The following is a 112,555-nucleotide window of genomic DNA, read 5'->3' as shown; positions in this document are numbered from 1 at the left end:
TCCGCTCACCGCAGGCGCGACCATCCGCAAGAGCATCTGCACGCATTGCGCGGTTGGCTGCACGGTGACGGCCGAGGTCTTGAACGGCGTATGGATCGGCCAGGAACCCAGTTGGGATTCGCCGATCAATCGAGGCTCGCATTGCGCCAAGGGCGCTTCGGTACGCGAACTCGTGCACAGCGAGCGACGGCTGCGCTATCCGATGAAGCTCGTGGGCGGGCAGTGGACACGCGTGTCCTGGGACACCGCGATCAACGAGATCGGAGACAAGATTCAAGCCGTACGCGAGAAGTCGGGCCCCGATTCCGTCTATTGGCTCGGCTCGGCCAAGATGACCAACGAAGGCGCCTACCTGTTCCGCAAGCTCGGTGCGTTCTGGGGGACCAACAACACCGATCACCAGGCTCGCATCTGCCATTCCACTACCGTCACCGGCGTAGCCAATACCTGGGGCTACGGTGCGATGACCAACAGCTACAATGATATCCGCAATGCGAAGACACAGGTCGTCTTGGGCGGCAATCCGGCCGAAGCGCATCCCGTATCGCTGCAACATCTGCTCGAGGGCAAGGAGCTGCAAAAGGCCAACTTTGTCGTCATCGACCCGCGCCTGACGCGCACGGCCGCGCATGCGACCGAATATGTGCGGATGCGGCCGGGCACCGACATCCCGGTGCTGTACGGCATGATGTGGCACATTCTCCAGAACGGCTGGGAGGACAAGGAGTTCATCCGGCAGCGCGTCTATGGTTTCGACGACGTCAAGAAAGAGGTCGAGAAGTGGCCTCCGGAAGAAGTCGAGCGCGTCACCGGTATTCCGGGCGAGCAGCTCAAGCGCGTCGCCAAGATGTTCGCCACCGAGAAGCCGGCAACCCTCATCTGGGCCATGGGCCAGACCCAGAAAACCGTCGGCACCGCCAACGTGCGGGCGAGCTGCATCGCGCTCCTGATGACCGGCAATGTCGGTAAGGCCGGCGCAGGCGCCAACATCTTCCGTGGCCATGACAACGTGCAGGGCGCGACCGATGTCGGGCTCGATATCGTCACGCTGCCGTTCTACTACGGCCTCGCCGAAGGCGCCTGGAAGCATTGGTCGCGGGTCTGGGAGGTCGACTACGACTTCCTGAAGTCGCGCTTCGACTCCAAGCAGATCATGGAAACTCCCGGCATTCCGCTGACCCGCTGGTTCGAGGCGGTGACGCTGCCCAAGGATCAGGTCGCGCAGAAGGACAACGTGAAGGCGGTGTTCGTGCAGGGACACGCCTCCAACAGCATCACCCGCATTCCTGAGTCCCTCAATGGTCTGAAGGCGCTCGAGCTGCTCGTCATTGCCGACCCGCACCCGACGACCTGGGCCTCGCTTGCCGTCGAGGCGGGCCGCAAGGATGGCGTCTACATTCTGCCGGTCGCCACGCAATTCGAATGCAAGGGGTCGCGCGTCGCCTCCAACCGCTCGCTGCAATGGGGCGAGCAGATCGTGAAGCCAATCTTTGAATCGAAGGATGATCTCGAGGTTATCTATCTGATGGCGAAGAAGCTCGGCTTCGCCGACCAGATGTTCAAGAAAATCAAGGTCGAGAACAATCTTCCTGAAGCGGAGGATGTGCTGCGCGAGATGAATCGCGGCAGCTGGTCGACCGGCTATTGCGGGCAATCGCCCGAGCGCCTGAAGGCGCACATGAAGAACCAGGCCAAGTTCGATATGCTGACGATGCGGGCGCCGAAGGACGATCCCGAGGTCGGAGGCGACTATTACGGTCTGCCCTGGCCGTGCTGGGGGTCACCGGAGGTCAAGCATCCCGGCACGCCGCTGCTCTACAACACCAATCTGCACGTGATGGACGGCGGCGGCACGTTCCGGCCGCGGTTCGGCATCGAGCGCGAGGAGAAGCTGCCGGACGGCACGACCCGGAAGGTGAGCCTGCTTGCGGACGGCTCGTACTCGTTGGGGTCGGGAATTCAGGACGGCTACCCGGAGTTCACGCTGGCGAGCCTGAAGAAGCTCGGCTGGGACACCGAGCTCACCGAAGCGGAAATGGCGGTGATCAACAAGATCAATCCCGCCAATCCGGACACGGTGTCGTGGGCGCTCGACCTGTCGGGAGGCATCCAGCGCGTCGCGCTGGCGCATGGCTGCGTTCCCTACGGCAACGGCAAGGCGCGCATGAATGCCTTCGGCTTGCCCGATCCTATCCCTGTTCACCGCGAGCCGATCTACACGCCGCGCGTCGACCTCGTCGCCAAATATCCGACGCTGCCTGACGCCAAGCAGTTCCGGATGCCGAATATCGGGTTTTCCGTGCAGAAGGCAGCGGTGGAGAAGGGAATTGCAAAACAGTTCCCGCTCATCCTGTCGTCCGGTCGTCTGGTCGAATATGAGGGCGGCGGCGAGGAGACCCGAACCAACCCGTGGCTCGCCGAATTGCAGCAGGACATGTTCATCGAGATCAATCCTGCCGATGCCGCCGAGCGCGGTGTCAAGGACGGTAGCTGGGTTTGGGTCACCGGTGCCGAGAACAATTCCAGGGCGAGGATGAAAGCGCTCGTCACCGAGCGCGTGGGCAAGGGCGTTGCCTGGATGCCATTCCACTTCGGCGGCTGGCTCGCGGGCAAGGATCTTCGCGGCAATTACCCGAAGGGCACCGACCCGATCGTGCTCGGCGAAAGCGCCAACACGATCACGACCTACGGATATGACCCCGCGACGGGCATGCAGGAGCCCAAGGTCACTCTCTGCCAAATCGCGGCGGCTTAGGAGTAACGACGATGGCACGTATGAAATTTCTCTGCGACGCCGATCGCTGCATCGAGTGCAACGCTTGCGTCACCGCCTGCAAGAACGAGCACGAGGTGCCCTGGGGCATCAACCGGCGCCGCGTTGTCACCCTCAACGACGGCAAGCCAGGCGAGCGCTCGATCTCGATGGCCTGCATGCACTGCACGGACGCGCCCTGTGCGGCCGTGTGCCCGGTGAACTGCTTCTACACCACGGCCGATGCTGTGGTGCTGCACTCCAAGGATCTCTGCATCGGCTGCGGCTATTGCTTCTACGCCTGCCCGTTCGGCGCTCCGCAATATCCGAAGGTCGGGAACTTCGGCTCGCGCGGCAAGATGGACAAATGCACCTATTGCGCCGGCGGCCCGGAAGCCGACGGCAGCAAGGAGGAGTACGAGAAATACGGTGCGAACCGGCTGGCCGAAGGCAAGCTGCCGCTGTGTGCCGAAATGTGCTCGACCAAGTCGTTGCTTGCCGGTGACGGCGAGATCATTGCGCAGATCTACAAGGAGCGCGTGATGAAGCGCGGTTACGGCTCGGGTGCCTGGGGCTGGAAGACGGCCTATCGCGAGACGATCGAATCCTGACGAAGGTCGCGCGAACATTGAGGAGGAGCTCATGGTGTCGTTTGCAAGGTTCGTTCGGCTGGCTGTCGGAGCTTGTGCATTACTCCTCCTCATCGTGGCAGTGCCGGCACCGCTGGGCGCGCAGCAGGTCAATCCGACCGCGAGCTCGGTCAAGGAGCAGCAGCTCCTGCAGGAGCTGAACCGGATCCAGGGTCGCGTCAGCATCCCTGATCAGAGGTCCGGCGTTCTCGAACAGCCGCAGGGGCGGCAATGGCGCGAGTTCCACAATGTCACGCTGCGCTGGATCGGCGGCATCGCGATCATCGGGATGCTGGCGGTGCTCGTGATCTTCTATCTGACCCGCGGCATGGTGCGGCTCGAAAGCGGACGGTCCGGCCGCACCCTCGTGCGCTTCAATATCTATGAGCGTTTCGTGCACTGGATGACCGCCACCTGCTTCATCATTCTGGCGATTTCCGGACTGAACATCACCTTTGGCCGACCGTTGCTATTGCCGCTGATCGGCTTCGAGAACTTCTCCGAATGGTCGCTATGGGCCAAATACGCCCACAATTATCTGAGCTTCCCGTTCACCATTGGCGTCGTCCTCATCCTGTTGATGTGGATCGGCGGCAATATTCCGAACAAGGTGGACGTCGAGTGGCTGAAGCGGGGCGGCGGCATCGTCGGGCATGATCATCCGCCGGCCTACCGCTTCAACGCCGGCCAGAAGGCGATCTACTGGATCGTCGTGATCGGTGGCGGACTGGTCGCTGCGAGCGGCTATGTCCTGATGTTCCCGTTCTACGGCACGGGGATCGAGGGCATGCAAATGGCCCAGATCGTCCACTCGATCGTGGCGGTCCTGTTCGTCGCGGCGATGATCGCGCACATCTATATCGGCACCATCGGCATGGAAGGTGCGTTCGAGGCCATGGGCTCGGGCGAAGTCGACGTCAACTGGGCGCGCGAGCACCATAGCCTCTGGCTCGACCAGCAGGCGGCGCGAACGGGACCGAACGACGGACAACCGCAACCGGCAACCGCGGCGGCCGAATAAGGCGAAGCACCGGCGCGGACGCTCCGATCTACCGAGGCGACTCTTTCGCAAACAAGACGGAGCGATCCTGCAGCTCCTGCTCGGGAAGCTTGTTCGCTTGGCCTGCCTGCATGTCTTGAATGGATGCCATGCCGTGCTGATCGACGTGCAACACTGCATGCGATCTGAGCACGTTGCTGGCCGCACCGGCGAGAAGCATGGCTGCAATGAGCGGGAGCATGAGGCGTTTCATGCGTATCTCCGTCTGCCATCTCCACCCGGCATGACGAATACATCCAGATTGTCCGATCGGATGTGAGCCACTTCACAGCGATCGGTTCCATAGCTGATGAAATCGCGCGCAACCTTCCTCCCTTAGAACAGCATTTGGCTTCGGTTCTTGCCGGCTTTCCGATCTGCCTGCTCGGACTTTGTCCAGTTGTTGCTCTTGCCAGTATGAGAGACTTTGATAAACGTCATACTGCCGGGTCGGATGGGTGGAGCGAGTGGCGAAGCGGATTTTGCGGGCGGTCGAGCCCGGGACGGTGGCGCTGCTCGGTGGACTCTTCGCGGCCAACATCGCCGCATGGGGCTGGGCCTTCGCGCTGTTCGGAGACCGGCCGACGGTGATCGCGACCGCACTTCTGGCCTGGGTGTTCGGTCTGCGCCACGCCGTCGACGCCGACCACATTGCGGCGATCGACAACGTTGTGCGCAAGCTGATGCATGCGGGTGATAGCCCGCGCAGCGTCGGGCTCTATTTCGCACTCGGCCATTCCACCGTCGTCGTGGTCGCGACCATGCTGCTTGCGCTAGGGGTGGTGAGTCTTGGCGGCGATAGCCTGCTCAAGGAGATCGGCGGCTTCGTCGGTACCTCGGTATCGGCGCTGTTCCTGCTCGCGATCGCGGCCATCAATCTCGTCATTTTCGCGGGCCTGTGGCGAACGTTTCGCGCGGCGCGCGAGCAGGGCGTTCACGATCCTGCGCAACTCGACGCGCTGCTGGCCAGCCGCGGCGTTCTCGCCCGCGCCCTCGGACCGTTGTTCCGCCTGGTTACGAAGCCCTCGCACATGTATCCGCTGGGATTCCTGTTCGGCCTCGGGTTCGACACTGCGACCGAGATTGGCCTGCTCAGTATTTCCGCGAGCGAGGCGGCGCGTGGGGCCGCGCTTGCCCATGTCCTGGTCTTTCCCGCATTGTTCGCAGCCGGCATGGCGCTGGTCGACACTGCCGATTCCGCGCTGATGGTGAGTGCCTATCGCTGGGCCTTCGTCGATCCCTTGCGAAAGCTCTGGTACAACCTCACGATCACCGCGGCCTCTGTCGCAGTCGCGCTGTTCATCGGCGGCGTGGAGGCGCTCGGGTTGGTCGCCGACCGTTTTGGCCTGTCCGGCGGCGCCTGGACGCTGGTCGAGGATCTCAACGAATCGCTCGCCAATGTCGGCTTCGCCGTGATTGCGCTGTTCGCGGTCGCATGGCTCCTCTCGGTCGTGCTCTATCGCCGCGTCTTCGCGAACGGCCGTCACGACGCCGCGACGAAAGTGTTGGAATCCGCCGATGCGACCTGAGTCCGGCCGTCGTGGAGGCGCGCTGACGGCACTCTCGAATGATCTGCCGTCACGGTTGATCGGACATCGTCAGCCGGTCGCGCGCTGGATGGCGCACCCTGCGCGGGGTGATGGCCGGCACGAGCGGGGGCGACTCGCCGGCGAGACGTAGTGCAAAATAAGCGATGGTCGCTTGAAGACCGTCCCTCAGTGCCACCCGCGGACGCCATCCCAGAATCTTCTCTGCGGCATCGATCACGGGCTTGCGCCGCTTGGGATCGTCCTTTGGTAGGGCTTCGAAGCGCAGCGGGGAGGCCGATTCAGTGCAGGCCAGCACTTCACGAGCGATCGCCTCGATCGTGACCTCGTGCGGATTGCCGAGATTGTATGGACCGGTGACCGAGGCGGGGCTCTCCATCAAAAGCTGAAGCCCCCGCACGAGATCGTCGATGAAGCAGAAGCTGCGCGTTTGCGTGCCTTGGCCGTAGATCGTGATCGGCTCTCCGCGCAAGGCTTGAACGATGAAGTTGGAGACGACGCGTCCGTCATTCTCGAGCATGCGCGGTCCATAGGTGTTGAAGATGCGAGCGACCTTGACCTCCGTCCCGTGCATGCGCCGGTAGTCGAACATCAGCGTCTCCGCGGCGCGCTTACCCTCGTCGTAGCAGGCCCGCGGCCCGATCGGGTTGACGCTGCCGAGATAGGATTCCGGCTGCGGATGCACCTCGGGGTCGCCGTAGACCTCGCTGGTGGAGGCCTGAAGGACCCGGGCGCGCTTCTGCCGCGCGAGTTCGAGCAAGTTGATCGAGCCGAGCACGCAGGTCTTCATCGTCCCGACCGGATCGGTCTGATAGTGCCGGGGGGAGGCCGGGCAGGCGAGGCTGTAGATCCGGTCGATATCGCCCTCGATCTCGATGGGGTCGCGAACATCATGCTCGACGAAACGGAAGTTCGGGTGATTGAGCAGCGGCCGGATGTTTTCGGCCGTCCCCGTGAACAAATTGTCGAGGCAGATCACCATGCTGCCGCGTTGCAGGAGCGCGTCACAAAGGTGCGATCCGATGAAGCCGGCACCGCCGGCGACCAGGACCGTCGGCGAGCGGCGGGAAGCGTGGATGCGGGTCTGGAGTGTCATGATCTGGCCTTTCATAGTTCGGCGACCTGCATGGGGCGAGCGACGGGAAGGGGCGCCGTCTTGCGGCGGCGCCGCACGGATGCCTCGGCGTAATAGGTCTCGAGCTGCCGGGCGCGATGGTCGGGGGTGTGATCGGCGAGAACCCGCCGCCGCGCGTTGTGAGCGATCGTGCGCCGTTGCTCCTCCGACATGTCGCGCAGGATCGCGATGACCTCGCGCGGGCTGGATGCCAGCAGGATTTCGCGCGACGGCGCGAAGATCGTCTCGATCCCGGGCCATCGGTCCGAGATCACGGGCGTGCCGCAGGCGGCGGCCTCGAACAACCGGACGCTCGGTGAGAAACCCAGCGTCCTCATGTCTGCGCGGGTGGCATTCAGGGAGAAGCGTTGCGCGGCGTAGAACGTCGGATGCTGCTTTGGCGGGAGGTGCTCGATCCGGGCAACGTTGGCGGGCCAGGCGATATGTTCGGGATACTGCGCGCCGGCGACGACGAATTGTTCCGACGGCAGCGAGCGCGCCGGTGCAAGCAGCAACTCGTCGAGAACCGGCTGCCGGTCCTCGCTGTAGGTCCCGAGATAGCCCAGTGCCCATTTCGCCTGCGCTCGCTTCGGTGCGTAGATCTCCGCATCCGCGCTGCAATAAAGGACACGTGCGAGTGGACTGCCGTAGCTCTGCTCGATCATGCTGGGCACCGGTCCGCCGGTGAAGGATAGATAAAGATCGAAGCGCGGGATCATTGCGGCGGAGAGATAATTGAGGCCCTGCTCGAGCCTCGCCAGTGTGACCGGCGTGTCGATGTCGTAGAATGCCGTGATGCCCCGCGCGTGGGCCGTCGTCCACTCGGCAATCGCGATACCGTCAGGAACATAGGAGCCGATGATCACCAGATCGGCATCGCGGATCAGCTTGCCGAACCGGCGCGGAATTTCCTTCAAGGAATGGTAGAGCTCGACAGCCCAGGCAGAGGGCTTGGTCAGATCGCGGTGATCTCGATACCAGGGTACGTCTCGCTCCAGAAACGTGACGCGGTGACCTCGTCGCGCCAGGGCTTCGATCAGGGCGCGGTACGTCGTGGCGTGACCGTTGCCCCAGGACGAAGTGACCGAAAGTCCGATGACGACGATGGAAAGGTTCATTCTGCTGCCTCGATTCGCGAGCTGCTTGCGACGAAGAGATCGTTGAATTGGTGGGCGCGCTGCCGGTAAGTGTGCTGGCTGAGAATGCGCGCGCGGGCGCGGCGGGCGATCGAGCGGGCCCGCTCTGGATCCAGCGCAGCGAGGTGCTCTGCGACCTCGGCTCCGTCAGCGGCAACCAGCACCTCGCGGCCGGGTTCGAGAAAATGATCGATGCCGGCCCATTGATCGGTGATCAGGCAAGCGCCGGCGCCGATCGCTTCGAACACGCGGGTTGGCGGGGAGAAGCCGTAGCGCGCCATGCTGTCGCGATTGACGTTCAGCGTGGCGAGAGCGGAGCCGAAGAACGCGTTGTGATCGGCGGTGCCGATATGGCCGACCTTGCGCAGATTGGCAGAGGCCTCCTTGTCGTCCCAGCCGGAGCCGCCGAGCACGAAGGACTTTCCGGGCAGGCGGCGCGCGACATCGAGGAAGAAGTGCTCGACGCGCGTCTCGCGATCAGGCAGGCGGTTCGCCAGCAGGCTGAGATCGCAGGCGAAGCGCGGATTGGGCAGCGCCGGAAAATGCGTGGCCGGATCGAGCGCATTGTAGATCGGCACGCAGTCCCCTGCGCCCATCGATCGGTAGGCCGACACGACGCCGTCGCCGCCGCCATAGGTCAGGACCATATCATAGGACGGGATCGCGCGACGCAGATGATGCTGCGGGTCGCTCTCCATCGCTTCGAGCGTGGCGGGAGCGTCGACGTCCCAGTAGATGCGTATCGCGCGGGGCGGCAACGCGGCGACGGCAGTCTCCAGCTCCTGGTCGAACACGCCGACGCCGCTGGCCTTGATCAGCATGTCGGCCGATTGCGCGGCTTTATCGAGCGAGCGGCGCCAGCCGTCCGGCGTTGCGGGATAGACCGCCACGCGCGCCCAATCTGGATCGTCGATGTCGCGATGCGACTGGCGCTCGAACGCGTCGGGTTCGTAGAAGGTGACGTCGTGGCCCAGCGCCGCGATCTCCTTCAGCATGCCGCGATAATAGGTGGCGGCGCCGTTCCAGTAGGACGAGACGAGGCTGGATCCGAAGAAGCAGATCTTCATGCGACGGCTCCGATGTGGTGCTGAGGCTGTGACGGGCGGCTGGAACCCTTGATGTCCGCCACGATATCGATGAGCTGCTCGGCGCGGTGACGGCAGGTGTGACGATCCTGGATGGTCTTCAGGCCAGTGGCCACCATCGCGGAAGACAATTCCGGATCGTCGATAACGGCGCGAAGCGCTCGCTTCATCTGCGCGCCATCGGCGGCGCTGAGATAGGCGCCCTTCGGGAACAGACTTTCCGTATCCGACCAAGGCGCCGAAACCAGGGGAATGCCGCACGCCAGCGCTTCGAACACGCGGATGGTCGGAATGCCCGGAAGCAGGGCTACGTAAGGCCCGCGCGGCACATGTATCGTCGCTCGCGCGCCGGCGAAGGCGACGGGGGCCCAATGTGCCGGCAGCCAGCCGCCATAGCGGATACCTGCGCTCCTGATGGTGTGGAGTGCATCGTCCGAATAGCGCACGCCATGGACGCTCGCGCGGAGCTTCAGCTCAGCCACGGGCTCGACCAGAAACTCGTTCAGTTCGGCGCTGCGCTCGCCATCGCCCCAATTGCCAATCCAGACCAGATCTTCGGAACGCTCAATCTGCGGCAGCGGATGATACAGCGCGACATCGGCGGCTTCATGCCAGGTGAAGACCCGGTCCGCCCAGCCGAGCTTCAGGTAAATCTGCCGAAGCACCTCGCCGAAGGCGAGCACGCCGTCGAATCCGTCGAGATCGAATTGCGCAAGCTCCTCCGGCGCGCTAACGGCGCGGTGATGGGTGTCGTGGAACAGCAGGGTGAAGGGCGCGCCTTGCGCCCGGCGGCGCCCGATCTGCGCGATGAGATCGGGCGAATTCCATTCATGCACGATAACGAGATCGGCGCCGTCCAGCGCCCGCTCGAGATCGAGACGGGCACCGTAGCGGCGGATGTCGATGCCGGGGAAGAGAGCGGGAATATTCTCCATTGCATGACTGCCGCCCTCGCGGATGGCGTTCAGCCGGCTCCAGCCGTCGATGGGTTCGTACACGACGACCTCGTGCCCGAGCGCATGGAGCTCACGCGCATAGCCACGCAGGAAATGGGCGTTGCCGTTGTTCCAGCACGAGGTGAACGCGTGATAGAACAGGACGCATTTCATGCGCGCACCTCGATTTGTTCGGTTGCCGCGCTCGTCCGGCTCGATGCGAGCAGGTCCTCGTAGAGACCGAGATAGGCGCTCGTCGTCCGCGTCAGCGAATAAGTCAGGGATTGCTCATAGGCGGCGCGCTGCAGGCGTGCGCGCTCGACATCGTCAGCGCAGAGGTCTGCAAGCATCCGATGCAGCGCGTGGCCGTCGGCCGGATCGAAGAACAGAGCGGCTCCGCGCCACAACTCGCGAAAGGTCGGGATGTCGGAGAGGACCAGCGCGCAGCCTGCCGCGGCTGCTTCCAGCACCGAAAGGCCGAAGGGTTCATAGAGCGCGGGGCTGACGAAGATCGCCGCATGCTGCAAGCGTGCGGCCATGGCCTCGTGAGGCAGCTCTCCAAGCCAGGTCACACCCGCAGGCAGGCCTGCGTCGATGGGGCCGGCGACCTCGATCGGCCAATCCAGCCCGGGTGCGGCGGCGGCGAGAGCTTCGATGTTCTTGGCCCGGTCCCACAGCCGACCGGCCGCGAAGATCAGATCCTGTTTCCGTCCCGAGGGGGCGCGAGGCGCAATTCCGTTCCAGATCACCGCACCGCGCGACCGGGGCCGGTAGATCGTCGTCATGTCGTCGTAAAAGGCCCGGCTTGGACACACCCAGGCCTGCGCCATGTCGAGCGCCGCGGCGACCCGTTCGGTATAGCGGCGCCATCGGGGCTCGCCGAGCCAGGCGGTATCGCGGCAGGCCAGCGCCCAGGACTTCACGCAGGAATGCGCCACCAGCACCGTCGGGGCGTGCCAGCCAAAGGTCGCCTCGCGAAAACTGTTCAGATGCACGACATCAGGCATCAACCTGGCTTCGAGATTGGCGAGCACGTGCCTTGCGTCGGAGACGTTCCGCCCCTCCGGGTCCTGCCATTCGAGGGCGAGGTCCGTTTCGACCAAGTGCACGCCGGTGTCGCGCAGCATCTGACGCTGATCGATCCGAGCCCGCGGACCCAACGTCACGAGCGTGACGTCGGCACCGGACGCAGCAAGGCTGGAGGCGAGGGCGCAGGAGTAGGTCCACACGCCGCCAACCGTGTCGGTCGTCATCATGATCCTGAGGTCCGCGCCAGGGCTCATGAGGCCACCTGGAGTTCGAGAGTATCGAGCGGGACCGGCCGATCGTTCTGCACGTCGCTGAACTGGTCGAACATCGCGAGATAGTGCCGGTGCGCACGCTCCCAGGCGAAATCGTCGGGCTCGCCCCAGAGCTTTCGATAGTCAGGCGAACCGGGATAGGGATAGAGCGGCACCGGATCGTTGGCCCAGACACCGGCATCCTGCATCGTGCGGCGCCAGCGCTGCACGACGGGATCGTCGTCCTCGGGCACCTCGATCAGATTGGCCTGCACGAAGGGGACGTGGCGGCGGGCTTCGACCAACCGGTCGGCGAGCTGATCCGTGGTCATCTTGCAATTCTTGGCGAGGGCGGCGCGCCCTTCCACGGTCAGGCTCTCGACGCCGGCTTCGATCGAGACGCAGCCGGCGCGACCGAGCAGGGTGAGCATGTCGGGCTTCCACAGGTCGATACGCGTCTGTACGCCGAACTTCAGCCCGCGGGTCGTCAACCCCTCCAGCAGCTCGCGATTGGGAAGGAAGATCTCGTCGATGAAATAGACGTACTCTATGCCTTGATGGCGCAGATGATCGATCTCGTCGAGAATGACCGCTGGCGGCCGCTTGCGATAGGCGTTGCGGAACTTCTCCTTGGCGCAGAACGTGCAGTTGTAGGGGCAGCCGCGCGAGGCCTCGACCTCGGCGCCTGGCGCCGTCGGCTCGGCCTCGAAGCGGTGATGGTGGTGATGGTGGCGCCGGATCATCTCGTCCGGCCAGTCGAGCGCTGGCTGATCACTGAATGCGACCGCCTGTGGGCCGCCCTTGACCCGGAGCGATCCGCCGTCGGCGAAGCACAGGCCCGGAAAGTCCCGCTCGCCATTGGCGAGACGCAGCAGGGACATCTCGCACTCGCCCATCACGATGATGTCGACGCCGAGCTTCTTCAAGGCGGTCTTCGGTGTGGTCGAGCCGTGCGGGCCCACCGCAATCAGTGTCGGCGCAAGGTCCCGAATCGCCAGTGCGAGCTGTTGCGGCACGCGAAGCTCCGGCGGCGCGCAGCGCCAGAACAGATAAGTCGGCGCAGTGGTGAAGACGATCTGGTCGGGACCGAAGGCGCGCAGCTCGGCCTCGATCTCGCGAAGCGAGAGATCGAACATGTGCGCGTCGAGCAGCAGCGTGTTGTGGCCGGCGGCCTTCAGATAGTGCTCGGCAATGCCGAGCTCGAGCGGAAGGTGAGGGGAGCGGCAGCCGAAATAGATGCTTCCGGCAAAATCCCAGTTGGGATTGATGAGAGCGATCCGCGTCATGCCAAGGCCTCGCGGTTTCCGGGTGATCCGAAGCGGTCGTCGAGCCAGGCGTGAAGCGAGCGGAGGCCCTCCGCGAGGGACATTTGTGGCCTCCAGCCGAGCGCGGTGGCGAGCGCCCGGGTGTCGGTGACGTACCAGGGTTGATCGCCTGGTCGCCAATCCGCAAAGCGGTAGCTGATCTTGCGGCCGGTCAGCTCGGTGATGCGGTCGATCAGTTCGAGCAGGCTGATTGCATTTGCCGGACCGCCGCCGAGATTGAAGACGCGCCCGCGGGCCAGCGCGATGTGGTCGAGCGCCGCGAGCCAGGCGCTCACCGCGTCTGACACGTGCAGCGCATCACGGACCTGCTTGCCATCGCCATAGATCGTCAGCGGATTGCCGCGGATGGCGCTGAGCAGGAAGTGTGCGATCCAGCCCTGATCCTCGGTGCCGAACTGCCGCGGCCCGTAGATGCAGCTCATGCGCATCACCACGGTCTGCAGCCCGAACACCCGGGCATAATCGTGGACGTATTGATCGGCCGTGCCCTTGGAGCATCCATAGGGGCTGTAGAAATCCAGCGGAGCGTTCTCCGAGATGCCGCCGCTGAGCATACCGCTGACCGGCGTGTAGCGGCGGCCCTGGGGCGCAATCTCGCTGTCCTCGATCAGGCGCCCGTATACTTTGTTGGTCGAGGCGAAGATCACCGGCGCCGAGCCGTTATGCAGGCGAACGGCTTCGAGCACGTTCAGCGTGCCGCGCGCGTTGATCTCGAAATCAGCGGCCGGATCGCTGACGCTATCGGTGACGGCGACCTGGGCTGCGAGGTGCAGCACGGCTCGCGCCTCGCGCACGGCGTCGATCACCGGAATTGGGTCGCGGATATCAGCCACCGTGATGGTGACGCGGTCGCCATGCCGGGATTTCAGCCATTGCGCGTTCTCGCGCACGCCGACGCGGGCGAGATTGTCCAGCACCAGCACGCGATCACCCCGCTCGGCGAGGCGGTCGGCGAGATTGCAGCCGATGAAGCCGCAGCCGCCGGTGACCAGGACGTGTCCGTTCTCTTGTTCGCTCATTACGCAACTAACCCTCGTTGCAGCAGCTCGCGGGTCGCCCGCTCGGCCTGATCGTCGGCGATCTGGTCGGCGAGATATTCGGCGAGCTCTTCAAGGCCGTCCTTGAACGCGACATGCGGCTCGAAACCGAGCAGGTCGCGTGACTTGCCGATATCGGCAAAGCAGTGCCGGATGTCGCCGGCTCGATATTTCCGCGTGATCTCGGGGGCGATCTCGCGCCGCCCCATCACCTGGGCCAGATCCTCGGCAACCGACAGAATAGTGCGGCTCTGACCCGATCCGACGTTGAAGACGTCCTGGCTGTGGTCGGCTTCGAGCGCCATGCGGCAGACGCGGGCGACGTCGTGGACATGAACGAAGTCGCGCCGCTGCAGGCCGTCCTCGAAGACGAGTGGCGGCCGGCCGTTGAGCAGCCGTGCGGCGAAGATGGCCAGCACGCCGGTATAGGGATTGGACAGGGCCTGGCGCGGACCGAACACGTTGAAGAAGCGCAAGGCGACGGTCGGAATGCCGTAGGCCTTGCCTGTGATCAGGCACATGCGCTCCTGCGCATACTTGTTCAGCGCGTAGATCGAGCTCAACGACGGCTGCTTCGTTTCAGGGGTGGGCACGGGATCGAGCGGATGACCAGCGGTACCCCGCAATTCCCACTCGCCTTTGCGAAGCTGCTCGATCGGCCGTTCGTCGCACGCGACGATGCTCCCGCCGCCGTCCCGATAGAGGCCCTCGCCGTAGATGCTCATCGAGGATGCCACGACCAGCCGCGCAACCGGGCGCTTGGCCAGCGCCTGCAGCAGCACCGCGGTGCCGAGCTCGTTTGTCCTGACATAGGGCTCGATGTCGTACATGCTCTGGCCGACGCCGACGGCGGAGGCGAGATGCAGGACCATGTCGGCGCCGCGCAAGGCCTGTTCGACGGCGACGGCATCTGTGACGTCGCCGACGACGAGCTCCGCGTCGTCGGCGAGATAGGCGGGCCGCTGGCGGTTGCCGCCGTGGACCTGCGGAGACAGATTATCGAGCAGGCGAACGTCGTAACCGGCCGCAAGCAGCACGTCGGTCGCATGTGAGCCGATGAATCCCGCGCCTCCAGTAATCAATACCCGCGTCATTCACCGCTCCGTGCCGCATGGGACCGATCCGTTCGGGATCAGTCGATGATGAGAGTTGAAGCGCGCTTTTGCTTGGTCGGGCGACCCGCGCGCCAGTCACGTCTGGGAGTTAGAAGCGATGCAAGGAATGTTCGTTCCTGCGAGACCTACAAACGAAAATTTCTCTAACCTGGATCAATAACCCAGGTGAATCGCGGCTAGAAATGCGCGCCATGAAGCGGCGCGGGCAGGTCGAGATGCCTTGCTACGGTCGCACCGATATCCGCGAACCCCGCGCGCCGGCCAATCGGAGATATTGATTGTGCGGTCCATGCCAGGATCGGGACCTGCTCGCGCGTGTGATCGGTGCCGCTCCAGGTCGGATCGCAGCCATGGTCGGCGGTGATGATCAGCAGATCGTCGCTTCCCAGCCGGTTCAGCAGTTCGGGAAGGCGGGCATCGAAGGCTTCGAGCGCCGCTGCGTAGCCGGCCACGTCGCGACGGTGGCCGTAGAGCGTGTCGAAATCGATGAAGTTCGCGAACAGCAGCCCGCCCGGTGCAAGGCTTGCCAGCCCATCGAGCGTGGCATCGAAAAGTGCCGCATTGCCGTCGCCGCGCAGGTTTCGCCCGGTGCCGCGATGGGCGAAAATGTCGTCGATCTTGCCGATCGTCACGATGTCACGGCCGGAGATTTCCGCAAGGTCGAGAATGGTTCTTTCGGGCGGCGGAACCGAGAAATCTCGCCGGTGCGAGGTGCGCTTGAAGTCCCGCACGTTTGATCCGACGAACGGACGCGCGATGACGCGGCCGATGTTCAGGGAATCGACCAGTCGCCTCGCAATCGTGCAGACCTCGTAGAGCCGCTCGAGCCCGAACGCCTCTTCGTGCGCCGCGATCTGGAACACACTGTCGGCCGAGGTGTAGCAGATCGGTTCGCCGCTGCGCATGTGGCGCTCGCCGAATTCGGAGATGATGTCGGTGCCGGAGGCGTGGCAGTTCCCGAGGATGCCGGGCAGCCCGGCTTGTTCGCACAGCTTCTCCACGAGATCGCGCGGGAAGGAGGGCTGGATTTTTGGAAAATAGCCCCAGTCGAACGCGACAGGTACGCCGGCGATCTCCCAATGGCCCGAGGGCGTGTCCTTGCCCCTGGATATCTCGCTCGCGCATCCATAACGCGCATGTTGAACCCGGCCGTCGAGCCCGGGCGGGACCCGGCCCGTAGCGAGATGGCAGGCTTCACCCAGGCCCAGCGCCACGAGATTGGGAACGCGCAATGGGCCTTCCCGCTGCGGGCTGTTGGCATCGCCAGCCATGCACGCGTCCGCGATGTGGCCGACCGTATCGGCGCCTTCGTCGCCGTAATTCTTGGCATCAGGCGCCGCGCCGATACCGACCGAATCCATTACCAGGATCAGGGCACGCATGTCGGCTCCCTGAGCGGCGGCGGCGCCAGCGACGAAGCGAGGCCGGTCTTGGTGCAATAGCGCTCAACCATCTGCGCGCAGAAATCGGCGAACTCGTTCACGTCGTGCGGCGGGCTGGTGTGGTGAGGCTCCAGGCCGCGGTGTTCCGGCGTGAAGCAGAAGGTCACGGTGACCTCGAACTCGGCCAGCGCGTCCATCTGGCGGTCGAACCAGTCCAGCGCGTTGGGACGGAAGCTGTCGGCCCATGATAGGCCGGTCCGCAAGTGCCTCACGCCGAAGCGGCGCATCCAGCGCACGGCGTCATCAAGTCGATGGTCCTCGAAGTGAAACCACTGGCACAGGCCCATGTCGGCTGCATATTGGCCGAACAGCTCCGCTGCGGCTTTCGGCGTTCCATCCTCGCGCAGCAGGCCCATGTGGAAATGCCGGTAATAGGAGGAACCCTCCGCCTCCTTGTGTCGGGTGGTCGCCTCCCAGGTCGAAGGGAGATCGTAGAGGCTGTACCAGTGGATGCGCGGCGCGCGGCCGATCAAGAGATCGGCTGTGCGCGACAGGCCCCAGGCCTGCACCTCCTCGGCGCCGAACGAGGAGACGCCGACCTCGGTCACCCAGACCGGGAGCGAGGTGACAGCCTTGATCTCCTCGATCTTGGCCGGCCATTCCCCGATCTGCCACAAATTCCAGTCGAGCGGAAATCCGTGCACGGCGACGGCGTCGACGTGATCGAGTACGCCGCGCGCCTGCATGTTGCGCATGAAGGACGGGTCGATCGGCGAGATGCCGCCGAGCACGCGCGGCAATGTCGGATGCGCACTGCGGATGGCCTTGCCGGCCGCCAGCGCCAGGTTTGCGAACATCGCCCAGCCCGGGTCGATCAGGAGGTCCCAATGCGACTTGTTGTTGGGCTCGTTCCAGATCTTGGCAGCCTCGATCATCAGTCCGTCTCCCGCGACGGATAGACCGGGCCATCGGCCTGCGGCCGCGTCGTGCGCCTGCACAGATAGACCTCGTCCTCCGGATGGGCCGCGATGGCAAAGCCCGCGCTGCGCAGCATGGCCTCGACACAGGCGCGATTGGGCACCCACCAATTGGTGGGGTCGTCGGCATATTTGTGCTCGATGAAGTGCAGCTTCGGATAGCCGGAGGAATCGAACGGCTCGGTGGTCCAGAAGTCGTAGTTCTTCTCGATCGCATCGACGCGGCTGTCGCCGCGCTGCATCGACTGGAACAGCAGGAGATCGCCGGCGACGTGCTCGTGGATCAGGTCCAGCGCGAGCAGCGGGTGCCGCAGATGGTAGAGCACGCCCATGAAGATCACGAGGTCGAACTTTTCGCGGAGCTGCCCGACATCGTAGGCCGACATCCTGCGGAACTCGATCCTCAGCCCAGTCACCTCGGCCGCGAAGCGGGCTTGCGCAAGGTATTCCTCGTCGGTGTCGACGCCGAGCACGCGTTCGGCGCCGCGCCGCTTCATTTCCATGGCGTAGAAGCCGGCATTGCAGCCGATATCGAGCACGGTCTTGCCTTCGAGCCGATCGGGGATGATTCCGGAGAAGCGCTGCCACTTCACGTTGGGATAGTCGCCGAGAAAGTGCGACGGCGCGGTCGGCACGCCCTTGAGGTCGAGATTGTGAAACCATGGCCCCAGCGCGTCGACGCGCTGGCGGATTTCCTCACGGGAGAGGGCGCCTCTGCTCATGCAATCGCTCCGTTGTTCGTGGTAAGCGGACGGGCGCCGTCCGACGACGCGCGGGCCCGCAGCCTCGATCGGCCCTCAGCGGTCTCGGCGAGCAGGGCCATTGCCGTGCGATAGCCGTCGATGGTGCCGACATCGACGTAGGATTCGCCGGCCTTGACGCCGACGCCGCGGCCGCCGGCCGCGAGATAGGCGTTGACCAGCGTCCCGAAATATTCGTCGCGGCGTTCGCGCGCGTTCCACAGCGACTGGAGCTCGCGGAAGCCACGCGCCGACATTTTGAAGGCGCCCCAAATCCAGTCCGAGGACGCATTCGGCTGCTTGACCTGGATCTCCGTCACCTGGTCGCCGTCCAGCACCACCGCATCGAAGAATTCGGGGTGCTCGACCGGGAACAGCAGGAACGAGAGGTCTGCATCGGGTAGGGATTGCAGGGCCGCCTTGGGGAACCAGACAGTGTCGGGCAGGCCGACCATGACATCCTCGTGCTGCCCGACGACCGTGCTTGCCCTGAACACGGCGTCGCACAGTCCGGTGGCATCGGGTTGCACGACATAGGCGAGCTCGGCGCTGGCGTAATGGTCACCGAAATATTCGAGGATGTCGGATTTGCCCGGCGAGATCACGAAACAGATCTTGTCGGCGCCGCCGAGGATGAGGCGCTCCAGGAGATATTCGGAGACGGCGCAGGGGCGGTCCGTGCCGTCGTCATGCCGGCTGCCGACCGGCAGCAATTCCTTGGAGAAGGCGAGCGGCTGGATACGGCTGCCGCGGCCCGCGGCCGGAACGATGCCCCACATGATCAGGCCTCCTCGGGTTGTTGCCGGCTCACGCGGCTCGATGCCATCTGCTCGAGCAGCGCGATCAGTTCGCGCGCGCGCTTGTCGGACGTATGCTGGTCCATGGTGCGTTCATAGGCGCGCTGGGCCATGCGTCGGAGTTCGGCATCCGTCATCGCGAGCGCGGCGAGCGCGTCCTGCTCGTCGCGTGCGATCAGGATCTCCTCTCCGGGCGCGAAGAAATCCGCTATTCCCGGCCAATCGTCGCTCAGCAGCGGCACGCCGCAGGCCGCGGCCTCGAACAGCCGGCCGGACGGACACCAGCCCATCTCCGCCATGGCCCGGCGCGTGACATTGAGCGTCAGCCGCGACGAGGCAAAGAACGGTGCGTGCTCGGGCGGCGGCAGGTGCCGCACGAAATAGATGTTGGGCGACCATGGGAAATCGTCCGGATATTGCGCTCCGCCAATCAGGAAGCGTAGATCCCTGCGCGTCCGCGCGGGTGTGACGAAAAGCGTCTCGAGCGTGCGCTGGCGGTCTTCGGAGTAAGTGCCGAGATAGGACAGATCGGCGCGATAATGCGGCTGGGGTGCGACCGGCCGATGGATATCGGTGTCGACATGACCATAAAGCGGCCGGGTGTCGCGTGCGCCCAGCCTGTCGCGGAATTCATCCGCGACGCGAGGTCCGCCGGTAAAGCTGAGCACCAGCTCGAAATCGCGCAAGCCGCGCGGGCCGACATAAGGAACGGCTTCGCCGGCCAGGAGCCTTCCCAGCGTAATCGGAGTATCGAGGTCGTAGAACACGGGAACAGCGCGACCTTCGGAGAGGATCAGACCGGTCGCCGCAATCGCATCGGGGCAATAGGAGGTCACAATTGCGACGTCGGCGTCGCGGACGTCGGCGCTTGCCGTCTGCCGCACATCGTCCCAGCTCGAGAACAGCCGGAGCTCGCCACGGGGCAGTTCGTAGAGATCTCGGGCACCGGCATAGTAGGGAACGTCGCGCTCGAAAAAGACGACGCTGTGTCCCGACCTTGCGAGATGCTTGCAGAGGCCGCGCCACAAGGTGGCGTGCCCGTTGCCCCAGGAGGAGGAGATTGTCAGGCCGAAAATGACGATCTTCACGCCGGCACCCGCTGGTTGATCCCGGTGATCTTCATGCCGCGGCTGTCGGCGCGGAGCGTGCTGATGCTGGCAGGATCGATCTCGATTGCGAGAAACTCGTCGAGCGGCATCCGCGAATAGTGCAGGAGCGCGGCGCGGATCGGCTCGGCATGGCTGACGGCGACGACGATGTCGAGATTGCGATCGCTGCGCAGTTGCTCCAGATGAGCAACGATGCGATTTTGAAGCGACCGCATGCTCTCCCCGCCCGGCGGTCGGCTCGTGCCGCGTCGCCCATTCCAGCGCGACCATCGTGAATCCGGCGCCAGGTCGTCGAACGATCGTCCGGTCCATTCGCCATAGTCGAGCTCGTCGAGGGCGGGGGCTATCTCGACCGGCAGTCTGAAATGCGCGGCTAGGATGCAGGCCGACTGCATGCACCGCCGCTGCGGGCTGGATTGAATGAGCGTTGGTCGAGGCGAAAGGGTCCCGGCACAGCGCGCCATGTCCTCGCAGCCGAGATCGTCGAGTTCGACGCCCCTCATCCGCCCGCACAGAACGCGGCCGAGCAGCGCATGATGACCGTGCCGAACGAGATGGATGATCTTGGCCATCACGCATATGCCTTGTCGTCGATGAAGGCGCGTGTCCGCCGTCCGGCCTCCTCGTCGGTGAATTGCTGCGGCGGGGACTTCATGAAATAGCTCGAAGGACCGGTCAGCGCTCCGGCCTGGCCGCGGTCCATGGCGAGCTTGGCGCAGCGCACTGCGTCGATCACGACGCCGGCCGAGTTCGGGGAATCCCAGACCTCGAGCTTGACCTCGGCGCTCAGGGGAACGCCACCGAACGTCGTTCCCTCCAGGCGGATGAACGCGAGCTTGCGGTCGGTGAGCCACGGCACGTGGTCGCTCGGCCCGACATGGATGTTATCGGGGTCCATCGGCACGTCGAACTGGCTGGTCACGGCCTGGGTCTTGGAGATCTTCTTCGAGGTCAGCCGCTCCCGTTCCAGCATGTTCTTGAAATCGGTATTGCCACCGACGTTGAGCTGATAGGTGCGGTCGAGCCGCACGCCGCGGTCACGGAAGAGATTGGCGAGCACGCGATGCAGGATGGTGGCACCGACCTGGCTCTTGATGTCGTCGCCGACGACCGGCAGGCCGGCCTCCTCGAAGCGGCGCCGCCACTCGGGATTCGAAGCGATGAAGACGGGAATGCAATTGACGTAGCCGCAGCCCGCTTCGATGGCACGCGCCGCATACCATTCGCTGGCGCGTTGCGAGCCGACCGGAAGATAGGACACCAGGACGTCGGTGCGGGACATCGCCAGGACTTCGGACACGTCAGCCTCCGGCACGTCCGCAATCGGAACGTCGTCCGTCAGGTAGTGCCCGATGCCGTCCATGACCGGTCCGCGCTGCACGATCACGCCGGTGGGGGCGACGTCGGAGAAGCGGTGCGTGTTGTTGGGCGGCGCGAAAATCGCATCGGCGACGTCGCGGCCGACCTTGCTGGCGTTGACGTCGAAGGCCGACGCGATCTGGACGTCGCTGATATGGTAACCGCCGAGGTCGACATTCATCAGTCCGGGCACCGGCTCGTTCGACTTGGCATTCCGGTAGTAGGAGAGGCCCTGGACGAAGGAGCTCGCGCAATTGCCGACGCCGACGAGTCCGACGCGCACGCGGCGCCTGTCTTGAAGACGAGAATGCATGGAATGAAGCCCTCCGGGGAAACAACGGCGTCGGTAAGTACGTCGGCGAACGTGCGGAAGGTATGTTCGTTCCTGGCAGGAAGATGCCGAGCGTCGCGTCGCGAGCGATTCAAGCCGACAAAATGCGACGAGCTTAACATGGGATAGAATCCCCGGCCGCCTGCAGGGAACGAAGAGCTTTCATGATGAAGATGAAGAAGATGATGCTCGCGTCGCGAGGCTGCTTCACATCCGAGCGAAAGAACAAATCGCTTCGGCCCGCGTTTGTCGGCCGATGGTTCGATGCGATGCCGGGCTCATCGCCCGGCCAGTAAGCGAGGTGTGACATGACATCCAAGGCGCAGAATATTGAAGCCCAGCAGACCACCGATCACAATGTCATCCGGAAATGGGCCGAAGAGCGCGGCGGGAAACCGGCGACCGTGAAAGCGTCGGAAGAAGATGGCCACGCCGGAATCCTGCGGATCGATTTCGATCCGCCAGACGAAGGGCTGGACCGCATCAGCTGGGACGAGTTCTTCGAAAAATTCGATGAAGCCGGCATTGCGTTCCTGCACCAGGACCGAACCAAGGACGGCAAGCTCAGCCGATTCCACAAATTCGTGCGACACTAGCGACTGCGCGAAATGGCGGGTGGTTGGGCTCAGGCGATCAGGGCGGGCGATTTCGCGCGCGCCTGGACGATCAACGATCGTGATCTGCTGGAGACTGCACATCCGCCCAAGCACACCGGCCCGCGGCATCTCCAGCGGATCTGGCGCGGCGAGGATCTGAAGGATAAGCACGTGCTGGTGCGCTGCTATCACGGACTCGGCGACACCATCCAGTTCCTGCGCTTCATGCGCCCGCTTCGCGAGATTGCGCGCAGCGTCACCCTGTGGAGTCAACCCGAGCTGCTGCCGCTGGCCGGGGGCGCCACGGGCGTCGATCGCGCGATCTCGCTGCATGATGGAGCGCCCGAGGTCGATTTCGAGGTCGATATCGAAATCATGGAGGTGCCGCACGCCATCAGGGCGCGACGGGATCAGGTCGAGATGCGCGTTCCTTACCTGGCGTTGCCTCCAGCTGTCGTTCCGCCGCTCCGGGGAGAGCAAGGTCTGGCCCTCGGCCTGGTCTGGAAAGTCGGCGATTGGGACAAGCGGCGGGAGGTTCCGGCCGCCTTGTTGCGCAGTCTCGCCGGACCGGGCGTGACGCTCTATTCGCTCCAGCGCGGCGCCAGCGCCGAAGAGCTGATGGCGATCGGAGCGCTAGAGATCAGCACGCCCGATATCGTGGCCCTCGGCCATCGCCTGCGGCAGCTCGACCTCCTTATTTGCGTCGACACCATGGTCGCGCACCTTGCTGGCGCGCTCGGATGCGAGGCCTGGGTCTTGCTGCATGCCGATTGCGACTGGCGCTGGCCTCAATCCGGCGCGCATTCGTTCTGGTATCCGAGCCTGCGGCTGTTTCACCAAAGACTGCCGGGCGATTGGGGCAATGTCATCGCCGAAGTCCGCAACGCGCTGCGGGCGCGCCTTGAAGCGGAACGAGCGAGAGCAGCGGCGATCTGATTTACAAGATCTTGACGAGGAACGAGCGTCGCCCACGCGATTTGGAGCAAAGTCCTCGCAATGGAAAGACGCTCATGCAAAGTTCCGACGCCGGCGTGTCGACTGCCAGCCTGTCGCGAGTGACAAACGACATCTGGATCCTGGACGACAAGCCGATCAGCGCCGCCGGTCTGCAACTACCCGTGCGCATGACCGTCATCCGCCTGTCGAACGGCGACCTCGTGCTGCATTCGCCGGTGAGATATGCGCCGGATCTGCGCCATGAGCTGGAGCGGCTAGGGCCGATCCGGTACCTGCTGGCGCCGAACATCGCTCACTGGATGTTCCTGCCCGAATGGCAAAGACAGCTGCCACAGGCCACGACCTTTGCCGCGCGCGGCCTTGCGGCGCGCAAGCAAGTTCGGGCGGCGGGCCTTCGCATCGATCGCGAGCTCGGCGACACGACGCCGGGGGAATGGACCGCCGACCTCGAAACTGTGTGGGTGAATGCTCCGATGTTCTCCGAGGTCGAGTTGTTTGACCGGCGAAGCCGGACGCTGGTTCTGACCGATCTCGTGCAGAACCTCAATCTCCGTCACCTCAGCGCGCTGAATGCAGCCGCGGCCAACCTGCTCGGAATTGCCAAGCCGGACGGGAAGGCCCCGGTCTATCTGCGGCTTCTGCTGCGCCTCGGCGGCCGTTCGGCGCAGGCTGCGGCCGAGCGGCTCGTGAAGCTGTCTCCGGAGCGGGTGATCTTCGCGCATGGCGACTGGTTCGAAGCACAGGGAACCGCGCGCCTGCGGCGATCCCTGCGCTGGCTGCTTCCCGCGAGCGTCTCGGGACCCGAGCCGGGGCGGATGGTCGGCACGCGTGTCGTCATCACCGGCGCCTCCAGCGGGATCGGCCGTGCCGCGGCGCTGGCCTTTGCCCGCAACGGAGCCACTGTGGTGCTGGCGGCACGTCGCGGCGACGTCCTTACGCGCCTTGCCAGCGAATGTGAGGCACTCGGAGGCCGGGCCTTGGCGGTGCCGACCGACGTCACGGAGGCGCAGGCGGTGCAGCGACTGGCCAGAGCGGCCGAAGACGCGTTCGGCGGCGTCGACGTCTGGATCAACAACGCCGGCACCGGCGTGTTCGGGGCCTATCAGGATGCCGATATCGCGCTTCATCGCCGGACGATCGAGGTCAATCTGCTCGGCACGATGCATGGCGCCTACGCCGTGCTTCCGATCTTCCTCCGCCAGAACCGCGGTGTCCTGATCAACAACATCTCGCTTGGCGGCTGGGCGCCGACGCCCTTTGCCGCAGCCTATACCGCCAGCAAGTTCGGCCTGCGCGGCTTCACCGCAAGCTTGCGTCAGGAGCTCAGGGCTCATCCCAATATTCATGTTTGCGGTGTCTTCCCCGCCATCGTCGATACGCCGGGTTTCGTCCACGGCGCCAACACCTCCGGGCGGCGGCTCGATCCGGGGCCGCTGCTTTATCAATCCGAGGACGTGGCCCAGACATTCGTGCACCTCGTCCGCGCGCCCCGTGACGAGGTGGCGGTGGGGTGGCCGGCGCGCGCCGGCCAGCTGGCCTATGCGATTGCGCCAGAGATCACCGAGAACATCCTCGGAGCTGCATTCCGCTGGCTGCTGTCGCGCGCGCGTCCTGCACCGGTGAGCGAAGGCACCTTGATCGAAGCTGGTTCGCAAGGCAAATCGGTTGACGGCGGTTGGCTGGCGCGGAAGCAAATTCCGTCCGCTGACGTGATCAGCAAAGTTCTGGCCGTGCTCGGGATCGCTGCTTGCCTGGCTCTCGCGGCATCGAAGGCGGGACGCGCGTCTGGACCTTCCGGGAGAATGCGGCGACGCCGCGCTTGACGCCATCGCACGGCTATTGCCGCCGCTCCGGCAACGCGTAGGCCCGGACGTAGTCGCCGAGCTTCGTGCCGAATGAGCCATGGCCTCCGTCGACGGTCATGACGTATTGCTTGCCGCCGACTGAATGTTCCTGTTGGCAGAACCGCAGATGGCTCCCACGCCGGAACGAGGTTTAAGACCGGGCGTTCCTGCGGGAAAGCCCGAGGGCCGGACGTGCCGCGCTATCATTTCGATTTGGTGGATTCCAAAATCGTGGCAGACGAGGGAGGTGCCGAGTTGCCGGATGACATGAAAGCCATGGATGTTGCCGAACAGATTGCCAGGCGCCTGCTCGAGCAACGTCCTGAGCTCAAGGGCCGTCATTTCTCGATTCTCGTCACGAACGAGGATGGTGAAGAAATCGGCCGGATACCGCTGGACGTGTTGCATTGATGACGTTCAGGATTGGGGTCATTGCTGACACGCATGGACTGCTGAGGCCGGAGGCGGAGCGATGTCTGGCGGGCGTCTCGCACATCATCCACGCCGGCGACATCGGTGCCCAGGCTGTGATGGACGGGCTTTGCCGGATCGCGCCGGTCACCGCGATCAGAGGAAATGTCGATCGCGGCGCGTGGGCTGAACGTTTTCCTGAAACGCAAACGCTGCGGCTCGGCGGCCGCTGCTTCCACATCCTGCACGACCTCAAGGAGCTGACGATCAATCCTGCGAAGCTTGGGATCGACGTCGTGGTTTCAGGCCATTCCCACCGCGTGCGGATCGAGATCGCCGAAGGCGTGCTCTACTTGAATCCGGGAAGTGCAGGGAAGAGGCGGTTCAAGCTGCCAATTACGTTGGCGACGCTCGAGCTCGATCCGAGCGGCCCGCTGCGGCCGGTCATTCATGATCTCGACAGCTTGTAGGAGCGTGCACCGGATTGGCGCGCATTCGAGTTGCCAACGCTCCAGGCGACTGGCGGCCGCTCGCATCGATCCGGCCTTTTCGAGATTCCTTGCGCCATTGTATTCCTTCGCGCTGCGACGATCGGCTCGGGAACGATCCCGCTGCCAACTTCATTGCTCCACGTGAAGGTTACAACGCGAAGGTCACAAGGCGGGTGGCGATCGCCACGGGAGCTAAGAGCGATCAACCCGGAGAAATTCGATGCGAATAACGAATTGGGGTCTCATGTTGCTCGTTGCCCTGGCGACCACTTCGACAGGCGCCGTCTCGGGGCAGGGAGGCGCTAACGGAGGAGCAAGCATGGGCGCCACCGCCACGGGTAGCACATCTGCCGGCACCCTATCGGAAGGACCGACAGCTCCCGGAACCAACGCGGCCGGAACCGCCCAATCTGGCGATGGCGCTGCCCCACGGGGATCGATCACCGTGGGGAGACCCGGCAACCCAGCGGGAGGCACCAACATCGGACGTATCGACGGCACGGTAACGCCCGGTCCTTCGCTGCAGGGCGACGACCAGATTCGGTCGGAGAGCTCGCGAGACTCCGATGTCGGTCGAAAGATCAAAAGCATCTGCAAGGGATGCTAGCGGATGATCGGGATGCCGATATGTCCGGCATCCAATCGAGAGATCTCCATGGTTGTGAGATTCGGGCTCAGCAGAGCGGCGCGTCGCAGCTCCGGCGCCTGATCGTCGGGTTTGCGGCGCAACCGGAGGAAAGTCTTCGCCGCTAAGCGGATGAGCAGTGGTCCCGCTCTAGGAACCCGCCGCCCGCCCAGTCATTCAAGCTGGATGGACCAGCCAACCACAGGGCTCGTATCCGAGGAGCGACCGCCTCATGAGATCCTAGCAACGGCGATCGAGCGACGCCGCGCGGTCCTGTTCGTCGGCGCCGGCGTCTCGATGGCGGTCGGCCTGCCGTCCTGGCAATCCATGATCGACCACCTGTTGGACGATCTCGGTCTCGAACGCAACGTGATCGACGGAATGCACGGCGGCTACCAGATGCTCGCGGAATATTACCGGCTGAAGCGCGGCGGAATCGGCCCGCTCCGCAGCTGGCTCGACCGCAATTGGCGTGTCGATCCCGAGAGGATCGCGGCTTCAGAGCTTCACCGGATGATCGTCGAGCTGGATTTTCCGATCATCTACACGACAAATTACGACCGCAATCTCGAAACCGCCTTCGATGTCCTGAAAAAACCCTACACGAAGATCAGCAACGCGAAGGAGATCGCGAGCGCTGAGGCGGGTGTCACCCACATCATCAAGTTCCACGGCGACTTCGACGACGACGCCTCGCTCGTTCTGACCGAGACTGATTTTCTCAATCGGCTCGCCTTCAATTCCCCGCTCGATATCCGGTTTCGCGCCGATGCGCTCGGAAGCACGCTGCTCTTCATCGGATACAGCATGTCCGATCCCAATATCCGGCTGCTGCTGCACCGGATCTGGCAGATCTGGGACGAGTCTGGGCATAGCCAGGACCGGCCGAAATCCTTCGTGTTCGTCGCGCAGCGCAACCCGGTGCAGGAGGCTGTGCTCGCGAACTGGGGCATCACCACCATTGCCCCGCCTGACGGCATGGCCGACGATGACGGTCTCACGCAGTTGCTGCGCGACATTCGCCAGCGCCTCGACCGAAACATAGAGAGCAGCTCGCTCCCCGGCCGCTGAGAGACAATCGCTAAAGCCGCCGCACGCTGCAGATCCCGTTCGGGATCGGGGCCAGGCGTGCGGCATACTGCATGTCCTGAAAGCCGGCCCGCCAGCGTTGCGCCATGGCCTCCTCCGACAGATCGAAGGATTTTTCGGGGCCTGCTTCCTCGCGACCGGGCCGGTAGCTCAGTAGATAGACCTCGTCGTCGTAATCAAGGTCCTGAAGTTCGGCACGGAGTTGTCGGGCCTCCAAGGCGTAGCCAAGGCGCTGGAAGGTCTGGTTGCCGAAGGTCAGGTCGCTCTTGCGCTCGGCCGCGGCTTCGAGCCCATCGGGCACTTTGCCGTCGCGCGGAAAGAGATCGATGACATAGAGGCGGAGCGGGCGCGCAGTTTCGAGGATCGGATCGAATGGCGCGTTCAGCGAGAACCCGCCGTCGCCGAGCCACCGGCCGGCGATCTGCATCGGAGCGAATTCAGGGAGCAATCCGCAACTGGCCAGGATGTGGTCGATCTCGATCCGCTCCGAGGAGGAGTCGAACAGCACGGCATCGCCGCTTTCCAGGTCCGTGGCGCAGATCGTGATGCGCGGATCGCCGTCGTTCAGACGTCCGAAATCGATCAATCGCTGAAGGCGTTCGCGGGTCGGGCTGAGATCGTAAAGGCCGCCGAAGTGAGATGTCGGGATCGGGAGGCGGGGATGGAAGAAGCCCGAGTGACCCAGCACGCGCGTGTTGATCGAGCTCAGCCAGGCGAACGTATGGCGGCCCGCGTTCGGCACTCCGGGTGGACTGCTTGGCGCATGCCAATAGCTGCGCAGATTGCGCAGCCGCTCGGCGATCGGGCTCCCCGCGATCAGTGCGGCGGTGATGGCTCCTGCCGATGAACCGGTCACCCACGATCGGCAACAAAAGAGAGGTGAGCGCTTCAAACACACCGCCATGATACGCACCGAGGCCGAGACCGCCGGAGAATGCGATGGCGGTGAGAGGGCGCTCTGCTGCCGTCGCGCCGCTCGGCTCTGCTGTAGGATCGGTCAAGACGGGCGCCTGTTGCCGATGTGGAGGCCTGGGCTGATCACCGGTATCCCCTGTAACGACGCGCATAGGCGTAGCGGGGATTGATGCCGCAATAGGCGTTCGTTCCCGATGCGCTCGCCATGCACTGACTGTAGCTGGCGAACTGGCAGTTACCCGGATAGCCCCAGATCCGGCCCTGCAGGCAATAGCGATCTTGCGCGACCGCGGCGCTCGAGGCGGCAAAGGCCATGATCGCGAGAGCGGCGGTAGCAGCGCGCAATCGATATTTCATCTTAAAGCTCCAACTTCGAAATTGAACGCCGCTCGTGCCGTGGTGTTCCATACGCGCACGCGGGGCGCCTGCCCGCCATTTGAGGCGAACGCTGATCGCGAGGCGGGCGGCGGATGATCTATAGCACTGGCGAGCAAATCTGGATTGAGATGCAGGAGCGGCAGCCGGTGCGATGATGGCACTATGCTCCTGTTTTGCCCGACGAGTCAAAGCGGTGGCGGTGTCGATCGGTCTTCGAAAATTTTCCTTTGAAAACAACGGCGTTTCTACTGTGCATGGGGTTGTTTTCGCAGTTTTAGTCCAGCAGTCGCCGAGCGGCGTCAACCAGAATGCCGTCCGGCCGGCGCAGCGCCTCGAGAATGGTGAAATGGTCGGCGCCTTCGACCGCGATCAGCTTCCCGGGTGCTCCGGGCGCGGCTCGCTTGTTGCTGCCATAGGCGATGTCGAGCCGCTTTGGCTTCACCGGCGTGTTCGAAGCGAACGGAAATGGTGTCGAGCTGTCCCGCGCCAAGGTGTTCGCGCCGGGCCGCCATCCGGTCCTAGGTCGTTTCAATCTCGGCACGGCCGATCCGAACGCGGTGGACGCAGCCGTGCGCGTGCGCGGCATGGGGCTCCAGATATCGGCGGCGGACGGAGAGGAGTGGCGAATGGCGTTGATCAACCCTCCAATCTTTGCGGTGTCCACGCCGGAGGCGTTTCACGACCTGCTGGTTGCTGCCGGCAAGAAGGATCCGGAGGCGATCAAGACGTTCGCCCGCGCAAATCCGGAGTTCGCCGCTTTCGCGGCCTGGTCCAAGGCCGCGCCATGCTGACCCGCAAGGCCAGCCGGCGGACGGTGGACGGACGAGGCCAGTTCGAGCCGGCTGAGGGCGATCGCGAAGGGCAAGCCTGCTGGACAGTGCGATCGCTGCAAAAGTGGCGCCTCAAGCGCGTCATGCAATATATCGACGACAATCCGGACGCGAAGGTCACGCTTCCGCAGCTGACCGCCGTTGCCGGCCTGAGCCGGATGCACGTCGCCGCGCAATTCCGGGCAGCCGTCGGCATGCGGCCGCACGACTATTTGCTGAAGCGGCGGATCGAGCGCGCCCAGGAATTGCTGCAGCGGGCTGACGTCCCGCTCGTCGAGGTCGCCTTGACGGTCGGCTTCCAGACGTAGGCTCATTTCACGACAGTGTTCAAATGCTTCGCCGGCAATACGCCATACCAGTGGAGGAGTGCTCGTCTCGCGCAATCTCAGCCGCTGCCCCGCCCGGAAGCGAGGGCGTTATGAGCAGCGTCGGTCTGCAGGCCCTGTTGCTGCCGCTGCTCGGCATTCACTCGGCACTGGCACACCACGAGGTCATGGGATTGTTCGAGATCGCTCGTGTTCTCGGCGCCTCCCATCGCTTCGCATCCTCGGATCCGGGTTCGGCGCCCTCTACGGTCGCTTCACCCTGAACTTCTGCAGGATCATTGTCGGAGACGTCGTACACCATGCCTCGATGGAGCGGTCGATCGAGGGAGCGGTCCCGCAGACTTGAAAGAGAGAGACACTGGACTGATACCGGTCGACGGCGGGACTTAAGCTCGCAAGACGGTCTCGATCTCTTGCGCTGCTGCGAGGAGCGAGCGGTCCTGTCCGCGCGCGGCGATGATCTGAAGGCCGAATGGAAGCCCGTGCCGATCCGTTCCGCACGGAATCGCAATCGCTGGCAGGCGGGCATGATTGACAAAGGGCGTGAACACCGCGTGGGCACGCGGGCTTGCGGCTTTTCCGCCGATCATGTCTGGGCCGAGCTGCGTCAGCGGCCACGCGAGGCACGGGACGGTGGGTGTCAGCAACAGGTCAATTTCGGTGAAGAGAGCCGCGAAGGCATTGGCGATCGCGGCGCTCGCGAGCAGCGCGCCGGCAACTTCCGCACCCGACCAGGAAAGACCTCGTTCGATCTGCTTGGCGACATCGGGATCGAAGACAGTCGGATCCTTGTGGAAGGTATCGCCATAGAGCGCCGCCAGACCCGCATGCTGAAGCGGCATGATGGCGTCCTCCGTGGTGTTTGCCGGCCAAACGGGATCGCGTTGCGTGATGCGCAAACCTGCCGCGGAAAGCCGGTCGACAGCGGAGGCGAGCCCATTCGCGACGACGTCCTCGATCGCGACATCGAGACCAAGGCGCGGCGAGAACGCGATGCGCTGACCGGTGATGTCCTTAGCCTGCTGCGCAACGACGGCAGAATCCGGATCGCGTCCATCGAAGCCGGCCATGGCCTCGAACGCCAGCGCGATGTCGGCGACATCGACGGCGATCGGTGCAATGACGGAGAGGCCGAAGAACGGCTCGGCGAAACCTGGCCCATAGGGGATCGCGCCATAGGACGGCTTGAAACCAACAACGCCGACATGAGCCGGCGGCCTGCGGCTGGAGCCGCCGGCATCGGTGCCGATCGCGAGCGGCACGAGGCCGGCAGCGACGGCCGCGGCCGGGCCGCCCGATGAGCCGCCGGGTGTCAACGAGGCATCGAGCGGATGCCGCGTCGGTCCGAACAGCTGCGAGGTCGTGACGCCCTTGCAGGCGAACTCGGACGTCGCGCCGATGGCGACGACGACGGCGCCGGCCTTGCGCAGGCGCTCGATCGCGATCGCGTCCTGAGGCGCGATGAAGTTCGCAAACAGGCGCGAGCCCTGCGTCACGCGCCAGCCGCCGACCCAGATGTTGTCCTTGACGACGACGGGGACGCCGGCGAGCGGCATGGTTTCGCCGGCGCGCAGGCGAGCATCGACGGCTGTGGCATCGGCGAGCGTGCGTTCGGGATCAGCCGTGACGACCGCGTTCAAGGCCTTCGCGGCCTCGATGCGGTCGAGGGCGGCCTTGGCGGTCTCGACAGCGGTCGTCCGCCTCGCGATGACGTCGGCAGCGGTCTCGCGCGCGCTATTCGTCGGCTTTGTCATGGCCTCCCCAGATCAGCGCCAATGTGCCGCACAGGGCCAGGCACGCCAAGACGAAGAAGGCCACGCCGAGACTGGCCACGCCATCCAGGATCGATACCAGCGCCGGCGCAGCCAGCAGGCCGGCATAGGACGCTGTCAGCACCGCGCCGGTGGTCTCGCCGATCCGGTCCTGCGGCGCGAGGCGGGCGATCTCGGCGATAAAGACGCCGTTCCAGCCCGACGCCGTCAGACCGAACAATGCGGCAACGATGAATTGCCCGCTGCGGCCGAGCGATGCGCCATTGAGGCCCAGCAGCGCGGCGCAGAAGGCCATGCCAAGGCCGATGACGATGAGCACCGTGCGCGAAGCATCGAGGCGCATGGCAACATAGCCCCAGCCGAGCCGGCCGACGAGGCCGCCGGCTTGCGCGCCGGCGAGCGCCATGCCGGCCTCGATATGGCTGAGGCCGAGCTCGCGGGTGCCGAGCGTGACGAAGACCGTGTTGAGGGACACCTGCATCGCGCTGAACGGCATCGAGGCCAGCGCCAGCGTCGCGATGCGCCGGTCCGCCGTCATCAGCGCCAGCCGCGCGCGCAAATCGAGCTTTGGCGGAGGGATCACCTTGCCGGCATAGGCTGGCCGCAACCATTCGAACAACAGGATCGCGAGCAGCGCGCAGCCGCCTACAAGCGCATAGCACCAGGCCGGTCCGAGCGAGATTGCGATCGCGGGCAGTGCGAGCGAGCCGCAAACCGCGCCGATCTGGTTGCCGGTCTGACGCACTGAGAACACGAAGGCGCGCCGCTCGGCGGTTACGAGCTGCGCCAGCAGCGCGGCACTGGCGGGCGTCTCGGGCCCCATGGCAAGGCCGAGGCAGAGGCCCGCCGCCAACAGGGCGGCGCTCGATCCGAGCGAAGCCAATGCCATGCCGATGACGATGGCCGCCGCACAGAGGCTCGCGATCCGCAGCGAGCCAAGGCGCGCGATGAAGCCGCCGCCCCAGAACGAGGCTGGGATGCCGACCGCGAACACAGCGCATGAGAACATCGAGAGCTGCCAGACCTCGATATGCGCGCGCGGCGCGACCACGCCGGGGGCGAACAAGGCCAGCGCGACGAGGCGCCCTGCAGCGCGGTCATCGCGCCGAGGGCCGGCAGCAATGCCGGCACTGGCCGAGCGGCCGTGTTTGCGTCTACCATGACAGCGTGCTCATGGGAGGAACATCGTGGCAGGCGGCATTTCCATTCACGCGGTCGATGTGGCGAGCGGGCGCCCGGCGCAGGGGCTGCGCGTTGAGATCTGGCGAATCGACCCGGATTCGCTGCGCATCGCCGACGGGCGGCTCGGCGGCAATGGCGTGCTCGATCATTCCGTCGCGCAAGGTGCAGGCGTGACGGCTGGCGAGTACGAGGTGCTGTTTCATTTCGGCGAGTTCTTTGGCGAGCGCGATGGCTTCCTGACGGTGACGCCGTTCCGCTTCCGCATCAAGAACGCTGACGAACATTTTCATCTGCCGCTGAAATTCACGCGCTGGGGCTATTCGCTGTTCCGCGGTGCCTGATCAGTTGGTCAGCCGCCGCGACAAGCCGGTGACGCGCTCCATCGCCGCGACCAGCGCGACGGTGGCGATGATCAGCACGCCCGACAGCGCGGCGATGGTGACATCCAGCTTGCCCTCGAGGTCCTGCCACATCCGGATCGGCAGCATGTCGGTCGCGGCATCGCGCAGGAACAGCGACACCGGCACGTTGTCGAAGGACGACATGAAGGCGATGAAGGCGCCGGCGATAATGCCCGGCCGGATCAGCGGCAGCACGATGCGGCGGAACGTGTAGAGGCGGCTCGCGCCGAGCACGGCCGAGCTTTCGAGCAGGGTCGGCTCGAGCTGGGCCAGCGCTGCGACCGTGTTGCGCACGACATAGGGCACGCAGACCACGGTGTGGCCGATCACCAGCGTCAGCGGCGACACCGGCAGGCCGACCAGCGAGAACAGCATCAGGGCAGCGAGGCCGAAGGCGAGGGCCGGCAGCACCAGCGGCGACATGAAGAGGGAATCGAGTAGCCGCGCCGACAGCGTCCGTGATCGGGAGATCGCGAGCGCGGCGGCGACGCCGAGCACCACTGACAGCCCCGTTGCCCATAGCGCGACGATGAGGCTGTTCTTGGCCGCGAAGTGCAGCTGCCAGGCATTCCACAGCTCGGCATACCAGCGCAGCGAATAGCCCGGCGGCGGGAAGCGCAGCGAGAAGCCGCTGGTAAAGGAGACGACCAGCACCACGAGCGAGGGCGCGATGATTATAACAAGCGCGATCACGGCGATCATGGTCATGACGAGCTCGAAGCTGATCGCCTCCCAGGTGCGCTTGCGGCCTGCCATCATGCACCTCCATAACCGCGCGACATGCGGCCGAGCGTGGTGAAGACCGAGACGACCGCGAGCACGGCGAGCAGGAAGATGATCGAGATCGCGGCCGCAAACGGCCAGTTCTGCAGCGTCGAGGCCTGCTGGTAGAGATACATCGGCATGAACAGCATCTGCCCGCCGCCGATCAGGGACTGGGTGATGAAGGCGGTGATCGCAGCGGCATAGGTCAGCGTGCAGCCGGCGATGACGCCGGGCAGCGACAGCGGCAGCACGATCCTGAAGAAGGTGCGCCAGCTCCCGGCGCCCAGCGAGCAGGAGGCATCGTCGAGATTGGGATCGATGCGGCCTAGCGCGGTGATCAGCGGTAGCGTCATTAGGGGCATCTGCACCTGAGCCAGCGCGATCACCACGCCGAACTGGGTGTAGAGCAGTTTGAGCGGCGTATCGATGACCCCGAGGGATTGCAGCGTCGCGTTGATGATGCCCTGGCGTCCCAGGATGACGATCCAGGCGAAGGTGCGCACCACGACGCTGGTCAAAAGCGGCAGCAGCACGATCAGGATGATGATAGTCTGAAGCTTTGGTCCGACCCGCTGATACAGCCAGGCGATGGGAAAGCCGAGCACAAGGCAGACCGCCGTCACTTCGGCGCCCAGCAGCAGCGTCGAGCCGAGCACGCCAAGGCTGAAGGGATCGGTGAGAAAGTGCAGGTACTGGCCGAGCCCCCAATGGAGCCCAGCGGTGTCGTTGTGCAGCGAGAGCCAGAACAATTGCAGCAAGGGCGCGACGAAGAAGACCAGGAAGAACAGCGCCAGCGGCGCTGCCAATCCCATCCCGTAGGACGTCACGTCCCGTGATGCCGGTGCTGCGCCCACGGTTTAGATCTTGATCTCGCGGTTGAACCGCTCGATCCAGGCCGAGCGCTGCTCGTTGATCTTCTTCCAGTCCTGAAACACGAACTTCTTCTTCAGCTCGGCCGTGTCCTTGGCCAGCACGCGCGCGATCTCGCCGCCCATCGTCACCTTCGAATTGGTCGGCACGATCAGATAGGGCGGGTTCATCAGCGCGGTCTGCACCTCCGGCATCAACGCCGCCTCGATCAGCTTGAAGGCGAGCTCTCGGTTCGGCGAATTCTTAACGATGTGGATCGTGGTCTTGAAGGCGATCGCGCCTTCCTTGGGCGCGACGAACTCGACCGGCACGCCGCGCGCTTTCAGGATCTGGATGGCGTTGAAATTGCCCGGTGAGATGTCGATCTGGCCCTGCTGGAATAGCGTTGCGAGCGCGCCGGGATTGGCGGCGACCGCGGCGAGATTGGGCTTGAGCTCCTCCAGCGCCTTGAAGCCGGGATCGACGTTAGCCTCGGAGCCGCCGCGCATCTTGGCGATCTCGACCAGCCAGCCGGTGCCGAGCGTCGAATTGAGGTTGGTGATGCCGACGCGGCCCTTGAACTCCGGCTTCCAGAGATCGGCCCATGAGGTCGGCGGTGTCTTGACAGCTTCCGGATTGTAGGTGAGGCCGACGACCTGGAAGAACGGAGCGGGGCCCATCGGCTCCTGCGCCTCGGCGATCAGATCCTTGTAATAGGCGCTCTTCTCGACCGGATAGGGCTCGACCAGATCCTGGCCGATGGCGACGAGGGCGGGGCCGGGATCGTGCAGCATGACGTCGATCGGCGGGTTGGCCTTGGCGGCGTTGACCTTCGCGATCTGATCGACCGAGAGCATGGGATCGAGCACAATCGCGGCGTCCGCGTTGGCTTTCCGGAATGCGGGCACCAGCACGGCCTTGTGCGCTTCCTCCCAGCTTCCCGTGAAGGTCGCAAACACCAGCGGGCGGGCCTGGGCGAAGCTCAGGCCTGGAAACGCCTTCATGGCGCCGAGTGTGAGTGCCGTGGTCAGCAGACTTCTGCGATTCATGATCATTTCGAATTCCCCTCTGGACAAAAACTGGATCTAAAGCGTTGCGGGAAAGGCGTTGGCGAGCGATGGGGCGAGCGGCGCGAGACGCACCGCGGCGCCGTTCTCCAGCGCGCGCGTCTCGCCGATGCGCGCCTGCGAGACCTTGACGCCGGAGCCGTCGGCGGTGGTGACCTCGTGCACGACCGTGGCGCCCAGCGGCAGCGACATGCCGACCACGCCGGCAAAGCCGGTCTCGTCGCCGACGAATTGCAGATGCTCGGGGCGGATGCAGACCGTGACGCGGCCGCCCTCGGTGAGGGCGCCGCCCGCCGGCCTTGCGATGATCTCCGCGCCTGCATCGAGGCGCACCTTCGCCGCCGTGCGATCGGTCGAGACGACGACGCCGGGCATGCGGTTGGTGGAGCCGACAAAGGTATTGACGAACAGCGTCTGCGGACGGTCGTAGACGTCTGACGGCGAGCCGAACTGCTCGAGCTTGCCATGGCTCAGCACGGCGACACGATCGGCCATTGACAGCGCTTCCTCCTGGTCGTGCGTCACGATCAGCGTGGTGATGCCGGAGACGCGTTGCAGCCGCTTGACCTCGATCTGCATGTCCAGGCGCAAATTCTTGTCGAGCGCGGCAAAGGGCTCGTCGAGCAGCAAGATCGACGGCTTGATCGCGAGCGCGCGGGCGAGGGCCACGCGCTGCTGCTGGCCGCCGGAGAGCTGCCGCGGCAGCCGCTCGGCCATGGTTGGGAGCTGCACCAGTTCCAACAGGCGCTGCGCCTCGCGCTGGCGCGTGGCCTTGTCGATGCCGCGGGCGGCGAGGCCGTAGGCGACGTTCTCGCTGATCGACAGGTGCGGAAACAGCGCGTAGTTCTGGAACACGATGCCGACCGCGCGCTTGTTCGGCGGCAGCGCGTCGACGATGTCGTCGCCGATGATGATCCTCCCTTGCGTCTGCGCGATGAAGCCGGCGATGATGCGCAAGAGCGTTGTCTTGCCGCAGCCGGAGGGGCCGAGCAGGGCGATGATCTCGCCGCCCTTGATGTCGAGGTTGATGTTCTCGACCGCAAGCGCTCCACTCGGATACCGGTGGGTGACCGCGTCGACGACGAGGGATCGGCCGGTTGGTGCATCAGCCATGGTATTGCCTCCCGTTGCCGCAGAGGAGAAAGCAAGTCTCGTGCCCGCGCCTGTCGCTTTTCGGCGCTCGTTTTGGCATGGTGGCCCGATGACATCGGATCGATCGATATGCGACCTCACCGCCACGGAGCTTGCGCGCGCCATTGCGAAGGGCAAGCTGTCCGCCCGTGAGGCTGTCGAAGCGCATCTTGCGCGAATTGCAGACCTCGATGGCCAACTGGCGGCATTCGTGACGGTCGATGCGGACGGCGCCCGCCGCGCAGCGCAGATGTGCGATGCGGCCTCTGCGCCGATCGGCCCACTGCATGGCGTGCCCATTGGGATCAAGGATCTCACCGACACTGCGGGACTTGCGACGACTTACGGCTCGGTTCTGTTCCGCGACCACGTCCCGGCCGAGGATGATCTCGTGGTTGCGCGGCTGCGGCGCGCCGGCGCGATCATTCTTGGCAAGACCAACACGCCGGAGCTCGGCTTCGGCGCGGTCTGCACCAACAAATTGCGCGGGCCGACGCGCAATCCGTTCGATCCCGCGCTGACCTCCGGCGGATCGTCCGGCGGCTCTGCCGTCGCAGTCGCGGCCGGCATGGTGCCGCTGGCGCACGGCACCGATTTCGGCGGCTCGGTGCGCACGCCCGCCAGCTTCTGCGACGTCGCCTCGATCCGGCCGACGCCCGGCCGCATTCCGTCGCCGCGCCGGCCGCTCGGCTGGGACATGCTGGCCACCCACGGTTTCCTTGCGCGCAGTGTCGACGATTTGGAGCTTGTCCTGTCGGTCTGCGCCGGAAGCGATGCGAATGATCCACTCTCGCTCGGCAGCGCGGGTGATGATCGACCCATCGCCGACCGTCCCCGCGTCGCCGTCACCCCCGATTTCGGCGTGGCGCCGGTTGCGCGCGAGGTTCGCGCGCGCTTGGCCGGGAGTTGCGAGGCGCTCGCGCGTGTTGCCGATCTTGAGCCGTCCTCGCCCGACTGCGGCGGCGCGATCGAAGCCTTCCGCACCTTGCGCGCCGCGCACATCGCGAGCAGCTATGGCGAGTTGCTGGGGACGCGCCGTGCCGAGCTCACGCCGACGGTGATTTGGAATATCGAGGCCGGCGCAAAGCTGTCCGCGGAGGATTACCTCAACGCCGAGCGCCGCCGGATTGTGATCTATCGCAGCTTCCGCGAGCTGTTCACCCGTGTCGATTTCCTGGTCGCGCCGGCGGCGTCGGTCTTTCCCTGGCCGAATGAGATCAGCGACGTCACCGCCATCGATGGGGCGGCGCTGGAGACGCCGATCGACTATCTGGCCGTCACTTTCATCGTGTCGCTGGTCGGTTTTCCGGTGCTGACCCTGCCGGTGCCGCGAGGAGAAAATGAGCTGCCCTTCGGGATCCAGATCATCGCGCTCCCGGGATGCGAATCCCGCCTGTTTGCCTTCGGCCGTATTCTCGAGAACGAACTGGGGTTTTCGCATCGCCGGCCGAAGCTCCCCTAGCTGTCGCGATGCTCGAGCCGGGCGGAGAGCGCATCGGCAAGGCCGATGGTCGGCTTGGCGGCAGGCCGACGATACGTGCCCGCTGTTGCCTTGCGCAGCCGCAGCGCATGAAGCGCTTCGGCTTGCTTCACCGAGGCCATGACCTGATCGACCACCGGGACGGGGATCCGGTCGGCGACGCGCTCGGCAAGGCCGGAGAGCGGGGCGCCGGCAAAGATCAGCACATCGGCCTCGTCCTCGACAATGGCGCGCCGGGCGAGCTCGACCAGCACGTCTTCCTTCTCGGTGCCGACCTCGGAGATCGCCTGGAAGGGCGTGTCGAGCATGCGGATGCCGGCGCAGCGCTCCCACAGCCCGTGGGCGCGCACGCATTCCTCGTACCAGGGGCCAAGCGCCTGGGCGAAGGTGACGATGGCAAAGCGGCGTCCGGCCATGCAGGCGGTCAGCATGGTCGCTTCCGCCATGCCGATCACGGGAATGTCGAAGGTCTCGCGCGCGGCGAACAGGCCGGGATCGCCGAATGCCGCGATGATCGCGGCGTCGACCTTGCTGTGCTGCTCGGCCAGCATCTCCAGCGCAATGGCGCCCCCGATCTGCGCTTCGGTGCGCGTGGCGATATAGGGCACGCCGCGGCTCGCGGTGCAGGGGATCAGCTCGGTGCCGGAGGAAGCGGCGCGCTGCCCGACTCCGAGCATCAGCTGCGTGACCTCTTTGCTGGTATTCGGGTTGAGCAGCAGCAGCTTCATGATTATGCCGCCGTCCGCTTGGCCTGAGAGGCGGCGAGGACTTCGAGCAGCGCAGTGCCGGTGCGTGCAACGTGGGCGCCGAGCAGGCGGCCGGCTGCCTCGCCGTCACGCGCTTCGAGCGCGGCCAGGATATCGGCGTGCTCGTCGACCGAATTGCTCCAGCGCCGGTCGGCGCCGAGCGCGAGATAACGCGCGCGTTCGGCGCGGGAGATCAGCGTTTCGTGGGCCTCGCGCAGCGGCGTGTTGCGGGCCATGCGGACGATGGTGTTGTGGATCTCGCCGTTGACGGCGAAATAGTCGTCGAGCTTGCCATTGCGGTGATGACCCTCCATCCGGGTCTGAAGCGTGCGCAGGCGGGCGAGGTCGCGCTCGGTGGCGCGCTCCGCGGCGAGCTCGGCGGCGAGCCGCTCGATGCCGGCGAGGGCCTCGAACAATTCCGAGATGCCGTCCACTGCGATATCGGCAATGCGCGGGCTGCGGTTGGGGCGGAGCTCGATCAAGCCTTCCGCCGCCAGCACCTTCATCGCCTCGCGCAAGGGAGTGCGCGACACGCCGAGCTCCTTCGACAGCTTCGTCTCCTGGGTTTGCGAACCCGGCGGCAGCTCCCCGCGAATGATCATCGTCCGCATCCGCGCCGCGGCACGCTCATGCAGGCCCATCCGCTTGAGTTTGGGCGACTTTCGTCCCTTTGGCGCTTCCGATTTTGGCTGCACGCGTGCCTCACTTCTCACGTTGACCTTAGCCATTTTCGGCCCTTTGGCCCGCCCAAAATATCGACGTATCTCGCTGAAAACAATAGCATAGTGCGCGAATTGTATGCAGCATGCAAAAACTGGATTGCGTTACGGCGGAGGGCGGCGGATGATCCCTGCGCGACGCGCGGATATCGCGCCTTCGAAGCGGAGTAAGCGATGCGGACGAGTTTGCGACTGGGTCTGGTGGCAATGGCGGCAATGCTTGGCGGAAGCGATCTCGTCTCCGCGCAGGCGCCGAAGATCAAGCTCGGTTACGCCAAATGCGCGCACTGCCTGCCGATGTCGCTGATCCCGGGCATCGCCAAGACCATCGAGGTCGAGGCCACCGGCTTCAACTCGGGCAATGACGTGCTGACCGCCCTGGTGTCGAAGAGCATCGACGTCGCCCAGGTCACCTATCTCCATTACATCACCGCGCTCGACAAGGGTTTCGACGTCGTCGCCGTGTCGGGCCAGATCAACGGCGGCTCGGAGTGCCTGTCCTCCGCGAAGCTGAATCTGCCGCCCGAGGACTGGGCCACGTTCAAGACGACCGTTGCGAAGGCGAAGAGCGACGGTCAGCCGCTCAAGGTCGCGGCGTCCCGCGGTAATGCGCAGGACATCCACATGCGCGGCGCGTTCCTCAAGCAGGGCGTCGATCCCAACAAGGACATCCAGTTCATCAACATCCCCAATCCGTCCGACCATCTCGCAGCGCTCCAGCGCGGCGAGGTCGACATGATCTGCTCGGTCGAGCCGTTCGCCTCGCAAATCCGGCTCGCCGGTGCCGGCAAGCATTTTGTGCTGCCGTATGAGCAGGCGGCCGGAAATCTCACCAATCTCATCGTCACCCGGTCCGACGTGATCGCGAGCCAGCGCGCCGGCGTTCAGGGCGTCGTCAGTGCCGTGGTCGAGCTCGACAACAAGCTGATCGCCGACAAGGGGCTGTGGGTCGAGGTCATCAACAAGCTCACCGGCCTCGACAAGAATGTGGCGACCGAGGCGTTGAAGAATGCCTCGCCCGATCCCGCGATCCATCGGTCGCAGACACTGGCGATCGCCGCGATGATGCGCGACCTCAAATACATCTCGAAGGACGTCTCCGCGGAAGCGGAGAAGAACATGGATTATTCGTTCCTGGAGCAGGCCACCGGAAAGACCAAGAATGACCTCGGTTACTGACGTCTCGCCCGCAAGGCCGGAGTTTCGGCTGACGCGGGCGTTCCACGGGCTCGAACGCCTCGCCGTGCCTGCGCTGCTGATCGCGGGGTGGGAGGCTTTTGCCCGCAGCGGCATGCTTCCGCCCGCGCTGCTGCCGGCGCCGAGCGCGGTGCTGCACGCGCTCGGCGACTGGGTGTTCGGCTTCGACGAGACCACGCAGACCTATTCCGGGCACTGGCTGCGCGATGCGCTCGCCAGTGCGCTTCGCGTGTTCGGCGGCTTCGCGCTGGCCAGTCTCCTCGGCATCCTCGCGGGGGTCGCAATCGGCTGGTCGCGCCTGTTCGAGAAGACGCTGGAACCGACGCTGCAGATGCTGCGCCCGATCCCGCCGGTGTCCTGGATTCCGCTCGCGATCATCTGGTTCGGCATCGCCGACAAACCGGCGATCTTCCTCGTTTTCCTCGGCGCCTTCTTTCCGGTGCTGATGAACAGCATCCACGGCGTCAAGACCGTGGACCACAATCTGGTGCGCGCCGGCGCGATGATGGGCGCGAACGGCCGGCAGATGCTGACCGACATCGTGCTGCCGGCGGCGCTGCCGTCGATCTTTGCGGGCTTGCGCATCGCGGTCGGATCGGCCTGGATGCTGACGGTCACGGCCGAGATGGTCGCGGTGAAGAGCGGCCTCGGTTATGTCTTATGGGATTCCTATTACTTCCTGCGCTACGACATCGTGCTGGCTGCGATGATCTCGATCGGGCTGCTCGGCTATCTCTCCGACCTCGGCCTCAAGGCGATCATGGCGCGCACGCTGCGCTGGCAGCAGACGACCACCGTGCAGGGCAGGGCGGGCTGATGGCGGCAATCGAGCTTCGCAACATCGTCAAGGTGTTCTCCGACAAGCGGCGCGGCCGTGATCTCTTGACGCTGGACAACATCAATCTCGACATCGAGGCCAATGACTTCGTCTGCCTGCTCGGCCCATCCGGCTGCGGCAAGTCGACACTCCTGAACATCATTGCCGGCTTCGAGCAGGCGACAAGCGGCCGCACGCTGGTCGACGGCAAGCAGGTGGAGCGGCCGGGCTCGGACCGCGGCGTGGTGTTCCAGCAGCCGACCTTGATGCCGTGGTTGACGGCGATCGACAACATCGCCTTCCACCTCAAGCTCAAGGGCGTCGCCAAGGCCGAGCGCCACGACCGCGCCATGGAGTTCATCGATCTCGTCGGCCTGCGCGGCTTCGAGCATCATCATCCCTCCGAAATGTCCGGCGGCATGAACCAGCGCGTCGGCATCGCCCGCGCGCTGCTGATGAACCCGAGCGTGATCCTGATGGACGAGCCCTTTGCGGCGCTGGATGCCCAGACCAAGCTCGAAATGCAGGAGGAGCTGGTCGCGATCTGGCAGAAGCGTCGCTGCACCATCGTGTTCGTCACCCACAGCGTCGACGAGGCCTTGGTGCTCGGCAACAAGATCGTGGTGATGACCAGGCGGCCGGGCCGGATCCGCGAGGCCGTCAATTTCGACCTGCCGCGCCCGCGCGACATCACCAGCCCCGAATTCAACGACGCCAAGCGGCACATCCTGGCTTTGATCCGGGAGGAGTCGACGCGGCTTGCGCAGGCGTCGTAAGGTTAAGGCCATGCGCAAGCGTCTCGGCATGATCACGCCGTCCTCCAACTCGGTGCTCGAGCCCGTCACCAGCGCCATGCTGGCCGGCGCTCCCGGCGTCACCGCGCATTTCTCGCGCTTCCGCGTCACCGAGATTGCGCTCGACGCTGCTTCGCTGAACCAGTTCGATGCCTCGGTAATGCTGCCGGCAGCGGACCTGCTGGCGGATGCCAAGGTCGACGCGATCGCCTGGAACGGCACGTCGGCGAGCTGGCTCGGGATTGGCCGCGACAGGAGCCTGTGCGATGCGATCACCGCACGCACGGGCGTGCCCGCGACGACGTCGACGCTCGCCTGCATCGACGCTGCCCGTGCGCTCGGAGCCAAGCGCGTCGGCCTCGTTTCGCCCTATACGGACGACGTCCAGCGGCGGATCGGCGACGTCTGGGCCGAGGAGGGCATCGCTCCGTACGCCGAGCGGCATCTCGGCCTGCGCGACAATTTTTCCTTCGGCGAGGTCGCGCCGGCGACCATTGCGGACATGATCCGCGCGGTGGCGGCGGAGGGGGCAGATGCGATCGTCGTCCTCTGCACCAATCTCGATGGTGCGGCGCTTGCGGCCTCGCTCGAACGGGAATTGGATGTCGCTGTGCTCGACTCGGTCGCGGTCACATTGTGGCGGACTCTCGGCCTCGCCGGCGGCGACATCAGGGCCTTTGCGGGGTGGGGCCGCATATTCCAGACATCCGCGGACATCAAGTGACGGAGACGCATGTGACCCAGCTCGATCTCGCCATTCGCGGCGGCACCATCGTGACGGCCAGCGACGAGTTTCGCGCCGATATCGGCATTCGCGACGGCCGCATCGTCAGCATCGCGGACAGCATCAATGGGGCGGCGCGCGAGATCGATGCGACGGGCCTGCTGGCGCTGCCCGGCGGCATCGACAGCCACGTCCACATTTCTCAACCCTCGGGTCCGGACGTGGTCATGGCCGACGACTTTGCCTCGGCGACGTGCGCGGCGGCGGCCGGCGGCAACACCATGGTGCTGCCTTTCGCGCTTCAGGAGAAGGGCACGTCGCTGCGCACCTGCGTCGAGAACTACCGCAAGCTCGCCGAGGGCGAGTGCTACATCGACACCGCCTTTCACCTGATCATTTCCGATCCGACCGCCGTCGTGCTCGGGCAGGAACTGCCGGCGCTGGTCAAGGACGGCTACACCTCGTTCAAGGTGTTCATGACCTATGACGACCTCGTGCTCAGCGACAAGCAACTGCTCGAAGTGTTCGAGGTCGCGCGGCGCGAGGACGCGCTGGTCATGGTCCATTGCGAGGGCTACGACGCCATCCGCTTCCTCACCAGCAAGCTCGAGCGCGAGGGCCACATCGCGCCTTACTATCACGGCACCTCGCGGCCCCAGGCCGTCGAGCGCGAGGCGACGCATCGTGCCATCAGCCATGCCGAGGTGATCGGCGTTCCCATCATGATCGTGCATGTCTCCGGACGCGAGGCGATGGAGCAGGTGCGCTGGGCCCAGCAGCGCGGCTTGCCGGTGCATGCGGAGACCTGCCCGCAATACATTACGCTGACCGCCGACGACATGAAGGGCCTCAACATGGACATCACGGGCGCGAAATACGTCTGCTCGCCGCCGCCGCGCGATGTCGAGAGCCAGCAGGCGATCTGGGAAGGCATCACATCAGGCGTGTTCCAGACCTTCTCGTCCGACCATTGCCCGTTCCGCTACGACGACCCCAAGGGCAAGCTGACGCCGAACGCCCGCACCTCGTTCCGCTGGGTGCCGAATGGCATCCCCGGTGTCGAGACCCGGCTGCCGATCCTGTTCTCGGAAGGCGTCTCGAAGGGACGCATCACCCTGCGGAAGTTCGTCGAGCTGACCGCGACCAACCACGCAAGGATCTATGGTCTTTATCCGCGCAAGGGCTCGATCGGTGTTGGCTTTGATGCCGACATCGCTCTCTGGGATCCCAAATTGAAGAAGCCCATCCGGCAGGCCGATCTGCATCACGGCTCGGACTACACGCCCTGGGAAGGTTTCGAGGTCACGGGATGGCCGGTGACGACCATCGCCCGCGGAGAGGTGGTCTTCAACAAGGGGCGGATCGTCGGGGCCAAAGGTGCAGGCCAAGTGCTGAGCCGGGGCAAGTCGAGCCTGATCTGATCCAGCTCGACGCGCCATCAAAGCGGGCATCTAGAATGTCGCGGCCATTGCAGCGAGACGTTGATGGGTCCTTTCACGGGCAGCGTCGATCGGCTGCTGCGGTCCGGTGGTTGGACCGATCAGCACGAAACGGACATTGCTGATGCCAATGAAGCGCAGGATTTCCCGCAAGTAAGGCGTTGCCATATCGATGCGGCCGCGGTTCATGCCGGTGGCAAAATCGCTGCCGCTGGCGATGATGACCAGCGTCGGCCGATCCTGCAGCAGCGGGAGATATCCCTGCGATGGATCGAACCGAAAGGTGAGCCCAGGCTGGACGATGATGTCGAACCACTGCTTGAGCTTGTAGGGAATGCCAAAGTTCCACATCGGGGTCGAGATCAACACGCGATCGGCGAGCGAAAAGCGCAGCGCCATTCGCTCGGCCTCCGCAAAGCTGTCGCGTTGCGCGTCGTTGAAGGCCTGAGCCTTCATGCGCGCGTATTTGGCCTCAATGATGGGGCCCGTGAACTCCGGCATCCGCTCACGCCAGATGTCCACGACATCGACATCCCAATCCGGCCGAGCCTGGCGGAATCCGTCAAGAAAGACGCGCGCGCCGGTCGTCGACTCTGACTCGGCGCGCGGCGAGCAGGTCAGGTGCAAGAGCTTTGCCACAGCTCATCCCAGCGCTCTGATGACGGTATCGGCCCTGGTCACGACCGCGACGTTCTGCATGGCAAAATTGATCGAGGCGTTGTGCCAGTCGGCATTCATGGTCGAGCAGCAATCCTCGGGCACGATCATGAAATAGCCCTTGTCGGCGCCGGTCCGTGCCGTATGTTCGACCGACATGTTGGTCCACGCGCCGGTATTGATGATCATGTCGCGGCCGGTCGCTTTCAGGATCGTCTCCAGCCGCGTGCCTTCCCAGGCGCTCATACGCATCTTCTCGACGACGAAATCGCCGGGCCGAGGTTCGAGACCGGACACGGGCGATGCGCCCCAGCTTCCGCGCACCATCGCCTTGCTGTCGACGAGCCCCTCGAACAACGGCGCATTCAGCGTGACGCCGGGTGCGCCGGGTTCGACCACGAACCAGACATGGATGATGGCGACGCCGCGGGCGCGTGCAGCTTCCGCGAGACGCCGCACATTCTCCACGACATGCTGTTGCTTGGCGTGACCCGGTGCGCCCGACTCGGCGAAAGCGCCGCCGTCCATGATGACGTCGTTCTGGAGATCCTGGATGATCAGGGCGCAGCGTTGCGGATCGAGCCGCATCTCGCCTTCGGTGAGAATGGGGGAGGCGGGCGACGAGCTCGGGCCTGTCCCGCCGCCAGCGCGCCTACCGCTCATATAGGGCTCATGGCGCGGACCAACCCTGGTCGGGATCGCATACACCGAATGCGTCGAGGTGAGATAAAGGGTGCGGAAATCCGGTCCGCCCCAGGCGAGGTTGGCGACCAGCTCCGGCACGCGCACCTTGCCGAGCAGCTCGCCGCGCGGCGAATAGACCCAGACGCCACCGGGTGCGGTGACCCAGACATTGCCGTGCTGATCGCACTTCATTCCATCGGGCACGCCAGGCTCGAGCTCGGACTTGATGCCACTCGCGAACACCCGCGCATTGGACAGCGAACCGTCGCTGTTGACGTCGAACACGCGGATCAGGGCTTGCACGGTGTCATTGACATAGAGCAGCCTCTCGTCCGGCGAGAAGCACAGCCCGTTCGGCTGATCGAACAGATTGCGCTCGACCACGAGCTTCGGTTCGCCGCCGGGCACGACGCGATAGACGCCCTGGAAACCGAGCTGGCGGGGCCGCTCGACACCATAGACCGGCATGCGGCCATACCAGGGATCGGAGAAATAGACCGCGCCGGATGAATGCACGCAGACGTCGTTCGGGCTGTTGAGCTCCTGGCCGCCGAAATGCGAGGCCAGTACCTCGCGCCGTCCGTCCGGGCGCTCGCGAACCAGCGATGACGTTGCGTGCTCGCAGACGATCAGGTTGAGCTCGGCGTCATAGGTCATGCCGTTGCATTTGTTCGACGGGCGTTTGACCTCGACGACGCCGCGCCGCGCATCCCAGCGCCTGCGCACGTCTCCCGGCATGTCCGAGAACAGCAGGTAATGATCGACCGGATGCCAGATCGGCCCTTCCGTGAAGTCGAACCCGGTGCCGATCTGTGCGACCGGCGCATAGGGGTCGATCAGGCTCTCGAACTCGCTTCGCAGCGTCACATGCGTCATCGGTTGATCCTCGACAACCTCAAGCCGGGAACCAGTTGCGCTGGGGGAGGGACTGCACGATCGGGCCGGGGACCTGATCATGTAGCCGACCCACGACATTGCCGCCTTCGATCTTGGCGGGCCGGTCGTGGACGGGGAGCAGGTAGCGCGAATTGCTGAGCAGCTTCTTGATCGCCGCCTTTTCCGCGCGCTTGCTGGTGCCATGGTTGCCCGTGGTGCGCGGCTCCCAATCGTGGATTTCATGGAAGGGCGTGACGATCTGGTCGTTGAAGTCGTAGATCACGTCGCCGCAGATGGTCGCGATGCCATCGGCAGTGTGGACGATGATGTTCATCGATCCCTCGGTATGGGCGTTGGCGGCGTCGCAATAGACGCCGGGCATCAGTTCGATCGGGCCGGTGATCTCCAAGTCGAGGAAGCGCAGCGCGCTCTTGGTGTGCAGGCGGTCGATCAGGTGCTTGATATCGGGCGCCGGATATTGCGGGTGCATCAGGCCGGAGACGGAATATTCGAGCTCCCGGCGGTTGAGGACGACAGTCGTGTTCATCGGAAACAGATCGTCCTTGCCGGCATGGTCGATGTGCAGATGGGTGTGACAGACGAAGCGGACGTCGCCCATGCGGACGCCGTGGCGCGCGAGCTGATTCTCGATCATGTTCTCATGGTACTGAAGCCCCCGCATGCCCAGCGTCTCCATGATCTGGTTGGAGCGGTAGCCGGTATCGACCACGACCGGATAGGGGCCGCCGAGGATCAGGAAGCCCAGAGTGAGGACGCGGCGGGTGCGGCCGCAATCGCGGCCGAGCACCAGGAAGCTCGATTCCAGCTCGATATCGCCGTAGTCCAGGATCTTGATCTCCAGCGCCATACGTTTCCCTCCTGTCTCGTTTTTTTCAAAGCCGGTAGACGCGCGTTGCCGTCGTCCTGAAGATCGCGTCCTGCTGCTCCGCGCTGAACGGGGCGCCGGCTGCGCGAAAGGCTGCGACGAGCTCGCGATAGCTGGTCCACAATTTCTCGATCGGAAAATTGGAGCCGAAAAGGCAGCGCTCGGCACCGAAGATCGCGACAGTGTCAGTGAGCACGGCGGCGATATGCGCGGGATCATTGCGATGGATGAAGGTGCCGAGCCCGGACAGTTTTGAGACCACGTTCGGACAAGTTGCGAGCCGCGCCATCCCGGCGCGCCAGGCCGCGCGTCCTGCTGGCGAGAGATTCTCGAGCATGCCGGCATGCTGAAGGATGAAAGTCACGTCGGGACAGGACTCGGCGAGCTGCGCCGCATCCGGCATCTGCGGCGTGAAGACCTGCAGGTCGAAGCTCCAGCCGTATTCCGCCAGACGCGCGACGTTGCGACGGATCACTGGATCGGCGCAGAGATCCGGACGCGCCGCGAAACGGTATAGCGGGTTCTCGTGCCAGTGCAGCTGCATGCGCACCCCGCGCACGAGCGGATAGCGCTTGAGGCGGTCGAGCTGCGGCCGGACATCCTCCACCGCGAAATTGGCATAGGCGACGACGGCGTGCGGCCAGCCATGTTCATCGGCGGTCCGCTGTACCCAGGCTGCTTCCTCCTCGAAGTGCTCCGGCGCCCAGTTGGTCTGCACATAGACGGAGCGGGTGACGCCGGTGTCCTTGAGATCGTCGATATATTCCTGGATCGGATAGTCGCGCCGGATCGGCTCGTATGGTCCGAAGATGCGGGGCTGCATGGGGCCGGTCAGCCAAGGCAGGTCGGCCTGCCGCCATATGTGATGATGGCCGTCGACAATATCGGTCACGCCGCTCTCCTTCGTCCCAGTGCGAGTACATGCGCGACGATCGACGCGCTCGATCCGCCATCCACGAGATCATCGACGAAGCGCTCGATCGCGACGAGCGCTTCGGTCTGCGGGCGGAACGCAGGGCCGGTCGCAAGCGGGGTCAGCCAGCTCACGCGCCAGGCCCGCCGCGACAATTTCGCGACGGCGTCGCGAAGGGCGTCGGGCTCGCCGCGCTCGAGTCCGTCGGACACGATGACCACGGCGGCGCCTCGGGCGTATCCGCCGAACCGCGGGACCGCCAGAAACGCTTGCAGCGCATCGCCGATGCGGGTGCCGCCGTCCCAGTCGCTGACCAGATGTCCTGCGGCGTTCAGCGCCTGTTCGCAGCGCTTCAGCTTTAGCGCGCCGGTCACACGGGTCAGCCGCGTGCCGAAGGTGAAGACCTCGACATTCGGCGCGGCCTGCACCAGCGCATGCGCAAGCTTCATATTTTCGTCGGTGCGGCTCTTCATCGAGCCGGAGACGTCGATCAGCAGCAATATCTTGCGTGGCCGCTGCCGCCGCTTCAGATGACCGAGCCGCAGGATCTCGCCATCGCTGCGGACGCTGGCGCGCAGGGTACGGCGGAGATCGGCGAAGGGGCCGCGGCGTGCCCGCATGCGACGGTGCCCGCGCCGTCGCGGCAGGCGCCGCGGGGCTTCGCGTGCCAGGCGCCGGAGCGCATCCGTCGTGGAGAGCTGAGCGAAGCGGCGCTCGACCAGCGCCTCGGTGCGCGTGGCGGTGAGGCCCGACTCGTTGGCGTCGTCGGAGAGCAGGGGCTCCTCGTCGCCGCGGCCTTCCTCCTGCAGACGAACGGTCTCATCGTCCTCGCCGTCTTCGGCACGCTCGATCGCCTCGCTGCCGCGGAAATGAAGGTCGAACAGCCGGTCGAAGGTGGCGCGGCGCTCGGGCGGCGGCGCGAGCGTGGCGAGCGCAGATTGCCTGATGTCGTCGAGGTCGCGCGGGCCCAGCAGCGCGATCGCGGTGAGGAATGCGGTCGTCTGCTCGGGCGCGACGGCGAAGCCGTTGGCGCGCAGCAGCGCGACGAAGGATATGAAGACGCGGGCAGCGCGTGGGAGCTGCAGCTCGGTGCTCATGCGGTCGCCTCCGCGAGCATGGCATCGAGCCGGGGCGCGATGAAGTGCAGGTCCTCTTCGTCCTTCAGCGCCACGCCGATCGAGCGCTTGAAGGCGTCAGGCCAGCGCGCGCCCCTCTTGTTGAGGAGCGTCGCGGCCTCAGCCCAGTCGACAGCCTCGGCGATACCGGGCGCCTTGCTCAGCGGCTCGCGCCGCAATTTCTCGACGGCCGCGACAACGGCGCGGGCCGTGGCTTCGGCGACGCTGGATGCGCGCATCATGATGATGCGGGCCTCACGCTCGGCCGTGGGATAGTCGATCCAGTGATAGACGCAGCGGCGACGCAAAGCTTCGTGCAAGTCGCGCGTCCGGTTCGACGTCAGCACGACCACGGGGCGTTCAGCCGCGCGCACCGTGCCGCGCTCGGGAATCGAGATCTGGAAGTCCGAGAGGAATTCGAGCAGGAACGCCTCGAACTCCTGGTCGGCGCGGTCGATCTCGTCAATCAGCAGCACGGTGGAATCGGGCGCGCGGAGCGCGGCCAGCATCGGTCGTTCGATCAGGAACGTCTCGCCATAGATGTCGATGCTTTCGTCGCCGGCCTGGCGGATCGCCAGCATCTGGCGCGGATAGTTCCACTCATAGAGCGCGGCAGACGCGTCGATGCCCTCATAGCATTGCAGGCGGATGAGACGGCGGCCGAGCACGGCGGCGATGGCCTTCGCCGCTTCTGTCTTGCCGACGCCGGGTGCGCCTTCCAGCAGCAGCGGCTTGCCGAGCGCGAGACCGAGATAAGCGGCAGTCGCAAGCCCTTCGTCGGCGAGGTAATAGGCTGCCCGCAGCGCCTTCTCCAGCGCCTCGGGGCTGTCGATGCCAACGATGTTGCTGCGAACCGCCACGACCGACCCTCTAGCGCCGCGCCTGTGGCCGCGCACCGCCCTGGGCCTTGATCGCCCGCAGCACCTTTTCCGGCGTGATCGGCAGATCGTCGATGCGGACACCGACGGCGTTGAAGATCGCGTTGGCAACGGCCGGCAGCACGGGATTGGCGCACATCTCGCCCGGACCCTTGGCGCCGAAGGGCCCATCGGGAGCAGGGCGCTCCAGCACCGCAATATCGTGCGGGCAGACGTCGCCGGGGCCAGGCATCAGATATTCGACGAAGTCGCGAGGCCCATGGGCCGGGTCTGGGTAGTAGGGCTCCGGCGTCTCGTAGAGCGCGTGACTGACGCCCATCCAGGCGCCACCGACGAGTTGCTGCTCGACCAGGCGCGGGTTGAGCGCGCGGCCGAGCTCATAGGCGGAATCCATCCGGACCATCGCGACCTCGCCAGTCTCGTCGTCGACCTCGACCTCGGCGACCAGGCAGGCATGGGCGTAGCAGGTCGCCGGCGACATCTCGCCGGTCTCAGGATCAACGTCCGACAGTGGCACCAGGAAGATGCCGCGGCCGGAGATGGTCTTGCCCTGCTTGAATTGCGCGGAGATCGCGACGTCCTTGGTCGAGATAGACCGGTGTGGCGCGCCCTTGACGTGGATGTTGCCGCGGCCGTCGGTTTCGAGATCGGCGGCGTTGACCTCCAGCTCCTCGGCCGCCGCCTCCATCATCACGCCGCGCGCCTCGCGGGCCGCCGCCATCACGGCGTTGCCGACGCGATGAGTGCCGCGCGAGGCGAACGAGCCCATGCAGTGGGGTCCGGTATCGGAGTCTGCGGTGTCGACATAGACGTCCTCGACCGGCACGCCCAGGGTCTCCGCGCAGATCTGCCGTGTCACCGACTTCATGCCCTGGCCGAGGTCGATCGACGACAACGCTACGGTGAACTTGCCGCTCGGGTTGGAATGCACCAGCGCCTGGCTGGGATCGCCGCCGAGATTCATGCCGATGGGATAGTTGATCGACGCCATGCCGCGTCCGCGATGTCTGGTCATCTCAGCGTCTCCTTGTCCCGAATACGGACGAGAATCGGGTGGCACCGTGGGATGGCGCGGTTGGACGCGGCGGAGCAGGCGGCGGCGATGGCGGGGGCGGCTCGCGCGGCGGTTCACGGGTGACGGTGGGCGGGAGCCGATCGTAGCTCGTGCGCTGCTGTGCCGGCGCGGTCGGCCTTGCGCGCGAATCCGTCGGTGTCGGCGGGATCACGGCGCGGCTGCCGCCGCCGTCCCTGCGCGAGGAGGCGCGTCTGAACTCGTCGCGGATCGGCCATTTGGCTTTTTCGGCCGCGACCTGCACGCATTCGATCAAGGCGGTATTCTTGGCCTCGCGGCGGTGCGCCTTCATGTCGCCGTCGCGATAAGCGTTCAGAATCCGGAACTCCATCGGGTCCATGCCGACGAGGTTCGCGAGCTTGTCCATCTGGCACTCGATGGCAAAATCCATCGCTGTGACGCCGAAGCCGCGCATGGCGGTCGCCGGCGTGCGGTTGGTGAAGACGCAATAGACGTCGCCATAGACGTTCGGGATCGTGTAAGGCCCCGGCAGGTGCGCGGCGCATTTCACCGCGGCATAGCTCGACAGCCGCGTATAGGCCCCGCTGTCGAAATAGGCGCGGATCTTGCGCGCCACGATGCGGCCGTCGCGCATGACGCCGTCCTTGATGTAGATGCGTTCGGCGCCGCGCGGCGGGCCGTATTGCATCTCCTCTTCGCGGCCGAACACGTAGCGGACGGGACGCCCCGTCAGCATGGCGCCGAGGATGGCGAGCGGTTCGGTCAGCGTATCCACCTTGCCGCCAAAGCCGCCGCCGACGGTGCCGCCGATGAAGTGGAAGGTGTTGGACGGCACGTCGAGGATCTTGGCGCAGGTGTCAACCGAGAAGAACAGCGCCTGGGTTGAGGTGTAGACGACGTAGCGGCCGTTGGTGTCGGGGGCGGCAATCGCGCCATTGGTCTCAGTCGGCGCGTGCTCGATCGGCGACATCTGGTAGCGCTGCTCGAGGACGTGGTCCGCGGTTGCGAGCGCCGCATCGGCATCGCCAAAACGCAGGCGCTGGTGGTCATATACGTCGTGATAGATGAAGGCGTTCTTCGGATAGGTCTCGTTGACCACGGGCGCACCGGGCTTGAGCGCGTCCTCGACGTCGAACACGGTCGGCAGCGGTTCGTAGTCGACCCTGACCTTTGCGATCGCCTCGAACGCCTCGCGCTCGCTGTCGGCGACGACGGCAAGGATCGGTTCGCCCTTGTAGCGAACCTTGTCGACGGCCAGCGACGGCTCGTCGTCCTTGCCGAAGTTGATCAGGCTAAGCAGCGTATTGAGGTTGACCGGCACGTCGGCGCCGCGAATGATCCGGCGCACGCCGGCCGAGCGCTCGGCCTCCGTGGTGTCAATGCGGCGCAGCCTTGCATGGGCATGGGTCGAGCGCAGGACCTTCAGGTGCAGCATGCCCTGCAGCTTATGATCATTGAAATAGCTCGACGTGCCCGTGATGTGGCCGAGCATGTCCTGGCGCTGCGTGCCCCTGCCGATCTCCTTGAGATTGTCGTCGCGCTCGTCGGCGAAGATGTCCTTGCGTAATTCCAGCATGGTCTGACCTCAGGCGCTGGCCCGACCGCCCGCGGCGGCGAGGATGGCATTGATGATCGGCTCGTAGCCGGTGCAGCGGCAGATATTGCCGGAGATCGCCTCAATCACGTCGGCCCGGCTCGGGGAGGGATTGCGGTCGAGCAGGGCCTTGGCGGCCATCAGCATGCCCGGCGTGCAATAGCCGCACTGCGCGGCAAAATTGTCGGCGAAGGCGCGCTGGAGCGGATGCAGGTTCGGGCCCTGCTTCATGCCGTCGAGCGTCTCGACCGAGCGGCCCGCCACCGTCTCGGCCAGCGTCAGGCAGGAGAGGTGGAGGTCTCCGTCGATCAGCACGCTGCAAGTGCCGCAGCCGCCCTGACCGCAGCCGAATTTCGGGGTCATGTCGCCGATCAATTCGCGCAGCGCCACCAGGAGATTGGTGCCGCCATCGACGAAGATCGCGACCTCACGGCCATTGTGGCGAAACTGCAGGGGGATTTTTGCCATGGCGATCTATTCCTGTCCCGATAGCAGGCGCCGCAAATGCACGCCGACGATCTCGCGGCGATACCAGGCGCTGCCGAGCGCGTTGTCGGATGGCGATGTTCCTTCGGCTGCCGCTGATGCGGCCGCCGCGATGGTTGCTGCGTCCAGCAAGCGGCCGTCGAGGGCGCGTTCGGCCGCGCGGGCACGGATCTGCGTCGGCGCCATCGAGCCCAGCGCGATCCGGGCGCCGGCGATCCGGCCGCCGCTGATCGGCAGATGCGCGGCGAGCGTGATCACCGAGCCGCCCTTCGGCTTGATGCGCGCGATCTTGCGATAGCGGAAGGCCTCCGCGCTGGAGGGCCGGGTGCAGGAGACCGACAGCACCAGCGCGCCGGACTGTCGCTCGCGCGATTGCAGGAATTCCTCGATCGGAATATCGCGGGCGCCGAAGCCGCCTTGCACCGCGACCGTGGCGTCGAGTGCCAGTAGCGCCACGGTGAAATCGCCGTAAGGGTTCGGCGCGAAGAGATTGCCGCCGACCGTGCCCATGTTGCGCACGGCAGGGCCTCCGATCGAGCGGGCGGGCGCGTGCAGGAAGGCGAGGTCGCGTTCGGCGAGGACGCGCGCGAAGGTGACGCCGGCGCCCAACGTCACGCGCGGGCCGGACGCATCGATCCGGGTCAGTGCCTGGTCCTGCGCGCGGACGATCGTCGAAATCGAGACATCGCCTTCGTTCAGCGCCCGCATCACCAGGGTTCCGCCGCCGAGGTAGCGCGCACTATGGTCCGACGACAGCGCCCCGGCTGCCTCGCTCGCATTCGCAAACGTCTTTACTGTCACGGCCATACTATGCGGCCTCCCTCAGATGGCGCCGGATCGCTTCGAATCCGGCCTGATAGATGTCTTCCGCGACCATGTGGGTGATGCGGTCCTTGTCCTCGGACTTCGTGGTGAATCGCGACTCCCATTGCCAGAAGGTGCGGTCGCCATCGGTGACCGGGAGCAGACGGACATGGGCGACGTAGTTGAACATCGGGATCGGCGTATCGAGCAGGCAATAGCTAAAAGTCTGCTCGAGGTCGGACAGCGCCAGCAATTGTTCCCGCAGCTCGGATCCGTCCTTGAGCTTGAACCGCCTGACGCAGCCGATCTTGTCGGCGGATTGCGCGCGTTCGATCGCGGAGGTCGCAACCGCCGGATGCCAGCGATCGTGGCCGTTGAAATCGCGCAGCACATCCCACACGGCGTCGGTCGGCGCGTTCAGGATCGTGCTCTTGACGATATGCGGCACGGCTAGCCCCCGAACACGCGCTTCAGGGCGTCGAAGCCGCCCTGAAAGACGCCGCCGCCGATATTATTGACGAGCTCGGTCTCGCGTTCCGGCGCGCAATCGAATTCTGCGGTCCATTCCACAAAAGTCTGGTCGCCATCGGTGACGGGCGTCAGCCGCAGCGTCGCGACGTAGTTCTCGACGCCCATCGGCGATTCCAGGATCGAGTAGGTGCAGAACATGTCGTAGTCGGAGAGGCCAAGGAGCTTCTCGCGGATGCGGTCGCCATTGCGCAGGCGAAAATCTCGCACACAACCGATCTTGTCGGAGGGTTCGCCGCCCTCGATGCGGCTTTCGGCGATGGCGGGATGCCAGTTCGGCAGGCCATTGAAATCGCGTACCCGCGCCCAGACGCGGTCGTTGCGGGCGTTGACGACGGTGGAGACGTAGACGCGGGCCATGGCTCAGACCTCAGCTCTTCTTTCTTGGCCCGCGCTCGGCCGGCGGCTCGCCGCTCTCGGCCGCGGGCGGGGAGGCCGCCGGCTTGTCGCCGCCACCGCCGCTCTTGCGCGCGGAATCCTTGATGCCCTGCATATCGCGGGCTTCCCGGATCAGGCCCGGCATTTTCGCGAGACTGCCGCCCTCGACGCCGATGTCCGACAGGATCGAATCGATCAGCGGCGCCTGGACGCGGTAGCGCAGTGCCGAGTCGATCACCTCGTCGGTGGCGCTGCGGCCCCCATTGCCATTCCCGTGGCCGTTGCCGTTGAGGCCATCGACCTGGAGGATGCGGATGCCCTCGATCTTCTCCATCGGCTTGACGCTTTCGCGCACGATGCCCTCGATGCGGTCGAGCAGTTTCCTGCGGAACAACGAGTAGCGCGCCTGATCGGTCAGCACGTTCTCGGCCTCGTTGAGCATCCGCTGCGCCTCGGCCTCGACGGCTGCGCGCACGCGCTCGGCTTCGGCGGCGATGCGGGTTTCTTCGGCCTGTTTCTCCGCCAGCAGCACCTCGACAGTCTTGCGCCGCTTTGCGATCTCGCTCTCGCGTGCGGTTACGACGCGCTCGGCAGCTTCGGTCGCACGCATCCGTGCCTCCTCGGCGGCAGCGCGAGCCGCGGACTCCTCCAGCGACTTCTGATGGATGGCGATGGCCTTCTCCATCAGCACTGTTTCGACGTCCTTTTCGCGATTGACCTCAAGCTTGCGCAGCTCGCGTTCGCGGCCGATGCGGGCCTCGTCAAGGCCACGGTCGGAGGCGATGCGGGCACGCTCGACCTCCTCGCGCGCGGCGATTTCGGCCTCCTGGAGCGACTGGACGCGGGCGACCTCGAGTTGCTCGATCGCGCGGCGGCGTTCGATTCGGGCCGCCTCCAGCGCCTGCTCACGCGAGACGTCGGTGGTCTCGACCTCCTTGCGGGCGACGATCTCGGCCTGCCGGACCTGACGGTCCGCGTCGATCCGCTCGGACTTCTTGGTGGACAGCGCGATGACTCGGTCCTCATCGGCGATCTCGATCGCCTTCTTCTGCTCGATGTTGAGCACCTCACGCTTCTTGGAGGAATTGATACGCTCGGCCTCGAGCGCGAGATCGACCGTGATGCGCTGGCGCTCGACAGCGTCGCGCCGCTTCAGCTCGGCCGCCTCCAGCGCGCCGGTTCGTTCGATTTCCAGCGCGCGGGTCTCGCGTTCGGCCTGGATGCGCTCGGCCGCGACCGCCTTCTCCTGGGCGATGCGGGCCGCTTCGATCGCCTCGCGCGAGGCGATGTCGGCTTCCTCGACGGCGCGATTGCGGGCGATCTCCAGCGAACGCACGCGCTCCTCCTGCGCGATACGGGTGGCCTCGGTGGTCTCGCGCGCGGCGATGCCGGCGACGTCGAGCGCCTGGTTGCGCTCGATCTCGAGCTGCCGCGTGTTCTGTTCGGCGGCGATCCGCTCGGCAGCCAGCGTCCGCTCGCGCGCGATGCGGGCGGCCTCGACCGCGCGCTGGGCCTCGATCTCGGCCTCCTGGATGGTCCGTACCTGCTGGATCTCCAGCGCGCGGGTGCGCTCGTCCGAGGAAATGCGCTCGACATTGACGGTCATGGTTTGCGCGATGCGGGCCTTTTCGGTCGCTTCGCGCGCGGCGATCTCGGCTTCGTCCACGGCGCGCGTGCGCTCGATCTCGCGGCGACGCGTCTCCTCTTCATTGGCGATACGAGCGTCGGTGACGACGCGATCCTGCTGGATCCGTGCCTTCTCGATGGCTTCGCGGGCGGCGATCTCGGCTTCCTCGACCGTGCGCATCCGTTCGATCTCGCGTTGGCGGACCTCGCGCTCCGAGGCGATGCGGGTGGTGTCGATCGAACGCTGGTTGGCGATCCGGGTCTTCTCGATCTCCTCCCGCGCCAGCAGCTCCTTCTCCTCGATGGTGCGGGTCCGTTCGATCTCCTTCTGGCGGGTCTCGCGCTCGGAGGCGATGCGGGCCTCGGCGATCGCCTGATCGTTGGCGATGCGTGCGCGCTCGATTGCCTCGCGGGCGGAAATCTGCGCCTGTTCGGCTTCGGTCTCGCGCAGCGCCCGTTCGCGGGCGACTTCCGTGCGCTGGAGCGCGCGGCGCATCTCGATGTCGCGTTCCTGTTCCAGGCGCGCGGTCTCGCTCTCGCGCTCGATTTCCAGCGCCTGCCGCTCGGCCTCCAGATTGCGGGAGCGGATCTTGATCATCGAATCCTGCTCGATGTCGTTGCGCAGCTTCCGCTTGGCCTCGATGTCCTCCATCAGGCGGGTCAGACCTTCGGCGTCGAACCGGTTCGATGGGTTGAAGAATTCCAGGTCGGTCTGGTCGAGATCGGTGATCGCGACCGATTCCAGTTCGAGGCCGTTCTGCGCGAGCGCTTCGGCCGCATTGGTCTTGACCCGCGCGACATAGTCGCCGCGCCGCTCGTGCATCTCCTCCATGGTCATTTCGGAGGCGACCGAGCGGATCGCGGAGATGAACTTGCCGGCGAGCAGGGCGTGCAGCTGCTCTGGCTCCATGGTGCGGCGGCCGAGCGTGGCCGCCGCGATCGAGACCGCCTCGCGGGTCGGCTGCACGCGGACGTAGAAGTCGGCCTCGATGTCGACGCGCATGCGGTCGCGGGTGATCACCGCATCCTGCTTCGAACGGACGATGCCCATCGGCAGCACGTTCATGTTGACCGGCGTGTAGTCATGGATGAACGGCAGCACAAAGGCGCCGCCATTGATCACCACGCGTTCGCCGAGGAAGCCGGTTCGGACGAACGACGTCTCCTTGGAGGAGCGATGGTAGAGCCAGTTCACGATATAGACGCCAACCACGATCACGATGATCGCGACGATCAGCCAGAGGATCAATTCACCGACCAACATCCCTGACATCTTTCCCTCCCTCGAACCCTTCAGGCGTTAGCGCGCGCCGATCGCCTTGAATTGACGTACCTGCTCCGTCAGCGCCCGCTCCACGGGCAGCCGCTCCATCGAGGAGGCGCCGTAGAAGCCGTGGCAGTGGCGGGTGTTCTTCATGATGAAATCGGCATCCGCGGGATCGGCGATCGGACCGCCATGCGCGAGCACCAGAACGTCCGGATTGACGCTCAGGGCGGCAGAGGCCCAGGTGTCGATATGCGCCGGGCAGTCCTTCAGCTTCAGCGCTGTCTGCGCGCCGATCGTGCCGCCGGTCGTCAGACCCATGTGGCAGACGATGATGTCGGCGCCTGCGATTGCCATCGCTGCGGCTTCCTTCTCGCTGAACACGTAGGGCGTGGTCAGCATGTCCTTGTCGTGCGCCTTGGCGATCATGTCGATCTCGAGCGCGTAGGACATGCCGGTCTCTTCAAGATTGGCGCGGAACGTGCCGTCGATCAGGCCGACGGTCGGAAAGTTCTGGACGCCGGCAAACCCGAGCGCCTTCAGCTGGTCGAGAAACACGTCCATGTCGCGGAACGGATCGGTGCCGTTGACGCCGGCTAGCACCGGCGTCCTGGTGACCACGGGCAGCACCTCGTTTGCCATGTCGACCACGATCGCGTTGGCATCGCCGTAGGCCATCAGGCCCGCGAGCGAGCCGCGGCCGGCCATGCGATAGCGGCCGGAATTGTAGATGACGATGAGGTCGACGCCGCCGGCTTCCTCGCATTTGGCGGACAGGCCGGTGCCGGCGCCGCCGCCGACAATCGGCTCGCCGCGCCTTGCCATGTCGCGAAACCTCTTCAGCAGCGCTGCGCGTTCAAACCTCGCCATCGGTCACCTCGCTAGTCTCCGCCGCGCGCCGGTGCGCCCGAACAGGGTTCGGAACGCGCTGACGATGGTGGCGGCAAAGTCGGGATCGTTGATGTTCTTAGGGATGCGAATGAGCTGGCGATTGCCGGTCTGTCGCACCGTGCGCTCCAGGGTACGGAACAGCGCCGCATCGGCGTCCGGATCCCAGAATGGCTGGCCCCGCGCATCGAGTGCGGAAACGCCGCCCTCGGGCAGGAAGAAACGCACCGGGCCATCCATCTGGTTGAGCCGCTCGCCGATCCAGCGCCCCATGCGCTCGTTCTCTTCGGCCGTCGTCCGCATCAACGTCACCTGCGGATTGTGGACATGGAGTTTGCGGCCGCGATAGCGCTCGGGAATGGTGTCGGGGGCGCCGAAATTGACCATGTCGAGCGCGCCGACCGAGCCGACATAGGGCAGGCGGCTGCGAATGATCGCGCCAAAGCGATCCTCGGTCGCCGGGAACACGCCGCCCATCAGCAGGTCGCAGATCTCGGTCGTGGTGAGGTCGATGACGCCGGCGAGCTGGCCGGACTCCACGAGCTTTTCCATGGACCGGCCGCCGACGCCGGTGGCGTGGAAGACCAGGCATTCGAAATCGTCGCGCAGCTCGGCCGCGATCTTTTGCACGGCCGGCGTGGTGACGCCGAACATGGTGATGCCGATCGCAGGCAGCCCGCTGACCGCGCGCTCCATCGCGGCACGCGCATCGAGCCGCGCCTTGACCATGCCGGCGAGTGCATTGGCCCCGTTGGCCAGCACCGCGCGCGAGATCGAGTTCAGCCCCTGCACGTCGGTGACCGAGTACATCATGGTGATGTCGGCGGGGCCGACATAGGGCCCGACGTCACCGGAGGCGACCGAGGAGATGATCAGCTTGGGCACGCCGACCGGCAGCGCCCGCATGCCCGGGGCGACCAGCGACGCCGCACCGGAGCCGCCGGCCGAGATCACGCCGGCGACATTGCCCTGGCGCCGCAGCCAGTTGGCGAAAGCATCCGCCATCGCCGTCACGGCCGCACCGCGGTCGGGGCCGAATACAGCGGAGCCGCCACGGGCGTGATTCAGCGCAATCTCCTGCGCAGAGACGTCGCACGACGAATGCTTGCCACTGGTCGAGACGTCGACCAGCCGCGTGCGCAGGCCGCTTTCAGCGATGATGTCGCGGATGTAGCGCAGCTCGGCACTCTTGGTGTCGAGCGTGCCGACGACCAGCACGACGGGTGGGCCCGAGGCCTGGGCCGCCACCGGCTCGCGCTTGCGCCGCGCCGTCTCGTCGAGCCGCGCGACTTGCGTCGAGAGCGTACGCGCCGCAGCCTCGATGCGCGCGATCGGCACCGGTTGCGACCATCGCGTCGGGAGCGTCGGGTTGGAGATGTAGATGCGAACCGGTCCGTCGCGGCGTGGCGCCGGCGCAGGTTTGGGCTCGACGCCCGGTGCGGCGACGTCGATCTCCGGCTCGAGCTCGGCGTGGAGCCCGACGCCGAGCAGGCGCTGCTGGAGCTCGCGGTCGGCGGCAAGGCGCGCGGAGTCGATGATGCGGTTGATGCGACCATTGACCATGATCGCGACGTTGCGCGAGATCGCGGTGGCGACGCCAATATTCTGCTCGATCACGAGCACGGAGATGTCGCCGTCTTCGCCGAGCTGCAGCAGCATCTCCTCGACCTGTGCGACGATGACGGGCGCGAGGCCTTCGGTCGGCTCGTCCATGATGAGCAGGTGCGGATTGGTGAGCAGCGCGCGCGAGATCGCCAGCATCTGCTGCTCGCCGCCGGAGAGCTGACCGCCACCGTGATCCCTGCGTTCGGCGAGACGCGGGAAGGTCTGGTAGATGCGCTCGACGGTCCAGGCGCCGGAGCGCATGCCGCCAGCGAGCCGCAAATGCTCATCGACACTGAGCGAGCGCCACAGGCGCCGTCCCTGCGGCACATAGCCGACGCCGAGCCGGGCGATCTGAGCCGGCGGCCGCCGTGTGACGTCCTCGCCGCGGACGCGGATCGAGCCGCCGCTCACGCCGACCAGACCCATGATCGCCTTGCACAACGTGGTCTTGCCCATGCCGTTGCGGCCGACGACGGAGAACACGCCGCTCTCCAGTGTGAAATCGACACCTTGCAGCGCGTGGGAGTGGCCGTAATAGACGTCGAGGCCGCGCACCTCGAGCGCGGCACTGCTGCGGCGCGCGTCATTCATGGCCGCCTCCAAGATAGAGCTCCTGCACCTCGGGATCGGACTGGATCTCCTCCGGCAGGCCTTCCTTGAAGACGCGCCCGTTGTGCATCATCGTGACGCTCTCGACGACGCGCAGCGCGACGTCCATGTCGTGCTCGATGATGATATAGCCGATATGCGCCGGCAGCGACGTCAGGATCTCGATCAGCTCGGCTCGTTCGGTCGGCGACAGGCCAGCAGCCGGCTCGTCGAACAGGACGAAGCGCGGCGCGCCGGCGAGCGCGAGCGCGATTTCGAGCTGGCGCTGCTGGCCGTGCGCAAGCTCGGCCACGCGCTGGTCCTTCACGGCGGCCAGATGCACGGCCTGCACGAGATTGTCGGCCGCGTGCATCAAGGCATCGTTCTGTCCCGGCCGCAGGAACGAGAAGCGTCCGCGCGAGACGCCGCGGCAGGCGAGATAGACATTGTCCTGCACGGTAAGGCCGGGGAACAGCGCTGAGATCTGGTAGGTCCGGCGCAGCCCGCGGCGGATGCGCTCATAGGGCGGGAAGTGCGTGACGTCCTCGCCGAAGAAGCGGATGGTGCCGGAGGAGGGCGGGAAGTCGCCGGTGATGCAGTTGAACAGTGTGGTCTTGCCGGCGCCGTTCGAGCCGAGCACGGCTCGTCGTTCGCCGGGACGCACGGTGATGGTGACGTCGGTGAGCGCCGCCAGCGCGCCGAACAGCCGCGTCACCCCGCGCAGTTCCAGAGCGGCACCGGCGCCGACGGCGGAAAGGCGTTGAGCGACGCTATCCATGGCCGCGTCCTCCGCCTTGGCGATCGTTGCGGGGATGCTGACTCTGACGCCAACGCTGCCACAGGCCAATGACGCCGTCGGACGACCAGAACACGATGGCAAGGAAGCCGAGTCCGATCAGCAGGCGGAAGCGGTTGCCGTCGAGCCCGAGCCGGACCAGGAAGTCGAGCGCAAACGTGCGCAGCAGCACGAAGATCAGCGCGCCGATGAAGGGACCGATCGGGCGCGTGATGCCGCCGACGACGGCGATGATCAGCACATCGATGCAGGCGCCGACACTCACCGAGCCCGGCGAGATCTGGCGATAGTTCCAGACCTGGAGGACGCCGGCGAGCGCGGCCACGAAGGATGCAAAGGCGTAGGCGGCGATGCGGTGCGCATTGACGTTGAAGCCGAGCGCCGCCATGCGCCGCGGATTGTCGCGTACACCCTGAAGTGCAAGGCCGAAGGGCGCGCGCGAGAGATATTCGACCGCGAAATAGCAGAGCGCGGCGACCGCCAGCACGACGTAATAGAAGGGGATGTCGGCGCGCCAGTTCACGCCCCAGAAGAGCGGCGTGGCGACATTGTTGATGCCGGTATGGCCGTTGAAGATCGCCCAGTTCTGGTTGGTGAAATAGTAGAAGGCGGCTCCAATCGCCAGCGTGATCATGATGGTGTAGATGCCTTCGGTGCGCACCGCGAGCGCGCCGCCGAGCGTGCCGAATGCCGTCGCCAGTGCCAGCGCCGTCGGGACGGCGAGCCACCACGGCCAGCCCAGGCTGATATTCGGATTACCGCTGACGCCGAACACGGCGACCATGTAGGCCGAGAAGCCCGCAATGGTGAGCTGCATCAGGCTGACCATGCCGCCATAGCCGGCGAGGAACATCAGGCTCAACGCCATGGTGCCGAGGATCAGCGTGGTCGCGAAGATCTCGATCAGGAAGAAGCCGCTCGCGATCAGCGGCATGATCAGCAGAATGGCTGCGACGATCCAGGCGGCGGGATTGTTGATCTCCGGCCATGTTCGCGCCGGGCGCTGCGAACCGACAGCGTGACGAACGGCAACACGGGCATCGTGGGCGAGTGACATCTCAGCGCCTCGCCAGAAGGCCCTGCGGCCGGATCGCCAGCACAAGCACCATGATCAGGAAGGTCACGACGATGGCGTAGGTCGGGATGTAGACCGAGCCGAGCTGTTCGGCGAGGCCGATGATCAGCGCGCCGAGCGCAGCGCCGGGGATCGAACCCATGCCGCCCACGATCACGACCACGAGCGAGGCGAGCAGGAAGCGGATGTCCTCGCCCGGCGACAATGACTGGAAGGTGCCGCCGACCACGCCGGCAATGCCCGCAAGTCCTGCGCCGAAGGCGAAGACCAGCACGAAGACGAGCTGGATGCGCACGCCCGTCGCGGCGAGGATATCGCGATCGTCGACGCCGGCGCGAATGATCATGCCGATCCGGGTGCGGTTGAGCGCGAGCCACATTGCGACGCCAATGACCACCGAGGCGACGAAGATCGCGAGCCGTACCAAGGGATATCTGAGATAGACCGGCTCGCCCGAGGATTTCACCGCCGTGATCAGCGGCAGCTCCACAGGGCCGATCAACCAATTCGGCGTCTGGATCTGGTAGAAGTCGCCACCGCAGGCCCAGAGCATCAGATCGGCAAACACGATCGAAAGTCCGATCGTCACCATGGTCTGCCTGAGATCCTGTCCCTCCATCCGGCGGAACACGATGACCTGGAGCAGGACGCCGACCAGGGCGGTCAGGATGAAGGCGACGATGAAGCTGAGGATCCAGGAGCCGGTCGAGGCGCTGATGGCGTAGCCGACATAACCGCCGAACAGATAGAGCGAGCCATGCGCGAGGTTGACGTTGCGCATCAGGCCGAAGATCAGCGTGAAGCCGCTGGCGACGAGGAAGTAGAGGCCTCCGAGCGTGATGCCATTGAAGACCGCGTTGAGGAAGACACGCTTGCGGCCGATCGCCTCTTCAAGCCCGGGCGGCCAGACCGCGAAGACCAGCCAGAGCACGATCGCAACGGCAATGATCGCGATCAGCGCCCAGGCCGGATGGCGTTCGACGAAGCGGCTCATGGCTTCACCTCGCCCCGCTTGGAGGGAGAGGTCGCGCCGAAGGCGCGGGTGAGGGGGAGTCTCCGCGAGCCGAACTGCAACCGACCTCGTGGAGACTCCCCCTCACTCCAACCCTCTCCCCGCAAACGGAGCGAGGGGGCATGCAAGCCGTTGCCGGCTGCTGGCCCTGCCATGGACGAACGTCCTCCCTGGACTCGCGATCATCTCGGGATCGCGTTGCCCGCATCCTAGCCGGCCGGCGAGGGCGACGTTTGATCGTGAGTATCTTTTCGTGCGGCGGTTAGGCGCGCAAAACCTTGGCTGCGCGACGATAATCGGTCGGGGCCATCCCGACATTGGCAGCGAAGAAGCGGGTGAAACCGCTCTGCGAGGAGAAGCCGAGATCGAAGCCGATGTCGGCGATCGGCGTCTCGCTCGCCACCAGCGCTTCGAGTGCCTGTTCCATGATCAGCGTATTGAGATAGAGGTTCGGCGTGAGGCCGGTCTGCACGCGGAACAGCCGATAGAAATGTGGCCGCGACAGGCCGGATTCGCGTGCGATGGTGTCGAGCTCGATCTCGGCGCCAGGACTCTCCGACATCATCTTGATGCATTTGCGTACGCGAAAATCGGTGACGGAGCCGCTTGCGCGCGGATCGCGCGCGATCTCGGCTTGCTGCCAGCTTTCGTCGTAGCAGATGTCGATCAGCCGCCGCAGCTCGGAATCGAGGCTGGAAAGCGATGGTGCGCCGCACACGAGCGCAGCGGTCCGCCTGATGTGCTTGTCGAGTGCAGGCGTGCGCCTGAATTGGGTGCGGCCGAAACGCATGCGGTCGGAGCCGGGTGCATCAGGCGCAAACCATTCGGCATTGACGTAGAGCACGAAGAAGATGGCGCCGCCGTCGACATCGGTCGGCAGGAAGTTGTGTGGTTCCCAGGGATTGACGGCGACGACAGACGTCTCAGTGAGATCGTAGTGCCCATTGGAGACATCGATGCATGCCGGCATGCCGCCGACATGGAAGATCAGATGACCTTCACGATGGGCGTGGATATTGAAAGGGCGGTTCAACTGATAAACCGTCGCCCGGCCGAAACGGCCGTGGAAGACGGCGAGCGCACGGCTCATGCCTTCCCCTCCCGAACGTTCTTGTCTTTTCGGCCAGCGTTCAACAACGCCGCCGAGATTGCAAGAGCGGAGAGTGACCGCGTCAGCAAGTCGCTCTCCGCCTGCGCTGTACAGGTGATGCGTCAATACTTCTTACATTCCGGGACGGTGCGGCTCGGCAATCCGATCTTCGCGAAGACGGCCGGATCGTAGCCGAGCGTCTGGTTCACGTTCGGGATCACCTTCACGACCTTGCTGAACAGCGCGCCCTTGCCGTCGTCGACGACCTCAGTGACGAAGTTTGTGCCGATCGCCTGGCGGTTGGAATCGAGCTTGATCTTGCCGTTCGGCGCGTCGAGCTCGATCTTCGCCAGCGCTTCCTTGAACTTCGCCTGGTTGTTGGAGAGATCGCCATTGACCTGGCGCAGCGCGAGGATCAGCGCCATGGTTGAACCATAGTAGTTGGTCGCGAGCAGCGATGGGCTCGGGAAACGCTTGTTGGGCGGGAAGGCGTCCTGATAGGCCTTCACGAATTTCTGCCAGCGCGGATCCTCCCAGGTGTCGGCCTGGCCGCTTGCCGCGATGGTCCCGATCAGCGCGTTCTTGGCGTTGCCCTTCGACGATAGGATGGTCTGGTCGATCATGATGGAACCCCCCATCAGATGCGCCTTGCCGCCGGCCTGCTGATACTGATTGAGGAAGTTGACGGCATCCGCGCCGCCGAGCCCGAGATAGATGGCATCGACGTCATCGGGCAGGGCGGCGATGACGGAGGCGAAGTCCTTCGTTCCCAGCGGCACCCATTGCCGGTTGGTGACCTGTCCGCCCATTCCGCAGAACTCGAGCACCAGCCCGAACACCTGGGTGTAGATGAAGGAATAGTCCTCGCCGACGGTTGCGATCTTGCGATACTTCTTGTCCTCATAGGCGTATTTGCCGAGGCCGACCTGCCACTGCGCGCCGTCCATGTTGTAACGGAAGAAGTTCGGGGCCGGATCGACGTAAGTCGTTTCCTGGGCGCCGGAGGCCGCATTGATGAAGGTCAGCTCGGGATGGGTCTTGGCGAAGTTCTTCACCGCGATGCCTTCGTCGCCGGAGAGCGGCGAGAGCAGGATCTGCACCTTGTCTTGCTCGATTAGCTTGCGCACGGCGCGTACGGCGGAGTCCGGCGTTGCGTCGGTCGAGGCGACGATGAACTCGAGCTCCTTGTCGCCGACCTTTTTGCCCAGCACGTTGAGCGCCGTCTGGTGTCCGCGCATGCCGTCCTCGCCGAGCACCGTGTAGGTGCCCTCGAGAGTTGCGGTCACGCCGACCTTGATCTTTTCCTGAGCGATTGCGGCGCCCGAAAGAAACAGGCTGCTCAGCGCGAGCAGTCCCACACTGCATTTCGACATTGTGCTCCTCCCCTCTGTCGTCGATTTGTCGCCACCGGCGCGACGCCCGCGGCTCTCAAACGCTCGCGGATTTGACGGGAAAGCTAGCCGAAGTTGCACGCGGCGCATGCGTGGGCGCCTCGTTCGGCTTGACGGGCAGTCTCATTTTGGATGTTGCGGCGCAAATGGTTTCGCGGTGCAGCAGATGATGGGAGCGGGGTCACCCCGCGAGGGATCCTGCGACCACTGTGCCGGTCGCATATTGTGAAGCCGGCATGCACAGGAAGGAGAAAGGGCCGGCGATGTCCTCGGGCTGTCCCCAGCACTCGGCGCGGTCGGTGCGGCTAAGGCCCGCGCTGTGGAAGGCACGTGATGACTTCGCGCGCCTACTGAGATAGTGGCTCTGCGCGATCCATCCCGATCGCAGGATTCGCAACATGACTGACGGCTTCACCATCCGCTCGATCGAGGCGTTCTGCTATCGCTATCCACTGGCGACGCCGGTCGTGACGTCGTTCGGCAGGATGCTCAACCGTCCCGCTGTCTTCGTTCGCGCTGTCGACGAAGACGGCGTCGAGGGATGGGGTGAAGCCTGGTCCAACTTTCCAGCGCCCGGCGCGGAGCATCGCGCCCGGCTTGTCAACGAGGTGCTTGGGCCCGGCCTTGTCGGTCGCAAATTCGATAGTCCTGCTCGGGCCTTCGAGACCCTGAGCAAGGGCACCGAGGTCCTGGCGCTTCAATGCGGCGAACCGGGGCCATTTGCGCAGGCGATCGCCGGTATCGATCTCGCGCTGTGGGACCTCTCCGCACGCCGCCAGCGTTTGCCGCTTTGGCGGCTTCTGGGCGGCCAGTCGGACACGATCAAGGTCTATGCCAGCGGCATCAATCCCGGGGGCGCGGCACAGACAGCGGAGGCCGCGCTCGCGCGCGGTCACCGTGCCTTGAAGCTGAAGGTCAGCTTTGGCACCGAGACCGACCTCGCCAATTTGGCCGCGCTGCGCGGACTTGTCGGCGCCGGCATGCTCGCTGCCGATGCCAATCAGGGCTGGTCAATGGCGCAGGCGCTTCAGATGCTGCCGCGGCTTGCCGAATTCGATCTGCGCTGGTTGGAGGAACCGATCCGCGCCGATCGCCCACGCGAGGAGTGGCGCAGGCTGCACGCCGCAGCGACGATGCCAATTGCCGGCGGCGAGAACATTTCGAGCGTCGAAGCCTTCAAGGACGTTCTGTCCGAAGGCGTGCTTGGCGTGGTTCAGCCTGATATTGCGAAATGGGGCGGCCTCAGCCTTTGCGCCGGGCTGGCTCGCGACATCCTGGGGGCGGGCAAGACGTTTTGCCCGCACTATCTCGGCGGAGGTCTTGGCTTGCTTGCGTCCGCGCATCTTCTCGCCGGTATCGGAGGCGATGGCTGGCTGGAAGTCGATGCCAACGATAACCCACTGCGCGATCTGTTCTGTGGCTCGATTGTCAATGTGAGGGAAGGGACCGTTAAGCTGGGCGGAGACCCCGGGCTCGGAATAGTGCCCGATCTTGCCTCGATCGAGCGCTATCGCAGCATCTAGACTGAAGTAAAGCGACCTGTTGGCTTGCGGCCGCAAGCTCCGGCTTAATTGGCCTCGTTCTCGTTGGCCATGGCTTCGCCAAAATTGGCCCATGATGGATTGGAGCGAGAGTTCAGATTTTTCAAATGGTTAGAAGGCGGCGTGTGCACGACGTGTGCACCGGGAGATCAAGAATAATCTCATGACAGCCAACGTGAGGAGGCTTTGTGGTTCAGCCTACACGCCAAATTCTGAGGGAAGGGAAAGGGCGAGTGCTGACCAACAGTCTCAGTCCTGCGGCTGAAGTCGTTTCCACCTCAATGCAGTTGGGCGACTCACTGACCCAATCGAGAGCCAAAGACTCTCGCTGGTCGCGCGGCCCTCGTTATGACGACGCAGTCGCTGGTCCAGGGCGGTGAGAAGCACCCAACGCGTTGGTCTAATAGTCACTACCGCGGGCTCTAACGGCTCGTTCGTTGCTTCTTGCGGCCTCTCTGCGGCTCGGTACGGAACGTTTTGTTATTTTGCGACGTGAGCGTCGCCCGAACGTGCTCGGCGAGCTTCAGCGCGCTATCGGCGTTCGACGCAAGACGAGAGAGCATTTGCGAGAGCACTTTGAACTCCTCGCGCGTCAGCATTCCAAACAAGGCATCATTGACCGGGCGTTGCAAGCCGGCGAGGCGGATCAACAGGTTTATCCCGTCTTCGGTCAGCGTGAGCTGTACGCGGCGTCCGTCGCCGGGGTGCGGACTTTTCTCGATCAGACCGTCAGAGACCAGCTTGTTGATCTCGTTGGTGACGAAGGCGCCACTTAGATAGAGCCGTTCGGCGACCTGGTTGACACCCATAGGCTTTTCCGCTGTCGAATTCTTGATCGCGATCAGGATCAAATACTGAGTGGGAGATAGGCCGACGAAGCTCGCGAACGTCTCGCGGGCGGCTTCCAGGCTCCGTCCGAACGCAAAATAGTCGTAGAGGAGGCCGCGAAGCGTGCGATCTCCATCCTTGTCGAGCAACTCGGGCTTCGACGCCGTCAACAGCGCATCGGACACGGGCATTCTCTCCGCAAAATCATAGCGTTGGACGCTGCCTAAAGAGCACGCATGCGCGCGGTCAGCAAGGGTATTGACATCTCCATATCGCTTTGTAAGAAAGCTATCTGAAAATTATAAATCAGGACCGGGCGACGAGGCGGAGTCCATGGAGGATCGTGCATTCAGGCGTGCTCTCGGCGAATTCGCCACCGGCGTTGCCGTGGTGACCGCGCGCGGGAAGGGCGAAGAGCTCATCGGCATGACCATGAGCTCGTTCAACTCCGTCTCGCTCGATCCGCCGCTGGTTCTCTTCAGCGTCGACCGGAAGGCGCGCAGCCTGCCTGCAATGCTCGCGGCCAAGGGTTTTGCCGTGAATATCCTCGCGCGCGACCAGGAGAACATCTCCAACCAGTTCGCGCGCGCTCTTTCCGACAAATGGGACCAGGTGAAGACGTCCGTCGGCCATGCCGAGGCGCCGCTGATCTCGGGCGCGATGGCGCATTTCGAATGTGCACCGTATGCGAACTACGAGGGCGGCGACCACGTGATCTTCGTGGTGCGTGTCGTCAGGCACGCGAGCCGCGCCGAGGCCGCCGCTCCCCTGATCTTCTTTCGCGGCCGTTACCGCGACCTCGTCGATGAAACCGAGCGTCAGCCGACCTGGCCGCTTCCCATCCACTACTAGCTTTGAACCGGAGACCTGCGATGCGCAGCGCAAAGGAATATTTGTCAGGCCTGAAGGACGGCCGCACCATCTACATCAACGGCGCCTCGGTCGGCGACGTCACGACGCACCATGCCTTCCGTAACCTCGCCACCTCCATGGCGGGCCTGTTCGACTTCGCGAGCGCGCCGATGAACGCGGAGCTGATGACCTTTGATACGGGCGCAGGTCGCGCCAACCGCATCTGGCAGCTTCCGACCTCCTATGCCGAGCTCGTGACGCGGCGAAAGGCACTCGATGCGTGGGCCTCGTTGCATGCCGGGTTCATGGGCCGCGCTCCGGACCACGTGGCGTCCTGCATCTCCGGGCTCTACATGGGACTTGACGTCTTCAAGGCGTATGATCCCACCCGCGCCGGCGCGCTCGAGAGCTACTACCGCTACGCCCGCGACAAGGACCTCTATCTCACCTACGTCATCATCAATCCGCAGGCCGACCGTTCGAAAGGCGCAGCCGAACAGGCCGATCCGTTCCTCACCGCGGGCGTCGTCGACCGCGACGCGGAAGGGATCACGATTCGCGGCGCCAAGATGCTCGCCACCGGCGGCGTGGTTGCCGACGAGGTCTTCGTCACCACCATCCAGCCGATGCGTCCGGGCGAAGAACGCTATGCGATGTCCTTCGCGATTCCGATGAATACGAAGGGACTGAAGATGCTGTCGCGCAAATCCTATGAGGATGCCGCGGGCGCGGTGTTCGACAATCCGTTGTCGAGCCGTTTCGACGAGAACGACTCGGTTCTCTATTTCGACGACGTGAAGGTGCCGTGGGACCGCGTCTTCATCGAAGGCAACGTCGACATGTGCCAGAAGCAATTCCACGCAACGCCTTGCCACGTCTACCAGAACTACCAGGCGATGGTGCGCTTGAGCGTGAAGCTCAAGTTCCTGACCGGGCTTGCGCATCGGACCGCCGACATGAACGGCGTCACCCAGTTTCCGCAAGTGCGCGAAATGCTCGGCCAGCTCGCGGCCGAGACCGGCATGGTCGACGCACTGGTGGCCGCGATGGAAGCCAAGGGCACCCAGGTCGGTCCCTATTTCATCCCGGACCGGCACACGCTGTATTCCGCGCAGGTGCTGACGCAGCAGCTCTACGGACACGTCATCAACACGCTTCGCGAGCTCGCTGGCGGCGGCATGATCATGCTGCCCTCATCGGTCGCGGACTTCGACAACCCGGAAATCGCGGCACTCATCGGCAAGACCCAGCAGTCGCCGAAGGCCAGTTCGCATGACCGCGTCAAGTTCTACAAGCTCGCCTGGGATGCCGTCGGCTCCGAGTTTGGCTCGCGCCACCAGCAATACGAGATGTTCTACGCCGGGGCGACCTTCGTCACCAAGGGCCACTCCTATCGCACTTACGATTGGGCCGGCGCTGACCGATTGGTGCAGACCATGCTCGATTCCTACGACCTCAACGGCGTCTCGACCGCCAGCAAAGCCGCCTGATCCGAAGGAGACAACTTATGCCCGTCAACAAGAAGCACGACGAATTCCACACGCTCGACATGACAACCGGCTGGGAAGTGCCGGCGGGATATCCGACCGGCATCCAGCAGAAGATCATCTCTGGCGGATTGGACGAGGAGAACCGGCGCGGGACGCGGACGCGGCTGCTCCGCTTTGCGCCCGGCGTCTACACAACTGCGCCGTTCTCGCACGAATATTGGGAAGAGGTTTATCTGGTCTCGGGCGATTTGATCGTCGGCAATGATGCGAACGGCGAGGGCGGCAAGAGCTTCCCGCCGAATACCTATGCCTGTCGCCCGCCGCACGCGCCGCATGGCCCGTTCAAGTCCGTGAGCGGCTGCCTGCTTCTGGAGATGCACTATTTCGATCCGGTGTGATCCGGAGCGCTGCCGCACAACATCATTCGACCAGCACAGGGGGAGAGAAGTCATGACGTCTAGAGGTATCTCTATCGTAGTTGCGCGTTGCCTATCGTCACTTGAACGGCTCTTCAGGCTGGATTGCGGCCTGCCGCAGGGCAATGTCCGATGGATGGTGGATGGACTTGCCGGGGCACTCGCGCTCGGTGTCGTAGCCGCCACGCCGGCTGCTGCGCAGAACAAGCCGAGCGCGGTGGGGCTGGGCATCTTCACGTTCACGTCGGGGCCTGCCGCAGCCTACGGCATGCCGGGGAAGAACGCAGCCGACCTCATGATCGACGAGATCAATGCAAAGGGCGGCATCGGTGGCGTGCCGGTCAGCGCGACCTATGTTGATGAGGCGCAGGGCGCGCAAGGCGTCATTGCGGAATATCGGCGGCTCGCCGGAGACGCGAAGAACCAGGTGATGGTCGCTGCCCTGTCAAGCGCGAATTGCCTGGCGCTGGCGCCGCTCGCCGAGCAGCTCGAGGTGCCCACCGTGGGCTGGAACTGCGATACCCATCAGTTACTGATGGACGGCAAGAGCAAATATGTGTTCCGGCCCAACGGCAACACCGTGCCCGAATTTGTCGCCTACGCGATCTACCTGCTGGATCGCAAACCCGACGTGAAGACGGTGGCGATCATCAATCCGGACTATGCCTTCGGCCATGATGCGGCAAAGATCTTCACCGCGGCGCTGAAGGCCCTCAAGCCAGACGTCGAGATCGTCGCCGAGCTCTATCCGAAGCTCGGCTCGCCGAACTACCAGACCGAAATCTCGCGCCTCACCACCGCGCGCCCGGATGTCGTCTTCTCAAATCTCTGGGGCGCCGACCTCGAGAACTTCGTGCGCCAGGCCGCGCCGCGCGGGATCTTCACCTCCAGCCAGCTGATCCTCGCACTCGGCGAGACGGTGCTGCAGCGCGTACCGCTGCCTGACGGAGTGATCGTTGGAGTTCTCGGCGACGGCTGGTGGATGTCGCCAGACGCCAAGGCGAAGCCGGAGACGGTAAAGTTTGCTGAGGCGTACAAGGCGCGCTTCGGCGAGTACCCGGTGTTCCCCTCGATCAAGATGGCCAACGCGCTGATCTATGTGAAAGCCGCTTACGACGCCGCGATGCAGAGGAACGGCGGTAAATGGCCGACGCGTGTCGAGCTCGCCGACGCCATGAAGGGCAGCAAGGTCGAGACCTTGACCGGCACCGCGCAGACGCGCGCCGACAATGACGGCCTTGTCGACCAGATCGTCGGCGTGACCGTAAAGACGTCGGCGCAGCAGTTTCCCGTCATTGGCGACATGGTCCGCTACAAGGGCGCGAGCCTAATGCCGCAGACCGGCCAGGATCCGCTGGCCTGGATTGCGACGCTCAAGCCCGAGTTCGCCAAAGGCCTGCCGAAGCCGGGAAGCTACAAATAGAGCGGAATGACGTTCACCTGATTACAATCACGGAAGGCGCAAGCCGATGTTGAATGCAATCATCCCCTTGCTGCTGGACAGTCTGGCGAGCGCCGCGTTGATCTTCTTCGCGGCGGTCGGTCTGACGCTCGTCTTCAGCGTGCTGCGCGTTCTCAATGTCGCCCATGGCAGCCTCTATTCGATTGGCGGCTATGTGGCTGCCTCGATCTGCCTGTTCATCGCCACCCGGCAGCTTAACCCGTATTGGTCGTTCCTGGCGCTCCTGTTCAGTGCGGTGTGCGTCGCGGCGATCTTCGGTCCGTTGATCGAACGGGGCCTCGTCCGCTGGACCTATGGAAAGTCCGAGGCCGTGCAAATCCTGATCACGTTCGGGCTGTTCCTCATCCTGGAGGATCTCCAGCGCGTGATCTTTGGCGTGCAATCCTTCTACGAAGACGCGCCGATGCGACTGCTCGGCACGACCTCAATCGGTGGCGTCGTCTATCTCAACTACCAGATCCTCCTGATCGGGATGGCGCTGCTAGTCGTGATCGGCCTGCGGCTTCTGATCAACCATACCCGGCTGGGTCGCCTGATCACGGCCGTCGTCACCGACCGTGAGATGGCGCAGTCGATCGGCATCGACACCAACCGGATCTTCATCCTGGCGTTCTCACTGGGCGTGTTCCTTGCGGCGTTGGGCGGCGCGCTGGCAACGCCGACGTCAGGCATCGCGCCGGGGCTCGGGGCCGACACCATGGTGCTCGCCTTTGCTGTGGCCGCGATCGGAGGACTTGGACAAATCGAGGGGGCGGCCTTGGCCTCGCTCATCGTCGGTCTGGCGCGCGTGCTGGCGATCTATCTGGTGCCGTCGCTGGACGCGGTTGCGCCCTATGCAGCCATGCTGGTCGTTCTCCTGATCCGTCCCTACGGCCTGTTCGGATCGGTGACGGCGCGGAGGATATGATGCGAACGATCACTGCCGCTGCGGCGGTCCTCGTCCTCGCGCTGCTGCCTCTGGCCGCGCCCTGGCTTCAATTCGTATTGACCCTTGCGATCGCCAAGGGGTTTGCGGCGCTCGGCGTCGCCGTGCTGCTCCGCGCCGGGCTGATCTCGATCGGCCATGCGATGTTCTTTGCCGCGAGTGCCTATGCAGTCGCGTTCCTGGCGCGTGCCGGCGTCAACGACCTTGGGCTGCTGCTGATCCTCTCGGTGCTGGGCGGGGCGCTCGTGGGCGCCATCGCCGGATCGTTTCTCGTCCGCTATCGCGCGATCTTCTTCGCGATGTTGAACCTCGCGGTCTCCATGGTGTTCTACGCCCTTTGCGCCAAGCTCTACGGCGTCACCGGTGGGACCGACGGCATGCCGGTGCCGGTCCCGGCGGTCTTCGGGATCGTGCTTGGCGAACCGACGTTCAAAAGCGTGCTGTTCTATTTTAGCCTGGGGCTGATGGTGCTCGTCGGCCTTGCCGTGCAGCGCTACCTGAACAGCCCGTTGGGACATGCGCTCTCGGCCGTCCATACGAATGAGATCCGGCTTGAATATCTGGGCATTCCGGTCTGGGCGGTTCTGCTGATCGCCTATGTCGTCTCGGCGGCGCTCGCCGGCCTTGGCGGCGCGATCGCCGGTTTTGCGATCGGCCGCGTGGTTCCCGATTTCGCGTTCTGGACCGCATCGGGTCATCTTGTGCTGATTGCTGTGCTCGGCGGCATCGGCGGCGTGCCGGGCGCTTTCATCGGTGCCTTGTTTCTGGAATTGCTGCACAGCGCGGCAGTGACCGTCACCGATTCCTGGAATTTGATCGTGGGCATGACACTGATCATCGTGATCATGTTCATGCCGCAGGGGATCTATGGATTGTTCGCGCGCAAGGAGGCGACGAGCCTATGACGCGTCCCATCCTGGAAGCCAAGGGGCTCCACGTCGCATTCAACGGCGTCAAAGCCGCCGACGACGTCAGCATCGCGATTCATGACGGCGAGTTCCTCGCGATCATCGGTCCGAACGGATCGGGCAAGACGACGCTGCTCAATATCTGCACGGGTTATGTCCGCCCGAGATCGGGTAGCGTGCTGCTCGACGGCCATGACATCACCCATCTGTCGCCGCGCGCCATCGCGCGCCGCGGTGTCGCCCGCGCATTCCAGATTCCGCAGCTCTTCTCCGCGCAGCGCGTGATCGACAACATGATGCTGGCGCTGGCGGCAACGGATGGTCTGTGGAGTGCGGTGCAGCCGCTCGAAACGGCGAGACGGTGCAACGAGGCGAGGGCGTTGCTCGATCTGGTCGGGCTCGCTGGCGATGCCGATAGGATCAGCAGCACGCTTCCTGAAGGACATCGCAAGCTGCTGGATATCGCGGTTGCACTGGCCCTGAAGCCTCGGTTGCTGCTGCTCGACGAGCCGACGAGCGGGGTGAGCGCCATCGAACGATTCCCTCTGATGGAGGCGCTGATGGCGGCGCTGCGCCAGCGCCGCATCACCGCATTGTTCGTGGAGCACGACATGGATGTGGTCGCGCGTTACGCGAGCCGCGTCCTGGTGTGGAACGCCGGCAACATCATGGCCGAGGGCCGGCCCGACGAGGTGTTCAGCAATGCGCAAGTTCACCAACGTGTCGTAGGGGTGGCGTGATGCTCAGGCTCGACAAGGTCAGCGTCTCGATCGAAGGCGTTCGTGTGCTGCGCGGCGTCAGTTGCGAGATCATCGCGCGCAAGACGACGGTGTTGATCGGGCGCAACGGCGCCGGCAAGACCACGACGCTGCGCGCAATCATGGGCCTCATCGCGATGGACGAAGGCTCTGTCCGCCTCGATGCCGACGATCTCGGCAGCAGGCCTGCCCACACCCGGGCCCGCGCCGGGATTGGTTATGCGCCGGAGGACCGGCGTCTGATTCCGGAGCTGAGCGTGGAGGAGAACATCCGCCTCCCGGCTCTGGCGCTGAAGCTCGACCGTGCCGAGATCGCACGCAGGCTCGACGAGATCTACCAGCTGTTGCCCGAATTGCACGTGATGCGCTCCCGGCCCGCGGGCGCCGTTTCCGGAGGGCAGGGGAAGATGGTCGCGCTGGGGCGCGCACTGACGGTGACACGTAAGGTGTTGCTGCTCGACGAGCCCTTCCAGGGTCTGGCGCCGGCCCTCGCGCTCGACTATGCGCGGACGCTTGGTGAATTGCGCAGGCATCGGCCCGAGCTGGCCATGCTGATCACCGAATCCTCGCCCGCGCTGCTCGACCGCATCGCCGACAGGACGCTGCAGATCGAGCGCGGCGAAGTCCTGACCACATCGACCAAGGATAGGGAATTCCATGTTGCTGCAATTTGACCGCCTCGCAAAGGACCGGACTGACCGTGTCGGGATCGAGATCGACTCCCTTGTCATTGCTGGCTGGGCGGGCAGGGACGCGGCGGCGATCGAGCATCATATCGAGGAGCTGGCTGCGCTCGGCATTCCGCGTCCCTCGATGACGCCGCTCTACTACCGCGTCGCGGCGCAAACATTGACCCAGGAAAGCCGCCTGACCGTCCTTGGCCCGGACAGTTCCGGCGAGGTCGAGCCTGTCATTGTCGCCATGGCTGATGGGCTCTGGGTCGGCGTCGGATCTGATCATACCGACCGCAAGGCCGAAGCGTCGGGCATTGCGCTTTCGAAGCAGCTCTGCGGCAAGCCGGTCGGCCGACAGCTCTGGTCTTATGCAGATGTCGAGCGGCATTGGGACGAACTGGTCCTTCGCTCGTGGGCAACAATCGACGGGGAACGGGTGCTCTACCAAGAGAGCCCGGTCTCCTCGCTCCGGACACCGCGCGATCTCATTCGTCGCCACACCGGCACGGACATGCTACCAGCCGGCACGCTGATGTTCTGCGGTACGCCGGGCGCGATCGGCGGCATTCGGCCGGGGACGCGTTTTGAGATGGAGCTGAACGATCCGGTCCTTAACCGGTCCCTGACCCATGGCTACGACATCGACGTTCTTCCAATCGTCTCCTGATCTTTCCTAGGTGCAGGCCATGTCAGCGACGCAGGATCGATCGCACCCTTCTGCCGTCGCACGGCTCGAGGCGGCACTTGCGCGCATCCACTCGCCGGAAGCAAAGAACGTTTTCACGGCCGTCTTCGCAGACAGCGCGCGGTGGGAGGCGGAGGCCGCGGATCGGCGCGCCGCTGCTGGAACGCCCCGCGGCCCCCTCGATGGCCGCATCGTTTCGGTGAAGGCGTTGTTCGACGTTGCCGGCACGGTCACGAGCTCGGGTTCTGCTGTCCTGCGTCGTTTGGCACCGGCCTTTGAAGATGCCGAGGTCGTGAAGCGGTTGCGGGCTGCGGGCGCGATCGTTATCGGCAAGACGCAGATGACCGAGTTCGCCTTCTCCGCGCTGGGTACGAATCCGCATGACGGAATGCCGGGCAATCCTCGAGATCGCGCCCGCGTTCCTGGAGGCTCTTCATCGGGCGCCGTGGTGTCAGTGATTGCAGGCATGGCAGAGCTCGCCATCGGCAGCGATACCGGCGGTTCGATCCGAATCCCGGCCGCGCTGTCGGGCGCGGTCGGTTTCAAGCCGACCAGCGGTTTCGTGCCGGCCGCGGGTGCGTTCTCGCTGTCATCCACACTGGACACGATCGGTCCAATCGCCGCGAACGTCGAGGACTGCTTCGTGGCCGATCAGGTGCTTTCAGGCGAAGGCGCGCCGTCGCAGCTGCGGTCAGCGTCCCCCGGCATGTTCCGCCTTGTAGTTGCCCGCGGGCGACTGTTTGATCGCTGCGAACCCGAGGTGCTCGGTGCGTTTGAGAACGCCATGGAGCGGCTTCGATCAGGCGGCCTGCAGATCAAGGATGGATCCATCGAGGCTGCGCTCGATGATGTCGCCCAGATCGACAAGATCGGCACCTTCCCATCGATCGAGGTCGGCGCGACGCTGCGCAGTTTGGGGCTCTCGGAGCTGGACGGGGTCGATCCCCGTACGCGCGTACGCATCGAAGCCGGGGCCGGCATTCTCGGCACGGACTATGTGCGCATGGTGCGGCTCCGGCAGGCGGCGATCCGGTCGTTCGAACAGTCTTTCAGCAACAACGAGGTTTTCATCCTGCCGACGACACCCATCCGAGCGCCGCTGATTTCCTCTGTTGCGGAGGATGCGGCATTCCATGAACTAAATGGCCTCGTGCTGCGCAATCCGCGCCTCGCCAACTTGCTCGACTGTCCGTCGATCTCGCTGCCGTTGCCGGTCGACGGCCTTCCCGTCGGGCTGATGCTTGTCGGTCGCAGGAATTCGGACAGGCGCCTGCTCGAGAGTGCATCGTGCATCGAAGCAACGCTACGTTCGGCATTGTAGTGCGAACAGAGAAGCTTCGGCTCTCTGGTCGTGAGCAATGCTATCCAAATGTGGGGGATCGGTGGATTTCGTCAACGCGTTGATTCTGATCGGAGCGGGCTTCCTTGGCGGAGTGATGAATGCTCTTGCGGGTGGGGCGACATTGCTAACCTTTCCGGCAATGCTCTGGACTGGCTTGCCGCCTGTGGTCGCCACCGCTTCGAACGCCCTTGCGGTTACTCCAGGGCATACCATGGCGGCAATAGCAGATCGGGCGATGGTGCCGTGGGAACGATCGGTGGTCATCGGTCTGATATTAGCAACGATCGGTGGTGTCGGCGGCGCTCTCCTGTTGTTGGCGACCTCCGAGCGCTTCTTCACCCTCTTGGTTCCAGCCCTGATCGCCGCTGCTACCATCCTGTTCGGACTAGGGCCGCGCTTGCAAAGGCTCACAGCGAGTCGGTCGCATGCGCGTGGCGCCCGGAACAGTTGGCTTTTGCCCGTCGCGATCTATGGCGGCTATTTCGGGGCTGGATTAGGGGTGATGCTCCTTGCGCTCCTCACCCTCACCGGCAAAGAATCCTTACGCACACTCAATGCACTCAAGAACCTCTATGCGACGGTGGCGGCTCTTGCAGGAGTGGTAATTTTTGCTCTTTCCGGCACGATCAATTGGCCATCGACTTTTGTGATGCTCACTGGCGCACTGGCCGGCGGGTTCGTGGGCGGAAAACTCGTTGGCGTGCTGCCAGCCGTCGCCGTCAGAGGCGCGATCGTGGCTTTGGGGGCCGTAATGACGGCGGCCTATGCATGGCGTTTTTGGTTTGCATAATCCATGACCAAACGCGAATTCTGTTGGACGAGATCACGTCCAAGGCACAGGCAGACCGCCTCCACCATTTTGAGCCTCCGGCGGGCTTATGGAGCGGGGGGCAGGGAGGAGGGGGCCTTTTGACTTGTCATTGGTGGGACGACACTGTCTCTGATAGGATCCAGTTTGACATCGGTTGCTGGAGCGAGCTCAAATTTGTCTATGATGGATCGGAGCGAGAGTTCAAGTCCTTCAATAGCTTAGAGGCCGCGTGTGCACGACGCGTGCACCGGGCGATCACAAAGATCCGACGATAGCCAACGTGAGCAAGGCTGTCTGAGGATCTGAAGTCCGGACTAGACCCGTTCCGGATCATCGCGCCGATCAGTTCCGAGGCCGGCCTATGGCGGCCAGTATTGGACTCCTTGGGCTCGCTCTTAAGACGCTGCCGGTGGGTACGGCGTATGCGGTGTGGACCGGCGTCGGCGCCGTCCGCACGGCGGTGCTCGGCGTCTATCTTTTCAACGAGCCCGCAATGTTAGTTAGGCTCGCCTGTATCGGTTCATTCTCCTGGGCATGATCGGACTGAAAATCACCTCTTGACCATGCAGGCTCGATCGGGACCCGACGGAAGGTCGGCGGTCAAAAATAGCTTTGCAACGTGCCGCACCGCCGGATGTCGAGGGTGGCGCAATGGAAGGCTCCGCCAAATGCGGCGTAATGCAAGAACGCGCAGGGAATGGGCTCGAGCCCCCAATTCTCCAACGCCCGCATTGTTGCGGTATGATGCGGATCAGCGATGACTCGCTTCTCGTCCACCATCAGCACGTTCATGTTGAGCCATTTCCCACATAGAGAGGTAATCCTGAGCATAGGATCAGTTATCGGGTCGGGCTCCGGGGCCACGAGGATGTCCCATTTTTTCAAGATGGCCGGAAGATCGTCCGCGTCAATGTATTCGGGATTGATCAGAATCCTGCCGGGCCCAAGCGGCAAAATGGTGGTATCGATGTGCATCGGGCTGGGACAGCGGCTCTTGATTTCATGAATGCGATAACCGTCGCCAAGATGACGACGCAGCCATTCAATACCGGACGCATTGGTTACGTTGCTGCGGGTCACGAACAGGTCGCGCCCGCAGCGAAAGAAATCGGCGGCATCAAAGACCGGTTCGAATTCGGTGAGGATGTATGAGATCGGCTCACCTTTCTTAGGGATGTGAAACTTTGGATCGAACAGCTCGTTCGTCAGCTGCGGCCTAGGCGCGGCGGTCCAGCGCGCGCCACGTCGGAAATAGTCCTTCAGGATCGGACGATAGGAGTGCGTTTCGAAGTAGCGACATGGCCAAACCATCGGCGTTTCAATGATCTCCCCGCCGATGACAAGCATGCTATCGCGTGGGCAGGAATTGCAGAAGCCCTGCGACGACCATTCCGGCGTGCCGAAGCGCTTCTTGTGATCGACTGCTTCCGGCCGCTTTACCATGATGCCCAGCGATTCTAGCAGAGCGACAAAGCGGTCAAGCTCGCGCTGTGCGGGTTCAATCATGATCTTTGGGTAATGAAAGCCTGCGAACAGCGACTGGGCCCGCGCAGCCATGCCCGGAATGTTGCAGGTGACAACCGGATGGTCGGAGGGGATTGCCGCACCCTCGAGCCGTCCGACAATCACTTCCTGTAGCGGGTCCCACTCGTTGTGTGAGTTCACCGGAGAAGCTCGGCTCGCTGAGACGGCATCCGTACTGTCGGCGCGCGTGACCATGTCCATGCATCAGGCCCTCGTGCGCTACAACAGCCGTTGGCCCTAGAGGTTCCGGAGGTCGCACCATCGTGGCCGGTCAATGGCAGAATCCCGGGTGTCGCCTATGGCCCGTAGCTGACTTATTCCTTGCCTTTGAGCTAGGGCCGCCGTTGGACTCGAAGCGGGCCGTCAGAACCGAACTGCTACTGTCAACCGCACGGCGAGCGGTTCGGCCGGGATTGGAGCGAGAGCTTAAGTGTTTCAATCGGCTAGAAGGTGGCGTGTGCAAGACGTGTGCACCGGGAGACCTAGAAAAATCTTCCGACAGCCAACGTGAGCACGCCTTCTGAAGTGGGCGAGGCGTCCGTGGAAAGCGTCACTTCTTGGCCACGCATTCGCGCAACCGGCTTCCTTTTGAAGCGGTACCGACCAGCGCTTGAGGGCTCGCTGATTGAAGAAGAGGCCGCGCAAGCCGGTCTCGCGCCTGAAATTGCCGAGGCGGTGATGGCTGTGGAGAGCGGATATAATCCGGATGCCATCGGCGGGGTCGGCGAGATCGGCTTGATGCAAATCCTGCCTCGACGGCACGCATGCTGGGCTTCACCGGCTCGCTGGCCGATGCGAGATCACCGGACGCCAAGGTCGGGGTCGTCAATATCCCCGGCGTTCAGCAGCAATATGGCCGGAACTTTGGTGTTTCCGTCGCTCCTTTCCGACCGCCGCCGCCGGTGGTCTCCGCACCGATCGGGCATCGATGAATGGTCCAATGCCTGTGAGCGGAGTGCGCTCCGGGGGCGTCTGCGCTCTCGTGGCGGTGCTGCTGGTTCCGGCAGCTTGTCCGTGCCGGGCCGCGTTGCAGCTATGGATCGCTCCTGCCGGCGCCATTCAGCACACTTCCTTGCTTCAGTTCGACAAGGACTGCGCTGCCTGTTTCGCCCGTCTGTCAACGCCTCCTTCACAAAAATATTGTGCTTTACCGAAATTCGGAAATAGCGTATGTGTCGGCCCATCCCGGCTCATCCGAGAGGGGCGATCATGGTCGTGATGATCGCAGGGCCGGGCTTGCGGTGGACGCGGCAGCGTCGGGCGCGAAAAGCTAAAGGCAGGGCGGATTGCTCTCCGTGAGCCCGAGGCTTCGCGCGGACGGACGGCGCTGTCAGGTTCGTCGCGCCAGCATTTCGACGGCAACGTGCACAACGCCGTCGAACCCTGCGGCGCAGGCGAACCGCGCGTACGGCAAAACCGTGTGGTCCTGGCCGTCGTTGCTACGGTCAAGCCCTGGCGGATGCGGCATTGGCGTCAACCGGCGCGGTGTCGGCGACTTTCGCTGGGGTGAGGGAGGCCAGAAGGAATTCGGCTCCCGGGAGAGCGCGGCATAAGCCGTCCAACCACTGCGCAGGGAAGGCCGTGTGTTGGGCTTCACCTGTATGCCGCTGTGCAGTTCTTTCTGCGTGTGCCTTCGCACAGCGGACCGTGGGTGCCAGCCGGCACCCGGCCTTCCCCATAGGCGTTAAGGTAGCGCGAGCATCGATTGATACGGACGTTTTCGAGGAGGCTCGCGCAGGTGCCGCCCAAGCGCTCGCTTTCTGCGGCGGAAGCAACGGATGGTTGGTTGTGGAATGATCGCTTGTAGCAAGGATGCAACGAGTTGTTGCAAAACACGCCAAGCGCCAGGTGCCGTCAGGCGGCCTGCATCCAGCGGGGAGAGTCCTCGAAGTCGCGGGCAAGCGGCTCGAGCAGCAGGATGATCAAGAGGTGTGCCAGCAAGTAGGGCTTGGCGGAGCGCGGATCGGTTCCAGGTGGCGTCTTGAGACCAATCAGACTCTTCAGTCGCTTGAAGCCAAGTTCGATGCGCCATCGCAGTCGATAGAGCGCGAGTACATCCTTGGTGGAGAACTCGTCCCGTGCGAGCGACGTGACCAGAATGACCCAATCCGCGGCTTCCAGAGTTTCTTTGGAGATGACGCGGTTTTCGTCTTGTGCGTCGCGCCGGGCTTTACGACGCGAAGCCGCGACTGCACCGGCGGGCTTCTTGACTGCGACCAGACGCATAGCCAGAGGCGCACCGTCCTTGCGTTTGATCCAAATCCTCCGATCGATCAGTCCATGCGCCTTCGCCGCACGCAATTGGGCCATCAGATCGAACGGAAGGCCTTTGGCATCAAGCCAACGTGCGTTCTTCCAGCCCGCTCGGATCAAAACGTCTGCCCCGGCGTCGCGGACAGCGGCGATGCGGTCAGGTTGCAGATAAGCGCGGTCAGCAATGCGGATCTCGTTCTTGACCACCGGTATCCGGTCAAACGTTTCGCCCTCTTGCTGATCTGTCAGCTCGAAGTGACCAAAGCGCTCATATGGCAGATCGAATGCACTATGAACGCGCCAAAGCTCACTGTTCCTGCGCGCAGCCGGTCCTGCCTGAGGCACTGTCGTCGCATCGATAATGCGGATCAGGCGGCCTCGGCTCGCCTTCGGGGCTGCCGCAGCCAGCAAGCCCTCCACCAGCACTGCAAACCAATCGCCACATTGACGCAGGCGATAGAACAACGCCACGCTGCTGAGGTCGGCAAGGCCAACAGAAGCGGCCCACGCGGCTGTCGATCTCAACCCTCTTTCACCCAGACAATAGGCCAGCATCAGCCGAAGTAACGACACCGCATCTGGAATTTGGCGCCGCCGCACGAAAGCCTTCGTCTGGCGCGCACTTATTTCAAGCTGCGCAGCCCCGCCGAGCTGCGCAACCACTCTCGTCCAGTCCTCGTTCAGAAGCGATTCGTCTGCCATCCCGCCTTGGAATCACGTGTGATTCCAACACTCAAGAATAAACTTAACGCCTATGCGGCCTTCCCTGCGCCCTTGTGTCCCCGAAATCTGCCAGAATGTGGCAACGGGCGGTTGGATCAGAACCGCCCGTTGCCGGAACTGAGCCCGTTGCGCCCAAAGGCGACAGAGCCTGTTAAAGAGCAAGGGACAGCTCCGGTGTCTTCCTCAACCCGAACAGTTGCAAGGGCTGCGAGCCCGTACCAGGCAAGGAAGGGAGTGGATGATGACACAAGACGATCTGGTTGTCGTCGGCATCGATGTCGCCAAAGACAAGATTGATGCGTGCATTCGGACCGTAACGGAGCGGAAGACTTGCCCGACAACCGCGGCGGGGCGACGGAGCTTGATTGCATGGCTTCGCAAGCATCGGGTCGGCAAGGCAGTGATGGAGGCAAGCGGCGGCTACGAGCGGGTATGGGCCAAGGCGTTGCGCCAAGCCGGGCTGGAAGTACGGATCGTCGATCCCAAACGGGTTCGCCACTTTGCGGAATCGGCGGGACGCCTTGCTAAAAATGACAAGATCGACGCAGAGATGATCTCCTGGTTCGCCGAGACATTCAGCGAGGCTCCCAGCCAAGTCGACGATCCCGCTCACGAGGAGATGAAGGCACTGGTGAAGGGACGCCAAGGCCTGATCGACGTCAGGGCTCGCCTGGAAATGCAGAACGAGCATGAGGCGCCGGCCCTTGTTCGGAAGGCTCGCGCGCGTCTTCTTCAGAAGCTGGCTGACGAAATCGCCGCGATCGATACCGCGATCGCGGCGACGATCAAGACAACGCCGGACTTTGCCAAACGCGCCGAGATCATCCAGAGCGTACCAGGCTTTGCTGAGGGGACCGCAATGGCGCTGCTTGGAGGCCTACCGGAGTTGGGGCAGGTGAGCGACGAAGTTGTCGTCGCGTTGGTGGGCGTTGCTCCTTATGACGACGATAGCGGCAAACGTCGAGGTGAACGCTGCATCAAGGGTGGTCGCCGCTGGGTGCGGAACGCCCTCTACATGCCCTGCATCGGCGCCGCGACGCTGAACAACCCGGTGTTCAAGGCCTTCTATGAGCGCCTGATTGCCAAGGGCAAGCCGCCAAAGGTCGCGATCGTCGCCTGCATGCGCAAGCTGATCGTCATCCTCAACACCATGATCGCTCGCGGCGAGACGTGGGATCCGAAGAAATACAGGTTGGCCTGACGAGCGCGCCTTCTCGTGCTCGGACCTCGGCCGAGCGCATGCCAAGCCCAAAGACCGGCGTGCAGACGGGGTCAAGGCCGTCAGCCGCCGAAGGCGGGGGTGCGCCAGCACCAGCCTTGAGCCCGTCTGATCGCCGGTCTACTCCGACCCAGTTGCTCTTGGCTTCGAGGGTGGAGTGACCAAGCAAAGCTCGGGCGCGATGCGCTGCGAGAATGCGGTGGTGTGCCTGCGAGTTGAGAAGGCGAAGACCGGTGCCGTGCACCTTGCTCCGTCGTTCGGGCTACGAATTCCATGCGCCGCTCCGCATGAGGAACACAGTGTCGGGGACTTCCGGACCCGGATTCTCGGGTTCATTCCTGATCCTCAGGTTCTCGAAAGCTGCCCTTGATAGGCCCTACTGCCAGGGTCGGTATGCAACCCGTTCCAACGGGAGCAACGATAGGAGAATGTCGCGCCATCCATCATGTTGTGTCGGCCTCTCAGAATGACGTGTGAAAGATGCGTGCGAAGGCTCGCCAGCGGCCGATTGATGGGCGCCTGGCGAGTGGGTCGATTTGAAAAGGTCACGGCGCAGAAAGCGCGGTGCCGCGATCGAGTTGATCGTGCGGGCTGCACCAGTCGGTCTCCCGCTTCTTCAAGGCAACAGGAGTGAATGAAAATGACGTCCCTCTCCGTGGTAGGCGGTTTCAATCTCACGATGAAAGGCCGGCTGCCGCGGGGCGCGGCCGACGGTGTGATCTTCAACACGCTACCGCGCCGCGATGCCGTGCTGCTGCGATTGTCGGGGGAGAATGCAGAGGTGCCTATGGCCTTGGACAAGCCAAACTGCGGAAGCTTGCTCAACCAGATATAGCGTGGGGCGGTAGCGCTCCCCCGGTACCTACCCACGATTGTCCGCCAAAAAAATCCGATCTTTTGCGCGGTCACCGCGTTCCTGTAGCACTCAGCCGTACTGTCGCCCTACCGAGTTCGCAACGCGGTTGGGTCCGGGCTTGATCTCCGGCTACTTTCCGGCTCCTGTAGTCAAGCCGCTGACGATGTAGCGCTCAAGGAAAATGCCGACCAGGACGAGCGGTGCGATCGCCGCGGTCGACAGCGCCGCCATCGACCACCAATTGATGCCTTGCGAGCCAGTCTGGCTCGCCACCATAACGGGGAGCGTCTTCGCGTCGGTGCTCGTCAACAGCGCCGCGAAGAAATATTCGTTCCAGCACAGCACCAGCGAGAGAATGAATGCGGCCATCATTCCGGGGACAGCGAGCGGCAGAATGATCCGCAGGAAGGCGCCCCAGGTCGACAGGCCGTCCACGAAGGCGGCTTCGTCGAGCTCGATCGGAATCGCATTGAACTGATCGCGCATGATCCAGATGACGATCGGAAGCACGGTGAGCGTGTAGAGCAAGACAAGACCAAGTCGCGTGTCGAGCAGGGCCAATGCCTTGTAGAGGACGAGGAATGGCAGCGCGAGCACGACCGGCGGCAGGATCAGCTGGGACATGAAGAAGAACAGGATGTCATCGTTGCGCATCCAGGCGAACTTGTAGCGGAAGCGGCTCAGGCCGTAGGCCGCCAGAGATCCGAGGATCAGTGCCAGCAAGGATGCGCCGACGGAGGTGATGATGCTGTTGACGAAGCGATTCACGAATTCGGAGCGTGCCGTCGAGGTTCCGAACAGCGTATCTGGCGACAGGCCAAGCGAGCGCCATCCCTTCCAGTCCGGCTGAAAATCGACCCAGGGAACCAAGTGGGCTTGCGTCACATCGACCGCCGATTTGAACGACGTCGTGACGGTCCAGTAGATCGGGAATAGGCAGATAATCGTCCAGAACAGGAGTGCTGCGTAGATCAGTACGCGGCTTAGCGTCCGCTTTGCGCGGGGGGCCGCCGGACGCCTCCGAATGGGGCTCAATGCCAAGGTCGATCTAGTCAATCGAGAAACTCCGTTTGGAAGCCCTAGACGACCTTCTGCGTCCAGCGCTTGGACAGGCGCAACAGGACGGTCAGGAGCACGATGATCATAAGCAGGTAAACCATAGCGAGCGCCGTGCCGTATCCGACGTTCGAGCGGTCGCGGTAGACGCGGTAGATGAAGCTCGACACCGTGTCGGTTGCGCCTCCCGGCCCGCCAGCGGTGACGTTGATCACGAGGTCGGCGAGCTTCAGCTTGAAGATGATACGGATAATCAGGACGGTGATGCTAACCGGCAGCATGATCGGAAACGTGACGTGCCAGAATGACTGCCAGCCATTCGCGCCGTCGACCTTGGCCGCCTCCTGCACCTCCTTCGGCATCGCCTGCAGGCCTGCGAGAAGGATGATCATGATGAAAGGGATCGACACCCACGCGTCCATCGCCTGGATGCTAAAGCGCGCCATCCACGGCGAGGCAAAGAAGGCCGGGTTGTCCCAGCCGAGATAGCGCGCCAGCGTCGCCGCCGGTCCGAAGCGATATTCCATCAGCGACTTGCCGATCATCCAGCTCACGGCGACGGGGCTGAGCATCATCGGCAGCAGGAAGACCACGCGGAAGAATTTGCGCGCGCGGATCTCGGCACTGAGCAAGAGCGCCAGTCCGAACGCAATCGCGTATTCGCCGAGCACTGCGGCGGTGTAAAAGACCATGTTGCCGAGCGCATTCCAGTAATAGGTGTCGTTCAGCATGCCCCTGACATTGTCGAAGCCGCTGAAATGCGGACCTTCGATCGAGCTCAGATTCCAGTCGAGAGAGGCGATATAGATCCCGAAGATCGTCGGGAAGATCACGACGGCGACGGTGAAGAACACTGCCGGCAGCAGGAACAGCGCGCGCTGGCCACGCTCGCCGCGGGTCAGAACTTGTCCGACGCCAAACGCAACGGCCCAGACGAGATAGGCGATGAGGATCGGCCGCCAATCGGAAAATCCGGCAGTCATCGCGCCGGTCGTATGCAAGATCTGAATGAGGAGGACGAGCAGGAAGCCGAGAGACGCCAGCAGGACGAGTGCGCGGCCGGCGATCTTCCTGCTGCCGCGTGCGCGCTTCGCCGCGGGCTGGTAGTGCAGGTCGTCGCTCACGGGTACGGAATTCTGCATCGAGATGAGCCGCATTCTGTGCCGGCTCTGTCGCCCGGCAAGTCTTCGGCTGGCGCCGGAGGCGCCAGCCGAGGGTGGATGGCTTCGCGCAAGGCCGCTATACGCCGAGAGAGGCCTTGTAGAGCCCGATCTGCCGCTCGCGGCCGATCTGGTCGGTCAGCTTCTCCCAGGCGGCCGCGATGTTGTTCGCGCCGGTTTGCGCGTCAACCTTGCCGGCGAAGATCTTGGTGAGCTCATCTTCCGCGATGCTGTAGTACTGGAAGATGCCGGGGATGCGCGGCTCCACGGCGCGGTTTGGATGATTGTAGGAGGCGAGCTGCGAGTTCAGGTAGGAGGTGATGTATTTGCGGTCGTAGCCCGCCGCCACCCATTCGTCGTACTGGAAGTGGCTGGTGCGGTGAGCCTGGAAGCCCGAAGGATACATCACCATCCAAAGCGACAGATCCTTGCCGCCGAGATGCGCAGCCGCGCTCCACGCCGCCTTGTGCTTCTTCTCGTCGCCATTGACGCGCGCCATCACATAGACGCCCCAGCCGAGATAGGCGCAGTTCGGCGCATGGTTCGGGCCGCTCGAGAGCTTGTCCCACTTTCCGGTCTTGGAGTTGTAGACATCGTCCGAGCCCGGCAGGATGTCGAAAGCGACGACGTCGCCGATTACGGAGGTGTCGCTCGCCTTCGCCACCTGGCCGATGTCGCCCCACCAGGGGATCATCGAGCCGATGCCGGCCAGAAATTGCTGGAAGCCGGTGGTGTTCGGATCGGCATTGAGCTGATCGGCAGGTTCGAACGGCAGCGCGTCAATCACGTCTTGGATGGCGCGGACCCAGGCCGGATTGTTGATGCGCGGCTTCATCGTGTCGATGTCGAACAGCCAGGCCTTGTCGTCGGGATGCTTGGCATAGGCCGAGGCGCGGCTGCCGAGGAAATAGAAGCCGAACCCGCCCCAGGGCTTTGGCGCGTCGAGATAGCCGAACGCGTTCTGGTTCTTGATCTTCTTGCCCTTAAGGAATTTCGTCACCGCCTGCACCTGCTGCCAGGTTTTTGGCACGCCCCATTCGGTCGAATTTCCCGCGTCTTTCCAGGCCTTGGCAAGGGTTGCGTCGGAGAAGACGTCGGTGCGGTAGTTGAAGTTGTGGCAGTCGCCGTCGATTGTGACGCGATAAGTCTTTCCGTTCCACGTCCCGACCGGCGGCTTCAGGTAATCGACATAATCGTCAACATCTATCTGCTTCTTGACCCAGTCCGGCATCTCCGACGCCAGTCCCTTGCCACAGACGTCGCCCTCGAACGGCGCTCCCATCTCCAGAATGTCGAAATCAACCGTTCCGGTCGCGATCGCCTGTTGCAAGCGCGGATTGTAGTCCGCCTGGGCGAGATCGATCCAGGAAATCTTCGCGCCGGTATAGGCTTCCCATGGCTTCAGGAAGCCACGGAAGAGGAGGTTGTGCAGGTTCTGATTGTTGAGCCCCATGAAGGAGAGTTCGACGCCCTTGAACTCGCCTTCCTTGACGCTCGCCTTGGTCGGACCGAGACAGAGCTCACCGACTTTCTGCCAGTCGGCATCCGTCGGCGCCCCCTTGCCGACACCCGGGATTTGGGTGATCTGCGCGCGCAGATTGGCTTGCGCGAGCGCGAGTTCTGAGAACGTGCCGAGCGCGCCGCTCGTGCCCAATGCTGCGGCGCTTGCCGCACCCTTCAGCACAGTGCGCCGGTTCGGCTGCATTGCGGAATGCCGATCATGATCTTCCTGTTTCACCGCGATACCCTCCCTTTTGACTTTCTTGAGGTGAAGTCTGAAGCGCCGGAGCACATCGAGGCCTGGGCTCAGGATTTCGATGTCGTCGTGATGGGGTCAAAGAGGCCGCGCCGAGTATGCAACGGCGCACTCCAAAGTCAACGAAAGCAAGCAAGCCTGAAGCTGTTGATGATATCGACGTGAATGACGATGTGATACCGCGCTGCAAGATTGGATGATCAGCCGAGATGACGTGCAGCGTCGACGGCGTTCACGGCGAGCGCGAACGCGGTGGTTCCCGAGCGGCATCGGTCGGGGCCCCGACGTATAGAGCACCGCCGGGGCTCGACTAGGCGTCGGGCGGAATGACGCCCTTCTTGAAGATAAAGCAGCCGTAGAAGCGCCGTTCGCCGGTCTGAATCACGCAATAGGATTTCCTGGCGAGTTCATAGAAAGCAAATCGCTCGACCGATCCCATAGGAAACGAGCGTCCTTCTGCTGCATCGATTGCGGCCTGAACTTCGCGCTGCACCTCGGGGATTTCGCCGGGCTGGCCGACGATCTCCATGCGCGACGCCGGCTTGTCGACAAAACTGTCGAGCGGTAACACCGACAGGATCGCGCGCGCGGCGCGTCCAGCGCTGACATTGTCGATGCGTAACAACCGGCCCAGGACGGTCTGGCGGGCGACGGAGTCGGCGGGGAAATTGGTGTCGCAGAGGACGAGATCGTCGCCGTGACCCATGGACCGCAGGGCATAGAGTACATCTGCATTGAGAAGAGGGTCGATCGATTTCAGCATGGAGCCTCCCTTGACGCGATCAGAGTTGCTTGGATTGATTGGACTATCCAACGTGGCGGCACCGTCGTCCATACCGACGTGAGCAAATTCCAGGCGTTCATTCTCGGCATCGATCACGTCTGCGACCGTGGGTTCGCGAAGCCCCGCTTCGAGAAGCTCGACGTCCTGCTCGACGGTGCCACCACTTATGCCCGACGCAAGCGACGAGCTGACCGTCGACAGCCAGCGGCGCTCCGCCCCCCTCGAGCAAAACCGACCACCCGCGACCCCCATCAGAGAAAACAGCGCCTGTCCGGGCTGTACGAGAGGAGAGAGGTCCGCCGTTCGAAGCCCGACTAGTGCGGACGTGTAGGCCTTTCGTTCCGATAGCTCGAGCGAGAATGTCGGCGCCCCGCTCATGCGGTGCTTGACAATAATATTGCCGTGAATTTCGATGACGCAAACGGCAACGGGCACCTTGGCTTGTGCGGACTGTGCTTCGACGCGCTGTCCCTTGTTGCGGTCCTTGCGGCCGGACTGCTCCCAGGCATGGGACAGGATGCCGAGGGCGCGCGACAGGCAGAAAATGCCGCGGGCCAGCGGAGCGGCGAAGCGGAGTTCGCCATAGATCACCGCGGTGGCGCCGTCGATGTTCATCGGAATGAGCCCGCCCTTGCGTTGCTGCAGCACCCCGAGCGTTTAGTGAGGGACTACGCTCACGACTTCAACGTCGGCACCGGTTACGAACGGAAAGACGCCAAGGTCAGCTCGGCGAGCATATTCCCGCGCCAGCTAGGAACCAGCCGGAGAAAGGAGATTTAGTTCGTTAGATGCATTTCGAAGGGTTTACCAATGGCGATCGATGCTACGATCCGAAAGGGTGAGGAAGGCAAGTACACCGGCTTGGAAAACCGACTGGAAGGTGAGGCCATTGGGGAGCAAGCCGGTTGTGCATTCCATTGGAAATACACGCGCGATACACCGCAAGGGGGCGGTAAATCGTTCAAGCTGAATTTCGACCATTGGTTTTATGGCATCGATGAACGAGCTTGCATAGTCCGCGGCCGTGCTGGCCGTGCTGGCATCCCGTTTGCGACGGCGCACGTCACTTACCGTAAGCTTTAGCTTCGCTGGCGTCCGCCACTGCCACAGGCGAGAGCGGTGAGGGGCTCAAGATCGAACCGCGAGCGCAGGTTGTCGGCAACTGGGGGCGGAAGTCTCCGGGTATGGAGTACGCCGCGCATGGCCCAACGGCGGCGTAGTCTTGGCGATACTGTAGAGATTGATCTTGCGTCGCGGTCAAGCGGCAGCAAAGGAGCCCGCGCCAAGCCGCCGCGGAAAACGGGCGACGTGAGCCCTTACCCGAGCGGCCGTGCTTGCCTGAAATGGAAACCGTTGGGCGCGAACCTCCGGGCCAAACTGCGCACTTCGCCCTCGCATGTTTCCAGCGCGATCTTCTGTGCTAGCATGACGTCTCCGATCGGCAGAACGCCGATCGGCATAAAGCATAATCCCACCTGCTGGCGATCTCTCTCGTCGATCTGGCACACGTTAACCGAGGCCCCGGCGTGGATCCTGTATCGCATTCCGCTGTCGCTCCCAATCACCTCGAAGTAGCCTTTCCTGGCGAACTGCTCCCGCTGCGCCGGCGACAGCCATTCCCGCAAGAGCCGCAGCGACCGGCCCTCAGGCGTGCCCTCGGCGCCGTGCTTGATGAAGAGCGCTCTCACCGCTTTCATTCGGGAGCGGCCGCCCCGCGACGGTTGAAAGCCGAACATGACTGTCCCAGTTATCCGCCGACCAATCTGGGGAAGAAGACAGTTTCCTTCGCAGTCGGGTCGAACGATCTGATCTGCGAGACCTGACCTAGGCCGGTGCGGACCGCCGCGGTGAAGCCGGCCTTGGTGAGTTCGTAGAACCGCTGCTCCGCTCTTGCCAGTTCTTGTGCGTCGTCCTCATTGAAATAATTTCGGCGGTCGCCGCTGCGGTCCATCACGATCTGGATTGCCATGATCGTCCTCCTCGGATTGCTTGGTGGCCAAGGATCTCAATCGAGTATCCGGCCGAAGTCGCAGAATTTCAAGAGGTCGTTGCAACGGCGGACTGGCCAGAGTCGACGCAAAGGGCGGGGATGATGGGCAAATCGATCGCGCCGATCACCAGTGTCGAGGCCGCGCAAGCATCTACCCGTCCAAAATGCCGCTCAGCCGGTGAAGGAGATGCTGATGCCGATGAAGGTAGCGCCGGTATGGCGGTGCAGGCCTCCGCGGAGGTCCTGATCACTGCGGCTCTTGTGCAGATCGTCCTGATCGAGCCGAATGCCTTTCCGCGAGCGCGCGAAGCCGCTCGAGGTTGGCCGCGGACTCGTCGCGCGCAGCACCGCGGCTTCAAGTATCGTAAATCAGCGACGCTTTTGATAGGGAGGCGTCATTCCAACTAGACAGTCCGAGACGGAAAAAGACCGCCCGAAGGCGGTCTTTTCAGTTAACGCGCCGGGCCAAAATAGATCGGGATCAAAGATACACGGCCCGGTGTGATTTCAAGCTAACCATCATCCAACGAGTGCCGCCTCACAAAAATGATTGCAGTTCTGAAATGGAAACAGCCTTTGCCGCTTGGGAACGCGCCGGCGCTACGGTGGCCTTGGCTTATTCGAGGCCCAAAAATGGCTCCAGTTGTGGACCGGAGCCGTCACCTTCCTGTCGAGCGCTTCCGACATCGGGGGCTCGAGCTTCGGAAGAGCTTCATTCTGCGCTGCGCTTTTCGATCTCGTCAATGTTTCGAGCCGATGCACTCAAAAAGTCAGACGATGCGCTGTCATCAAAGTCAAACACCGGACATATCACTGGAATCCGCGAAGCATCACGGACCGTAGTGCTTGTGAAAAACAACCCGAAGGACACGCAATGAGAAAGTGCGACACTTGCGGGATGCGTTCACGGCAGCAGACGTCCACCGCCGATCTGCAGGCCGCGAGTTGCGAGTACGTGTGATAGTCGCCCGCCAGATTTCAAGGCCCCGTTGCCAAGGCCAGCCGGCGGTGTAAAGTCGATACGTTTTAAGCCGAAGCATTGCCCTACTAGCCTTTCTGATAGGGTCTCGCATGTTCGACACCGCCACCACCGCTCTTTTGCGGGCGGTCCTTGAGGAGGTTTGCGGCAGCGTTTCCCCTTCCGCGACCAGCAGCCGTGCTCATGTGACCTCGAAGATTTTGGAAGCGGCCACCAGAGGCGAGACGTCGCAGGACGGCCTCAGGCAGTTCGGCCACAAAGCTGTTTCGGAAGCGCCGACCATGTAGCGCCAGTCGCGTGAGGGCGAGGTGAATTTCCAGGTCACGGTCCTGAAGATACTGGTGAGTTATCCGGACGGCTTCGCCGTGATGGCGGAGCTCAAGCGTGACATGGCGATCCTGGCCACCAGCGGGCGAGACTGGGCCGAACGCACAAAACGGCTGGCTTCTCGCGTGCCGGGTTTGGACCTGTTTTCGCAAGGTCTCGTCGAACGCCTGAACGGTGGCTGGCGCATCACCGAAAAGGGGCGTGACGTGCTCGAGTTCATGGAAGCCCGCCGCAGCGAGCCGGAGGCGCAGCCGGTCGAGGCGACGGTGCCGGAACCGCCGAAATCCGCAACGCCTCTGCTGCGATCTCCGGCCGAAGCTGGCCGGCGCCGGCGCGAACGCCGTCAGCGTAGACGCGCTGCCCGAGAACGAGTCCGGGCTAACGCCTCATAGGCGAGCCCGTCGAAACCTTGGGGCACGCTCCGGATGGCTGGATCGCCCGATCGGCCGCGCAAATCGCTGTTGCAGTGCAGCGAATCCTTGCCCCGGCCGCTGCTTTTGGCGGCCGCGCCGGCTGCCAGCGAAGCGGTTTGACCGGTACCTCCGGCGGCGCCGGTCGGCCTTTCCAATCGCCGAGGCGGCCGACGGCGGGAGAGGTGGACGGCAGCTTGCCTCGGCGTGCTGCTGATGGTGCTGGGGGCTCGTCCTCCTCTCAAGCTCGAGCCGGGCCGTTCGGGGGCGCCAGGACGCCCATCCTGACGGTGATTTCATCCTCAATAGGGCGTGACCCCGACGAAAGTCCTGGGAGGTAGCCTCGTGGTGGCAGGATCGCTGGAACCTCGTGATTTTCGCCAATGGAGCGCAAGCATTCGGTAACGTGCCGGATCGAATGGCCGGCGAACGCGCCCGGCAGGCGCTCCTGCGAGATCAGACGATGAAAAAGATTATCGATACATCGCCTTCGCGTCGCCAAGTGTTGCAACTGGCAGCTACGGTGGCGGCATGTGCCGTGGCTGCGAAGTCCCCGAACGCCGCGGAGTCTCTCAAGGGCGAGAGCGATAACGCCTACGTTCCCGCTGATGGCGTCGCGACCTTCGAGAGCGTTTGGCAGACCGTGCGCGATCGCTTTTTTGATCAGCGTCACAACGGACTGGACTGGCTGGCAGTCCGCGAAAAATATCTTTCAGACGTTCAGCGGGCAACTTCCCAATACTCTCTGGCGCGCATCATCAATACCATGCTGTCGGAGTTGCACGCTTCGCACACGCGTTTCTACACGCCGGATGAGCCGGAATATTATCAACTCGCCGACATCTTTGTCGGTGCACTGCGAAGCCGCGGCCTGCAGCGAGCGTTTCCCGACGGCCGCATTTCGTACCCTGGCATAGGTATCATTTCAGGTTTCGAGGCGAGGGGCCGTAACCTGGTCACCAGCGTCATCGATGGAACGCCGGCTCAGCAGGCGGGCCTGCGTGCCGGTGACGAAATCGTTGCCGCCGATGGGACCGCATTTGAGCCGATCGGCTCCTTCCGCGGGAACGTGGGCAAATCGGTTGTCTTGGAGGTTCATCGGGGCGCCTCGGTGCTGCAAATCCCGGTCGTGCCGGTCGACCTCGAGCCCACCAGAATGTTCCTTCGTGGCTTGGAGTCCAGTGCGCGCGTCATTGAGTCCAACGGACGACGCATCGGCTATGTCCACGTTTGGTGCTACGCCGGCTCCATCTACCAACGCGCTCTTGAATCCCTGTTGTCTCAAGGGGCGTTAAAAGAGGCGGACGCGCTGATCTGGGATTTGCGGGATGGCTGGGGCGGCGCGCAACCCCAATATCTCGATCTGTTCAATGCCTGGGCGCCGACGATGCAGGTCACCGACCGGAGCGGCAGGAGCGAATTCGTGAATGTGAAGTGGCGAAAGCCCGTTGCGATGCTGATCAACCGCGGCACGCGCAGCGGCAAGGAGGTTCTTGCCTATGGCTTCAAGAAGTATCGGTTGGGCGAGCTCATCGGCACTCGGACAGAGGGCGCGGTCCTTGCCGCCACCGCATTCCTCATCGGAAGCGGCTTGCTGCTGCTCGCAGTCGCAGATGTCAGGGTCGACGGCGAGCGCCTGGAGGGCGTGGGCGTGACGCCGACCATCGAGGTCGAGGCAGGCGCGGCCTCCGGGCCGGAGGACCCCCAACTGAGCCGCGCTGTCGCGGTTCTGTCCGCGACCTGATCCGGGCGTCACACTCACTCCGCAAGCCGAGGCACCGCGAAACTGGTCACTGGATGCGCGCCTCGGCTCGCCGGCGCAGGCTTTGTCAGTCCAGATCGCCCTTCGTGCGCCGTCAGCGCGTGAAGTCAGGACGATCCAGCCTCTTGATGCAGCTCGCCGCCGCGCATCAAGCGGCGGGCGATGTCGGCCGTCTGCAGTGACGCGCGTTCGGTCGGTGAATGGGCCGCCAGATAGCGGGCAACCGCGATCAGGATGTGCCGACCCTCGTCTCTGTTGCCCCACGTGCCGAACTGCCGGACTCCCGCCTCCAGCATCTGATATGCATGGAAGCCTGCATCTTCGCGCAGCACTGCATGCGCGAGCATGGCGATCAGGGTCTGCGGCGAATGGCCGAGCGAAAGATGCCGTGCCACCAGCCTTGCGGCGAGATCGACCTGTCGCTGCCGGTCGAAGGCGTCGAGCAAGGCGGCGCCAATCATCTCTGGATCCGCCGGCAGATCATCGAGCTGCTCGCCGCCGTCGCCCGGAATGTGCGCTGGCGGCACATTGAGATAGCGAGCAAGGTAGAGCGCCATCGCTCCGTGCAATACGCCGCGGACGGCCGTGACGTGGGTGTTGGCCGTCCCAATCCGCGTCAACATCTGGTGGACGGCGTTGGCGTAAGTGAAGACGTGATGCGCCGTCTCCCAATCGGCGTGCTCGTTGACGTTGCCGAAGCGCGCCACCCTGAGCGCCGCCGCGTAGGCGAGGGATTGGCCAAGGTCGGCAGGAGCGGCACCGGCGCGGATCGCCTGCTTGAGCGCGTCAACGATTCCGGCCGGATCGTCACCGAGCAACTCTTGAGCAAGTGCGGCGTGGTCCGACCAGTCACGCGCGCCGGGTCCGGCAGCGAACAGGTCCGCGAGTTGGCTGGTTGACTGCTCACACAACACAACAAGATCAACGGGCTGGCGCCAAGCCGTCGATTCTTCCGCGCCACGGGCCGCGACCATCTGCCCGACGACAGTCGGCAGCAGAGCCGCCGCGGATGGCCAGCCGATCAGGTCGAGGCACTCAAACGCCTTGTTGATAAAGTCGAGCGAGTGCCCGGTGTCGGCGAACGCCCGCTCGGTCACGGCGGCGAACAGGGCTTCAGCGAGGTCAGCCAGAGAGAAGCCGGCTGCAATCGCCGTGAGCAGGGTGCGCTCGGCCGCCTCGCGATGGCGCACATTTGTCCAGCGCCGCAACCAGCGCTTAAGCGCCGCCGGCTCCGGCCGGCTGCCAAGCGGCGCGCGTTCCCGCCGCGGTGCCTCGCCGTTGCAGTCTGCAGCCACGCGGCGGGCGCCGTTGAATAGCGCGAGATAGGCTTGCTCCTCCGGCAGCATAGGCAGGAGATTGGCGAGTGCCGTGAGGATCGTAAGACCGACGCCCCAGCCGTCGCGGTTTTGCGCCCCGAAGAGCGCAACCTGCCGGACGATTTCGGTCCGTGGTACGCCTGCCGCGAGCTGACCATGAATGGCCTTGGCAATGACGAGGCCGAGGTCGTGGCCGAGGCCATCCGCAAGACGCTGATGCCAGTGCGCGGCGGGATCGGCCTGGGTGAACGTGGTCTTCACCCAGACGTTACCGTTGCGCACCTCGACGGGGCAGATCGGCACGTCGTCCGCCCACAGATCGAAGGTGCAGCCGCTTTCAAGATCGAAGCGGGCGTGGTGCCAGTGACAAGTCAAGATGCCATCCTCGACGGTGCCGCGCTCGAGCGGGAAGCCCATGTGCGGGCACCGATTGTCGAGGGCGAAGAGGCGCCCGCGGTCGTAGATGACGAGGATCGGGCGGTGGCCGCCGCCGCGCATAACGAGCCGTCCCTTGATCTTCAATTCCTCAAGGCTGCCCGCCAGCGCAAATTCCTTGCTGGGCGCGTCCATGCATGCCTCCCGTTGGCGCTTTGGAGCCGCTGCAGGTACTTCGCAACATAGGTATCCTCTCTCGGTAAGGCGAGAGGAATCGTGGCTTAGGGCTGAGCGGATAGCGCGGAAGAGGTGGGCTAATCAGAGCTTCGACTTCAGCCGATCGGCAACACGGCGATCGGTGTCGGCAGAGGCTTCGTCGAGGATCGGGACGCTGAACCGACCTTGATCTCGCCGAGCACGTAACGGTCGGTCCCGTCGGCGCAGCGCGCGACAAGCCCTTAGCCAATTTCCTTCCGAAAAAAATCCGACGGCCTCTTGAAACGTTTTGGAGGCTTCCAAATTTCTTCGTCGCCAGGGTGCTTTCGGGGCCCTGCAAGGCGGGCGCCGGTCAGGTGTCCGGTGCCGGCTCGTACCCATCTTGCTCCAAGGAGGATTTGGCTATGAGGTATGATTGGACTCCCCTCTGGAGGTCGACCATCGGTTTCGACCGCCTTTTCGACGCTCTCGACGAGGTCCAGCGGACCGCCGAAGAGACCTATCCCCCCTACAACATCGAACGTCTCGACGAAAATCGCTTCCAGATCTCGGTGGCGCTCGCCGGCTTCAGGCCGGACGAAGTCGCCCTCACGGTCGAGCAGAACGTGCTGAGCTTGGAGGGGGGCAAGACCGAGAAGGACGAGAAGACCTTTTTGCACCGCGGGATCTCTGCGCGCGACTTCAAGCGCCAGTTCACGCTGGCTGACCACGTCGAAGTCAAGGGCGCCTGCTTCGAGAACGGCCTGCTCGTCATCGACCTGCAGCGGGAGATCCCGGAGGCGATGAAGCCGCGCCGTATCGACATCAATGGCGGCAGTCCGAGCAACTTTACCCAGATCGAAGGCAAGGCGGCCTGATCGGCCTGCTGCGCCCACGATTCACACCGCCGCGCGCTCCCGCGCGGCGGGCCTAACTCGTCCAAGCCAGGAGGCTCACCCGCTTGATGCCAGCGCGCCCTAGAAGGGATGACGCGATCGGCGCGCGCTGGTCGACGAGGACATGAAAGTGCATGTGATCCGGCGGGCAAAAGGTCCGGTCGGCGAGGTCGGAACGGCGCCGACGAAGGACTTGGATTCTGGGAGAGGCCGCCGCCTTTGGCGGAATAGCAGACATCCGCCAGATGCCGCCTGCGGCAACTTCCGGGACATACTCATGCGCAGAGGCAAAGCATTGAGGCAAATCAAGCATCCAAATTGACGTGTCGAAGTGTCGAGGGGGCGAAGCGTGAGCGTGGCTGGGGAGATGCCGTTCCGAACGATGGAAATTCACTGTAATTCCGCTATTTTTGTATTGAGCCGCAATTCGGTAGCGGCGATCTCGAAACGGGGTTTTGCATGACCTCTGGGTCTTGGATCAGGCGGCTAGGCGCGCCGTTCGTCGCTTTAATTTTGATCGTCGGGCCGTTGGTTTCGCCGGTACGCGCTATTGAGGAAGCTCGAAAGGTTGGCGTGGTGTCCTTTGGTCTTTTCGGCGATCAAGGCGTGTTTAGAGCTGAGGCGACTGGCGCAGCTCAGGTCGTAGCGGGCCGTTTCGAGACTGGTGCGATCGACGTACAATACAATTCGAAGAAAGGCGGAACTGCAACGATCGAAGCGCTGGCTAGGTCGTTGCAGGTTGCAGCCAACCGCCTGGATGCCGAGAAGGATGTTCTCTTTCTGATTCTCACCTCGCATGGCTCTCCCGACGGCCTTGCAATCAAGGCGGGGCGGCTCACGCAAACCCTTACGCCGTCTCGTCTTGCTGACATGCTCGCCAGGACGGGCGTACGACACAAGGTGGTGGTCATCTCGGCTTGTTATTCTGGGGTCTTTATCCCACGTCTCGCGAATCCCGATGTGCTGGTCATCACGGCGGCCGATGCCAATCATCCCTCTTTCGGCTGTCAGGACAAGGCGAACTGGACTTATTTCGGCCATGCTTTTTTTAACGTCGCGCTCCGGCAAGCCGTGAGCCTGAAGGATGCGTTTCTTGATGCGCGCTCGCTTGTCCGGAAGCGAGAACTGCGGGAGCGTTTCGAGCCGTCTAATCCCCTCATGGCAGGAGGCGAAAACGTGCAGCCATTGCTTGTTGCACGCCCTTGAACGACCGGCCGCGCGCCGGAGTTTATCGCTTGGGGTACAATTCCAGAACAGCCAAATCATGATGCTGGTGTCGGGGCGCGGCCGCCCTTCGATTCCGCGAAATCATTTGCTCGCTGCCGATATCGGAGATCGTGGCCTTCTAACATCTGCACTGCGCAAGGGCTGATCTGCCGCGGTCCGTTACGTCGTGCATCAATCGAATGATTGAAGAAGGTAACGCAAGTTGGTCGGGTGTGGGGAAAGGCGGTAGCGCTCCCCTATGGGCGACGATGCGTTTGGAGGGGTTGTCATTGGCGGCACATGATCAGGTTTCTGGACAGCCTTCAGGGCAGGAGGCGGCGAGTCAGCTGTTCGAAGCGGAGCGATCGAAAATTTTGATTCGCACTCTCTCCGCCATTTCCGCGCTTCTGTTCGTCAAACTATGACCCTCTACGATCGTACGCGTTTCGTGCGGCCTTGTACTCGTGAGCTAGCGACCCAGGTTCTATCTGTGACTGCGGTCGCCGCGAGAGAGCGTTGGGGTTGCCATCGACACTAACGTACGGACCGGCGCCATCAATGCCCGTCGAGACTAGTGCTGCAAAATCCGAGTTTTGCGATTCACTGCGCTGGCTTCGCCGCGGCAGCAGCTTCCCAGCTCGGCTCGACCCGGACCATGTACCTGGTCGAGGACCACCTTTGAAAACAGCAACGACCATTCTCTCTCTCGTATTCATCGTCAAGGCGCCCGCCGACTATGAATGCTCTTGCCATTGAGGACTGGACGCCCGTCGAGATGCCTGGAGCCTCTGCCGCCGTCACCGTCGATTTCGACGACATGCGCGTGGATGAACTGGCGCACGCAGCGCTGCCGAGAAAAACCATTTGGCCGCATCCGCCATGGGTGCGCGGCGACCTTCAGTGGACGATTCGATTCACAGCCTCAGCTCAACGCGTGACCGGCCAATCCGTAGACCCACGGCTCGTTTTCCTTTCGGTTCAGGAATCGCCGTCCCTTGGACATGGTCGTGACTGTGTCGTTCATCCCGAGGCGGCTCTGTTGAAGAAAGTCCGCAAACAGACCCGTCTGCTCCCGCGTATCTACACGGGCGAACCTTCCGGCGAGATCCTTGAGATGCACGGCCGTGAGATGGATCGCGTCACAATCATTGCTGGCGACGATCGGGCCGATCACATGACCGCGCCCGAATTCGCGCTTCATGGAATAACCGACCGCCTCTCCACCCCGGCGCAGGACGGAGATTGACGCACCTTCAGAAAGCAATGCAAGCAGCTTCTGACGGTTGGTTCCGAACGCGCGTTCATCTAGGACTGCGATCTCTTCGATATTCCCGGTGGACAGCGAACTCAATTCGCCGTCGAGAGTCGGCACTCGCGGGGGTGGTGACACGACTTCTCCTTGCCACAGATACACCGTGGCTTCCTTCGTGAAGCCCAGGGAAAGATACAGATGATACGCGGCATCGGTCGAGTTGAGGCTCAAATTCCGGTCGCCACACCGCTCAAACACCTGCTCCATGAGCCAGCGGCCAGTACCTTGAGCCTGGGTTCGAGGCGATGTGATCACCAAGCCAATGGTCGCGAAATCGTGGCCATGCGGGAACCACATCGCGCTGCCGAAGACCCGCCCGATGCCATCAACGGCGACGATGCCATGGCCTGCGCGGCGCAAAAAATCCCAGTCCTTGGGTCGATGCGGCCAGCCAACCCCAGTCGAGAGCGCGTGAAGCAGCTTCACATCAACGTCATTGATGTCCCTCGCGGCCAGTTCAAAGGACTTCACGCGTACCGTTCGTCCCATTTTCCCTCGTCCATTCTTCCTAGGATGCCGGACTTCGCCGCATCCCGTCTTTTCTCTCCCGCCACAATAGGGATAAGGCAGCGGGCGTATTTCGCCGCACTATCGCACGGAAACCCAGCAGGTTTCCCCTGTTTGGGCCGTCTTTTCGAAATCTTCAGCGTGTATTGCAACGCAATTCGGCAGGGAAAACTCCGGCTTGCAGCTACCCTCTCGACGTTCGGCAAACTGTGCAAGCAGAGTGGGCCGCCGTGAATGCTCAAAAAGTCTTGCGAGGCTAATCGGTTTTCCCGGCGTCGTCGACACGCCAGGCGAGGCAGAGGCGTGCATCGATGGCATTTCTTTTCAATTCTGATGCTGCCAGGGGGGCAGTCTTCCGGGAGGCTTTTGCGTGCGAGCTCCCTGATCTCGAATTCTATCATTGTAGCGAACCTATCGACCCGGGGAAGGTACGCTACCTGCTGACCTGGAACGTGCCAGACGATGTCTCGCGCTTTCGCAATCTGGAAGTGCTCTTTTCCATCGGCGCCGGGGTTGATCAGTTTAAGCCGGAAACCATACCCGGCCACGTGAAGCTCGTGCGGATGGTCGAGGATGGCATCATTCGCATGATGCAGGAATACGTCGTCCTTGGCGTGCTGACCCTCCATCGCGAGATGCTTGCATATCGGCAGCAGCAGGGAAGGGGGCTATGGCAAGCCCTTGCAGCGCCTCAGGCGGCCGATCGGCGCGTGGGCTTTCTCGGTTTCGGTATGCTGGCGCAAGCCGCGATCGATCGCCTGAAGCCGTTTGGATTTCCGCTTTCGGCCTGGAGCCGCAGCAAGAACGCAGTGGAGGGTGTGAGCTGCTTCCATGGAGAAGGTCAGCTCGGCAACTTCCTGAGCGGAACAGATATTCTCGTCTGTCTGCTGCCCCTGACGGAGCAAACGCGAGGCATCCTGAATGCAAGGCTCTTCTCTCTCTTGCCGGCGGGAGCGAGGCTCCTGCATGTTGGTCGCGGCCCACAGCTTGACCAGGGCGCACTCGTCGCGGCGCTCGATAGTGGCCACCTCGCAGCAGCCATGCTCGACGTCACCGATCCCGAGCCACTGCCGGAGAGCCATCCCCTCTGGTCCCACCCGAAGGTGATCATCACGCCGCATATCGCGTCCGTGACCCAACCGCATACGGCGGCACAATCGATCATAGAGAACATCCGGCGCCACCGCGCCGGACGAAATCCGATCGGCCTCGTCGATCGAACACTCGGCTACTAACAGGAAAAATGCCATGTCACTTCTGGTCACCATCGACACCAATCCGGATTTCGCACCGAAGAACGCCTTGTCCGCTCCGGAACGGCTCATTTCTGGCAATCCATCGTTCAAGACCTGGGCCCAGGACGCCTCCAAAGGCGAGAAGGTGCTAACCGGTGTCTGGGAAGCAACACCCGGCGAGACCCATTCCATCAAGGGCACCACCTTCGAGTTTTGCCACATTCTCTCGGGCCTCATCGAAATCGAGGAAAAGGGTGGTGGGACCAGAAGGTACCGCGCCGGCGACAGCTTTGTGATGAAACCCGGCTTCGTCGGGGTCTGGCGCACGATCGAGACCGTGCGAAAGATCTATGTCTGCCATTATGACTGAGACGATGCTGAGGGCAGCACTAGAACGGCCCTCAGAATAATCGACCTTCGGGGCCGCGTCTGACCAGATTCAACGCGGCCAGACGCTTCATTCTCAATGAAAAATGCGGCGTGCGTTCCTGTATTGCTCGCATGAAACGGCTTCGTCTCGCCAATCGCAAATCCAAGCAGTGATGGCGGGGGCGGGCCCGAAGGCAAGGAGCAAGCCCATGATTGCATTGAAGGACACGGATCTGTTCCGCCAGCAAGCGCTGATCGGCGGCACTTGGCGGGATGCGAGCACGAAAGCCACCGTTGATGTCACCGATCCTGCGAGCCAGAAAGTGCTTGGCACCATCCCCGACATGGGCCGAGACGAGACCGGGGCAGCGATCGACGCCGCGGCCGCTGCGTTCAAGCATTGGAAGATCAAGGCTCACGGCGAGCGTGCAGTGCTGTTGGAGCGCTGGTATGAGCTCATGCGGCAACATGAGCAGGATTTGGCTCTTCTGCTGACGCTGGAGCAGGGCAAGCCGCTTGCTGAAGCGCTCGGGGAAATCCGCTATGGAGCATCCTTCGTCAAATGGTTTGCGGAAGAGGCGCGCCGGATCAACGGATCGACGATCCCGTCCCCCACTGTCGATCGCCGTATCCTGGTGCTGAAGGAGCCGGTCGGGGTCTGCGGGATCATCACGCCCTGGAATTTCCCCAACGCGATGATTACGCGCAAGGTGGCGCCTGCGCTTGCCGCCGGCTGCACTGTGGTCATCAAGCCGTCCGAGTTTACGCCCTTTTCCGCCCTCGCCATCGGTGTCCTGGCGGAGCGAGCGGGAATTCCAGCGGGCGTGATCAACGTCGTGACCGGCATGCCGGCGGAGATCGGCAAGGAGCTGATGGCCAACGAAACCGTCCGCAAGATCTCGTTTACCGGATCGACCCGCGTCGGCGCGTTGTTGATGAAAGGTGCTGCCGACAACATCAAGAGGCTGAGCCTCGAGCTCGGTGGCAACGCGCCGTTCATCGTCTTTGACGATGCAGATCTCGATCGGGCTGTGGAGGGCGCGATTGCGTCGAAGTTCCGCAATGGGGGACAGACGTGCGTCTGCTGCAACCGCATCCTGGTGCAAGCAGGCATCTACGACTCCTTTGCGCAGAAGCTCGCCAGCCGGGTCGCGAAAATGAAGGTCGGCCCCGGTACGGAAGACGGCGTCGCGATCGGGCCGATGATCAACGGCGCGGCGATCGAGAAGATCAAGCGGCATGTCATGGACGCCCTTAATAAGGGCGCAAAGATCATCTCGCAGAGTGAAACGGTGCCGGAAGGTCGGCAATATGCCCGCCCTCTCGTGCTCGGTGGCGCAACGACTGAGATGCTGCTCGCTTCAGAAGAGACCTTCGGGCCGGTCGCACCGCTCTTCCGCTTCGAGACCGAGGACGAGGCCATTGCGATCGCAAACGGCACGCCGTATGGCCTTGCCGCCTATTTCTACACCGAGAACCTCAAGTGCTCGTGGCGTGTTGCCGAGGCGCTGGAGTTCGGCATGGTCGGATTGAACACAGGCCTGATCTCGACCGAGGTTGCGCCTTTCGGCGGTGTAAAGCAGTCGGGCTTGGGACGCGAGGGATCCCAGCTCGGGATAGAAGAATATCTCGAGACCAAGGCGCTTCATGTCGGCGGGCTGGACTGAGCGGTCCATCGGATCAGTAGCTGAAACAAGAAGGGAGCGGTCGTACCGCCCCCTTTTCCTTCACGGCGCACCGATTTCTATTTGAGCTTTCGAAGAGCTGAAGCTCCGCGAGAGAAACTGCGCTCAAGCGCTTTTGCGCAGGGGCTCCAGGCCGACTGCCGCAGCAAGCCCGTCGATGCCAGCGACCTCGGTATATTCATAGAAGGGATTTGCGGGCTCGTGACCGCGGTTCACCCAGACCTTGCTCTTGATCCCCAGGTCGTAGGCGGTCATCAGGTCGTAGCGGAAGGAGGAGGAAACGTGGGTAATGTCTTCCGGGCCGCAGCCCAGCTTGTCCAGCATATACTCGAAGCCCTTCATTTGCGGCTTGTAGGCGCCGGTCTCCTCCGCCGTGATGACCATGTGGAAGGGGGCGCCGAGCTTCTCAACGTTCGACATGATGAGGTTCTTCATCGAATTCGACAGGATGACCAGTGGAATCTCCCTGGCAACCTTGGCCAGACCCGCCGGGACGTCGGCGTGTGGACCCCATGTGTGGATCTCTTCATTGATGTGCTGCGCATGCTCCGGCCGAAATACGATACCGTTGCGCTTGCACGCGCGCTCCAGCGCATTGTGCACGACCTCGAAGTACGGCTTCCAGGCGCCGAGAACCTCGTCCAGGCGATAGGCTGAAAAATCCTTGATGAGCTTTGCCATAGCGGTCGACGAGAGCTCGGAGCCATAGACTCTCCTTGCCGCGCCGGCCATGTCGAAATTGGTCAGCGTGCCGTAGCAGTCAAAGGTGATGTATTTGGGTCTAAACGTCGCCATGGCTCGAATCCTTCTCCAATCCTCACGCACCGCTTGTCGGTACGGCAAGCATCATAGCCAGCAGCCAACCAGATAAAGCACCGCTATCGCGACGGCGGGAGCAGATTGTGTCGTATCGGATCAGAGCTTTGGCAGAGAGTTGCGCCAAGGGGCGGTTCGAGTTTGACGGTCGCTGCCGGTCCGTCCCTCAAGCCTGGCATAAGATGCCGCTTCGATCGTCAATGAAAGTCAAAACGCCCTCCGTCCATAGGCTGCCCAGGAGCAACTGCTGTCTTCTGCGTCCTACTGTGAGCCCGAAGACATCGGGGTGGCCGCACAGGGATCTGGAGGACGGCATGTTGAGCAACTCGCTGATTGAACTCGACCGCGCGCATCTGATTCACCCGGTCGCATCCTATCGCAGCCATGAGGCGGCGGGCGTGCGCGTGCTGAAATCAGCGAAGGGCGCGACGCTGACCGATGTCTCGGGACGTCAGTTGCTCGATGGTTTTGCGGGTCTGTGGTGCGTCAATGCCGGCTACGGCCAGGACAGCATCGTTGAAGCGGCTACGAGGCAGTTGCTCGAACTGCCCTATGCGACGGGGTATTTCGGATTGGGCTCCGACCCGGCTATTCGGCTGGCCGCAAGACTGGCTGAATTAGCACCTGGCGATCTGAACCATGTCTACTTCACGTTGGGCGGCTCCGATGCCGTGGACAGCACGATCCGGTTCATCCGGTACTATTATCATGCCAAAGGTACGCCGCAGAAGGACCAGTTCATTTCCGTCGAGTATGGCTACCATGGATCGTCGACGGCCGGATCCGGCTTGACCGCGCTGCCCGCCTTTCACGCGGGATTTGGGGTACCTTACAGCTGGCAGCACAAAATTCCGTCGCACTACGCTTATCGCAATCCTGTCGGTCCACATCCGCAGGCTATCATTGCGGCCTCGGTCGCGGCCTTGCGAGCCAAGATTGCCGAACTGGGCGCAGATCGGGTCGCCGCCTTCTATGTCGAACCGATTCAGGGTTCAGGAGGCGTCCTCGTTCCGCCGCCGTCTTGGCTGAAGGCCATGCACGCTGTTTGCAAGGAACACGATATTCTGTTCGTTGCCGATGAGGTCATCACCGGCTTTGGCCGTGTCGGTCCGCTCTTCGCCTGTGAAGAGGACGACGTCGTGCCGGATCTTATGACCACGGCAAAAGGACTGACGTCGGGCTATGTGCCGATGGGGGCGGTTCTCATGTCCGACCGCGTTTACAACACGATTGCGGATGGCGCGGGCAAGTCCGCGGTCGGCCACGGCTACACCTATTCCGCACATCCCGTCAGCGCAGCCGTCGGGCTCGCGTGCCTCGATCTTTACCAACACGGCTTGCTGGAGAATGGTCGGAAAGCCGGGCACCGCCTGATGGAAGGCCTTCGCGCGCTTGCCGATCATCCGCTTGTCGGCGATGTGCGTGGTCGCGGCATGCTGGCCGCAATCGAGCTCGTCACCCATAAAGAGCGCAAGACGTCCCTGCCGGCGGAAGCCGAAGCGGCGCGCCGCATTTTCGACCGCGCATGGGACAACGGCCTCGTCATCCGCGCCTTTGCCCAGGGTGTGCTGGGGTATGCGCCGCCGCTCTGCTGCACGGATGCTGACATCGACGGCATCATCGATCGAACAAGGACCACGCTCGACCAAACGCTCGAAGACAAGGACGTCCGCGCGGTGATGAAAGGATGATCACCGCGTCTGCCGATCGGGGGCGAGTGGAACTCAGCCCTCACCGAGGTGGAGGACTGTTCATCAGCTGTTGAAGATGCTCTCGAGAGGCAGATGGGATTTCACGATTGGCGACTTCAGCACGACAAAGCTGAAGTATTTGTCGATGCCGATATCCATCTCGACGAGACGTTCCATGACCGCCTGGTATTCGCTGATCCCTGCGGTGATGAATTTTACGAGATAGTCGTACCCGCCCGAAACCAGATGGCACTCGACGACGGAATCGACCTTTTCGATCGTGGTGAGAAAGCGAGCGAAATCGATCTGCCGGTGGTTCTTCAGCGTGATTTCGGCGAAGACCGTCAGGGTTTGTCCGAGCTTCGCAACGTCAATCTGGGCGGAGTAGCCGGTGATGAAGCCTTCCGTCTGCAGCCTCTTGACGCGCATCAGACATGGGCTGGGAGAAAGGTTTATCAGCTCCGCGAGCTCGACGTTGGAAATCCGCCCATTCTTCTGCAGTTCGCACAGGATCCTGATGTCGATCTTATCGAGCTTCATAGCAATGCCATGAGATGGGTGCCAACGGCGTCAAGGCTTTGAGGGTTCAGCGTCATATGAATGTCATAGCATCAGCCGACATCTTTTCCCACCGGACCGTGGAAATTGCTCTCTTAGAACTCGCTGACCTTGCCCCAGGCGCTCCCTTTCAGCCGCTCCGGCCTGTAGGGACGCGGATTGACGATCGGCGCCCGACCAGTGATGATGTCCGCGATCATATGCCCCGCGCCGGGGCCAATTCCGAAGCCGTGGCCGCTGAACCCCGCCGCAAGAATGAAGCCTGGAATCGACTCAACTTCACCGATTGCCGGAATGCCGTCCGGCGTGCTGTCGATGTAGCCGGCCCAGACATTTGAGATTGCGAGGTCCCGGAGTTCGGGCAGCAACTTGCAAGCTCGTCGATGTGTCAGCCGAATCTGCCTCGTGTCGGGGCGGGGATTAAGTATCCGGTTCAACTCCATCGGCGTCACCTCATCGAGCGCCCATTTCACCAGGGATTCATGGCCTTGCCGCAAGCCCTCGAAGGTCCCAGGGCTAAGACTTCGCCACCGGCGGGCGAACATGGGCAGGAATTCGCGGCCGAACCTGAACTGCTGCGGCGTCGGATCGACTCGCGCGCGCCCGCTGATGGCGACCGTGTATCCGCCGTTGCCACGCCGCGTGAGCGACACCAGCGCAGTGTGCAGGGCATCAGGCAGACCGGCCCCGCCAGGAGCCACGGCGAGAATGGACTGGCGCACGGACGCCTGCGGAAAACGAATTCCAAGCTGGTTGCAGAACGAGGACGCCCACGCGCCTCCTGCCATAACCGCCGTTTTCGTCCGGACCGTGCCGGCTTCGGTCACCACGCCGCTGACCCGGCCGCCACTGAGCTCCAAGCCGCGCGCCGCGCATTGCTGGTGCACCGTGCCACCCGCCGCCATGATCGCACGCGCGGCGATGGGTACTGCCTTTGAGGTATCTGCCGTCCCGTCGGTGGGAGAGAAGACGCCACCTTTCCACTTGCGGCCTGTGACCTTGCCTCGTTCGCTCGCTTCTTCCGCACTTAACATGTGCGTCGTAACGCCCACAGTCCTGGCGAAGTCACGCCACTTGGCCCAGCCCTCAAGCTCGCTTTCGTCGTTCGACAAATACAACAGGCCGCAGCGGCGGAAGCCGGTATCTTCACCGGTCTCATGGGCAACCTTCTCCCAGAGATCGAGGCTCTTGGTTGCAATCGGCAACTCGCGCGCGTCGCGGTTCTGTTGGCGGCACCATCCCCAGTTGCGGCTGGATTGCTCGGCGGCGATGCGGCCCTTTTCAAGCAGTGCGACCTTGAGGCCGCGACGGGCGAGATAATAGCTCGTGAACACGCCCACCACTCCGCCGCCGATCACGACGACGTCTGCCTCTCGAGGCAGGGAAGGGCTGGATTCGATGTGCATGAGTGGCGGGTTCATGGGGGCTGGGACTCCAATGCTTGGCCGTATCGTATCCGAGCAGCTGCGGCAGGCGCGCTTCGGACTTTCGTGGTTGGGCGGAATTTCCTGCGGTTTACGGCTTGCGGTGCAGGCAGTTATTGCAAAGATATTTGGATTGCACGCCATCTCATGGGCGTGAAGACTGACGGGTGGTCTCTGCAATGAGATCTGCGTTTTCGTGACCTGCAGGCAAACCTCAGCCGAACATGCGCGCCGGCAGCCGCAGACCGAAATGCCAAATCGGGCTTCGTTTTTAGAACTTCATGCTGCCTGTCTGGCGCGTTTCGGCGACTCCGGGATGATTGAAGCGGTCAGAGTTATGAATACCGGATCAATGTCGATCAACGGGCAGAATTCAAAAGGTGACGCGCGATGGGCCTTGTCTGGGAGGAGACCTTTGCCGAAGCGATAGGCGCCAATGGCAGCCTCTCGGACCTCGGCTCATTGTTCGAGCGATCCATTCGACTGCTCGCCCGCGCTCTGCGACGCCTTTGCCTGTAGAGCAGCCAGCTCTGAATCATGCCGTATTCACCGCGCGGAGAATGGCAGAATGAGCGAGTTGTTGACCTGTCCGAGCGTGGCCGCGGCAAAAGTGGCCGAAGAGCCGATCCGCAACTTCACGGGACGGGCTTGAAAGGGGAGAATGTTCAGATGACCTCTGCCCCGCAGCCTTTAGCCTCGGAAGATGTGGCGCTCGCGGTCCGCGACCTGACCGTGAGCTTGCCGGCAGGCATGGAGCGGGCGCACGCCGTCGAGAACGTTTCCTTTGAACTGAAGCGCGGCCAGATCCTCTGCATCATAGGCGAATCCGGATCAGGCAAGTCGGTCACGGCCAACGCGATCATGGGCCTCTTGCCCAAGTCGATCCGCGTGTCCTCCGGAGCAATCCGTCTGGAAGGCATGGACCTCGTAGGACTCTCGCCGGAGAGTCTGCGCGATCTCCGTGGCCGTGTGGTCTCCATGATCTTCCAAGACCCGCTATCCGCTCTCAATCCGCTGATGACAGTGGGCGCGCAGATCGAGGAAGTGATGGCGGCGCACCGCATGGGAACGCCGAAATCCCGCCGTAGCCGCGCCATAGAACTGTTGACCGAGGTGGGCCTGCCGGATCCGCCGCTCATGTATCATCAGTATCCGTTCCGGCTCTCGGGCGGGCAGCGACAGCGGGTGATGATCGCCATGGCTCTGGCTCTGGAGCCTGCGATCCTGATCGCCGACGAGCCGACCACCGCACTCGACGTGACGACCCAGGCACAGATTCTGCAACTGATCCGCGACATTCAACGCCGCAAGGGAATGAGCGTGATGTTCATTACCCATGACTTCGGAGTCGTGGCGGAGATTGCCGATTCCGTTGTGGTGATGGAGAAGGGGCATTGCGTGGAGCAGGGGAGCGCCGAGCAGGTGTTGAAGTCCCCGAACCATCTCTATACGCGCCGCCTGATCGCGGCCGTGCCGCATCTGACGGGCAAGGACCGCGTCCCGGCGGAAGCTGCGGCCGCGTCCTCCATTCTGAAGGTCGAATGTCTGGTCAAGACCTACCGCAGCGGCAGTGCGCTGTTCGGTAGGCGCCGGATCGTACCCGCGGTCAATGGCGTGTCGTTCGACCTTTCGCCGGGACGCACCTTGGGCGTTGTTGGAGAAAGCGGCTCCGGCAAATCCTCGCTCGGGCGATTGTTGATCAAGCTCCTCGACAGCGACAGCGGCTCTATCCTGTTCGAGGGACGCGACGTTGCCCGGCTCTCCGAACCCGACTTTCGGCCGGTTCGGCCAAAGATCCAGATGATTTTCCAGGATCCATTTGCCTCGCTCAATCCGCGATCAACGGTCGGGCAAATTCTGACGGTCGGTCCGATCGCGCACGGAGTGCCTCACAAGGCGGCATGTGAGCAGGCGCGAGAGCTGTTGGCCCATGTCGGCCTGGATGTAGGAACCTTTGATCGCTATCCTCACGAGTTCTCGGGTGGCCAACGTCAGCGCATCGGAATCGCTCGGGCGCTGATGTTCAAGCCGAAGCTGCTGATCGCTGACGAAGCGGTTTCCGCGCTCGACGTATCGAT

107 protein-coding genes and 4 pseudogenes (2 of these 111 cut by a window edge) are annotated in these 112,555 nt (G+C 63.7%); 49 read left to right on the top strand and 62 right to left on the bottom strand.

Annotated features, from left to right (window positions below; genetic code table 11):
* The 3 genes in view from P6U29_RS26595 to P6U29_RS26585 are tightly spaced (at most 31 nt apart) and all read left to right on the top strand, a layout consistent with a single transcriptional unit that may run on beyond the window.
* On the top strand, positions 1–2,755 hold the 3' portion of the coding sequence (locus tag P6U29_RS26595) for a formate dehydrogenase subunit alpha (RefSeq protein ID WP_407113042.1). 188 nt of this gene lie to the left of the window's left edge; only the last 2,755 of its 2,943 coding nucleotides appear in the window; its start codon lies beyond the left edge, outside the window; the stop codon is at positions 2,753–2,755.
* An 11-nt stretch (positions 2,756–2,766) separates the two neighbouring features.
* A complete protein-coding gene (gene fdh3B / locus P6U29_RS26590; RefSeq protein ID WP_122403933.1) occupies positions 2,767–3,363 on the top strand; it encodes a formate dehydrogenase FDH3 subunit beta in 597 nt (198 codons plus the stop codon).
* A gap of 31 nt (positions 3,364–3,394) precedes the next feature.
* On the top strand, positions 3,395–4,402 hold the full coding sequence (locus P6U29_RS26585; RefSeq protein WP_407113041.1) for a formate dehydrogenase subunit gamma: 1,008 nt from the start codon (positions 3,395–3,397) through the stop codon (positions 4,400–4,402).
* A gap of 28 nt (positions 4,403–4,430) precedes the next feature.
* Here P6U29_RS26585 and P6U29_RS26580 read toward each other — a convergent pair whose 3' ends face one another.
* Positions 4,431–4,634: a hypothetical protein gene (locus P6U29_RS26580; protein WP_407113040.1), complete on the bottom strand. Its 204-nt coding sequence runs from the start codon at positions 4,632–4,634 to the stop codon at positions 4,431–4,433.
* A 253-nt stretch (positions 4,635–4,887) separates the two neighbouring features.
* Here P6U29_RS26580 and P6U29_RS26575 point away from each other — a divergent pair, with 253 nt between their 5' ends.
* Positions 4,888–5,949 carry a HoxN/HupN/NixA family nickel/cobalt transporter gene (locus P6U29_RS26575; RefSeq protein WP_407113039.1) on the top strand — a complete coding sequence of 354 codons (1,062 nt, stop codon included), beginning with the start codon at positions 4,888–4,890 and terminating at the stop codon, positions 5,947–5,949.
* 49 nt (positions 5,950–5,998) lie between these two features.
* On the opposite strand, the gene P6U29_RS26570 is transcribed toward P6U29_RS26575, so the two are convergent.
* The 15 genes from P6U29_RS26570 to P6U29_RS26500 all read right to left on the bottom strand — a co-directional run bounded on the left by P6U29_RS26570 (position 5,999) and on the right by P6U29_RS26500 (position 21,671).
* Positions 5,999–7,063: a UDP-glucuronic acid decarboxylase family protein gene (locus P6U29_RS26570; protein ID WP_407113038.1), complete on the bottom strand. Its 1,065-nt coding sequence runs from the start codon at positions 7,061–7,063 to the stop codon at positions 5,999–6,001.
* Positions 7,064–7,074: 11 nt separating this feature from the next.
* Positions 7,075–8,199, bottom strand: coding sequence for a glycosyltransferase (locus P6U29_RS26565; RefSeq protein WP_407113037.1), 1,125 nt, complete (start codon positions 8,197–8,199; stop codon positions 7,075–7,077).
* Positions 8,196–9,284 (bottom strand): glycosyltransferase, encoded by a 1,089-nt coding sequence (locus P6U29_RS26560; RefSeq protein ID WP_407113036.1) that lies wholly within the window; start codon positions 9,282–9,284, stop codon positions 8,196–8,198. The genes P6U29_RS26565 and P6U29_RS26560 overlap by 4 nt, the downstream gene beginning before the upstream one ends.
* Entirely contained in the window at positions 9,281–10,411 is a 1,131-nt protein-coding gene (locus P6U29_RS26555) for a glycosyltransferase (RefSeq protein WP_407113035.1), read from the bottom strand. The genes P6U29_RS26560 and P6U29_RS26555 overlap by 4 nt, the downstream gene beginning before the upstream one ends.
* On the bottom strand, positions 10,408–11,520 hold the full coding sequence (locus P6U29_RS26550; RefSeq protein WP_407113034.1) for a glycosyltransferase family 4 protein: 1,113 nt from the start codon (positions 11,518–11,520) through the stop codon (positions 10,408–10,410). The genes P6U29_RS26555 and P6U29_RS26550 overlap by 4 nt, the downstream gene beginning before the upstream one ends.
* Positions 11,517–12,803 (bottom strand): TIGR04295 family B12-binding domain-containing radical SAM protein, encoded by a 1,287-nt coding sequence (locus tag P6U29_RS26545; protein WP_407113033.1) that lies wholly within the window; start codon positions 12,801–12,803, stop codon positions 11,517–11,519. The genes P6U29_RS26550 and P6U29_RS26545 overlap by 4 nt, the downstream gene beginning before the upstream one ends.
* Positions 12,800–13,861 (bottom strand): SDR family NAD(P)-dependent oxidoreductase, encoded by a 1,062-nt coding sequence (locus tag P6U29_RS26540; protein ID WP_407113032.1) that lies wholly within the window; start codon positions 13,859–13,861, stop codon positions 12,800–12,802. The genes P6U29_RS26545 and P6U29_RS26540 overlap by 4 nt, the downstream gene beginning before the upstream one ends.
* Entirely contained in the window at positions 13,861–14,973 is a 1,113-nt protein-coding gene (locus P6U29_RS26535; protein WP_407113031.1) for an NAD-dependent epimerase/dehydratase family protein, read from the bottom strand. The genes P6U29_RS26540 and P6U29_RS26535 overlap by 1 nt, the downstream gene beginning before the upstream one ends.
* Before the next feature lie 197 nt (positions 14,974–15,170).
* The gene (locus P6U29_RS26530) at positions 15,171–16,376 is read right to left on the bottom strand and encodes a phosphopentomutase (protein ID WP_407113030.1); all 1,206 of its coding nucleotides are present in this window, start codon (positions 16,374–16,376) and stop codon (positions 15,171–15,173) included.
* Positions 16,364–17,311, bottom strand: coding sequence for a beta-xylosidase (locus tag P6U29_RS26525; RefSeq protein WP_407113029.1), 948 nt, complete (start codon positions 17,309–17,311; stop codon positions 16,364–16,366). The genes P6U29_RS26530 and P6U29_RS26525 overlap by 13 nt, the downstream gene beginning before the upstream one ends.
* On the bottom strand, positions 17,311–18,075 hold the full coding sequence (locus P6U29_RS26520) for a TIGR04290 family methyltransferase (protein ID WP_407113028.1): 765 nt from the start codon (positions 18,073–18,075) through the stop codon (positions 17,311–17,313). Before P6U29_RS26520 ends, P6U29_RS26525 begins: the two co-directional genes overlap by 1 nt.
* Positions 18,072–18,872 (bottom strand): nucleotidyltransferase family protein, encoded by an 801-nt coding sequence (locus P6U29_RS26515; protein ID WP_407113027.1) that lies wholly within the window; start codon positions 18,870–18,872, stop codon positions 18,072–18,074. Before P6U29_RS26515 ends, P6U29_RS26520 begins: the two co-directional genes overlap by 4 nt.
* 2 nt (positions 18,873–18,874) lie before the next feature.
* Positions 18,875–19,978 (bottom strand): glycosyltransferase, encoded by a 1,104-nt coding sequence (locus P6U29_RS26510; protein WP_407113026.1) that lies wholly within the window; start codon positions 19,976–19,978, stop codon positions 18,875–18,877.
* Positions 19,975–20,571, bottom strand: a complete 597-nt coding sequence (locus tag P6U29_RS26505) for a histidine phosphatase family protein (RefSeq protein WP_407113025.1) — start codon at positions 20,569–20,571, stop codon at positions 19,975–19,977. The genes P6U29_RS26510 and P6U29_RS26505 overlap by 4 nt, the downstream gene beginning before the upstream one ends.
* Positions 20,571–21,671 (bottom strand): inositol-3-phosphate synthase, encoded by a 1,101-nt coding sequence (locus P6U29_RS26500; protein WP_407113024.1) that lies wholly within the window; start codon positions 21,669–21,671, stop codon positions 20,571–20,573. Before P6U29_RS26500 ends, P6U29_RS26505 begins: the two co-directional genes overlap by 1 nt.
* A gap of 326 nt (positions 21,672–21,997) precedes the next feature.
* On the opposite strand from P6U29_RS26500, the gene P6U29_RS26495 reads away from it, so the two are divergent.
* The 6 genes from P6U29_RS26495 to P6U29_RS26470 all read left to right on the top strand — a co-directional run bounded on the left by P6U29_RS26495 (position 21,998) and on the right by P6U29_RS26470 (position 27,684).
* On the top strand, positions 21,998–22,285 hold the full coding sequence (locus tag P6U29_RS26495) for a hypothetical protein (RefSeq protein ID WP_407113023.1): 288 nt from the start codon (positions 21,998–22,000) through the stop codon (positions 22,283–22,285).
* Positions 22,286–22,297: 12 nt separating this feature from the next.
* Entirely contained in the window at positions 22,298–23,221 is a 924-nt protein-coding gene (locus P6U29_RS26490) for a hypothetical protein (protein WP_407113022.1), read from the top strand.
* Positions 23,222–23,295: 74 nt separating this feature from the next.
* On the top strand, positions 23,296–25,065 hold the full coding sequence (locus P6U29_RS26485) for an SDR family oxidoreductase (RefSeq protein WP_407113021.1): 1,770 nt from the start codon (positions 23,296–23,298) through the stop codon (positions 25,063–25,065).
* A gap of 213 nt (positions 25,066–25,278) precedes the next feature.
* Entirely contained in the window at positions 25,279–25,497 is a 219-nt protein-coding gene (locus P6U29_RS26480) for a DUF6894 family protein (RefSeq protein WP_407113020.1), read from the top strand.
* A complete protein-coding gene (locus P6U29_RS26475) occupies positions 25,497–25,967 on the top strand; it encodes a metallophosphoesterase family protein (RefSeq protein ID WP_407113019.1) in 471 nt (156 codons plus the stop codon). Before P6U29_RS26480 ends, P6U29_RS26475 begins: the two co-directional genes overlap by 1 nt.
* 832 nt (positions 25,968–26,799) lie before the next feature.
* The gene (locus P6U29_RS26470) at positions 26,800–27,684 is read left to right on the top strand and encodes an SIR2 family NAD-dependent protein deacylase (RefSeq protein ID WP_407113018.1); all 885 of its coding nucleotides are present in this window, start codon (positions 26,800–26,802) and stop codon (positions 27,682–27,684) included.
* Between the two features lie 10 nt (positions 27,685–27,694).
* Here P6U29_RS26470 and P6U29_RS26465 read toward each other — a convergent pair whose 3' ends face one another.
* From P6U29_RS26465 to P6U29_RS26455, 3 genes are all read right to left on the bottom strand, one after another.
* Positions 27,695–28,558 carry a patatin-like phospholipase family protein gene (locus P6U29_RS26465; RefSeq protein WP_407113017.1) on the bottom strand — a complete coding sequence of 288 codons (864 nt, stop codon included), beginning with the start codon at positions 28,556–28,558 and terminating at the stop codon, positions 27,695–27,697.
* A gap of 182 nt (positions 28,559–28,740) precedes the next feature.
* Positions 28,741–28,974: a DUF3551 domain-containing protein gene (locus P6U29_RS26460; RefSeq protein WP_407113016.1), complete on the bottom strand. Its 234-nt coding sequence runs from the start codon at positions 28,972–28,974 to the stop codon at positions 28,741–28,743.
* Between the two features lie 295 nt (positions 28,975–29,269).
* The gene (locus P6U29_RS26455; protein ID WP_407113015.1) at positions 29,270–29,437 is read right to left on the bottom strand and encodes a hypothetical protein; all 168 of its coding nucleotides are present in this window, start codon (positions 29,435–29,437) and stop codon (positions 29,270–29,272) included.
* Here P6U29_RS26455 and P6U29_RS26450 point away from each other — a divergent pair.
* The 3 genes and pseudogenes from P6U29_RS26450 to P6U29_RS26440 all read left to right on the top strand — a co-directional run.
* Positions 29,433–29,780: pseudogene (locus P6U29_RS26450) on the top strand (catalase); the annotation flags it as partial. The gene P6U29_RS26455 and the pseudogene P6U29_RS26450 sit on opposite strands and share 5 nt — an antisense overlap.
* On the top strand, positions 29,780–30,133 hold the full coding sequence (locus tag P6U29_RS26445; RefSeq protein WP_407113014.1) for a helix-turn-helix domain-containing protein: 354 nt from the start codon (positions 29,780–29,782) through the stop codon (positions 30,131–30,133). The pseudogene P6U29_RS26450 and the gene P6U29_RS26445, both read left to right, overlap by 1 nt.
* A 110-nt stretch (positions 30,134–30,243) precedes the next feature.
* Positions 30,244–30,414: a hypothetical protein gene (locus P6U29_RS26440; RefSeq protein WP_407113013.1), complete on the top strand. Its 171-nt coding sequence runs from the start codon at positions 30,244–30,246 to the stop codon at positions 30,412–30,414.
* Positions 30,415–30,537: 123 nt separating this feature from the next.
* Here P6U29_RS26440 and P6U29_RS26435 read toward each other — a convergent pair whose 3' ends face one another.
* Positions 30,538–31,905 (bottom strand): amidase, encoded by a 1,368-nt coding sequence (locus tag P6U29_RS26435; RefSeq protein ID WP_407113012.1) that lies wholly within the window; start codon positions 31,903–31,905, stop codon positions 30,538–30,540.
* Positions 31,886–33,084, bottom strand: a pseudogene (locus tag P6U29_RS26430) (MFS transporter). The gene P6U29_RS26435 and the pseudogene P6U29_RS26430 overlap by 20 nt, the downstream one beginning before the upstream one ends.
* 26 nt (positions 33,085–33,110) lie before the next feature.
* Here P6U29_RS26430 and P6U29_RS26425 point away from each other — a divergent pair.
* Positions 33,111–33,446, top strand: a complete 336-nt coding sequence (locus P6U29_RS26425; protein ID WP_407113011.1) for a hydroxyisourate hydrolase — start codon at positions 33,111–33,113, stop codon at positions 33,444–33,446.
* Here P6U29_RS26425 and P6U29_RS26420 read toward each other — a convergent pair whose 3' ends face one another.
* From P6U29_RS26420 to P6U29_RS26405, 4 genes are read right to left on the bottom strand one after another with little or no spacing between them, the layout of a single operon-like run.
* Positions 33,447–34,262: an ABC transporter permease gene (locus P6U29_RS26420; RefSeq protein ID WP_407113010.1), complete on the bottom strand. Its 816-nt coding sequence runs from the start codon at positions 34,260–34,262 to the stop codon at positions 33,447–33,449.
* Positions 34,262–35,125 (bottom strand): ABC transporter permease, encoded by an 864-nt coding sequence (locus P6U29_RS26415; RefSeq protein ID WP_407113009.1) that lies wholly within the window; start codon positions 35,123–35,125, stop codon positions 34,262–34,264. The genes P6U29_RS26420 and P6U29_RS26415 overlap by 1 nt, the downstream gene beginning before the upstream one ends.
* Positions 35,126–35,128: 3 nt before the next feature.
* The gene (locus tag P6U29_RS26410; protein ID WP_407113008.1) at positions 35,129–36,175 is read right to left on the bottom strand and encodes an ABC transporter substrate-binding protein; all 1,047 of its coding nucleotides are present in this window, start codon (positions 36,173–36,175) and stop codon (positions 35,129–35,131) included.
* Between the two features lie 30 nt (positions 36,176–36,205).
* Positions 36,206–37,300 carry an ABC transporter ATP-binding protein gene (locus P6U29_RS26405; RefSeq protein ID WP_407113007.1) on the bottom strand — a complete coding sequence of 365 codons (1,095 nt, stop codon included), beginning with the start codon at positions 37,298–37,300 and terminating at the stop codon, positions 36,206–36,208.
* Positions 37,301–37,388: 88 nt separating this feature from the next.
* On the opposite strand from P6U29_RS26405, the gene P6U29_RS26400 reads away from it, so the two are divergent.
* Entirely contained in the window at positions 37,389–38,780 is a 1,392-nt protein-coding gene (locus P6U29_RS26400; RefSeq protein ID WP_407113006.1) for an amidase, read from the top strand.
* Here P6U29_RS26400 and P6U29_RS26395 read toward each other — a convergent pair.
* Both P6U29_RS26395 and P6U29_RS26390 read right to left on the bottom strand, forming a co-directional pair.
* Positions 38,777–39,526, bottom strand: coding sequence for an aspartate/glutamate racemase family protein (locus tag P6U29_RS26395; protein WP_407113005.1), 750 nt, complete (start codon positions 39,524–39,526; stop codon positions 38,777–38,779). The genes P6U29_RS26400 and P6U29_RS26395 overlap by 4 nt on opposite strands.
* Positions 39,527–39,528: 2 nt before the next feature.
* Positions 39,529–40,272: a GntR family transcriptional regulator gene (locus P6U29_RS26390; protein WP_407113004.1), complete on the bottom strand. Its 744-nt coding sequence runs from the start codon at positions 40,270–40,272 to the stop codon at positions 39,529–39,531.
* 165 nt (positions 40,273–40,437) lie between these two features.
* On the opposite strand from P6U29_RS26390, the gene P6U29_RS26385 reads away from it, so the two are divergent.
* From P6U29_RS26385 to hydA, 5 genes are read left to right on the top strand one after another with little or no spacing between them, the layout of a single operon-like run.
* The gene (locus P6U29_RS26385; protein WP_407113003.1) at positions 40,438–41,442 is read left to right on the top strand and encodes an ABC transporter substrate-binding protein; all 1,005 of its coding nucleotides are present in this window, start codon (positions 40,438–40,440) and stop codon (positions 41,440–41,442) included.
* Complete coding sequence (locus P6U29_RS26380; protein WP_407113002.1) at positions 41,426–42,277, top strand: ABC transporter permease; 852 nt, start codon at positions 41,426–41,428, stop codon at positions 42,275–42,277. Before P6U29_RS26385 ends, P6U29_RS26380 begins: the two co-directional genes overlap by 17 nt.
* Positions 42,277–43,053 (top strand): ABC transporter ATP-binding protein, encoded by a 777-nt coding sequence (locus P6U29_RS26375; RefSeq protein ID WP_407113001.1) that lies wholly within the window; start codon positions 42,277–42,279, stop codon positions 43,051–43,053. Before P6U29_RS26380 ends, P6U29_RS26375 begins: the two co-directional genes overlap by 1 nt.
* 10 nt (positions 43,054–43,063) lie before the next feature.
* Positions 43,064–43,795 carry an aspartate/glutamate racemase family protein gene (locus P6U29_RS26370; RefSeq protein WP_407113000.1) on the top strand — a complete coding sequence of 244 codons (732 nt, stop codon included), beginning with the start codon at positions 43,064–43,066 and terminating at the stop codon, positions 43,793–43,795.
* Between the two features lie 11 nt (positions 43,796–43,806).
* Complete coding sequence (gene hydA, locus P6U29_RS26365) at positions 43,807–45,216, top strand: dihydropyrimidinase (RefSeq protein WP_407119429.1); 1,410 nt, start codon at positions 43,807–43,809, stop codon at positions 45,214–45,216.
* A 30-nt stretch (positions 45,217–45,246) separates the two neighbouring features.
* Here hydA and P6U29_RS26360 read toward each other — a convergent pair whose 3' ends face one another.
* From P6U29_RS26360 to P6U29_RS26265, 20 genes are all read right to left on the bottom strand, one after another.
* A complete protein-coding gene (locus P6U29_RS26360) occupies positions 45,247–45,873 on the bottom strand; it encodes an FMN-dependent NADH-azoreductase (RefSeq protein WP_407112999.1) in 627 nt (208 codons plus the stop codon).
* Between the two features lie 3 nt (positions 45,874–45,876).
* The gene (locus tag P6U29_RS26355; RefSeq protein ID WP_407112998.1) at positions 45,877–47,451 is read right to left on the bottom strand and encodes an isochorismatase family protein; all 1,575 of its coding nucleotides are present in this window, start codon (positions 47,449–47,451) and stop codon (positions 45,877–45,879) included.
* Positions 47,452–47,470: 19 nt separating this feature from the next.
* Positions 47,471–48,319 carry an MBL fold metallo-hydrolase gene (locus P6U29_RS26350; RefSeq protein WP_100231006.1) on the bottom strand — a complete coding sequence of 283 codons (849 nt, stop codon included), beginning with the start codon at positions 48,317–48,319 and terminating at the stop codon, positions 47,471–47,473.
* 25 nt (positions 48,320–48,344) lie between these two features.
* Positions 48,345–49,229 (bottom strand): amidohydrolase family protein, encoded by an 885-nt coding sequence (locus tag P6U29_RS26345; protein ID WP_407112997.1) that lies wholly within the window; start codon positions 49,227–49,229, stop codon positions 48,345–48,347.
* Positions 49,226–50,347, bottom strand: a complete 1,122-nt coding sequence (locus P6U29_RS26340; RefSeq protein ID WP_407112996.1) for a vWA domain-containing protein — start codon at positions 50,345–50,347, stop codon at positions 49,226–49,228. The genes P6U29_RS26345 and P6U29_RS26340 overlap by 4 nt, the downstream gene beginning before the upstream one ends.
* Positions 50,344–51,225, bottom strand: coding sequence for an AAA family ATPase (locus tag P6U29_RS26335; protein WP_407112995.1), 882 nt, complete (start codon positions 51,223–51,225; stop codon positions 50,344–50,346). Before P6U29_RS26335 ends, P6U29_RS26340 begins: the two co-directional genes overlap by 4 nt.
* A gap of 10 nt (positions 51,226–51,235) precedes the next feature.
* Positions 51,236–52,258, bottom strand: a complete 1,023-nt coding sequence (locus P6U29_RS26330; protein WP_407112994.1) for a xanthine dehydrogenase family protein molybdopterin-binding subunit — start codon at positions 52,256–52,258, stop codon at positions 51,236–51,238.
* A 1-nt stretch (position 52,259) separates the two neighbouring features.
* A complete protein-coding gene (locus P6U29_RS26325; protein ID WP_407112993.1) occupies positions 52,260–53,852 on the bottom strand; it encodes a xanthine dehydrogenase family protein molybdopterin-binding subunit in 1,593 nt (530 codons plus the stop codon).
* A gap of 9 nt (positions 53,853–53,861) precedes the next feature.
* Positions 53,862–54,338 carry a (2Fe-2S)-binding protein gene (locus tag P6U29_RS26320; RefSeq protein WP_407112992.1) on the bottom strand — a complete coding sequence of 159 codons (477 nt, stop codon included), beginning with the start codon at positions 54,336–54,338 and terminating at the stop codon, positions 53,862–53,864.
* 6 nt (positions 54,339–54,344) lie between these two features.
* Positions 54,345–55,163, bottom strand: coding sequence for an FAD binding domain-containing protein (locus P6U29_RS26315; RefSeq protein WP_407112991.1), 819 nt, complete (start codon positions 55,161–55,163; stop codon positions 54,345–54,347).
* A gap of 1 nt (position 55,164) precedes the next feature.
* Complete coding sequence (locus P6U29_RS26310; protein WP_407112990.1) at positions 55,165–55,608, bottom strand: SRPBCC family protein; 444 nt, start codon at positions 55,606–55,608, stop codon at positions 55,165–55,167.
* 2 nt (positions 55,609–55,610) lie between these two features.
* Positions 55,611–56,048, bottom strand: coding sequence for an SRPBCC family protein (locus tag P6U29_RS26305; protein WP_097659057.1), 438 nt, complete (start codon positions 56,046–56,048; stop codon positions 55,611–55,613).
* 10 nt (positions 56,049–56,058) lie between these two features.
* Entirely contained in the window at positions 56,059–58,965 is a 2,907-nt protein-coding gene (locus tag P6U29_RS26300) for a flotillin domain-containing protein (RefSeq protein ID WP_407112989.1), read from the bottom strand.
* 27 nt (positions 58,966–58,992) lie between these two features.
* A complete protein-coding gene (locus P6U29_RS26295) occupies positions 58,993–59,826 on the bottom strand; it encodes a phosphoenolpyruvate hydrolase family protein (protein WP_407112988.1) in 834 nt (277 codons plus the stop codon).
* A gap of 3 nt (positions 59,827–59,829) precedes the next feature.
* A complete protein-coding gene (locus P6U29_RS26290; RefSeq protein WP_407112987.1) occupies positions 59,830–62,040 on the bottom strand; it encodes an ABC transporter permease in 2,211 nt (736 codons plus the stop codon).
* Positions 62,033–62,815 carry an ABC transporter ATP-binding protein gene (locus P6U29_RS26285; protein ID WP_407112986.1) on the bottom strand — a complete coding sequence of 261 codons (783 nt, stop codon included), beginning with the start codon at positions 62,813–62,815 and terminating at the stop codon, positions 62,033–62,035. The genes P6U29_RS26290 and P6U29_RS26285 overlap by 8 nt, the downstream gene beginning before the upstream one ends.
* A complete protein-coding gene (locus P6U29_RS26280; protein ID WP_407112985.1) occupies positions 62,808–63,890 on the bottom strand; it encodes a branched-chain amino acid ABC transporter permease in 1,083 nt (360 codons plus the stop codon). The genes P6U29_RS26285 and P6U29_RS26280 overlap by 8 nt, the downstream gene beginning before the upstream one ends.
* 1 nt (position 63,891) lies before the next feature.
* Positions 63,892–64,902: a branched-chain amino acid ABC transporter permease gene (locus P6U29_RS26275; protein WP_407112984.1), complete on the bottom strand. Its 1,011-nt coding sequence runs from the start codon at positions 64,900–64,902 to the stop codon at positions 63,892–63,894.
* A gap of 280 nt (positions 64,903–65,182) precedes the next feature.
* A complete protein-coding gene (locus tag P6U29_RS26270) occupies positions 65,183–66,010 on the bottom strand; it encodes a helix-turn-helix domain-containing protein (protein WP_407112983.1) in 828 nt (275 codons plus the stop codon).
* 122 nt (positions 66,011–66,132) lie between these two features.
* Positions 66,133–67,383, bottom strand: coding sequence for an ABC transporter substrate-binding protein (locus P6U29_RS26265; RefSeq protein WP_407112982.1), 1,251 nt, complete (start codon positions 67,381–67,383; stop codon positions 66,133–66,135).
* Between the two features lie 416 nt (positions 67,384–67,799).
* Between P6U29_RS26265 and P6U29_RS26260 the strand changes: the two genes are divergently transcribed.
* Positions 67,800–68,924, top strand: coding sequence for a mandelate racemase/muconate lactonizing enzyme family protein (locus tag P6U29_RS26260; protein ID WP_407112981.1), 1,125 nt, complete (start codon positions 67,800–67,802; stop codon positions 68,922–68,924).
* 440 nt (positions 68,925–69,364) lie between these two features.
* Here P6U29_RS26260 and P6U29_RS26255 read toward each other — a convergent pair whose 3' ends face one another.
* Complete coding sequence (locus P6U29_RS26255) at positions 69,365–69,961, bottom strand: MarR family winged helix-turn-helix transcriptional regulator (protein WP_407112980.1); 597 nt, start codon at positions 69,959–69,961, stop codon at positions 69,365–69,367.
* A gap of 142 nt (positions 69,962–70,103) precedes the next feature.
* Between P6U29_RS26255 and P6U29_RS26250 the strand changes: the two genes are divergently transcribed.
* From P6U29_RS26250 to P6U29_RS26195, 12 genes and pseudogenes are all read left to right on the top strand, one after another.
* Positions 70,104–70,622, top strand: coding sequence for a flavin reductase family protein (locus P6U29_RS26250; protein ID WP_407112979.1), 519 nt, complete (start codon positions 70,104–70,106; stop codon positions 70,620–70,622).
* Between the two features lie 20 nt (positions 70,623–70,642).
* Positions 70,643–72,112 carry a 4-hydroxyphenylacetate 3-hydroxylase family protein gene (locus P6U29_RS26245; protein WP_407112978.1) on the top strand — a complete coding sequence of 490 codons (1,470 nt, stop codon included), beginning with the start codon at positions 70,643–70,645 and terminating at the stop codon, positions 72,110–72,112.
* A 17-nt stretch (positions 72,113–72,129) separates the two neighbouring features.
* On the top strand, positions 72,130–72,510 hold the full coding sequence (locus tag P6U29_RS26240; protein ID WP_407112977.1) for a cupin: 381 nt from the start codon (positions 72,130–72,132) through the stop codon (positions 72,508–72,510).
* 52 nt (positions 72,511–72,562) lie between these two features.
* Entirely contained in the window at positions 72,563–73,951 is a 1,389-nt protein-coding gene (locus P6U29_RS26235) for an ABC transporter substrate-binding protein (RefSeq protein ID WP_407112976.1), read from the top strand.
* 46 nt (positions 73,952–73,997) lie between these two features.
* Positions 73,998–74,897 carry a branched-chain amino acid ABC transporter permease gene (locus P6U29_RS26230; RefSeq protein WP_407112975.1) on the top strand — a complete coding sequence of 300 codons (900 nt, stop codon included), beginning with the start codon at positions 73,998–74,000 and terminating at the stop codon, positions 74,895–74,897.
* The gene (locus tag P6U29_RS26225; protein WP_407112974.1) at positions 74,897–75,820 is read left to right on the top strand and encodes a branched-chain amino acid ABC transporter permease; all 924 of its coding nucleotides are present in this window, start codon (positions 74,897–74,899) and stop codon (positions 75,818–75,820) included. The genes P6U29_RS26230 and P6U29_RS26225 overlap by 1 nt, the downstream gene beginning before the upstream one ends.
* Positions 75,817–76,563, top strand: coding sequence for an ABC transporter ATP-binding protein (locus P6U29_RS26220; protein WP_407112973.1), 747 nt, complete (start codon positions 75,817–75,819; stop codon positions 76,561–76,563). Before P6U29_RS26225 ends, P6U29_RS26220 begins: the two co-directional genes overlap by 4 nt.
* Positions 76,563–77,255: an ABC transporter ATP-binding protein gene (locus P6U29_RS26215; RefSeq protein WP_407112972.1), complete on the top strand. Its 693-nt coding sequence runs from the start codon at positions 76,563–76,565 to the stop codon at positions 77,253–77,255. The genes P6U29_RS26220 and P6U29_RS26215 overlap by 1 nt, the downstream gene beginning before the upstream one ends.
* Complete coding sequence (locus P6U29_RS26210; RefSeq protein WP_407112971.1) at positions 77,239–77,922, top strand: DUF2848 domain-containing protein; 684 nt, start codon at positions 77,239–77,241, stop codon at positions 77,920–77,922. Before P6U29_RS26215 ends, P6U29_RS26210 begins: the two co-directional genes overlap by 17 nt.
* Positions 77,923–77,941: 19 nt before the next feature.
* Positions 77,942–79,261 (top strand): amidase family protein, encoded by a 1,320-nt coding sequence (locus P6U29_RS26205; protein ID WP_407112970.1) that lies wholly within the window; start codon positions 77,942–77,944, stop codon positions 79,259–79,261.
* 61 nt (positions 79,262–79,322) lie between these two features.
* Positions 79,323–80,072, top strand: a complete 750-nt coding sequence (locus P6U29_RS26200) for a sulfite exporter TauE/SafE family protein (protein WP_407112969.1) — start codon at positions 79,323–79,325, stop codon at positions 80,070–80,072.
* Positions 80,073–80,454: 382 nt separating this feature from the next.
* Positions 80,455–80,654: pseudogene (locus P6U29_RS26195) on the top strand (DMT family transporter); the annotation flags it as partial.
* Positions 80,655–80,693: 39 nt separating this feature from the next.
* Here the strand turns inward: P6U29_RS26195 and P6U29_RS26190 are convergent.
* On the bottom strand, positions 80,694–81,818 hold the full coding sequence (locus P6U29_RS26190; RefSeq protein ID WP_407112968.1) for an amidinotransferase: 1,125 nt from the start codon (positions 81,816–81,818) through the stop codon (positions 80,694–80,696).
* A 563-nt stretch (positions 81,819–82,381) separates the two neighbouring features.
* Between P6U29_RS26190 and P6U29_RS26185 the strand changes: the two genes are divergently transcribed.
* Entirely contained in the window at positions 82,382–82,549 is a 168-nt protein-coding gene (locus P6U29_RS26185) for a hypothetical protein (RefSeq protein ID WP_407112967.1), read from the top strand.
* A 922-nt stretch (positions 82,550–83,471) separates the two neighbouring features.
* On the opposite strand, the gene P6U29_RS26180 is transcribed toward P6U29_RS26185, so the two are convergent.
* Positions 83,472–84,572, bottom strand: coding sequence for an IS4 family transposase (locus P6U29_RS26180; protein WP_407112594.1), 1,101 nt, complete (start codon positions 84,570–84,572; stop codon positions 83,472–83,474).
* A gap of 259 nt (positions 84,573–84,831) precedes the next feature.
* On the opposite strand from P6U29_RS26180, the gene P6U29_RS26175 reads away from it, so the two are divergent.
* Complete coding sequence (locus P6U29_RS26175) at positions 84,832–85,794, top strand: IS110 family transposase (RefSeq protein ID WP_407112966.1); 963 nt, start codon at positions 84,832–84,834, stop codon at positions 85,792–85,794.
* Positions 85,795–86,452: 658 nt separating this feature from the next.
* Entirely contained in the window at positions 86,453–86,647 is a 195-nt protein-coding gene (locus tag P6U29_RS26170) for a hypothetical protein (protein WP_407112965.1), read from the top strand.
* Positions 86,648–86,797: 150 nt separating this feature from the next.
* Here P6U29_RS26170 and P6U29_RS26165 read toward each other — a convergent pair whose 3' ends face one another.
* The 3 genes from P6U29_RS26165 to P6U29_RS26155 form a co-directional block, all read right to left on the bottom strand.
* A complete protein-coding gene (locus tag P6U29_RS26165; protein ID WP_407112964.1) occupies positions 86,798–87,703 on the bottom strand; it encodes a carbohydrate ABC transporter permease in 906 nt (301 codons plus the stop codon).
* 44 nt (positions 87,704–87,747) lie between these two features.
* Entirely contained in the window at positions 87,748–88,881 is a 1,134-nt protein-coding gene (locus tag P6U29_RS26160; protein ID WP_407112963.1) for a carbohydrate ABC transporter permease, read from the bottom strand.
* Positions 88,882–88,963: 82 nt separating this feature from the next.
* A complete protein-coding gene (locus P6U29_RS26155; RefSeq protein ID WP_407119428.1) occupies positions 88,964–90,589 on the bottom strand; it encodes a sugar ABC transporter substrate-binding protein in 1,626 nt (541 codons plus the stop codon).
* Between the two features lie 15 nt (positions 90,590–90,604).
* On the opposite strand from P6U29_RS26155, the gene P6U29_RS26150 reads away from it, so the two are divergent.
* Complete coding sequence (locus tag P6U29_RS26150; protein ID WP_407112962.1) at positions 90,605–90,805, top strand: hypothetical protein; 201 nt, start codon at positions 90,605–90,607, stop codon at positions 90,803–90,805.
* Positions 90,806–90,950: 145 nt separating this feature from the next.
* Here P6U29_RS26150 and P6U29_RS26145 read toward each other — a convergent pair whose 3' ends face one another.
* Both P6U29_RS26145 and P6U29_RS26140 read right to left on the bottom strand, forming a co-directional pair.
* Positions 90,951–91,403, bottom strand: coding sequence for an RbsD/FucU family protein (locus P6U29_RS26145; RefSeq protein ID WP_407119427.1), 453 nt, complete (start codon positions 91,401–91,403; stop codon positions 90,951–90,953).
* 150 nt (positions 91,404–91,553) lie between these two features.
* Positions 91,554–92,039, bottom strand: a pseudogene (locus P6U29_RS26140) (heme-binding protein); the annotation flags it as partial.
* 195 nt (positions 92,040–92,234) lie between these two features.
* On the opposite strand from P6U29_RS26140, the gene P6U29_RS26135 reads away from it, so the two are divergent.
* Positions 92,235–92,507, top strand: coding sequence for a DUF3833 family protein (locus P6U29_RS26135; RefSeq protein ID WP_407112961.1), 273 nt, complete (start codon positions 92,235–92,237; stop codon positions 92,505–92,507).
* A 233-nt stretch (positions 92,508–92,740) separates the two neighbouring features.
* Here P6U29_RS26135 and P6U29_RS26130 read toward each other — a convergent pair whose 3' ends face one another.
* Complete coding sequence (locus P6U29_RS26130) at positions 92,741–93,160, bottom strand: hypothetical protein (protein WP_407112960.1); 420 nt, start codon at positions 93,158–93,160, stop codon at positions 92,741–92,743.
* An 11-nt stretch (positions 93,161–93,171) separates the two neighbouring features.
* Positions 93,172–93,393 (bottom strand): hypothetical protein, encoded by a 222-nt coding sequence (locus P6U29_RS26125; protein WP_407112959.1) that lies wholly within the window; start codon positions 93,391–93,393, stop codon positions 93,172–93,174.
* 120 nt (positions 93,394–93,513) lie between these two features.
* Between P6U29_RS26125 and P6U29_RS26120 the strand changes: the two genes are divergently transcribed.
* The 4 genes from P6U29_RS26120 (at position 93,514) to P6U29_RS26105 (ending at position 96,874) form a co-directional block, all read left to right on the top strand.
* Positions 93,514–93,822 carry a hypothetical protein gene (locus tag P6U29_RS26120; protein WP_407112958.1) on the top strand — a complete coding sequence of 103 codons (309 nt, stop codon included), beginning with the start codon at positions 93,514–93,516 and terminating at the stop codon, positions 93,820–93,822.
* A gap of 663 nt (positions 93,823–94,485) precedes the next feature.
* Positions 94,486–94,680 (top strand): hypothetical protein, encoded by a 195-nt coding sequence (locus tag P6U29_RS26115; protein WP_407112957.1) that lies wholly within the window; start codon positions 94,486–94,488, stop codon positions 94,678–94,680.
* Positions 94,681–94,701: 21 nt separating this feature from the next.
* On the top strand, positions 94,702–95,112 hold the full coding sequence (locus P6U29_RS26110; protein ID WP_407112956.1) for a hypothetical protein: 411 nt from the start codon (positions 94,702–94,704) through the stop codon (positions 95,110–95,112).
* A 388-nt stretch (positions 95,113–95,500) separates the two neighbouring features.
* Positions 95,501–96,874, top strand: coding sequence for a S41 family peptidase (locus P6U29_RS26105; protein WP_407112955.1), 1,374 nt, complete (start codon positions 95,501–95,503; stop codon positions 96,872–96,874).
* A gap of 125 nt (positions 96,875–96,999) precedes the next feature.
* Here the strand turns inward: P6U29_RS26105 and P6U29_RS26100 are convergent, their stop codons facing one another.
* Entirely contained in the window at positions 97,000–98,778 is a 1,779-nt protein-coding gene (locus tag P6U29_RS26100; RefSeq protein WP_407112954.1) for a Rieske 2Fe-2S domain-containing protein, read from the bottom strand.
* Between the two features lie 425 nt (positions 98,779–99,203).
* On the opposite strand from P6U29_RS26100, the gene P6U29_RS26095 reads away from it, so the two are divergent.
* Positions 99,204–99,656 (top strand): Hsp20 family protein, encoded by a 453-nt coding sequence (locus P6U29_RS26095; protein WP_407112953.1) that lies wholly within the window; start codon positions 99,204–99,206, stop codon positions 99,654–99,656.
* Between the two features lie 477 nt (positions 99,657–100,133).
* Complete coding sequence (locus tag P6U29_RS26090; protein WP_407112952.1) at positions 100,134–100,880, top strand: C13 family peptidase; 747 nt, start codon at positions 100,134–100,136, stop codon at positions 100,878–100,880.
* Positions 100,881–101,802: 922 nt separating this feature from the next.
* On the opposite strand, the gene P6U29_RS26085 is transcribed toward P6U29_RS26090, so the two are convergent.
* A complete protein-coding gene (locus tag P6U29_RS26085; protein WP_407112951.1) occupies positions 101,803–102,681 on the bottom strand; it encodes a GNAT family N-acetyltransferase in 879 nt (292 codons plus the stop codon).
* A gap of 329 nt (positions 102,682–103,010) precedes the next feature.
* Between P6U29_RS26085 and P6U29_RS26080 the strand changes: the two genes are divergently transcribed.
* The 3 genes from P6U29_RS26080 to P6U29_RS26070 all read left to right on the top strand — a co-directional run bounded on the left by P6U29_RS26080 (position 103,011) and on the right by P6U29_RS26070 (position 105,970).
* Complete coding sequence (locus tag P6U29_RS26080) at positions 103,011–103,934, top strand: 2-hydroxyacid dehydrogenase (RefSeq protein WP_407112950.1); 924 nt, start codon at positions 103,011–103,013, stop codon at positions 103,932–103,934.
* 13 nt (positions 103,935–103,947) lie between these two features.
* The gene (locus P6U29_RS26075) at positions 103,948–104,304 is read left to right on the top strand and encodes a cupin domain-containing protein (protein ID WP_407112949.1); all 357 of its coding nucleotides are present in this window, start codon (positions 103,948–103,950) and stop codon (positions 104,302–104,304) included.
* A gap of 208 nt (positions 104,305–104,512) precedes the next feature.
* A complete protein-coding gene (locus tag P6U29_RS26070; RefSeq protein ID WP_407112948.1) occupies positions 104,513–105,970 on the top strand; it encodes an NAD-dependent succinate-semialdehyde dehydrogenase in 1,458 nt (485 codons plus the stop codon).
* A 123-nt stretch (positions 105,971–106,093) separates the two neighbouring features.
* On the opposite strand, the gene P6U29_RS26065 is transcribed toward P6U29_RS26070, so the two are convergent.
* Entirely contained in the window at positions 106,094–106,783 is a 690-nt protein-coding gene (locus tag P6U29_RS26065; protein ID WP_407112947.1) for a haloacid dehalogenase type II, read from the bottom strand.
* Positions 106,784–107,118: 335 nt separating this feature from the next.
* On the opposite strand from P6U29_RS26065, the gene P6U29_RS26060 reads away from it, so the two are divergent.
* The gene (locus tag P6U29_RS26060) at positions 107,119–108,495 is read left to right on the top strand and encodes an aspartate aminotransferase family protein (protein ID WP_407112946.1); all 1,377 of its coding nucleotides are present in this window, start codon (positions 107,119–107,121) and stop codon (positions 108,493–108,495) included.
* Between the two features lie 63 nt (positions 108,496–108,558).
* On the opposite strand, the gene P6U29_RS26055 is transcribed toward P6U29_RS26060, so the two are convergent.
* The gene (locus P6U29_RS26055) at positions 108,559–109,035 is read right to left on the bottom strand and encodes an Lrp/AsnC family transcriptional regulator (RefSeq protein WP_197959097.1); all 477 of its coding nucleotides are present in this window, start codon (positions 109,033–109,035) and stop codon (positions 108,559–108,561) included.
* Between the two features lie 113 nt (positions 109,036–109,148).
* Positions 109,149–110,474, bottom strand: coding sequence for an NAD(P)/FAD-dependent oxidoreductase (locus P6U29_RS26050; protein WP_407112945.1), 1,326 nt, complete (start codon positions 110,472–110,474; stop codon positions 109,149–109,151).
* 672 nt (positions 110,475–111,146) lie between these two features.
* On the opposite strand from P6U29_RS26050, the gene P6U29_RS26045 reads away from it, so the two are divergent.
* A protein-coding gene (locus tag P6U29_RS26045; RefSeq protein WP_407112944.1) for an ABC transporter ATP-binding protein crosses the window boundary here: on the top strand, positions 111,147–112,555 show its 5' portion. It continues 280 nt past the right edge of the window; 1,409 of the gene's 1,689 nt are visible here — the first part of the coding sequence; its start codon is at positions 111,147–111,149; its stop codon lies beyond the right edge, outside the window.

This window comes from Bradyrhizobium sp. LMG 9283 (assembly GCF_045571415.1).
GTDB lineage: Bacteria > Pseudomonadota > Alphaproteobacteria > Rhizobiales > Xanthobacteraceae > Bradyrhizobium.
This window is presented reverse-complemented; position numbering and strand designations above follow the sequence as displayed.

Excerpts from the sequence above, each read along its gene's own strand:
- fdh3B (WP_122403933.1), top strand. The coding sequence starts at position 2,767 with ATGGCACGTATGAAATTTCTCTGCGACGCCGATCGCTGCATCGAGTGC.
- P6U29_RS26585 (WP_407113041.1), top strand. The coding sequence starts at position 3,395 with ATGGTGTCGTTTGCAAGGTTCGTTCGGCTGGCTGTCGGAGCTTGTGCA.
- P6U29_RS26580 (WP_407113040.1), bottom strand. The coding sequence starts at position 4,634 with ATGAAACGCCTCATGCTCCCGCTCATTGCAGCCATGCTTCTCGCCGGT.
- P6U29_RS26570 (WP_407113038.1), bottom strand. The coding sequence starts at position 7,063 with ATGACACTCCAGACCCGCATCCACGCTTCCCGCCGCTCGCCGACGGTC.
- P6U29_RS26565 (WP_407113037.1), bottom strand. The coding sequence starts at position 8,199 with ATGAACCTTTCCATCGTCGTCATCGGACTTTCGGTCACTTCGTCCTGG.
- P6U29_RS26560 (WP_407113036.1), bottom strand. The coding sequence starts at position 9,284 with ATGAAGATCTGCTTCTTCGGATCCAGCCTCGTCTCGTCCTACTGGAAC.
- P6U29_RS26555 (WP_407113035.1), bottom strand. The coding sequence starts at position 10,411 with ATGAAATGCGTCCTGTTCTATCACGCGTTCACCTCGTGCTGGAACAAC.
- P6U29_RS26550 (WP_407113034.1), bottom strand. The coding sequence starts at position 11,520 with ATGAGCCCTGGCGCGGACCTCAGGATCATGATGACGACCGACACGGTT.
- P6U29_RS26545 (WP_407113033.1), bottom strand. The coding sequence starts at position 12,803 with ATGACGCGGATCGCTCTCATCAATCCCAACTGGGATTTTGCCGGAAGC.
- P6U29_RS26540 (WP_407113032.1), bottom strand. The coding sequence starts at position 13,861 with ATGAGCGAACAAGAGAACGGACACGTCCTGGTCACCGGCGGCTGCGGC.
- P6U29_RS26535 (WP_407113031.1), bottom strand. The coding sequence starts at position 14,973 with ATGACGCGGGTATTGATTACTGGAGGCGCGGGATTCATCGGCTCACAT.
- P6U29_RS26530 (WP_407113030.1), bottom strand. The coding sequence starts at position 16,376 with ATGCGTGCCCTGATCCTGGTAATGGATTCGGTCGGTATCGGCGCGGCG.
- P6U29_RS26525 (WP_407113029.1), bottom strand. The coding sequence starts at position 17,311 with ATGATCGAGGCTGCCAAGATCTGGAACGAGCCCAACAACAAGTCGCAT.
- P6U29_RS26520 (WP_407113028.1), bottom strand. The coding sequence starts at position 18,075 with ATGAGCAGAGGCGCCCTCTCCCGTGAGGAAATCCGCCAGCGCGTCGAC.
- P6U29_RS26515 (WP_407113027.1), bottom strand. The coding sequence starts at position 18,872 with ATGTGGGGCATCGTTCCGGCCGCGGGCCGCGGCAGCCGTATCCAGCCG.
- P6U29_RS26505 (WP_407113025.1), bottom strand. The coding sequence starts at position 20,571 with ATGGCCAAGATCATCCATCTCGTTCGGCACGGTCATCATGCGCTGCTC.
- P6U29_RS26500 (WP_407113024.1), bottom strand. The coding sequence starts at position 21,671 with ATGCATTCTCGTCTTCAAGACAGGCGCCGCGTGCGCGTCGGACTCGTC.
- P6U29_RS26495 (WP_407113023.1), top strand. The coding sequence starts at position 21,998 with ATGACATCCAAGGCGCAGAATATTGAAGCCCAGCAGACCACCGATCAC.
- P6U29_RS26490 (WP_407113022.1), top strand. The coding sequence starts at position 22,298 with ATGGCGGGTGGTTGGGCTCAGGCGATCAGGGCGGGCGATTTCGCGCGC.
- P6U29_RS26485 (WP_407113021.1), top strand. The coding sequence starts at position 23,296 with ATGCAAAGTTCCGACGCCGGCGTGTCGACTGCCAGCCTGTCGCGAGTG.
- P6U29_RS26475 (WP_407113019.1), top strand. The coding sequence starts at position 25,497 with ATGACGTTCAGGATTGGGGTCATTGCTGACACGCATGGACTGCTGAGG.
- P6U29_RS26470 (WP_407113018.1), top strand. The coding sequence starts at position 26,800 with ATGGACCAGCCAACCACAGGGCTCGTATCCGAGGAGCGACCGCCTCAT.
- P6U29_RS26460 (WP_407113016.1), bottom strand. The coding sequence starts at position 28,974 with ATGAAATATCGATTGCGCGCTGCTACCGCCGCTCTCGCGATCATGGCC.
- P6U29_RS26445 (WP_407113014.1), top strand. The coding sequence starts at position 29,780 with ATGCTGACCCGCAAGGCCAGCCGGCGGACGGTGGACGGACGAGGCCAG.
- P6U29_RS26440 (WP_407113013.1), top strand. The coding sequence starts at position 30,244 with ATGAGCAGCGTCGGTCTGCAGGCCCTGTTGCTGCCGCTGCTCGGCATT.
- P6U29_RS26435 (WP_407113012.1), bottom strand. The coding sequence starts at position 31,905 with ATGACAAAGCCGACGAATAGCGCGCGCGAGACCGCTGCCGACGTCATC.
- P6U29_RS26420 (WP_407113010.1), bottom strand. The coding sequence starts at position 34,262 with ATGGCAGGCCGCAAGCGCACCTGGGAGGCGATCAGCTTCGAGCTCGTC.
- P6U29_RS26410 (WP_407113008.1), bottom strand. The coding sequence starts at position 36,175 with ATGATCATGAATCGCAGAAGTCTGCTGACCACGGCACTCACACTCGGC.
- P6U29_RS26405 (WP_407113007.1), bottom strand. The coding sequence starts at position 37,300 with ATGGCTGATGCACCAACCGGCCGATCCCTCGTCGTCGACGCGGTCACC.
- P6U29_RS26400 (WP_407113006.1), top strand. The coding sequence starts at position 37,389 with ATGACATCGGATCGATCGATATGCGACCTCACCGCCACGGAGCTTGCG.
- P6U29_RS26395 (WP_407113005.1), bottom strand. The coding sequence starts at position 39,526 with ATGAAGCTGCTGCTGCTCAACCCGAATACCAGCAAAGAGGTCACGCAG.
- P6U29_RS26390 (WP_407113004.1), bottom strand. The coding sequence starts at position 40,272 with ATGGCTAAGGTCAACGTGAGAAGTGAGGCACGCGTGCAGCCAAAATCG.
- P6U29_RS26385 (WP_407113003.1), top strand. The coding sequence starts at position 40,438 with ATGCGGACGAGTTTGCGACTGGGTCTGGTGGCAATGGCGGCAATGCTT.
- P6U29_RS26380 (WP_407113002.1), top strand. The coding sequence starts at position 41,426 with ATGACCTCGGTTACTGACGTCTCGCCCGCAAGGCCGGAGTTTCGGCTG.
- P6U29_RS26375 (WP_407113001.1), top strand. The coding sequence starts at position 42,277 with ATGGCGGCAATCGAGCTTCGCAACATCGTCAAGGTGTTCTCCGACAAG.
- P6U29_RS26370 (WP_407113000.1), top strand. The coding sequence starts at position 43,064 with ATGCGCAAGCGTCTCGGCATGATCACGCCGTCCTCCAACTCGGTGCTC.
- P6U29_RS26355 (WP_407112998.1), bottom strand. The coding sequence starts at position 47,451 with ATGACGCATGTGACGCTGCGAAGCGAGTTCGAGAGCCTGATCGACCCC.
- P6U29_RS26350 (WP_100231006.1), bottom strand. The coding sequence starts at position 48,319 with ATGGCGCTGGAGATCAAGATCCTGGACTACGGCGATATCGAGCTGGAA.
- P6U29_RS26340 (WP_407112996.1), bottom strand. The coding sequence starts at position 50,347 with ATGAGCACCGAGCTGCAGCTCCCACGCGCTGCCCGCGTCTTCATATCC.
- P6U29_RS26330 (WP_407112994.1), bottom strand. The coding sequence starts at position 52,258 with ATGACCAGACATCGCGGACGCGGCATGGCGTCGATCAACTATCCCATC.
- P6U29_RS26325 (WP_407112993.1), bottom strand. The coding sequence starts at position 53,852 with ATGCTGGAATTACGCAAGGACATCTTCGCCGACGAGCGCGACGACAAT.
- P6U29_RS26320 (WP_407112992.1), bottom strand. The coding sequence starts at position 54,338 with ATGGCAAAAATCCCCCTGCAGTTTCGCCACAATGGCCGTGAGGTCGCG.
- P6U29_RS26315 (WP_407112991.1), bottom strand. The coding sequence starts at position 55,163 with ATGGCCGTGACAGTAAAGACGTTTGCGAATGCGAGCGAGGCAGCCGGG.
- P6U29_RS26305 (WP_097659057.1), bottom strand. The coding sequence starts at position 56,048 with ATGGCCCGCGTCTACGTCTCCACCGTCGTCAACGCCCGCAACGACCGC.
- P6U29_RS26300 (WP_407112989.1), bottom strand. The coding sequence starts at position 58,965 with ATGTCAGGGATGTTGGTCGGTGAATTGATCCTCTGGCTGATCGTCGCG.
- P6U29_RS26295 (WP_407112988.1), bottom strand. The coding sequence starts at position 59,826 with ATGGCGAGGTTTGAACGCGCAGCGCTGCTGAAGAGGTTTCGCGACATG.
- P6U29_RS26290 (WP_407112987.1), bottom strand. The coding sequence starts at position 62,040 with ATGAATGACGCGCGCCGCAGCAGTGCCGCGCTCGAGGTGCGCGGCCTC.
- P6U29_RS26285 (WP_407112986.1), bottom strand. The coding sequence starts at position 62,815 with ATGGATAGCGTCGCTCAACGCCTTTCCGCCGTCGGCGCCGGTGCCGCT.
- P6U29_RS26280 (WP_407112985.1), bottom strand. The coding sequence starts at position 63,890 with ATGTCACTCGCCCACGATGCCCGTGTTGCCGTTCGTCACGCTGTCGGT.
- P6U29_RS26275 (WP_407112984.1), bottom strand. The coding sequence starts at position 64,902 with ATGAGCCGCTTCGTCGAACGCCATCCGGCCTGGGCGCTGATCGCGATC.
- P6U29_RS26270 (WP_407112983.1), bottom strand. The coding sequence starts at position 66,010 with ATGAGCCGTGCGCTCGCCGTCTTCCACGGCCGTTTCGGCCGGGCGACG.
- P6U29_RS26265 (WP_407112982.1), bottom strand. The coding sequence starts at position 67,383 with ATGTCGAAATGCAGTGTGGGACTGCTCGCGCTGAGCAGCCTGTTTCTT.
- P6U29_RS26260 (WP_407112981.1), top strand. The coding sequence starts at position 67,800 with ATGACTGACGGCTTCACCATCCGCTCGATCGAGGCGTTCTGCTATCGC.
- P6U29_RS26255 (WP_407112980.1), bottom strand. The coding sequence starts at position 69,961 with ATGCCCGTGTCCGATGCGCTGTTGACGGCGTCGAAGCCCGAGTTGCTC.
- P6U29_RS26250 (WP_407112979.1), top strand. The coding sequence starts at position 70,104 with ATGGAGGATCGTGCATTCAGGCGTGCTCTCGGCGAATTCGCCACCGGC.
- P6U29_RS26245 (WP_407112978.1), top strand. The coding sequence starts at position 70,643 with ATGCGCAGCGCAAAGGAATATTTGTCAGGCCTGAAGGACGGCCGCACC.
- P6U29_RS26240 (WP_407112977.1), top strand. The coding sequence starts at position 72,130 with ATGCCCGTCAACAAGAAGCACGACGAATTCCACACGCTCGACATGACA.
- P6U29_RS26235 (WP_407112976.1), top strand. The coding sequence starts at position 72,563 with ATGACGTCTAGAGGTATCTCTATCGTAGTTGCGCGTTGCCTATCGTCA.
- P6U29_RS26230 (WP_407112975.1), top strand. The coding sequence starts at position 73,998 with ATGTTGAATGCAATCATCCCCTTGCTGCTGGACAGTCTGGCGAGCGCC.
- P6U29_RS26225 (WP_407112974.1), top strand. The coding sequence starts at position 74,897 with ATGCGAACGATCACTGCCGCTGCGGCGGTCCTCGTCCTCGCGCTGCTG.
- P6U29_RS26220 (WP_407112973.1), top strand. The coding sequence starts at position 75,817 with ATGACGCGTCCCATCCTGGAAGCCAAGGGGCTCCACGTCGCATTCAAC.
- P6U29_RS26215 (WP_407112972.1), top strand. The coding sequence starts at position 76,563 with ATGCTCAGGCTCGACAAGGTCAGCGTCTCGATCGAAGGCGTTCGTGTG.
- P6U29_RS26210 (WP_407112971.1), top strand. The coding sequence starts at position 77,239 with ATGTTGCTGCAATTTGACCGCCTCGCAAAGGACCGGACTGACCGTGTC.
- P6U29_RS26205 (WP_407112970.1), top strand. The coding sequence starts at position 77,942 with ATGTCAGCGACGCAGGATCGATCGCACCCTTCTGCCGTCGCACGGCTC.
- P6U29_RS26190 (WP_407112968.1), bottom strand. The coding sequence starts at position 81,818 with ATGGACATGGTCACGCGCGCCGACAGTACGGATGCCGTCTCAGCGAGC.
- P6U29_RS26185 (WP_407112967.1), top strand. The coding sequence starts at position 82,382 with ATGCTGGGCTTCACCGGCTCGCTGGCCGATGCGAGATCACCGGACGCC.
- P6U29_RS26180 (WP_407112594.1), bottom strand. The coding sequence starts at position 84,572 with ATGGCAGACGAATCGCTTCTGAACGAGGACTGGACGAGAGTGGTTGCG.
- P6U29_RS26175 (WP_407112966.1), top strand. The coding sequence starts at position 84,832 with ATGATGACACAAGACGATCTGGTTGTCGTCGGCATCGATGTCGCCAAA.
- P6U29_RS26170 (WP_407112965.1), top strand. The coding sequence starts at position 86,453 with ATGACGTCCCTCTCCGTGGTAGGCGGTTTCAATCTCACGATGAAAGGC.
- P6U29_RS26160 (WP_407112963.1), bottom strand. The coding sequence starts at position 88,881 with ATGCGGCTCATCTCGATGCAGAATTCCGTACCCGTGAGCGACGACCTG.
- P6U29_RS26155 (WP_407119428.1), bottom strand. The coding sequence starts at position 90,589 with ATGCAGCCGAACCGGCGCACTGTGCTGAAGGGTGCGGCAAGCGCCGCA.
- P6U29_RS26150 (WP_407112962.1), top strand. The coding sequence starts at position 90,605 with ATGATCTTCCTGTTTCACCGCGATACCCTCCCTTTTGACTTTCTTGAG.
- P6U29_RS26145 (WP_407119427.1), bottom strand. The coding sequence starts at position 91,403 with ATGCTGAAATCGATCGACCCTCTTCTCAATGCAGATGTACTCTATGCC.
- P6U29_RS26135 (WP_407112961.1), top strand. The coding sequence starts at position 92,235 with ATGGCGATCGATGCTACGATCCGAAAGGGTGAGGAAGGCAAGTACACC.
- P6U29_RS26130 (WP_407112960.1), bottom strand. The coding sequence starts at position 93,160 with ATGTTCGGCTTTCAACCGTCGCGGGGCGGCCGCTCCCGAATGAAAGCG.
- P6U29_RS26125 (WP_407112959.1), bottom strand. The coding sequence starts at position 93,393 with ATGGCAATCCAGATCGTGATGGACCGCAGCGGCGACCGCCGAAATTAT.
- P6U29_RS26120 (WP_407112958.1), top strand. The coding sequence starts at position 93,514 with ATGATGGGCAAATCGATCGCGCCGATCACCAGTGTCGAGGCCGCGCAA.
- P6U29_RS26115 (WP_407112957.1), top strand. The coding sequence starts at position 94,486 with ATGTTCGACACCGCCACCACCGCTCTTTTGCGGGCGGTCCTTGAGGAG.
- P6U29_RS26100 (WP_407112954.1), bottom strand. The coding sequence starts at position 98,778 with ATGGACGCGCCCAGCAAGGAATTTGCGCTGGCGGGCAGCCTTGAGGAA.
- P6U29_RS26095 (WP_407112953.1), top strand. The coding sequence starts at position 99,204 with ATGAGGTATGATTGGACTCCCCTCTGGAGGTCGACCATCGGTTTCGAC.
- P6U29_RS26090 (WP_407112952.1), top strand. The coding sequence starts at position 100,134 with ATGACCTCTGGGTCTTGGATCAGGCGGCTAGGCGCGCCGTTCGTCGCT.
- P6U29_RS26085 (WP_407112951.1), bottom strand. The coding sequence starts at position 102,681 with ATGGGACGAACGGTACGCGTGAAGTCCTTTGAACTGGCCGCGAGGGAC.
- P6U29_RS26080 (WP_407112950.1), top strand. The coding sequence starts at position 103,011 with ATGGCATTTCTTTTCAATTCTGATGCTGCCAGGGGGGCAGTCTTCCGG.
- P6U29_RS26075 (WP_407112949.1), top strand. The coding sequence starts at position 103,948 with ATGTCACTTCTGGTCACCATCGACACCAATCCGGATTTCGCACCGAAG.
- P6U29_RS26070 (WP_407112948.1), top strand. The coding sequence starts at position 104,513 with ATGATTGCATTGAAGGACACGGATCTGTTCCGCCAGCAAGCGCTGATC.
- P6U29_RS26065 (WP_407112947.1), bottom strand. The coding sequence starts at position 106,783 with ATGGCGACGTTTAGACCCAAATACATCACCTTTGACTGCTACGGCACG.
- P6U29_RS26060 (WP_407112946.1), top strand. The coding sequence starts at position 107,119 with ATGTTGAGCAACTCGCTGATTGAACTCGACCGCGCGCATCTGATTCAC.
- P6U29_RS26055 (WP_197959097.1), bottom strand. The coding sequence starts at position 109,035 with ATGAAGCTCGATAAGATCGACATCAGGATCCTGTGCGAACTGCAGAAG.
- P6U29_RS26050 (WP_407112945.1), bottom strand. The coding sequence starts at position 110,474 with ATGAACCCGCCACTCATGCACATCGAATCCAGCCCTTCCCTGCCTCGA.